Below are 107,971 nucleotides of genomic sequence, written 5' to 3' on the forward strand. Positions count from 1 at the left end.
GCATCGGTCACATCAAAGCGCGCCACATCCGAGTTCTACCAGTCACGGCAGGCCGCCACCGCTCCTCATCTAGATCCGAACTTCAAACAGCTCCTAGTCCAGGCGCCCTAGAGTCGTTGCCAACACTCTCCCAGCCACTGCTCGGCGTGGCCATAACGGCTTTATCTTCCCTGCATCGGGGGTCGGGACACATCGCGTAGGCGCTCGCCACGCTCTGTGGCCGCGACGACGCCCTTCCTCTCCGTCCCCGTACAGCATGCAACCAGTGAAAGTGTCGGTCAGCCCGGTTACAGTTGACGATCGGATACTCGCAACGCTAACCAGCAAGGCATGCATTAGGCCCAAGTCAAGGAGTTGCAGTGGAAGATGAACTTCTCTCGCTTGCAAACGAGATGAACTTCATGGCAGAACGCCGTAGCAACGGCATTGTTATTCGTATTCCCTGCATGGGTCTCGCTCTAATACTGGAAAGAGTGGATGACGATCGCGTCTTCCCCTATATTCACTGCAAGAAGGCTCCGGGGGCATGGAGTGGCGGCGCCAGCGACATCATTGATATTACAACGTATATGGCGGCCGCCTATATGAGTGGACAAGGGAAGTCGTCCTATCAGCTTCTCGACTACGATCACCCTGTTGCAGCAAGCGAACTCGGCGAACGATACCTCATCCCCCGGCAGCCTGTGAATCTCACAGTAGGCCGTGATCCCGAGTCGATGAAGAAGGTGCTGGAAGACTTGTGGTGGTTCGGTCAGACGATGCACATAGCTCTCCCGCAGTACTGTCCCACTTACTCGGACAGTAGTGATTCTCTGGCAGCCCCGTCTGAAGAGGCGATTGATTGGGCGCGGGGACTGGGCGCCGCGCTGCCTAAACTTTTCAATCCGGGCGTGGACCTTTTCACTTCTCGCGGTAACCCATACAATTTGTATTATCGGACCCATGATGGGGAAGTGTCTATAACGCGCGATCCAGAGGTGGCCGACGCGCTCAACGTGTTGAAGGATGAGGCGAAGATTATCCCTGGCCCCAAGGGTGAAATTCGAGAGAATGCCGAACTGCTTACCGCTATCTCCTATAAGGAGGCGGATAAAGCGGTGCGAATTATGGAGGCGGCAGGCGAAGAAATTGATGATAGAGAAGACTTGCAAATCTTCTCTTTTGAGAATGCACTTCTTTGTGTAAGAGGGGAAACTATTGTCCTTCTAGGTGGCACAGGGGGCAGGCAGGCGTACCAAGAGGAGCGTCAGCGGATAGTCAGTCAACACCAGCTTGTCTCCTCGACGTTGCTGGCACCTGACGCATACACATGGGCCCCCAGGATAGACGGCCAGGTGTTCGAGGATATGGTTCGGGAGCTCCTCGAAGCAGATCCCTTCGTGACGGAGGTGCGCAGCGCTGGGCCAGCTAAAGAGAGAGATGGTGGTAGAGACTTGCTTATTAAGCAGTTGGTCCCCCAGCCAGGGGGAACGAATTGGAGTGCCGAGCCCAAAAACCTCGTGGAAATCCCTGTAGTGGTACAGTGTAAGGCTCTGGCGAGCACGGTCGGCATCGGCGATGTCAGAGAGATACGTGATGTCATCGAAGATGCAGGAGCGCAAGGATTCCTGCTTGTTACGTCGAGCCGTGTAAGTTCAGCGCTTACTTCTCGCCTTGGTCTTATACGCGATAAGAACGGCTTCCATACTGATTGGTGGGACAGGCATCAGCTGGAGGTGCTGTTGCGTCGAAATCCCGATATCGTAAGAAGATACTCATCGATAGTTATGTCGAACTAACTTTGTACGTGAGCCGTCGAAGCTGAGAGCCGACATTCATGCGTATCGCTCCCAGCTCGCTGCCTCGTACATCCTCGTCGCGAGCGATGTCGATGACTCGCGCACTGGCCTGGGCCAGTGGGAACGTGCACAGCCCAGCGTTCTCCGGATACTCCGCGCGATCGAACGCTGGCCTCGTCCGCGTGTCTTCCCGGGCCAGTCACGTGGTCCCCGCGGATCCGGCGGGGAGCACGTGCGGTGTGGGCCACGAGGGGACTCCTCGTGGCCCACGATCACGCGTCCGGAAATTACCGCTCCTCCTTGAGGAGTTCATTGATGAACGACTGGGTGAACTGTCCCCAATAGGAACGCAGCTGGCTGAATCTCTCAGGGTCCGTGTCCATGTTCTCCGCCTTAGCGTAGGCCAGGAAGAGCGCATCGATGGCGTCGGCGGTCTTTCGAGCGATACTGATGAAATCTTCGGGGGTGAGGCCGTTGGTTTCGCCGTCGCCGATCTGCTTGAGCGGCTTGTAAATATCGCGAACGAACGGGTGGCGCCGGTTTACCTTGATGATGGCTTTGCCATTGAGGTGGTCGATGTCGAGCAGTTCCTTCCCCGGGAAGCCCACGTCAGCAATTGTAAAAGGCCTAGAGTCGATCTGCTTGCGAACCTGCTCGGCCTTCTCAGTGTCGTCGGTGATGCCCAGGTCTTCGAGAAACTCCTTGACGATCTCCTCGCTTTGCTGCGGAGTGAGCTGCTTGCCTGCCTGTCCCTGTGGAGCGGTCTTGTCGACGTTTGCCGCGGCTTCAGCCGCTCTGTCGTGTTCCTGCCGGGTGGCCGCCTGCTGCGCTTCGACCTTATTCCAGTGGCCGCGGATCTGGCGGCGCGCGGAGTTGATTGGCCGGCTCAGCCACGACCTCAGCTCCTGGCGGAGCTTGTCGATGGGAACTGCGCCACGCTTGACGTTGCGAACCTCGAAGTACTCATCCAGTTCGGCGGGGAATGTGACCTCGATGCCAATGTAGCGGTCGATTTTGTCAATCCCAGAGGGTAGGAGTCGGGGTACGATGTCGTAATTGATCTCGCGACCGTTTCGCACCATGCTGATTCGGCCGGCACTCTCCCGGTTGATCTGGTACTCGTTGATATTGCGGCCATAGCGGTCCACGCTGCCTCCGTCGCCCTCCTTCCAGCGAAAGATTTCAGGGACGATAGTTACCGTGACTTGTATCTCGTGGTCGCCAACTTTCAGGATGCCTCGGTCGATCTCGTGGCCGCGCGGATCTTCGGGGGAGTACTGGTCCGTGATCCGGGGGTTGTCCATTAGGAATAGCGGGTCCAACAAGGTGATGGGCTTACGGTTGAGCTCGATGATCAGGCCCTTGTCGAGGAAAGAGCGGTAGGCGCGAGCGATAAATGTACGCAGTTCGTCGAGCTTGTCCTTGAGGCTGGTGCCGTAGCGGCCGCCGCCGGTGAGCCGGTCGATCTTGCCGAACAGCACCAAAGTCCCCGAGGCGACCGGCGTGCCATCCCTCTCGCACATCACGTCGGCGTACTCGGCCGGCCACCCTTCGACCTCGTGGGCCTCGATGTAGGTCTGTTCCTTGTTGCCTACCTTCTCAAGGTCGACGTAGGCGTGACGGACCGTGGGATCGCCGGCCTGCTTGGTATACACCTCCAGGCGTTCGCCCAGACTGAGCCCTGCGAGCTTGAGTCCCATGCCGAAGCGGCCCAAGCCACCGCGCTCCCCGTAGCGGGTGCTGAATCCCACCGAGAGGGCCTTGGCCAGGATGTTGGGGTTGATCCCTCGGCCGTTGTCGGCAAAGGCGATCTCCTCAATCGACTTGTTGTTCGGACCGTACTTGGTCAGGACTTGGATGCGGTTTGCACCGGCCTCGATGGAGTTGTCGATCGGCTCCCCCGCTGCCGCGGTCAGATCGAATCCGGAGTCGCGCATCGACCGCAGAGCGGCGTCGATCTGGATGATGGCGGCCTGGTCGTCCTGGGAGGGCTGGTCGGTCGGCTCCTGGAACGTCGGAGTCAGGCTCATGATTATTCCTCTCTATTGGGTCGGGTTACGGCCGGATGCTGTGGAGCCGTGCGGCCAAGGTCTCGACGAGGGTGCTGTGGCAGAACGGACAGCGCGCGGACATGTGGTCGGGTTGATCAGGGTGAATGACGTTCTCGATCTGGGCTCGCAGGGTGTGGAACAAACTGCACTCCACTTCGAACGCCTGCAGGGGCGTGAAGTGCACGTCATAGGTGAAGTGCTCACCGCGTCGGTTCCCGGCGTGCCGCAGCAACCGTTGGCGCAGGTCGCTGTCGCTGCGTCCCACATAGACAGGGCGGGCGTTCCGGTACAGCATGTAGGTACCGATCAACCCGGCCGGGATGAGGGCGCGAACGACCCAGGGAGCGAGCTTCATCGCACGAGGTGCGCCCACTCTTAGGACACCTCGCTGGTGTAGGCGCGGCGAGCGACCTTCCGGACCCGGGAGATCCTCTCTCGCATGCGGGACAGCGCAAGTCCGTAGTCGGCCGCCAAGACTGCCGTGTCCTCCTCCTGGATCAGTCGGAACAGCAGCTGCTTCTGATTCGCCGTGAGAGCGCGGGTCGTCCGCAGCCACTGGATGAGTTCAACGGCGGTGTAGCGACCTTCGTGTTCCCCGGACTCCTGGCGCGTTTGAAGGCTCTCCAGCGCGATCAGGGGAACGGCGACTCGTCGGTCGCGGAGGACCTGCCACGCGTGTCCACGAGCGCTACGAACCTGGAACGTTGCGGATGAGGAACCGTTGAGCCGGACGATTTCGTCCAACGCGCGATCAATACGCTCAAGCTCGAACGTGTCGGTGATGCGGCAAGCCTGAGCGTAGAGTTCGCTCAGTGCATGCTGTGCCTGCTGGGTCAGCATGAGGGTCTCCTCGTGTCTGACTGCGGCCCCCATGTGGTGGGACGCGGTCGTATTCGGAGTGGTGTGCAGTTGTATGACGGAGCATACGCGCTCTATCCGAGGAGGGCCGGGTTCCCGGCTGGGCTCCTGCGCCCTCAATCAGTAAGGACGGCTGAGACCGGTATTCGTTGCCGCCGTGGCGCAAGATTCATTGGCCTGACAGTGCGACTCATGACGAGCGGCTCTCGCGGCACCATCCGAAGCATGTCGAGGTGTGGTGGCCGGACACCTGGAGCCGGCCGGCAAGAGATTTCAGGGCCACGATCGCTTCCCGTTGCGCCGAATGTGTGCGATACCAAGAGAGGCTAAGGACCAAAGAGTAGGTCAGAGCAAGTTTCAAGGATGCCCTGTAAAGCCGTGGGCACCTGGGATAGTGGCGAACCGGTCAGCCATGAAAATCGGGAACATGTACGCCATGATCTTCGCTCCCGGCGTACCCATGGTCCATTCCGCGAGGTCGTTGCCGAACGCAGGCCATGACTACCGCTCCACTTCCGATCAGACGGTCCTTCGTTCGCCTCGTTGCTCAAGCGTCCCGGCTCCGTGCCCGCCCTTGGGCTGGCAGTTACGAGGAGCACATGGGCGCAAGGGGGCAGGGCACGCATGATGACCACCGTAGGTTGTATTCATGATCGACAGACCATTTGTGGCCACCATGTGAGGAGGGGCATCAGTGATCGGCAGGGAAGGGCTCCGGCTCGGTGTGCAGGCTGCGCGTCGACTGGGGGAGTTGGCATGCTGCGAAATCGAGGAAGGGCTCTCCGAGGCGGAATTAGCGCGGATTGAGCGGGACTACGGGTTCGAGTTCGCCGATGATCATCGGGCTTTCCTGGCGGTTGGGCTGCCGGTGCGTCAGCCTTGGGAGGAAGGGCAGACGTGGGAGAATCCTTGGCCTGATTGGCGGAACGGCGATCCCGAGGCTCTGCGAAAGCACGTCGCCTGGCCTGTCGATTGTCTCTTGTGGGACGTCAAGCACGGCCACTGGCGATCGAGTTGGGGCGAGCGGCCGAGCGATCCGTTGGAAGCCGTCGAAACGGCCCGGCTCCGGGGTGGCGGACACACCCCGCATGGCCCCGCTCTATGCGCACCGGTTCCTTCCGGCCGGCCGCGGGACTTACGGGCATCCCGTCCTGTCCATGCGGGGTTGGGACATCATCTACTACGGCACGGACCTGGCCGACTACATCAACCAGGAGTTCCAGGAACCACGCCCGGAACGCGGCGAGGAATGGCAGCCGCATGCCACGGTCCCGTTCTGGCGGGACTATCTCTGAGTACAGGTCACCACGCGGAAGCACGATCAAGATCCGGGATATACACGGGATGATTTAGTAGAGGGACGCCACGGCCAAGGCTATAGGCCCAGCTCAGCGGCTCGTCGAAGCCTAGATCTTCGGCCCGCTGTAAAACCGTCGGCTCAGCCTACGCAAGTTCGAACCTTGCACCTGCCACCAGCAGTAACAGCAGTTCAGAGGCCCTACGGGGCCTCTTCTGCGTTTCAGGGGTATGCAGCCAGATGCCGCCGCGAGCGGCCCGTTGTCGCTGGTCCACCAATATACGTGCAATGATCTCGGGCGCGTTTCCCCAGGTCGCCCCTTGGTTTGGCCAGTGCGCGGGCAAGAACAAGAGCCCCGGTGGTGGCCGGGGCTCTGGGTGTGGTTGGACTGTGCGTCATGCGACGAAAGCCTCGCCGATCCGCTGGTTGGCGATGTCCTGCTGGCCATCGATGCACTTGGCGTAGACCCGCAGGAGGACATCGACGCTGTGGCCGGCTCTTTCGGCCACGTCCGGGGCGGAGACGCCCACGTTGAGTCAGAGGGACACTGCCGCGTGCCGAAGGTCGTACGGGCGTTTGGCGAGCGGGGAGGCGACCTGCGCGGGGGTGAAGGCCAGGAGGCGGGCGGCCTGCCAGACCTCGGTGTAGGCCGTTGAAGCTACGACGCCTTCCCGTTCACTGCGGAAGATGCGGCCGTCTTTGGCCGTCCCGTACTCCGCGATGTGGGCACGGAGGATCTTGACCAGTTCGGGCGGGATGGGCACGGGGCGGACGTCCTGTCTGCCGCGGTGCTTGAGGCCGCGTTCCTCGTGTGCGTTGCCGGTGTCGGTCCATCGGGTGTTCACCTCCGGCCGGGAGACGTCGATGGTGAGGCGTCCCCGGCCGGAGGCGGGGAGGTGGCAGTCCTGGATACGGAGGCCGACCGCTTCGGCCGGGCGTAGGGCGGCGTAGTACATGCAGGCGAAGAGCGCCATCAGGCGCCGGCCTCTCCCGCGTCGGCCTACGTAGGTCACGGCTGTCAGCAGTTCTTGCGCCTGGCGTGGGTTGACGACGACGCGAGGGTCTACGGTCTCGGTGGTCTTGGGCGGCTTCCACTTGATCTTGTGCAGCGGATTTGCCGAAAGCCCCTCCAGCTCCACTGCGTACTCAAGCGGCGGCGCGGTGCGCCGCCGTAGCTCCGGCCTTCCGCGCGCCCGCCGTCCGGGCGCGCGGCCTGGGGGCTGGTCCCGAACGGCGGCGGGACACCGGGCCGGGCACCGCACGCCGGCCCCGCCGTACGGACCGAACCCTCAGCGCGGAGTTGCCGCGCCACTGCCCATGGCTCACTCTCAACCGGAAAACGGTTTGCCGGAGCAGTGTCCCACCTCAAGGATCACCGTATGAGCGATGAACTGGCCGGATTCGATGACCTGGTCGTCCAGGGACAAACGATCAGAGGCATCAAGCTCATCAAGGACACTTTTGAATGCACTCTTCACGAAGCCCTCGACTTCTACGTAGACCGGTATCGCAAGCTGCGCCAGACGCGTCCCGATGACTTCACCGAGAGTCACGAGGAGTACTGGGAGGGCTTCTACTCCTGATTAAGCCAGCCTCCGGCGGGGGCGCTCCGACTCCGGGATGATCGCCATACGGTGAGCCAGGACCGTAAGTGGCTGGCGTGGAAGCCTGACCATCCCGCTCGCCATCGACCCGGGACAAGCTGAGCAGACCAGGGCCACGGGTCAAGGGTCGTTCGTCCGGTGGGGTGCTCCACCCTTGACCCGTGGCCCTGGCCCGCTTCCCCTTCGGGCGGGTCGACGGCAGACGGGATGATCAGGCAGGTGGAGGTGTGGGCGAGCTGCGTAGCTCCGCCGCTTCTGCGATCCTTCCGGCACGCACGCGGAGCTCGTCATCGGTTGGTTGCGTATCCCGTACGGCTTCCCAGTCATCGATGAGGATCACGAGTTCGGTGATCTCCGGCGGATAGCCGCACCTCGCCATTAGCTCAGTGATCAGGAAATCGGCTCCGGATGCGATAGTTAGGGTGCCGTCCCGCATGGCCAGCGAGATATCGCGGGCGGTAGCCCATGGCTCTTGGCGGGGGTCTATGGGAGGCATTCCGCACTCGGACAACACCTGACGGATCAACGGCTCGATCTCGGACATGGAGCCGATGGATAGAGCGTATCCGGCCAGCTCAAGGGTGGTCGGTGTGTCGACTCCGGCTCCGATCAGCTCGCAGGCAATCCAGCCCGCATCGGTGACAGAGCCGACAAGCTGTCCGCGTAGCAGGTCGCCTCGAAGCGTGGCCAGTTGGTCACGCAATTCTGCCGAGAGCTTCATGAGCCCATTATCAGGAGGTGCCAGCTGCCTCACTGCGTGATCGACTTGCCGTGCAATATGCGGGAAATGATCTCCGTAGCCAAGCGCGTGTGCAGGAGTCGCGTAGCAGGTCGAGGCATAGGTGCGAGCGTTGGTCGCGACGCCCTGTAAACCGTCGGCTCAGGTTGCGCACGTTCGAACCTTGCACCTGCCACACCAGCGGGAAGAGGCCCGTCACCAGTGGAAACGTGGTGACGGGCCTCTCGCTTGTGTATGGCTGTCTACGGCTACGGTACTTCGCCGCCGACATCCCCTTCTCCGACGCCCCTGCGGCCATTCGCTCCTCAGAAGGCAGAACCAGGACTGTGCGGCTGTGGCTGTCCGGCCGGTTCGCGCTGGTCGGACGAGTCGGCCGGCGGGTCGCAGAACTCCTGCTTGACGAGGGCGTCCACAAGGGCCAGGAAGTCTTTCGCCGGGCCTCTGGTGGCCGAGTCCAGCCAGGTCACCGAGGCGGTCAGGGTCTTGCTGCCGTCGGGGGAGCTGTACATCAGCGCCCCGTAGCCGTGCGGTGGGCTGCCGTTGTGCTGGTAGACGGTGCCGCAGCCTGGGCCGAGGTCCTGCGCCCAGATGCCGAGGCCGTAGTCCTGGTTGGGGATGGACGTGGGGATCGCCGTGCGCATCTCGGTCAGCAGCGGGGCGGGGAGGAGCTTGCCGCCGTTCAGTGCGGAGAAGAACGTGGTCAAGTCCTGGGTGGTGGAGATCAGGTCGCCGGCGCCGGTCAGGAGGGACAGGTTCTGGTGGGAGAGGTCGATCACCTGGTCCTGGTACTGGTAGTAGCCGTGGGCGTGTGGCCCGGGTAGTGCCGTCGTGCGGTTGCCCGCCGCGAGGGTGCCCCGCAGTCCGAGCGGGCCGGTGATGCGCCGCTTCAGCTCGGTGGCGTAGGAGTGGCCGGTGATCTTTTCGATCATCAGCAGCGCCACCGTGTAGTTGGTGTTGGAGTAGCTCCACTGCGTCCCGGGTTCGAAGCGCGGCTTCTTGGACAGCGCCAGACGTACCAGTTCCTCGGGTTTGTAGCTCTTGAACCGGTTGGGCACCCAGCCGTCTCCGTTGGCGGGGATTCCCGGCTCGCCCATCGTCCCGTCGGGGTTGTACTCGCCGGTGTAGTTGAAGAGCCCGCTGGTGTGGCGCAGCAGCATCCGGACGGTGATCCGCTCGTCCAGCCCGTAGCCGGGCAGGTAGGCGGCGGCGGGGCGGTCCAGCTCGATCCTGCCTTCAGCCACCAGTTGCAACACCATGGTCGCGGTGAAGGTCTTGATGATGCTGCCCGTCCAGAAGCTTCCGTTGGTCGGAGGCTTGGCGGCCGATCCCAGCTCGCGCGCCCCGGCGCTGCCGGCCCAGTCGCCCTGCTGATCGCGTACGCGTAGCTGGATCCCGGTGAAACCGGCGGCGACGAAGGCGTTCATCGCCTTGCGCAGCTCCGGGCGATCCGGCCCGGTGGAGGTGGCCATGGCGGGGGCGGCGGCTCCCGCCAGCAGCGCTGTCGCGAGCGCCGTGACGGCCGTGCGTCGGCTGAGCGTCGTGTTCATGAAGTCCTCGTCTCTGGGGTCTTGGTCGCTGGTCTCAGTTCGTGGGCCGGCCGTTGCGGAACACCACGTCGATGAGCTGCTGTGTCGCCTGCTGGAACGCCGCCGCCTTGGACAGCGCGGCGTCGTCCACGTAGGTCACGGAGGCCGTCAGCGTCCTGCCGCCGTCGGGCGTGCTGTACATCAGCGCCGCGAAGCCGGCCATGCCGCCGTTGTGGTGGTAGACGGTGCCGCCGTTCTCGCCCAGGTCCTGCTCGAAGATCCCGAGGCCGTAGCCGATCTTCGGGTCTGGCTTGCGCATCTCGGTCAGCAGTTCGGCGGGCAGCAGCCGGCCGCCGTTCAGCGCGGAGAAGAACGTGTGCAGGTCCTGGGTGGTCGAGATCATGTCGCCGCCGGCGGAGATCCACGAAGGATTCTGGCTGGTGACGTCCACCGTGTGCTCCCGTCCGCCGTCCTCGTACCGGTAGTAGCTGTGGGCGTGCGGTCCTGTGATCTCCGTCGAGGTGCCCGGCGCCTCGGTGCCCGTCAGCCCCAGCGGGCCCAGGATCAGCCGCTGCAGTTCCTCGGCGAACGAGCGGCCCGTGACCCGCTCGATCAGCAGCCTGGCCAGCACGTAGTTGGTGTTGGAGTAGCTCCAGTCCGTGCCCGGCTCGAAGCGCGCCGGCTTGGACAGCGCCAGCCGGACCAGCTCCTCGGGCTGGTGGGTGTGGAACCGGCCGTCCACCCATTCCTTGCCCGACCACGCGATTCCCGGCGCGAACGTCCCGTCCTCGTAGTACTCGCCGGTGTGGTTGAAGACCCCGCTGGTGTGCTGCAGCAGCATCCGTACGGTGATCCGCTCGTCCAGCGCGAACTCGGGCAGGTAGCCGTCCACCGGGCTGTCCAGCTCGATCTTGCCCTCGGCCACGAGCTGCAGCACCACGGTCGCGACGAACGTCTTGGTGGAGCTGCCGACCCGGAACCGTCCGTCCGCCGGAGGCTTCTCCGACGAGCCCAGCTCGCGCGCCCCCGCGGTGCCGACCCACTCGCCGCGTTCGTCGTTCACCCGCAGTTGCATTCCGACGGCCATCCCGGAATCGACGAACGCCTGCATGGCCTTCTGCAGTTCCGGGCGATTCTGCCCGGCCACGGCGGTCGCTGCGCTCACCTCGGGCGTGGCCGGAGCGGTGTCGAGGGCAGCGCTGATCTTGCGGGCCATCTCGGTCATGGTGGGGCTGGGCCTCCCGTGGGCGGCCGCTTCGACGGCGACCAGGACGGTGCGGCGGAAGTTGTCGGCCTCGGCCGGGGCCTGCATTTCGAGCAGGCTCATGGAGGCGTTCAGGGCAGGCAGCACCTGGTCGGCGAGTTCGGCCACGGTCCTGCCGTACTTCACGCCCTTGGGCGCCTTGGCCAGCACGTGCCCGACCAGGCCGGTCGCGGAGGTCAGCGCGACGGAGCCCTCGGCGGCGGCCTTGTGCGCCGAGCCGGCGGCGCCGGCGGCGGACATCAGCGAGACGGCGCCCCAGGCGGCGGTGCGCAGGGTGAGCTGGTCCTGGTCGGTGAGGGACATGGTGGTGCTCCTTCGGGGTGCTTGTGGCTTGTCGGCGACGAGGTCCGTTGGCGACGACAGGAACGTTACGGCTGTTGCCACATTTTTGGCAAGTAGTTGCCAGAACGAATTGCCAAAGCTGCGCGGCGCTGGCATCGGCAGTAGGCAAGAACTTGTCCGCAGCGAGGCAAGTGAGCTACCCTCTGGGGCGTCGGACGACGTCAACCGCTACCCGGGAGTTCGGACATGCTCGAACAACCACTCTTCGGCCGCCGACTGAGGCAACTGAGGACCGAACGCGGCCTGACGCTCGCAGCCCTCGCGGGCGAGGGCATGTCCACCGGATACCTGTCCCGGCTGGAGTCAGGGGCCCGTCAGCCCACCGAACGGGCCATCACGCACCTGGCCGCACAGCTCGGCATCAGCCCCGCCGCTCTCACCCAGTCCACCGCCACCTCCCTGGCCGAGAGCCTGACCCTGGCCACCGGCCTGAGCCAGGACGAAGGCGGCCAGACCCTCAGCGAAGCCCTGAAAACCTCCCACGGGGAGGACCCCCTGCTGCGCTGGCAGGCCCTCTGGCAGGTCGCCGAATGGCGTCAGTGGCGTCAGGAGTACGCCGAGCAGCGGACATGCCTCGACGAGCTGACAACGCTCAGCGAACAGATCGGGCTACCCGAGCTGCAGTGCAGAGGGCTGGCCGCACTGTCGCGCTGCATGCGCAGCACCGGAGAGATCGCCGGCGCCGTCGATGCCGCGACACACGCCTACGAGCTGGCCGAACGCGAAGCGCTGCCGGTCCGCGTGCGGGCCTCCACGCTGCTGGCCCTGGTGTCGGCGCTGGCCGAGGCCGGGCGGCTTCCCGACGCCGCCCGGCATGCCGACGAACTGCTCACACTGGCGGACCAGGTCTCAGGAGCGCTGTGGGCCCAAGTCGTGTGGACCGTGGCCAACATCCGGGTCCGCCAGGGCGACCTCGACACCGGCGCGGAGCTGATGAACCAGGCCATCGACGGCTTCGACGGCCGCGACGACCTGACGCTCTGGATGCGCCTGCGCCTCGGCGCGGCCCGGCTCGACCTCAGGGCCGATCCGCCCAGAACGGAGTCCGCCCGGCGGCGCGTCACGGAAGTCCAGGCCGCGATGCCGTTCGCGGGCGCTCCCCCTATCGAGCAGCAACTGCTGGCCGTGCGCGCCCGGATCGCCGTCCTCGCCGGCGACCTCGACGAGGCCCGCACGGTCCTGGACCGGCTGACCGGCTTCGACGACCTGCTCACCTACCAGGAGCGAATGCGGCTCGACGTCCTCCGCAACCGGCTCCTGCTTCTGGAGGGCGAGCAGGAGACGGCGCTCGCCGGGCTGCGCAAGCTGGCCGAGCAGGCCCAGCAGAGCGGCAACATGGACCTGGCCGCCGACATCTGGCGACTCGTCGCCGAATCCCTGACCAAGTAGGGCGCTCTTCCGGCCCGAGTGGCGACTCATTACATGGGCCGGAGCGGAGGCCTTGTCTCCCTGAATAGCAGCGGTGAGGCCGACACCTTCGCAGGCTGTTTCGTTCCTGTCGGCTTCCGCGACAATCGTCACATGATCGATCGATATCGCAATTTGTTCAATGAACAGCAGTGGTTCGAGAGCGCCCTCTGCTGGACTGTCGTGCAACCCCTCGACGAAGCGATCACCGCGGACGATCTCCTGCGGCAGCTGAACGGAGGCCGTGATCCCGAGGAGCGCACCATGGCGTACCCCAGAGAGGAGGCCGCCGAGGAGGACTTTCCCGTGCTCTTCGTCCGCCAAGGCAAAGGAGCCTGGGGTTTCCTCGATTTCTCCCAGGGCTTCGCCACGCCCGATCACATCCTCGCTGAACTCAGCAAAGAGTCACGCGTGTGGATGACGACCTGGCACTTCAACGGGGGATACACGATCCTCTATGCAGCCGACGGCGAGGTACGGGCACAGATGCGCGACTTCATCTTCGACGAGCACGCCGTCCAAGAGGGGGATCCGCGCATCCTGGCCGAGTTCCGCTCCATGCTCGGCAGCCTGGACTCGGAGGACTATCGGGGCAAGCGCAGCGCAGCGTTGGCCTTCATCGAGGCGTCCACTGGCATGGGTATCGAAAGCGAGTGGCTGGACGTGGAAGAGGCGCCCGTCATCATTCTCGACAACTGGAACGAGGACTGAAACTAGGTCCTCGGGTTTAGTGCTGGGTGAGTGAGGAGTTCGGCTCCAGGGTGATCGCCGTGTCGGTCGTCTGGGTCGTAGATACCTGAGGGGGAAGCCTTATCGTCCCGCCTGCCATCGGCCTTGGCCCGCTTCCCCTTCGGACGGGGCGAGGTGAATGGGGTGACCAGGTGGCGAGGAGGCTAAACGACCGCGCCCGAACCGCCTTGGCGGCCTTTTGGCCGCTGCAGATGGGCCATGGATTTCGGTATGAGATAGCAGGTTATGGCCGCCAGCACCCACGCGATTCCCAGTGCGATGCCAATCCATGAGATCACGAGCGGTGTCAGGAAGGATGCATTCGCTTCCGACGGCTCGACCACCCTCGCAAGCATCCACTTTTCCTGCACACCCCACTGCATGAGGATGCTGGGAACGAGGACCACGAGCCCGATCCCCATCAACACCCGACTGCATTCCCTGAAAATCACTTGGTCCCCGTTCCGGTCAAGAGTTGCATCAGAGTAACCGCTGCCAACACGTGTCCGGTAGTAAAGGTGATTGAGGAGTTGTGTGCTATGCGCGCTTGCCGCTCTCGATGTCGAGTTTCCGGCTCGCAATGGTCAGCAGGTGTGCCGTCTTGTGGCCTCTGCCGCACACGAACTGCACCGGATCCTGGGGCCGTCCACCGGTCTCCGGCCTTGTCCCTGGAGCAACTGTCCAGGCATCGACGCCGACCAGTGCGTACGGCTGTGGTCGGGATATCGGCACGAGGTGGCGGTCGGCACGCATCTGTCGGCCGGTGTTCCAGGCCGGCGGACGCCCTCCGCGCCTGGCGCGCCCGCGGTCGTCGACATCCGCCCCTCGCCGGGTGCGGCCGGCTGCTTCACCTGTGCGTTGAGGAGCTCTTGAAGATCAGCTCGGCCCGCACGAGGGCGGTTGGGCTCCGCACCACTTGCGGCATCTGGCTCAAACCGGGCGCGGCGCACCCGAGCCGCCCCAATATGGCCCGTACGACCGCAGGCATGCACCAGAAATGTGGACCGGTCGGGCAGAGTCGCGCTACCGGGCGCTGCGTACGGAGAATTCGTTGCCATCCGGGTCGAACATCAGGATCTGGCTGCCACCGCCCTCGCCGGCACGCGTCGCCCCGAGCGAGAGCAGGCGATCGACCTCCGCCTCCCAGTCGGCGTCGACGGGCGTCGCCAGCTCGAAGCAGAGCCTGTTTGTGCCCGTCTTCGGCGCCACCGGAGGACCACCCCACGTGATCTTCGTGCCGCCGCTCGGCGACTGGATCGCGGTCTCCTGGTCCTGGTCCCAGACCAGTGGCCACCGCAGCGCCTCGCTCCAGAAGTAGCCGACCTCCTGGGTGCCGTCGCAGGCCAGCGCCCCGATGACGCCGGTGTCTGCGAGGAACTTGTTGCCCGCCTCGATGACGCAGAACTCGTTGCCCTCCGGATCGGCGAGCACCACGTGTCCCTCTTCCGGGAGTTGGCCCACATCGATGTGCTTGGCGCCGAGTTTCAGCGCTCTGGCCACCGTCTGCTGCTGATCGTCCGGGGAGGTGCTCGTCAGGTCGAAGTGCGCCCGGTTCTGGCCGATCTTCGGTTCCAGGCTCGGGAGGAAACGGACGCGGAAGCCGGCAGGGTCGGGTGGCAGGATCGCGACGTCGTCGTCAGGGCCGTCGGTCATCTCCCAACCGAGAACTCCCGACCAGAACCGCGCCAGATCCGATGGACGGATCGCATTGAAGCAAATCGCGAACAATTGACTGGTCATACCTCACGCATCCCCGATCCACCAAGTTTGATACGAGGCCCGTTCCGTCGGCACAGCCTAGGGGCGTCCACGCGGCGCCGCACCTGAGTTTCGTGGCAGGCGGTCTGGACGGGGGTTGCGACCGGTGCACCGCTCTGCTCCCTACCCATGCACGAGTCTCGGCGCTGATCGGCAAGCGGCCGTTCACTCGTCCTCGTCATCGATGAGGGGGCCGAGCAGGGCGCATGCTGTCTCGATGTCTCCGGACGAGATCAGATCGCGAATCGCGGCCGCCATGCCCTCGTACCCCACGTCCCGAACGATGATCAAATCCGGGCACCAGAAGTACCTGCCGCCGAGAGAATCGCCGGTGCTTGCATCCGTGTGCATCTTGCGCTGGACGACATCCAGGGTCATGAAGGTCGCATATCGGCGTGAACCGTCGCGAAAAGTGATTGTCGCGTCTGCCTCGTCGGCGGTGTCCGGCTGGTATCCCACCCAGGCCGGGATCACCATCTCGAACTCTGGATCCGTGATGCGATAGAAGGTCCCGTCGAAAGTGATCACCTGTTGTCCTCTCTGTCGCCGGCAGGGGGTCGCCGTCCTCGTCGTCGGTGTCCGGGTAGCGGAGGGCCTCGATCAGCACGGGGGTAGTCGGGTCTGGAGGCATGCACGACGGCGAGCGCCAGGCGCCGCGCAGTCAACCGTCGACGGCGAGAAACGGATCGCCGTTCGTCCACGGCCGGTCCACCTGCACCCACGGCTCTCGCATCGGCCCATTGTGGATGCAAGGCTGCACCGAGAGGGCGGGAGCTTCGCGCAGTCGTGACGGAGGCCTGCTGACATGCGTGTGGGAAATGATCTAGGCTGGGCGCCCTTTACTGCGACCACATGGCGGCTATCTTGCTTCCGTTATCGGCGATTCCCCCGCGCTGGGGAGTGCCCTTGTTGACTTTGGCGGCTCTGGCGGCTCCCGCTTCGCGTGCCTTGCAGTGGCGGCTTTCTGGAGGGCCGACCTACTCGGCGCACGGCTACGCCTGCCCCTTGAGCGCCGAGCCGTGGAAACCCGGGAAGTTCGATTGGCTGATCGAGATCAACTGGGCGACCGTCTCGGCGGATCTGTCCGGCTGGCCCACCGGGATGATGGCGCTCGGCTTGTGTGCGACTCTCGCCCTTCGTGGCGGGTGGGGGGTATTCGCCGCTTGGGTGACGGCGGCGCTGTTCGTGGTCATCGCCGGGCTGTTCAGCCTTCCCTACGCTGTTCGGGTCGTCGTGGACGGTTGCCAGGAAACGCTTGAGTTCGGCGGCTGGAACATCGTCAGATTCGGGCCGATTCTGCACTATGTGGCGGGCGCGGTGCTGGTCACGTTCTTGGCGCTGGTCCGGCGTGCGGAGACGGGCGGCGGTCCCGGTCTCCTGATCGGCAGATCAACGCCTGCTACGTCGAGGGGGCGCGCAGCGTCGCGGTGACGGCCGCCGCGTGGTCCCGGTCGGCCATGACCTGACCCTCGTGAACCAGCGGGAAGTGGGTGTTGTAGGCGGCCGTCCTGGCGTCGGGGGACAGGGCCTTGCGTACCGACAACGCCGCCTGCCAGCGCGGCCGGATCGCCTCCCGCTCCGCTTCGCCCGGACGGTGATGCCACCTGCAACTCGGGCAGGCCGGCATGCCGGTCGCGTTGTCGAGGGCGAAGATGTTGCGCCTGTCGGCCGGAGGGCGGTGCGGGTGCGCGGACGGGCCGGCCATCCACTCGCCGGTGGCCTCATCGATCGGATGGCCGGTCAGCTGCGACTCGTGACGGCGGATGAGCTCGGCGAGCGGGGAGCCGGGCTCGACCGGTCCCGTCTCGCCTCGTTCGGCCGACGTCAGCGCGGCGGCGAGCACCGGGTGGTCGGCCACGCCGGCCAGCGCACACTGGCGGCGGGCCTCGGCGACGGCGGCCCGCCGCTGGAGGCCGGGGGAGGCGTGGTCGATGGCCTCGGCGAGTGCCGGGGCGAGGGCGCGCAGGGCGTGCGTGGCGAGCGGGTCGCCCTGCGGAGGGTCGTCCGGAACGCGGTCGGTGACGACGCCGCCCAGCAGCGGCGCGTCCAGCAGCGCGGGGGTGAACAGCACTCCTGAGATACGGCTCGCCAGGGCGAGGGCGGCGGGAACGCAGCCGGAGAAATACTGGAACTCGTCCGCGGGTTCGGGTTCGAGGCCCAGTTCGCGCATGTCCTCGTTCAGGGCGTCGGGGTGGCTGCCCCAGCGTTCCTGGGGCGTCTGCGGGCGGAATGCCGTCCGGATCCGGCCGTCCGCGGCGTGTTCGAAGTCGTGCGACGCCGCGTAATCGTGGCGCATGACGGAGACGGCCTGGCCGCCGTCGCGAGTGAGCTCGCGCAGCGTCTCGCGGCGGGTTCCCTCCCAGCCGTCGTATTCGAAGGCGACGGTCCAGTCGCCGGCCCGGGTCACCAGCACCAGGTCGCAGCAGCCGTGGTTCACCTTCGTGCGCTCGACGATCTCCTCATCGTCCACGATGTGGATGTTGGCGTCGACGACGCCGAACCGCCGGAGGGTCTCGCGCTCGTCCAGGCCGTGGACGAAGGTGACGGTGTAGATCTCCCCATGCCAGTCGTTTTCCCATGCGTAATCCGCAGTGGTGATCCTGCGCACCGGTTTCCCCCTCCTGCGTGATCACAGGAAGTGTGGCAGACGGAGTACTCGGCGCGGTCAACCGGCCATGAGGTGATCGGTCGAACCGGTGAGGGCCAGTCTGGCGTAGTGGGCGCGGGACAGGTGTACGCCGGTGGCGCGGGAGGCGAGGGCCAGAGCGCCGGGGACGGGGTCCGCGCCGTATCCGTCGACGTCGTCGTACAGGCCCAGTTCGCGGACATCGGTGAGCAGCCGGTCGGGATCGTCGCCCTCCCGGTAGCGGTAGCCGTACAGGCCGAACGTGGTGATCAGGCGGTCGTTCACCTCGTAGGTGAAGTCCGAGTCCTCGACATTGGCGAACACCGTGGCCACGGCCGTTCCCAGGGACAACGGCTCGGCCAGGTTGCTGACGTACTTGGTGGCCCATCCCGTGTCGGCGAGGACGGTTCCGCCCCGAGCGGCGTAGGCGGCGACGTTGAAGTCGCCGCGCGTGCCCGGCGTGACCTTGATCCGCCGCAGGGCGTCGGCGGGGGACAGGTCGCGGACGAACGTGATGCACAAGGCGGTGGTGCCGACACCGTCGGTCCACCGGTCGCTCAACCAGGCGTAGTCTGCCGAGGTCGCCCCGCCCATGTGCACTCCTTGATCGTTTCGGGTGGCCGCCAGCCTAGACCGGACCGCCGATCCGCCGCTCGATGTGTCGTACCGGCATCCGCTACGCCAACCGATGACAGTGATTCGCAAGGACGTCCCGGTGCAATATGGGTCATCTCGTCGGGCTCGAACGGAGATGTCGGTGCATGGAGATATGAGGTGTCCGGGCTGCGGGGCGATGTGGTCCGGGACCGGGCTTCATGAGCCGGTTTCCCGATGCCCGAGGTGTGCGCTGCCTCTGCAGGGCCCCGTCGCGCATGAGCTCTGGCAGGTGGACCAGGCTCTCGCCAGGCTGGGGGACCAGCTCGCCGGGCTGCAGGCCCGCCGTACGGAACTGCTCGGCGCCCTACGCGCCGAAGCGGCGAGCGCGGGTGCGGCGGCCAGATCCGGGATTGCGGCCCCCGGCGCGCCGAGCGCGGAGGTCCCCACGGGCCCCGGCGCGCCGAGCGCGGAGGTCCCCACGGGCCCCGGCGCGCCGAGCGCGGAGGTCCCTACAGGCCCCGGCGCGCCGAGGGCGGAGGTCTCCACCGGCGCCGCCAAGAATGTCCTGCTCATCCTCGGTGGACTGCTGCTGACGGTGGCGGCGGCGGTGTTCACCGTGGTGAGCTGGGGCCGGCTGGGCATAGGCGGGCGAGCGGCCGTGCTGGCCGCGTTCACCGCGCTGGTGATGCTGGCGCCGGTCGTGCTGATCCGGCGCAGGCTCACCGCGACGGCCGAGACCATGGCCGGGTTCGCGGTCGCGTTGCTGCTGCTCGACGGCTATGCCGCCAGGCAGGTGGGGCTCCTCGGGGTGGACTCCCTCGACGCGTGGCAGTACACGGCGGGCGTGTTCGGGCTCACCGCGCTGATCCTGGTGGCCTATGCCCGGATCACCCGGCTTCGCGGCCCTGCTCCCGTCGCCGTCGTGCTGGCCCAGCCGGTCATGGCGCTGGTGGTCGGTGACTGGTCGGTGACCTGGCTGGTGGCCGCGCTGGTGGCCACGGCGGCGCTGGACGTCGTCCTGGTCCGCCACGGGCGGGGAGCGGTGCGGGCGACGGCCGCCTCGACCGGCAGCGGGGTCGCCGTCCTCGCCCTGCTGAGCGGCGTGCCGTACGCGCTGGGATCTCCTTCTGTCGGTCAGGCGCTGGTCAGGTCGGTGCCGCTGGTCGCCCTGGTGCTGCTCGGCGGGTGGGTGACCTGGCTGCTGGCCAGGCGGGGTGACGCCGAGAGGGAGATCTGGGGCGCCGCGGTCGCCGTCGGGACCACGCTCACGCTGATCGCCGTGCCGGCGGCGCTGGCGCAACCGGTGCTGGACGGTCCGGGCATGGACTGGCGTCCCCTGGCCTACCTCGTCCCGGCGCTCGGGGTGGCGCTCGCCGCCTACCGGCTGCCCTGGCGGCGGGTACGGGCGACGGTCATGGGCACCGGCGGGCTGGTGGCGCTGCTGACCACGCTGACGGTGCTGCCCCGGCTCGTGGTCACCCTGGCGGCGCCGTTCGCCTGGCTGGACGTGTTGTGGACGGGCGTCTGGAACGGGCGGGAGTGGCCGCCGTTCGACATGGCGTCGCCCGTGGACGTGGTGGTCCTCGCCGTGCCGGCGACCGTCCTCCTGGCGGCAGCCGTGCGAGGCGCCGACGGATGGCGGCTGATGAAGGCGACAGCGGCCGGGCGCGGCTCGACGGAGACGGCGGCCGGGCGCGGCCCCCGGGGCTGGTGGGTGCGGGCGGCGGTGGCCGGGGCGCTGGTGGCCGGGGTGCTCGCGATCGCGGTCGTCCCCCAGGCATTCGGGCTGTCGTACCCGGTCGCGACGGCGGTGCAGGCGGCGCTGGCCGTCGCGCTCGCGGTGGCCGCCACCCGAGGCCGGACGCCCTGGTGGGCGGTGGCCTGCGCGCTCGTCGCCGCCCCCGCCTCGGTACGGGCGGCGGCGTACGCGTTCGGCAGCGAGCCGGCGACGCTGATCGTGCTGCCGATCCTGGCGGCGGCGGCCGTCACGATGGCGCTGTCGGCCGGGCTGAAGGAGCTCCGGCTCTGGGGAGTCGGCTTCGCCGCCCTGTTCCTCGGCCTGGAGGCGGTGGCGGCGGGCTTCTCGCTGGGCGCGCGCGTCCTGGTCGCGGGGAGCATGGGGTTCGCCGTGGCCGGGGTGCTGGTGCTGCTCATGTCGCTGTGGGCGGGCCCGGCGGGCCGGAGCGGCGGGAACGGCCTCAGGTACGCCGGCGCCGTCCTGCTGCTGATGGCGTCGTGGCTGCGGCTGGGGGCGGACGACGTCACCGTCGTCGAGGCGTACACCGTGCCGTGCTCGCTGGTGCTGCTGGGATCCGGCTGGTGGCGGCGGCGCGGCGCGGCGGTCTCGTCGTGGGCCGCCTACGGGGCGGGTCTCTCCTTCACGATGCTGCCCAGCCTGGTCGCGGTGTATTCGGACACCGAATGGCGGCGGTCGTTGGCGCTCGGCGTGCTGGCGCTGGCGGTGCTGCTCGCCGGGGTCCGGTTCAAGCTCCAGGCGCCCACGTCGATCGCAGCGGTCGTGGTCGCCGGGGTCGTGGTGCGGGAACTGGCCCCGTACGTGTCGGAGGTGTTCCTCGCGGTGCCGCGCTGGGTGCCGATCGCCGCGGGCGGCCTGCTGCTCGTGGTGGTCGGGGCGACGTACGAGGCCCGCATGCGCGACCTGCGCCGGCTGCGCGACACCCTCGCGACGATGGGCTGAGGCCGCAAGGTCACGGGGGCCGGCTGCGTCCTGTCGGATGTCAGCGGCCGTGTCAGGCCGGTGACGGCGCGGTATCAGAGCGGCCCGCGATGGTTGACCCATGAACGGTTCAGCGATGCGGCCCCAGGGCCGCGAGCCGGGCCCCCTACCGGAAGACCACCAGTCGCAGGAGAGCATCATGCAGCAGTTCACCACCCCCGCCCCCGTCCGCGTCGTCCTCGACATCCCTGCCGGACGCGTGCAGTTCGCTGCGGACGACCGGGCCGACACCACGGTCGAGGTCCGGCCCGCGAACGCCTCGAAGAGCCGTGACGTGCAGGCGGCGGAGCAGACCACGGTCGAGTACGCCGACGGCGTCCTGCGGATCGCGAGCGCGGCGAAGAACCAGTACCTCGGCCCGTCCGGGTCGATCGAGGTGACGGTCCAGCTGCCCGCCGGCTCCCGCGTCGAGGCCAAGGCGGCCAGCGCCGAGCTGCGGACCACCGGACGCCTCGGCGACGTCGCCTTCGACGGCGCGTACAGCCGGATCGAGATCGAGGAGGCCGCGAGCCTGCGCCTGACGGCGGTCGACGGCGACGTCGAGGTCGGCCGGCTGGGCGGGCCCGCGGAGATCAGCACCGCACGCGGGGACATCCGGGTCGCCGAGGCCACGGGCGGCAAGGTCGTGCTCCGCACCCAGTCCGGCGACATCTCGATCACCGCGGCGAGCGGCGTCTCGGCGGCCCTGGACGCCGGCACCAGCCACGGCCGCGTCACCAACGCGCTCAAGAACGACGGCACCGTCGAGCTCGACATCCACGCCACCACCTCCAACGGCGACATCACCGCCCGCAGCCTGTGACCCGCGGCTTCCGACCGGAGGGCGGGCCAACCCGCCGCACCCGCCCTCAGGAGGAACCCGCAGGTCAGAGAGCTCATGCGGCGGGACTGTGAAACGGTCGGCCCAGCCTGCGCAGGTTCGGGACCTTGCGCCGGCCGCCGGTTTCAACAGCAGGTCAGAGGCCCTTCGGGGCCTCTTCTGCGTTGCGGGGGCGGGCTGAGGAGTCGCGTCGCCGGGGGGCTCAGGAGTCGCGTCGCAGCGAGGACAGGCCCCACAGTTCGGCGATCCGGCCGTCGCGCACCCGGAACATCTCCATCATGGTCGGTGCTTCCCGGCCGGGAATGCCCTGCACGCTCGTGCGGACGGCGACCGTGTCCCCCTCGACGACCAGGTCCTCGACGACCACCTGGACGTCGGGGAACGCCTCGTGGAACCGCCGCCACGCCTGGGAGACGCTGTCGGGGCCGGTCGTGCCCAGGGGGTGGCTGCGGAAGTCCGCCGCGAAGATCTCCGCCGTGGCGGCGTGGTCGCGGGCGTTGAAGGCGGCGTACATGCGGTGGGCCGCGGCCCGCGCGTCCTCGGTCATCGGTTCTCCTGTTCGGTCATGTTCGCGCGGACGCGGCGCAGGGCGTCCAGCACGAGGTCCCGCTGGTGCGGCGTGACGCCGCCGAGCAGCCGCTCCTGGTACGCCTGGTGCGAGCGGTCGAGATCGGCCGCGCATCGCTCGCCGGCGGGGGTGAGCGCGGACAGCGTGTAGCGGTTGTCCGACGGGTCCAGGCGGCGGCTGATCAGCCCTTCGGCCTCGAACTCCTTGACCAGCCGGGTGACGCTCGCGCCGTCGATGCCGAGCGTTCGGCGCAGCTCGCTGTGGCTGGTCTCGCCGTCGCGCCGCAGGCGGATGAGCAGTTGGACCCGGTGGGGGCTCATGCCCACGTGCCGGGCGAACGCCTGCCTGAGCTCGGCGCAGGCGCCTCCCAGCTCACGGAAGAACGTGTCCTCAGCGGTCTCTTCGTGCACGATCTTTTTATATCGACAACTCTTGACGTTCTCAAGAGTTAGTGGAAGATCGTGTGGCACACCCGCGCCCGCAACCCCTCGAACCTGGCGCACGGCGAGTGGTGCTGCCTGCGCCCTTTCGCGTGGTGCGGCTTCCGCGCCGGGTGCTTCGCGGTGTGCTTGGCCGTGTGCTTGTCCGTGTGCTTGGCCGTGTGTCTGGCCGTGTGTCTGGCCGTGTGTCTGGCCGTGTGTCTGGCCGTGTGTCTGGCCGTGTGTCTGGACGTGTGCTTCGCCGCGGCCTTCGGCGGCGTGGCCGGGTGGGGCGGTTGGGCGGCCGGTGGCCGGGAAAGCGCGGACGGGGCCGCCTGCGGGACGGCCGCCTTCACGACGCCCGCCGGCCCGCGTCCCAGTGCTTCCTCCTGCAGCCCGCGGCTGACCGTGAAGCCGACGAACACCCCCGTTCCGAGCGCGAGGGCGACCGCGACGACGACGAAGACGTGGCTGAAACGCCTCCGGGGGGCGAGCGGCGACCCCCGGAAGAGCGCGGACGGCGGAAGAACGGCCCTGCCGCGTGCCGCGGACCGGGATGTGGCCGGACGGACGGGCACGGAAGATGGCAGGTCGTTCATGGTCGCCTCCGAGATCACGCTCAGACGTTTGCCGTCTGGTCCCGTATGACGCTCGGCGCAAGGACTCAGGTTCGCCAGTTGACGGATCTTTGGGCAGGTCGGGCCCAGGTCCTGACGCTTCGGCGTGCCTGGCTCCGGAGGCAGGCGGGGCTAAACGCGCCCTGATGGGTCGGCTTGGATTCGTGCCCGCACACCAACTCCCTGTCCCGTTTTTCGCCAATTGGGTGCTTTGTCGGTTTTCCGGGTAGGTCAAGCCGCGGCGAGCAGGCGTCGGCGTGTTCGGGGTCTGTCCGCGCGCACCGGATCGCGCACTGGACTGCGCACCGATGCGGGTCGAGATGGTGAGCGAGCGGAAGGAGAGCTGACCATGTCGAGCAGATTGCAGATGGCCTTTGCCGTACTCGCCGGGTACTACCTCGGCAGGCGCCACAAGTTGCGCACTGCCGCGGCACTGGCGGCGGCCGGGCTGGCGGGACGCGCCAGCTGCGGCCAGGGGGGCGCCGGTGGCCTGCTGGCGCAGGGCGTCAAGACACTCGGCTCCAATCCCGAGGTTCAGCGGATGACCGGCCGCCTTCGCGGCGAACTCATGGAAGTCGGCAAGGCGGCGGTGATCTCCGCGGCCACCAAGCAGATCGACTCCCTGACCCACAAGCTCCAGGAGCGTGGGGAGAAGTCCGGGACCGCGCAGGGAGAAGAAGCCGAGGCTCAACCCACGAAGCGGCAGGCGCCCGAGGACGAGGAAACCGACTACGACGAGGAGGACTACGACGAAGGCGATCGCTACCAGGAGGACGACGACGAAGCGGAACCCGAGGCGCCGGAGCGGACCGGACGGGGGCCCGAGGGTCATGAGGGTCACAGAGGGCAGCGGCGGACACGTCCTGTCCGGCGGGTCGGCCAGTCACGGAGGTGAGTGCGATGGCTGATGCAGCGAGGAGGACGGCGACCGGACGCGGCGGAGAAGCCCTGGGCAAGGCCGCCGGAACGGCCCGTCGAGCCGGCCAGGCCGCGACGGGCACGGTCGAGGACGTCACGGGAAAGGCAGGCGACGTCACGGGAAAGGCCGGGGACGTCACGGGAAAGGCCGGGGACGTCACGGGAAAGGCCGGGGACGTCACGGGAAAGGCCGGGGACGTGACCGGGAAGGCCGGGGACGTCGCGGGGAAGGCCGGTGAGGCCGGCCAGGGACTCGCCGACGGCCTGCCGATGGACCGGCTGGTGAAATCCGCGCAGGGACTCCTGCAGGCGGCGGGCACGCGAGTGCTGTCCTCCGCGGGGGACAAGCTCGAAGGACTGACCGGCCGGCTCTCCGATTACGTGGAACACGGCGGAAAGGGCTTGATCAGCGCGGTCACGGGCTCGGACAAGCCCGGCTTCATGAGCGGAGCGCTGAAGGGCGGCCTCACGGGAGGTCTGAAGGGAGGCATCAAGGGGGGCCTCAAGGGAGGCATCAAGGGCCTCTGGCAGAAGATCACCGGCCGTGGCGGCGGGAAGGCCGGCCACGCGAAGATCACCAACATCGTCGAGTCGATCGACATCGGCGCGCCCCGGCGCCTGGTGTACGACCAGTGGACCCAGTTCCAGGACTTCCCGACGTTCATGAAGAAGGTCGAGACCATCAACCAGGAGTCCGACGAGGAGCTGTCCTGGAAGGCCCAGGTCTTCTGGTCGCACCGGACCTGGAAGGCGCACATCATCGAGCAGATCCCCGACCAGCGGATCATCTGGCGGTCGGAGGGAGCGAAGGGGTATGTCGACGGAGCGGTGACCTTCCACGAGGTCTCGCCCGACCTGACCCGGGTCCTGGTCGTGCTGGAGTACCACCCGCAGGGCCTGTTCGAGCGCACCGGCAACCTGTGGCGCGCCCAGGGCCGACGCGTACGCCTGGAGCTCAAGCACTTCAGACGGCACGTGATGGCGCACCTGCTGCTGAAGCCCGACGAGCTGGAGGGCTGGCGCGGCGAGATCCGGGACAGCCAGGTCGTCAAGGATCACGAGACCGCCGTCCAGGAGGAGCGGGAGCAGCAGGAGGCCGAGGAGCAGCAGCCCGAGGAAGGCGAGCGGGCGGAAGCGGAAGAGCTCGAAGAGCACGAAGAGCCCGAAGAGGGCGAAGAGCGCGAAGAGGGCGAGCGGGCGGAAGCCGAGGAGCCCGAGGACGAGTACGAAGAGGAGGAGGAAGAAGAGCCCGAGGAGGAGGAAGAGGAGGAGCCCGAGGAAGAAGAAGGGGAGTTCGAGGAGGAAGAGGGAGAGTTCGAGGAGCCCGAAGAGGAAGAAGAAGGAGAAGAGGGGGAAGAGGAGGAAGAGGAGCCCGAGGAGCGTCCCGCGGCTCCGCCCGTGGCACGGCGTAGCGCCGGAGCGCCCACCCGCCGGTCCGCCGAGCAGGACCGCCCGGTACGCCGGCGTCGGATCCGAGCCGAGTAGCCACTCGTCAGGGCCTGTCGCCGAGGGCCCGGCCACCCAGAACCAGGGGGAACGACATGACCGTTCAGCCTGCCGGTCGCGGTACACCGGCCAGCAGCGGCACCGCGGGGACAAGTCTGGCGGACGTCATCGACACCATCCTCGACAAGGGCCTCGTCATCGACGCCTTCGTCCGGGTCTCGCTCGTCGGCATCGAGGTGCTGACGATCGACACCAGGATCGTCGTGGCCAGCGTGGACACGTACCTGCGCTTCGCGGAGGCGGCCAACCGTCTCGACCTGTCGGCCACCGAGAAGGGCCTGCCGGAGGTCGTCGAGGGGGTGACGGCGGCCAGGGCCGTCGGCCAGGCGAGCCAGCCTGACGCCGGGGAGCTGGAGGCCGCCTCCGACGAGCCCGACGAGTTGCAGGAGCTCACGGGGGAGGTCGTGGACCGCGAGGAAGAGCCGCGCCGGGCACGTCGTAGAGAGGATCGCTGAGATGTCGCCACGCAGAGAGGCCGCGGAGGCCGCGGAGGCCGCCGGGTCCGAGGACACGTCGCAGGCGAGCATGAACGGCTACGCGTCCTACGTGTACGGGATCGTACCGATGGACGTCGAGGTGGAACCCGGGACCGAGGGGGTGGGGGACCCCGGCGGGGAGGTGCGGCTGGTGTCGTTCGGCCAGATCGCCGCTCTGGTGAGCGACGTCGAGCCGGACCGCCCGCTCGGCCGCCCGCGCGACCTCCAGACGCACCAGCGGCTGCTCGACCAGACCGCGGCGGAGGTGCCGGTGCTGCCGTTCCGGTTCGGGGCGGTGCTGACGGACTCCGAGGCCGTGGTGGAGGAGCTGCTGAAGCCGTACCACGACCAGTTCGCCGACGCCCTTCAGGAGGTGGAGGGCCGGACGCAGTACGTCGTCAACGGCCGGTACGACGAGCGCGCGATCCTGAGCGAGATCCTGCGGGAGAACGGCGAGGCCGCGAGCCTCCGGCAGCAGATCGCCGGCCGCTCGGAGGACGCGACGCGCAACGAGCGCATGCGGCTCGGCGAGATCATCGAGGGCACCATCGCGGACAAGCGCGAGGCAGACACCGCGACGGTGGTGGACGAGCTCTCCGACCTGTGCGAACAGCTGGCCGTGCGCGAGCCCTCCCACGAACGCGACGCCGCGCATGTGGCCGCGCTGGTGGCGCACGACCGCCGGGAGGAGTTCGAACAGGCGGTGGACGAGCTGGCCCGCCGCTGGTCGGGACGGGTCGAGCTGCGGCTGCTCGGGCCGATGGCGCCGTACGACTTCGTCGGCACGAGCTGACCGCGCCGGCCAGGGACGCGGGCGCCTGGGAGGAGTGAACATCCTTGGGACTGGGGACGTTGCTTTTTGGCTGGCCACTCATGCCGCTCTACGCGGTCGTCAAGCTCGGCGAGCTCATGCGCGACCAGGTCGAGCGCGAGCTGCACGACCCGGCCGTGGTCCGGCGCCGCCTGGAGGAGGTGGAGCAGGCCAGGGCCGACGGCCGGATCTCCGCGGAGGAGGAGGACCGGGCGGTGGAGGAGATCTTGCGGGGGATGGTCGGCTGGTGAGGCGCTAGCGGGGGGCCGCACCAGGGGAGTACGGGGGTGATGTGGTGCCTGCCAGGCAGGAGACCGAACAGAAGCGCGTGCCGGGGACAAGGCGTGCGGAAACCGGCGGCGAGGGGCCGCCTCCTGCGCGTCCGGCGGACATGCCGGCCGCCGAGGTGGCCGGAGTCGGGTTGCGGATGATGACCGAGCTGACCGGCAAGGAGGCCGAGAGCGTCACGCGGGTCGAGCCGGCCGAGGACGGCTGGCTGGTCGGCGTGGAGCTGGTGGAGGACCGCCGGATCCCGTCCTCCGGTGACACCCTGGCCCTGTACGAGCTTGAGCTCGACATGGCGGGCGGCCTGCTGTCCTACCGGCGGGTGCGCCGTTACAAGCGGGGCAGCGGCGACCTCGCCGAGGGCTCGCGGTGAGCGCGAACGTACGGCCGAGCCCGTACGTGCCCGGGGCGTCGTACCAGCCGGCCTCCGGCGGCCGCGAGTCGGCCAACCTCGGCGACATCCTGGAACGGGTGCTCGACCGGGGCGTGGTGATCGCCGGCGACATCCAGGTGAACCTGCTCGACATCGAGCTGCTGACGATCAAGCTGCGCCTGCTCATCGCCTCGGTCGACACGGCCCGCGAGATGGGCATCGACTGGTGGGAGCACGACCCGTGGCTCACCGGCGACACCCAGGAGCTGGCGAAGGAGAACCGCAAGCTGCGCCGCCGTCTCGCGGCCCTTGAGGAGATGGTGTCCGCCCGGGTGGTGGAAGGCGGCGCCACGATCGGGCACGCGCCCGGCCACGTGCCTGAGGTGGTCGAGCGTGGCCACTGACCAGGGCGTCTACCTCTACGCGGTCACCCGCGACGAGGGCGAGGGGCCAGGCGATGTGGCGGGGGTGGCGGGGGCGCCCGTGCGCCAACTGACGCACCGGGGTCTGGCCGCGTTCTTCAGCACGGTCTCGCTGGCGGAGTTCGGCGAGGAGGCGCTGCGCCGCTGGATGGAGGATCTCGTCTGGCTGGAGGAGACCGCGCGCAGCCACCACCGGGTGGTGGAGGCCGTCGCCGCCCTCAGGCCCACGGCGCCGGTGCGGCTGGTCACCGTCTACACGGGAGAGGCGCAGGTTCGGGAGCTTCTCGACGAGCGGCACGAACAGTTCGACGCGGTGCTGGCGCGGGTGGCCGGCCGGCGGGAGTGGGGCGTCAAGGCGTACGCCGTTCCCGGACGGGAGGAGCCCGTGACCGACCAGCAGGGCGCGAGCCCGGGGGCGGCCTACCTGAACCGCCGCCGGGCCGCCCTGCGCAGCCGGGAGGCCGACTGGCGCCGGGCTGCCGAGCACGCCCGTGCCGTGCACGAGGCGCTGATGGACATCGCCGTCGTCGGCAGATGCCACCGGGCCCAGGACCCGCAGCTGTCCGGACGGCGGGAGCAGATGGTCCTCAACGGCGCCTACCTGGTGGACGACGAACGTGCCGCCGAGTTCGCGCAGGCGGTCGAGGACGTCGCCGGGCGAGAAGTCGCCGTGGAACTCGTCGGCCCGTGGGCGCCCTACTCCTTCGCCGCCCTCGACCAGGACGGTGAGGCGGCCCGCGGTGACGCCTCCTGAGCCGAGAGGAGGCCGGCTCGCCGCCCAGGGCCGCCTGCCCGAGCAGCGGGTGGCGCTCGTCGACCTGCTGGACCGCCTGCTGGCGGGCGGGGCGGTGGTGACCGGCGACCTCGTGCTGTCCATCTCCGGCATCGACCTGGTTCGGATCTCCCTGAGGGCCCTGCTGGTCAGCGTGCGCGAGGGCGACGCGGTCGAGGGAGGGATGCGACATGACGAGCCCGACTGACCGGCAGGCGGCCAGACCCGGCGAGTGGCGGCTGGAGACGGACGCCGACTCGGTGCAGCACGACCTGAGCCGCCTCGTGCTGACGCTGGTCGAGCTGATCCGCCAGCTGGTAGAGCGCCAGTGCGTCCGGCGGATGGACAACGGCGACCTGACCGGGGAGCAGCTGGAGGCTGTGGGGCTGACCCTCATGCGGCTGGAGGAGGCCATGGCCGAGTTGTGCGACCGGTTCGGGCTGACGCCCGCCGATCTCAACCTCGACCTCGGCCCCCTCGGCACCCTGCTCCCGGCGGACTGACCCCTCGCTCACGCGGCCCGTCAGTTCACGCGGGCCGTCAGTTCACGCGGGCCGTCAGTTCACGCGGGCCGTCAGTTCACGCGGGCCGTTCGATCAAGCGGTCCGTTCGATCAGGCGGCTGAGCGCATCGTGAGCCGGGCGGGCAGGGCGGTGGCCGCCAGAGCCAGCACGGCCGCCGCCCCGACGACCGCCGCGTACGTCCCCACCGGCACGTACGGCACCGCCGACCCGGTCATGCCCGCCCCGAACGCGGCCAGCGTCACCAGCGCCGTCCCGGTGCCGAGCACGACGGCGGTGGCCACCGCGCCCAGCGTCTCCAGCCGCAGCATGAGCAGCACCTGCCGGCGCGTCGTGCCGGCCAGGCGCAGCGCGCGCATCTCACCCGAGCGGGCCGAGGTGGCCATGGCCAGGGTGTTGACCACGGCGATCGCGGTGAAGGCGATGATCAGGCCCAGCGCCACGAACGTGGCCTGCGGGTTCGACGCGCTCACCTCGGCGGCCCGCGCCCGGTCCAGCACCGACGCTCCGGGCAGCGCCCCGGCCAGGGCGTCCACGGTCAACCCGGGCGCCTTGACCAGCAGGGACGCCGCGGGGTCGTCCACGTGGCCGGCCACCAGGTCGTACGGCAAGGTCAGGTCGCCGAAGCCGAGCCCGCGGGTGTACACCGCGCTGACCGTCACGGTCGCGGGGGTGCCGTCGCCCAGCGTCAGCTTCAGCGGGTCGCCCACGCCGACGCCCAGCCGCTCGGCGGCGGTCGAGCTGACGGCCACGTCCTTCGTCGAGCCGGCGTCCTTCATCGAGCCGGCGACGATGCCCAGGTCCATCGTGCGGTCGTCGTAGGTGACCGCCTGGGCGCCGTACTTGTCCAGCCCGGAACGGACGGTCGTGCGCAGCACCTGGCTGACGGCCTCGACGCCGGGAACCCTGGCCGCCTCGGCGGCGGAGACGCCGGTCAGGACGTACTCGGCGCGGGTGCCCGCGTCGGCCTGCTCCTGCGCGGCGTGGCCCATCGTGGTCTGGACGAAGAGGATCGTGCAGGTCATCGCGATCATCAGGGTCAGCGGCGACAACACCGAGGCCAGCGACCCCGAGTTGGCGCGCAGGTTGCGCGCGGCCAGGAAGCCGCCCACCCGGGAGGCCCGCAGCGGGACCGACAACACCGCCGCGGCCACCCGCGCGACCACCGGGCCGAGCAGCGTCAGCGCGATCGTCCAGACCAGCGCGGTCAGCATCGTCACGGGCGTGGCCGCCGCCTCGGTACGCAGGTTCGACAGGACCACCGTCAGCGTCACCGCGCCGGCCAGGGCGATCGGCCCGGCCACCAGCCGCCACCGGGCCACCCTGCCGCTGTCCAGGACCGCCTCGCCCAGCGCCTCCACCGGCCGGATCCTGGTCAGCCGGCGGGCCGACACGCGGGCCGCCACCCAGGCGGCGCCGACCGTGGCCAGCAGCGCGGCCAGCGGCGGGAACGGGCTGACCACCAGGCCGAGGTTCGCGGGGACCGTCCCGAGCGCGACGAACTGGGCGCGCAGCCAGAACCCGACGCCGATGCCCGCCGCCGCGCCCAGCACCCCGGCCACCCCGGCGACCAGCAGCGCCTCGCCGCCCACCAGCTTGCGCACCTGCCGGGGGGTGGCCGCCACGGCGCGCAGCAGGGCCAGCTCGCGCTGCCGCTGCTGGATGGACAGCGCGAACGTGCCCACCACGACCAGGATCGCGACCAGCAGCGACGTGCCGGCCAGCGCGCCGCCCATGCTGACCAGCTTGACGCGGGCCTGCTCGGCGTCCCGGAACTCCAGCCTGCCGCGCTCGTCCCCCGTGTAGACGACCGCGCCCTCGGGGGCCCGGTCCAGGCCGGGGAACACGCCGACCGCGCTCACCCTGCCCGGGTGACCGGCCAGGCGGCGGGCCTCGGCGGTGCTGAAGAAGACGGTGTCCTGGCTCGGCAGCGCCTGCGCGGTGACGCCCACCACGCGGTGTCCGCGCAGCTCGGCGCCCACGTCCAGGCCGGCGCGCGCGTCGACGACGACCTCGCCCGCCGATCTCGGCTCGCGTCCCTTGGCGATGGTGAACGGGGTGAGCGCGGCCGACTCCCAGCCGTGGCCGGTGAAGCCGCCGAAGGGGAACGTCACCTCGGGGACCACCTTGTCGGCCCGGATCGCCGCCACGACGGACTCGGGCAGCCAGGCGCGTTCCGTCAGGGGCTTGGCCTTGGTCTTCGTCTCGCCGTCGCCCTTGTCGACGGTCTGGCGCACGTACTGGTCGGCGGCCACGATCGCGGGGGCGCCGGCGTACCGCTCGGGGGCGACGCCGCCGCGCAGGCCGGTCTCCAGCAACATCAGGCACGCGCACACCAGGGCGGCGGCGCACAGCAGCGCCAGGAACGCGCCGGCGAACGCGGCCTTCCTGTGCCGCAACATCCTCGACGCCAAGGTGATCATCGTGTCCACGCTCCCAGCCTGGTCATGCGCTCGGCCACCTTGTCGGCGGTCGGCGCGGTCATCGCGTCCACGATCCGGCCGTCGGCCAGGAACAGCACGGTGTCGGCGTACGAGGCGGCCACCGGGTCGTGCGTCACCATCACCACCGTCTGGCCCAGGCCGTCCACCACCTCGCGCAGCAGCCGCAGCACGTCGCGGGCGGTCATCGTGTCCAGGGCGCCCGTCGGCTCGTCGCCGAACACCACCTCCGGCCTGGTGACCAGCGCCCTGGCGATGGCCACCCGCTGCTGCTGGCCGCCCGACAGCTGCGCCGGCCGGTGCCCGGTCCGGCCCTCCAGGCCGACCCGGCGCAGGATCTCCGCCAGCCAGTCGCGGTCCACGCGGGCCTTGGCCAGGCGGAGGGGGAGTGTGATGTTCTCGACGACGTCCAGCGCCGGGATCAGGTTGAACGCCTGGAACACGAACCCGATCCGCTGCCTGCGCAGCTCGGTCAGGCCGGTCTCGTCCATGCCCGACAGTTCCGTGCCGCCGAGCCGCACCGAGCCGGACGACGGCACGTCCAGCCCGGCCGCGCAGTGCAGGAACGTGCTCTTGCCCGACCCCGAGGGGCCCATCACCGCGGTGAACGACCCTTGCGGGATGCCCACCGACACCTCACGCAGGGCCGCCACCGCGCCCTGGCCCTTGCCGTACACCTTGCTCACGGCGTCCAACCGCACCACGTCCGTCATGGCTACAAGCCTGCTGGCCTGCGCGTACGCGGACCAGAGACGCGATCACCGATCAATCATGACGTCCTCATGATCCGGACATCTGGTCACATTTCCCCCAGGTTCTGGGTGGCTCGTACGCGACAGACAAGAAAGGGCGACCCCCGGATCCGGGGATCGCCCTTCAGTGGAACCGCCGGCTCACCTTCCGGTCGGCACGCCCGGCTGCTCGGCGGACGTCCGCGGCCGCGGGACCCGGTTGTCACGCAGGTACTCGACCTCGGTACGCAGGTTCGCCAGCAGCTTGGCCGCGATGTCCTGGCTGAAGCCGTTGCGGATGACGAAGCGGATGACGGCGATGTGCTCCAGGTTGGGCGGCAGGTAGTACGTCGGGGCCTGCCAGCCGTGCATCTTCAGCCGCTCGGCCAGGTCGAAGACGGTGAAGCCATCGAAACCGGGCGCGGTCCGGACGGCGAGCACCGGCAGTTCCGAGCCGTCGGCGATGAGCGAGAGCTCGGGCAGCTTGGCGATCTCGCCGCCGAGGTAGGTCGCGACGTCCCGGCAGGTCTGCTGGACGGCCCGGTAGCCGTCGAAGCCGAGCCGCAGGAAGTTGTAGTACTGGGCGACCACCGGCGCGCCGGAGCGGGAGAAGTTGAGCGTGAAGGTGTCGATGTTGCCGCCGAGCAGGTCGCAGGAGAGCACCAGGTCTTCGGGCAGCGCGTCGGGCTCCTGCCAGACGATCCAGCCGACGCCCGGGTACACCAGGCCGAACTTGTGCCCCGAGGTGTTGATCGACTGCACCCGGGGGAGCCGGAAGTCCCACACCCGGTCGGGCTCCAGGAACGGGGTGATGAAACCGCCCACGGCGGCGTCGACGTGCAGCGGGATCGTCAGGCCGCGCTCGGCCTCCAGCCGGTCGAGTTCGGCCGACATCTGCTCGATCGGGTCGTACTTGCCGCACTGCGTGGAGCCGAGCACGCCGACGACGCCGATGGTGTTCTCGTCGCAGAACTCCCTGAGCCGGGAGGCGGACAGCGTGTAGGCCGGCTCCTCGATCGGGATCCAGCGCGGCTCGACGTCCCAGTACTGGCAGAACTTCGGCCAGCAGGTGTGGACGGCGGTGCCCATCACGAGGTTGGGCCGGTCGACGGGCAGCCCGGCCGCCCGGCGCCGCTCGCGCCACTGGAACTTCATCGCCAGCGCGCCGAGCATGGCCGCCTCGCTGGAGCCGCCCGTGGAACAGCCGACGCTGACGCCGTTTGGATCGTTCCAGAGGTGGTCGAGCATGTTGACGCAGCGGGCCTCGATGTCGGCCGTCTGGGGGTACTGGTCGTGGTCGACGATGTTGCGGTCGAGGGTCTCGGCGATGAGCTCGCGGGCCTGCGGCTCCATCCAGGTGGTGCAGAACGTGGCAAGGTTGAGCCGGGCGTTGCCGTCGAGAAGGAGCTCGTCACGGATGAGAGCCTGGGCCGCGGTGGGGTTCATCGGGCCGGCCGGCATCTTGAAGCGGGGCACGCCGCCCTCGGGCACCAGCCCGTTGTAGAGGGGGTTGACATCGAGCGCTTCCTGCCACCGGTCGGATTCGACTCGTCTGAGCATGAGCTTCACCTTCTCGATGAGTTCTGTGATGTCGAGCACTCACAGTAGGCAAGTTTTTACTCTCAGTCAACGCCGGTTTTACCGAGAACCATTGGGTCGCACACCGAGGAGAGGCACGTTGACAGGAGCGCCGGTGTTCGTCAGGTTCCAGAGTCCTGCGCCGAACGGCCGCGGGACATACCCAGGTGTGTTCGGGCTGGTCAACAGCCTTGCCGAGCAGGGTCTCCTGTCCGATGAGGAAGAGGCGTTCAGGCGCGAGAACAACGCGTGGTACGAGGCGAACTTCACCGACCCCGCGACCGTGGATCCCGACGTGTACCGCCGCGACGTCAACCCGGCGGCGGCGGCTTGGTTCAAGGCGTCGGCCACTCGGCTCATCGAGCGGGTGCCGGGCTATCTGGCGATTCTCGCCGTGCACGACGTGGAGTGTGTACGACTCGAATCGGCGGATCCCGGCAGGATCGTCTACGAAGACGATGATCAGGTGGTCGTCGTCCCTCATGTGGCCGGTCAGGGCGTCCATCAAGGTCGTGGCGGCGTGCGGCGTAGGGTGAGCGGCCGGATGGTGGCTGATGAGAGGAATGGCTGGTCATGGGTGCCGATGTGATCATTGTGGGGGCCGGGCCGACCGGTCTCATGCTGGCGGCGGAGTTGCGGCTGGCCGGGGTGCGGCCGTTGGTGCTGGAGCGGAAGGCGCAGCGCAGGGACGTCCCGAAGGCCGGCGGGCTCGGCGGGCAGATCCTGGAGTTGCTGCGGTACCGGGGCCTGCTGGACCGGTTCGCGGCGGCCTGCACCGATCCGATGCCGCCGCCCAGGTTCCCCTTCGGCGGGGTGCACCTGGATCTCGCCCAGCTGGCCGACCCGCCGATGCACGCCCTGCCGCTGCCGCAACAGCTCCTTGAGCGGCTGCTGGAGGATCGCGCCGGCGAGCTCGGCGTCGACCTGCGCCGCGGCCACGAGGTGGTCGGGGCGAGCCAGGACGACGCCGCGGTCACCCTGGACGTACGCGGACCGGACGGCCCCTACCAGGTGACCGCCCGGTACGTGGTGGGATGTGACGGCGCACGCAGCCGGGTCAGGGAGCTGGCCGGCATCGCCTTCCCCGGCACCGTCTACCCGGAGGTCAACCGGCTGGCCCAGGTCACCCTGCCCGACGAGGTGACCGTGCTCGGCAACGGCGATCTCGACGTCCCCGGCTTCGGCACGATCCGCGCCGGTTTCACCCGGACCGAGAACGGCCTGCTGGGCGTCGGCTCGTCGCCGGACTCCAGGGTCGTCTCGCTCTACACCACCGAGGACGAGAGCACCGAGTACGACGACGACGTCCCGATGACCGTGCCGGAGCTGCGGGACAGCCTGCGCCGGGTGGTGGGCGTGGACCTGCGGGTTGGGGAGGCGCTGCGGCTGTCGCGGTTCACGTTCAAGGCGCGGCAGGCCGAACGGTACCGCGACGGGCGGATCCTGCTGGCCGGGGACGCGGCTCACCTGTTCCCGGCGACCGGCATCGCGCTCAACGCGGGCATGCTCGACGCGGTCAACCTGGCCTGGAAGCTGGCCGCCGAGGTGCTGGGGCGGGCGCCGTCCGGGTTGCTGGGGACGTACGAGGAGGAACGTCAGCTGGCGGGCGCGCGCACCATGTTGCACACGCGCGCCCAGGTGGCGCTGCGGCGCGGCCACGACGCGGCCGCCGAGGCGCTCCGGGAGGTCTTCCAGGAGCTGCTGACGGACGAGCAGCCGCTGCGCCGCATGGGCGCGATGGTGGCCGGCGGCGACATCCGCTACCCGATGCCCGGTTCGCACCACCATCCGCTGGCCGGCGCGTTCGCCCCCGACCTCACCCTGCACACCGGCCAGGGCATGACGGGCGTCGCGGAGCTCATGCACGCCGTGCGGCCCGTCCTGCTCGATCTCGCCGACCGCGCGGACCTGCGCGAGGTGGCGGCCGAGTGGCGGGACCGGGTCGACGTGCACCCGGCCAAGACCGACCAGCGCCCGGCCGACGTGCTGCTGATCCGTCCGGACGCGCACGTCGCCTGGGCGGCCGGCCACGACGAACCGGCCGGCACCGCCGCGCCCGCGCTGCGCGAGGCCCTGTCCACCTGGTTCGGCGCCCCCTGAGGACGCGCGGCCCGACCCTCGCCCGCCCAGCGGGCACTGCTGGAAGACCGCCTGCGCTCAGTCGAACCAGACGATCAGGCGTACGCCGTCGGGGCCGAACCGTCGCGCCAGCGCCCGCATCACCTCGAAGACGGCCGCCCACCCGGTCTCCGGTCCCAGCAGGTCGAGGCGCGTCAAGGCGACGCGTCCGGCCGCCGCGGGGCGTGCCGTCAGGTCCAGGTCGCGCAGCTCCGCCCAGGAGACCCAGGTGCACCCGTGCACGGCGGCGTCGAGGCGGGCGGTGTCCTCGTACTCGGCGCGGACCGGTCCCGACACGTCGTCCGGCAGGCCGCGGCCGGCCGCGACCGGCGGCCACCCCAGCCGGTCGCGGATGCCGAACAGGCAGGCGAACGACTCCTGGTCCTGGTCGTCGTAGAGCGGGTGGAGGGGAATGGACACGGCCGTCCACGGGTCGCCTTCGTACCAGTCCTCTCGGGCGAGCGGGTGACGGGCCTCGATGAAGCCGTAGATGTCGGTGCTCATGGGGAGAGGGTAGGAAGCGACGCCTCCGGTCAGCGGCGGTTCGTGTGGAGGTGCAGGTCGCGCAGGAGGCAGACCTCCGACAGGTGGTGGATGAGCTCGCGGTGCACGTGCAGGACCAGGTCGGCCATGGGGGCCTGCGGGAAGGGCTCTCCGTCGCCCATGGGCGCGCGCAGGCCGGCCTCGCCGAGGTCCCGCACGCCTGCCAGCCACCGCTCGGCCTGCGTGTCGAGCTGGTCGAGCGCCGCGGCCGCGCCGCCGGCGTACTCCCAGGTCTCGTACGAGGCCGGCGGCGCCCCGAAGTGCAGGGCGTTGCGGACGGCCAGCACGCCGACGATGACGTGGCCGAGCCGCCAGGCGATCGTGGTGAAGGGCGGCGGCACCGGCTGGGGGAAGGCGAAGTCGATCGTGTGGCCGCCCGCGCCGGCCTGCACGGGCGCCGTGGAGGTGCCGCGCGGCCGTACGCTCCAGGCGTCCGGCACCGGTGACCAGAAGTACTCCTCGTCGGTCAGGCCGTCGAGCCGGGCCCGGAGCTGGTGGTCCCAGTGGAACTCCCACTGCGCGCGCAACGTGCGGTTCCAGTCGAGTGTGTGTGCGTCCATGGAGACACGATCACCCGCCGGGCGGACAGGATCGGTCCGCTTTCTGGCAGGGTGGCGGCATGGACGAGGCGGGCGCGGAGCGGGGCACGACCGAGCGGGTGCTGACCCTGCTCGGCCTGTTGCAGCAGCGGCAGGTCTGGACCGGCCCCGAGCTGGCCGGACGGCTCGGCGTCACGTCGCGCACGGTCCGCCGTGACGTGGAACGGCTGCGCGCGCTCGGCTACCAGGTGCACGCCGGCCAGGGCATCGGCGGCGGCTACCGGCTCGGGCCCGGCCAGGACCTGCCGCCGCTGCTGCTCGACGACGAGGAGGCCATCGCCACCGCCGTGTCGCTGCTGGCCGGGGCGGACAGCGCGGTCGCGGGCGCCGGCGACGCCGCGATCCGGGCGCTGGCCAAGCTCGACACGGTGCTGCCCACCCGGCTGCGGCACGAGGTGCGCGCGCTGTCCGGGGCGGTGGAGTCGTTCGGCGGGGGGCGTGCACCGGTCGATCCCGAGGTGCTGATGACGCTGGCCAGGGCGTGCCGGGACGAGGTCGAGGCCGGCTTCGACTACCCGTCAGGGGGGCGGGTGGGGCGGCGGCGGGTGGAGCCGTACCGGCTGGTGACCGCCGAGCGGCGCTGGTACCTGCTCGCCTACGACCTCGACCGGGACGACTGGCGCAGCTTCCGGGTCGACCGGATGGCCGGGGTGGCGGCGCGCACCTTCCGGTTCCGGCCGCGGCCGGCGCCGGACGCGGCGGCGTACGTGCAGGAGGGCGTGGCGAGCCGGGCCTACCCGCACCAGGCGCGCTTCCTCCTGCACGCCCCGGCCGCCGCGGTACGCGCGCAGGTCCCGGCGTCGGCGGCCGTCGTACGGGAGCGGGGGAGCGACCGGTGCGAGCTGGTCAGCGGCGCGGGCAGCCTCGACTACCTGCTCATGCACGTGGTCGCGCTGGGCCACGACTTCGAGGTGCTCGACCCGCCGGAGCTGGTGGAACGCTGCCGGGAGCTGGCCCGCAGGCTGGCCTCGGCCGGGACGGTCAGGCCGTCGGGGTGACGGGGGCGGTGTCGAGGGTGAAGGTCTCGACGATCTCGGTGCAGGTGCCGTGCTCGCCCATCACGCACAGCGCGAGGGCCTGGTAGGTGGCGGTGAAGGCGGACGGAGCGGCGAGGAGGCCCAGGTCGAGCGGGTGGTCCCGCTGCTGGAGCCGGGTGAGGGTGATGTGCGGGCGGAACAGGTCGCCGATCTCGTCGTAGCCGTAGAGGTCGAGGTTGGCGCGGGCGGTGGGCGGCGCGGTGAGCCGGTGGTCGGCCAGCACGCGGCCGACCGGGTCGCGGTGGCGCAAGCCCGTGCGCAACGGGTTGAGCGCGGCCACGACGTCCTCCTGGAGCCGGGTGATCGCGTCCGTCTTCCGGAAGAACAGCTCGACCATGCCGTGCTCGTTGGCGGCGAAGGACTCGCCTTCCAGGAGCGTCGCGGAGGTGCGGCTGCTGAGGTCTCGCAGCAACGCGACGGCCTTTTCGAGCTGGTCGGGGGTGAAGTTCGCCATGTAGAGCGAGATGTGCGGGTAGAGGCCGTCCTCGCGCAGGACGAACTCGGTCGCGGTGGCCTCCGCGCAACGCCGGCTCAGGCGCACGGCCTCGGCGTTGACGTCGGGCGGCGGCAACAGGACAACGTCGTAGACCGGGAGATCGTCCATAGGGGATGAGTGTAGGGCGGACCGGGGGCGCCGCGCGCGGGCGGCCTGCCGCCGCAGGGCCAGGCGTACGGCCGGGAACGCGTAGGCGGCCAGCGGCGCCAGCAGGAACACCGCCCCGGCCGCGCGCTGGTCGGCCAGCGGGTCGGGCACCCCGGGCGGGGCCGCCAGGGCGAACCACTCGGCCGCGACGGCCGGGCCCACCAGCAGGTACGTCCCCAGCCCCAGGTACGTGACGGCGGCCACCGCCAGCAGCCGGACCCGCGCGGCCCACGGGAACGGCCTGGGCAGCGGGTCGAGGTCGAGCACCACCCAGGCGACCAGCAGGCCGGCCCCGGCGGACACGGCCATGGTGGCCAGGTGGGGCGCGTACCCGGCGAGCGACCAGGGCAGCCACGGCGTGCCGTACAGCAGCAGGAGCAGCACCGGGACGGCGGCCGTCACCAGCGCGGGACGGGTGAGACGCCGCCCGGGGACGCGGTCGGCGAGCGGGCCGTACCGGGAGCCGGGGCCGGTGGCCCGCGCGGCCAGGGTGAGCGGCGCGCCCGCGCACAGCAGCAGCGGCGCGACGACGGCGAGCACGACGTGCTGCACGGCCTGCGCCGACGACATCGCCCGCGCGTACCCGCCCACGCCGCCGAACAGCGCGACCGCGGCCACGGCCAGCCCGGCGTGCCAGGACAGCGTGCGCAGGACCGGCCAGCCGGGCACCCGGCGCAGACCGGCCAGGTAACCGGCGGCGGGCAACGCCAGCAGCAGCAGGACGAGCGGGTCCAGGCGCACCTCGCTGAGGAGCGCGCCGGGCGAGAAGGGCGCGAGCGCGTACTCCAGGACGGGATGGTCGTGCCCGCCACCCCCGGCGCCGGGCGGCGGCGGGGTGCGCGACAGGCCGACGGCCAGCCCGGTCGCCGCCACCATCACGGTCACCTCGCCCGCGGCCAGCCGGACGAACGTACGCCGCACCCCCCGGTCGGCCACCCCGGCCACGGTACGCAGACGGTGCCGCCGGCCGAACCACGCCAGCACCCCCAGGGCGGCGACCTTGGCCAGCAGCAGCAGGCCGTACCGGCTCAGCCACAGGTCGGACAGTGCGTCGAGCCGCACCCAGGCGCTGACCGCGCCGGAGAGCGCCACGGCGGCGAAGCAGCACAACGCGATCGTGCTGAACCGGGGCAGCACGACCCGCAGGTCGGCCGAGCGCCGGAAGTGCAGCAGCACCGCGGCCAGGCCGCCCACCCACACCGACACCCCCAGCAGGTGGGCCATCAGCGCGGACACGGCGAGGTCGTGGTCGGCCGCCGAGGCGGCATGGCCAACGTAGGCGGGCGGCAGCAGCCCGAACGCCGCCACGGCCAGCGGCGCCCAGGCGGGCAGCCGGCGCACGAGCGTGGCCACCGCCACCGCGAACGTCGTGACCAGCACCACCAGCAGCGCCTGCGTCTGGGGGAGCGAGGTGCCGAAGTCGAGCATGCCGGGCTCGGCGAGCAGGTTCTGCACCGGCATCGGGATGAAGCTGGACAGGGTGAACACGTAACCGGCCAGGGCGGCGACCGCCCACCCCAGCGCCCACCAGCCCGCCGCGCGCAGGCACCGCGCCGACTCCGGCGAGCCCGCCGGGGCCAGCACGGACGCCGCCAGCAACGTCCCCACGCACGCCACCGCGCACAGGTCGAGGGCGAGGCGGGCCAGCGGCAGCCCCCAGTCGGTGACCGGACCGGCGGTGGGCAGCCCGAAGACCTCCACCGTGCCGGCGCCGCCGCCGAAGCGCAGCACCGCGACCAGCACCAGGACGCCCACGCCGACCGCGAACACGGCGTAGGTCCGGGCAGAAGCTCTCATAGCCGACCCGCCAGATTGTCGGAGGCCAGGAACCAGGCCGCGCCGCCCGTGCCGTTCGCGGCGGGCGCGACCCCCACATGCTCCCACGGGGTCCCAGGCCGGGCCAGGCGCGAGCGAGGTCTGCTTCGAGCGCATACGCGGAGATACGCGCCCCCGCCGCCCGCGGTTCAGCGGGTCAGGGGTGGAGCCCCAGCAGGGTGACGGCCTGCTCGCGCATCTCGACCTTGCGGATCTTGCCCGTGACCGTCATCGGGAACCCGTTGACCAGGTGCACGTAACGGGGGACCTTGTAGTGGGCCAGGCGGCCGGCGCAGAAGTCCCTGATCGCCTCGGCGGTCAGCGGCTCGGCGCCCGGGCGCAGGACGATCCAGGCCATCAGCTCCTCGCCGTACTTCTCGTCCGGCACGCCGATCACCTGGACGTCGGCGATGTCGGGATGCGTGTAGAGGTACTCCTCGACCTCGCGCGGATAGACGTTCTCGCCGCCGCGGATGACCATGTCCTTGATCCGGCCGACGATGTTGACGTAGCCCTCGGCGTCCATGGTGGCCAGGTCGCCGGTGTGCATCCAGCGGGCCTCGTCGATCGACTCGGCGGTCTTGTCCGGCTCGTTCCAGTAGCCGAGCATCACCGAGTAGCCGCGGGTGCACAGCTCGCCCGGCTCGCCCCGGGGCACCGCGAGCCCGGTCTCCGGGTGCACGATCTTCACCTCCAGGTGCGGCATCACCTGGCCGACCGTCTCGGTGCGCCGGACCAGCCCGTCGTCGCGGCGGGTCATCGTCGACACGGGGGACGTCTCGGTCATGCCGTAGCAGATCGCCACCTCGTTCATGTGCATCTCGCCGATCACCCGCTTCATCACCTCGACCGGGCACGGCGAGCCCGCCATGATGCCGGTGCGCAGCGACGACAGGTCGAAGTCGGCGAAGCGCGGATGGCCCAGCTCGGCGATGAACATCGTCGGCACGCCGTACAGGGAGGTGCACCGCTCGGCCTCCACGGCCCGAAGCGTGGCCTCGGCGTCGAAGCCGGGCGCCGGCAGCACCACGCAGGCGCCGTGCGAGGTCGCGCCCAGGTTGCCCATGACCATGCCGAAGCAGTGGTAGAGCGGCACCGGCAGGCAGACCCGGTCGTCCTCGGTGTAGCCGACGCCCTCGCCGACGAAGTAGCCGTTGTTGAGGATGTTGTGGTGCGACAGCGTCGCGCCCTTGGGGAAGCCGGTCGTGCCCGAGGTGTACTGGATGTTGATCGGGTCGTCGAAGGACAGCGTGGCCGCCCGTGCGCGCAGCGCGGCGGGGTCGGCGCGGCGGCCGCTCTCGACCAGTTCGTCCCAGCCGGGCTCGCCGATGAACACCACCTGCGTGAAGCCGATCTCGGCGAGCATCGCGCGGTAGTCGCTCGTCTTGTGCTCGACGGCGCTGACCAGCAGCCGCATGCCCGACTGGCGGACCACGTAGTCCAGCTCGTGGGCGCGGTAGGCCGGGTTGATGTTGACCAGGATCGCGCCGATCTTGGCGGTGGCGTACTGCGTCAGCACCCATTCGGCGCAGTTGGGGGCCCAGATGCCGACGCGGTCGCCCTTGGCGATGCCCCTGGCCAGCAGCCCGAGCGCCACCTCGTTCACCGCGGCGTCGAACTCGGCGTACGTCCAGCGCCGCCCGCTCGCCATCTCGACCAGCGCCTCGCGGCCGGCGTACCGGGCCGCGGCGCGTTCCAGGTTCTCCCCGATCGTCTCGCCCAGCAGGGGGAGCGCGGAGACGCCGGACGCGTAGGAGAGCAGTGAGTCACCCATGCCCGAAGCATCCGCCAGGGCGGTCAGGCACGCTACCCCCGTTCAGGGGTAGTCGCGGGACGCCGGAAGCGTGCCATGCTGGGGACATGGCGGTGACACATCTTCCGTCGAGTGCCCTGGCCCCGCAGGCCGCCGTGCTCCTGCGGGCCGCCCTCACCCGGATGCGGCACGTCGTCGGGCTGCCCGTCCTGTTCGGCGGCGCGGTCTCGGCCCCGGGCGGTGCCGTACGGCTCACCGAGCTGACGGGGGTCCGCACGGACGTGCTGCGCGGGCTCGCCATCCACACCGGCAGCGGCCTGGGCGGCCGGGTCCTGGTCACCGCCCGGCCGGGCAGCGTCGAGGACTACGTCACCGACTCCCGCATCAGCCACGAATACGACAGACCGGTGGCGGCCGAGGGCCTGCGGGCGATCGCGGCCGTCCCCGTCGTGGTGGGCGAGACGGTCTACGGGCTGCTCTACGGCGGCGTCCGCGAGCCGCTGCCGCTCGGCACCCGCGTCCTCGACGGCATGCACCAGATCGCCGCCCGGCTCGGCGTCGAGCTGGCCGTCCGCGCGGAGGTGGAGCGGCGGGTGGCCGCGCTGGAGACGGCCGCGATCACCGGCGCCGCCCGCGAACGGCCCACCGGCCCCGAATGGGAACAACTGCGCGAGGCGCACGCCGAGCTGCGCTCGATCGCCCAGGAGGTCGCCGACCCGGTCCTGCGCGAGCGGCTGCAGGGCGTCTGCGACCGGCTGACCTCGCCGAACGGCGGGCCCGTCCCGGCCAACCCGCTCTCGCCGCGGGAGCTCGACGTGCTCTCCCTGGTCGCGGTCGGCTGCGGCAACGCCGAGGTCGGCCGGCGGCTCGACCTGAAGCCGGAGACGGTCAAGAGCTACCTGCGCAGCGCGATGCGCAAGCTCGGCACCCACACCCGCATGGAGAGCGTGGTCTCGGCCAGACGCGCCGGCTACCTGCCCTGACACCGGCGGATTTACCAACTACGGACGATGGCCACCGGCGGCGCCGACCGGTTCCGGGTAGGCCCCCACCATGACTGCTTGGACGAACGACGAACTCGACCGGATCGCCGACGCCGAGGAGCTGCAGATCGCGTCCCTGCGCGGCGACGGCGAACTGCGCCGCCCGGTGACGATCTGGGTCGTTCGCCTCGGCGACGACCTGTACGTCCGGGCCGTGAACGGGCGGGACGGCACCTGGTTCCGCGGCGCCCAGGAACGCGGACGCGGCCGGATCCAGGCCGGGGGCGTCGACAAGGGCGTCACGTTCGCCGACGCCGACCAGGAGCTGAACGACCGGATCGACGCCGCGTACCGGGCCAAGTACCGCCACTACCCGGAGAGCATCGTGGACTCGGTGGTCAGCGCGCAGGCGCGGGCCGCCACGATCAGGCTCGTGCCGCGCTCCTGACCGGCGGGCAACGAGAGGTCCGAAGGCCGCCAGCGCCCGGCCCTCACCGGCGGCGACAGTGGGACGCATGAACACTGTCGTGGATCAGCACGTCCGCATTGAACCCAACATCCTCTACTTCGGCACCCCCGTCGTCCTGATCTCCACCGTGAACGAGGACGGCAGCCCCAACCTCGCCCCCATGTCGTCGGCCTTCTGGCTGGGCTGGCGCGGCATGCTGGGGCTCGGGGCCAGGTCGAAGACGTGCCAGAACCTGGTGCGGACCGGCGAGGGCGTGCTCAACCTGCCTTCCGACGCCCTCGCCCCGCAGGTGGACCGGCTGGCCCTGACCACCGGGAGCGACCCGGTCCCCGAGCGGAAGCACCAGCGCGGCTACCGGTTCGTGCCGGACAAGTTCCAGCGGGCCGGGCTGACCGCCGTCGCGTCGGAGACGGTGGCCGCGCCCCGGGTGGCCGAGTGCCCGGTCGCGATGGAGGTCGTGGTGGAGGAGACGCACCCGGTCGGCGACGGCGGGGTGCTCGCGTTCGAGGTGCGGGTGCAGCGGGTCTGGGTGCACGAGGACATCCGGATGGAGGGCACCGACGACCACATCGACCCCGACGCCTGGCGTCCGCTCATCATGAGCTTCCAGAAGCTGTACGGCCTGGGCCCGCAGGTGCACCCGTCAACCCTGGCGAGCATCCCGGAGCGGCACTACCGCAGCGCCGACCTCGAACGCGCGCGCACCCTCTAGAGCCGCTCCAGCAGCGGCAGCCAGGTGCGGTGGGCGCACAGCTCCATGATCCGCGCCCGGGGCAGCCACTCCGCGCCGGTGCTCTCCGACCCGGCCGGCGGCGCGGTCGCGGCGCCGGGCGCCGCCAGCCGCGCCCGGAACATCACCATGTACGTCAGCGGCGCGTAGCGGTAACCGGCGGGCGCCGGGCGCAGCAACTCGATGCGCTGCCACGCGAACACCGACAGGGCGGGTGGCTCCAGGCGCAGGCCGGTCTCCTCCTGGAGCTCCCGGACCGCGGCCTCGGCGGCGCTCTCACCGGCCTCCAGGTGGCCGCCCGGCACGTCCCAGCCGCGTCCGGGCCGGTCGACGCAGGTGAGCAGGGTCCTGCCGAGGCTGTCGGTGACGAACGCGAACGCCGAGGTCGTGCCGTCGGCGGGCGGGAGGTCCGGGGAGAGGATCACGTCGAGGCGGTGCTCGACGGGGATCCAGGGCACGGTGCCGGAGGCCATCACACGGGTCATGCCGCCATTTCACACGCCCTTGCGCATGGCCCGGTTGCCCAGGTACAGGCCGATCGCGGCGACCAGGCAGGCCGACGCGGTGCCGTACAGGACGGAGGGGGCGCCGAGGTCGCCGGAGAACAGCGCGCGCTGGCCTTCGACGATGTACGTGACCGGGTTCGCCGCGCCGACGGCGCGCAGCCACCCGGGCGCGGTGTCCAGGGGCAGCAGCACGCCCGACAGCAGCAGCAGCGGGAACAGGATCGACTGGCTGACGACGTAGAACAGCGTCCCGTCGGGCGCCGACCGGATGGCCAGGACGAACGAGAACGCCCCCAGCCCCACCCCGAACACGGTGAGCTGCGCCAGCCCCGCCAGGACGCCCGCCGGATACAGCTCGAACCCCAGCGGGACGGCCAGCACGATGATCAGCACGGCCTGGGCCAGCAGCACGACCATCGCCTTCATCGCCCGGCCCACCAGCATCGCCGTCCGGTTCAGCGGCGTGACCAGCATGCGTTCCAGCGAGCCGCCGATCAGCTCGACCAGCAGCGTGTAACCGGCCGACATCGGCCCGGTCAGGCACATCATGACCAGGATGCCCGGCACGAACCACTGCCACGACGAGCCGACCGCGCCGTCCAGCAGCGCGCCGAACAGGAACAGGAACAGCAGCGGCTGGCCCATCTCGAACAGCAGCGCGACCGGCTCGCGCAGGACCGGCCGGAACTCGCGGGTGAAGACGGTGGCGGTGTCACGCAGGAAGGTCGTCATCGGTGAGGCTTCTCCCGGTGAGGGTGAGGAACACGTCGTCAAGGGTCGGGCGCGCGGTCTCGGCGGCGGTCACCTTGATCCCGGCGGCGTCGAGCGCCCGCAGGCAGCCGGGGAGCGCGGCGGGCGCGTTCGCCACCCGCACGCGCACGGTGACGCCCTCGGCGCTGCCGCCGGTCAGCTCGGCGGCCCTGGCGGCGTCCTGGGCGGTGTCGGTGGTGACCGTGACGGTGTCGCCGGCCAGGTCGTTCTTGAGCTGCTCGGCCGTGCCGTCGGCGATGATCGAGCCGTTGTCGATGATCATCACCCGTTCGGCCATGTTGTCGGCCTCCTCCAGGTAGTGAGTGGTGAGGAAGATCGTGGTGCCGTACGCCTCGCGCAGGCGCAGGATGTGCCGCCAGATGTCGGCGCGGCTCTTCGGGTCGAGGCCGGTCGAGGGCTCGTCGAGGAAGAGCAGGTCGGGGCGGTGGATGAGGCCGAGCGCGATGTCCAGGCGGCGGCGCTGGCCGCCGGAGAGCGTGCCCGGCCTGCGGGCCGCCAGGTCTTCCAGGTCGAGCAGGCGCATCAGCTCGCCGGCCCGCGCGACGGCCTCGGAGACGGTCAGGCCGTAGCAGCGGCCCTGCGTGACGAGCTCGTCCCGGACGCGGAAGCTCTCGCCCGCGCTGTTCTTCTGGCCGACGTAGCCGATGCGGGAGCGCACGCCGGCCGGGTCGCGGGTGACGTCGTGGCCGGCGACGACGGCGGTTCCGGAGGTGGGCGGGAGCAGGGTCGTGAGCAGGCGGAGGGTGGTGGACTTGCCGGCGCCGTTGGGGCCGAGGAAGGCGACGAGCCGGCCGGGTTCGACGTCGAGGTCGATGCCGCGGACGGCTTCGACGGTCTCCTTCTTCATGGTGAACACTCGGGTGAGGCCCCGGGTGTGGATCATGGGTGGTGCCTCCTGGGCATGGCGAAGAAGCCCCTGGTCAGGGGCCCTTTCGGGGATCGATTCAGTCTGAGCCGGGTGGTATCGATTTGGCAAACGCGAATGTGATGTTCATATACGGCTCTGACCTGCGGAAACGACGTCCGGAGAGGCGGTCGCGCAAGGCGGATTTCTGGGCCTCGACATGGGGTTTCGCGCTTTTCTGCGAAGAGGCGTGATATTTCCGTGCTTGCGGCGTGAGTGGTGGCTCCGCGATGATCTCGGGCGTGAAACGCTTGTGGTTAATTGCGGTAATTGCCGCTGTCGGCATGACGGGGGTCGCCGAGGCGGCCGACGGCGTTCCCGGTGTCGACGTCAGCAACTGGACGGGCGACGTGGACTGGGCGAGCGTGGCCTCCGGCGGCGGCAGGTTCGCGTTCGTGCAGGCCACCGAGGGCACGAACTACCGCAACCCACGGTTCGACGCGCAGTTCGGCGGGGCCGCGACGGCCGGGCTCGTGCGCGGCGCCTATCACTTTGCGCAACCGCATGAATCCGACGGGACAGCGCAGGCCGACTATTTCCTGCAGAACGGCGGAAACTGGACCAGCGACGGTCAAACGCTGCCCGGTGTGCTCGATATCGAGGACAACCCGTACAAGGACAAGAACGGCAAGAACCACTGTTACGACCTGTCCGCTGAGGACATGGTCACCTGGATCAAGGACTTCACCAAGAAGTACCGGCAGCAGACCGGCCGGGACGCGATCATCTACACCACCACGAGCTGGTGGCAGACCTGCACGGGCAACTCCGGCGCGTTCAAGGCCAACCCGCTCTGGCTGGCCCGCTGGGGGAGCGACCCCGGCGAGCTGCCGAAGAGCTGGAAGCGGCACACGTTCTGGCAGTCGGCGGAGAAGGGCTCGCTGGCCGGCGGCCAGAACTCCTTCAACGGCTCGGAGTCCCAGCTGCGGTCGCTGGCCAACCCGCCCGCCCGGGTGTCGGTCTCCGGCCTGGTCAAGGGCAGGAAGCTCTACCGCGTCACGATCGCGAACACCGGCCCGCACCCCGTCGAGAACATCGTGGTCTCCGGGCGCGCGTACGGCGGGCAGAAGGTGGTCAAGGCCCCCGGTTGCAAGTTCAGCGGCACGGCGGTGCGCTGCGTGGTCGGCAAGCTGGAGCGGGGCCAGAAGGCCGCCTTCACCTTCACCACCAGCCCGAAGGCGAAGGGCCGGGTCGGGATGGTCGTCAAGGTAGGAACGGTCACACTTAACCTCGAAAGCTGAAATATCGCGATAGGTAGGATAAAACCCGGGATCTCGGCTTAAGGGAGAAACGGGTGGCGTGGCGGCGGCGGGGCCTGGCGGTGACCGCGCTGGTCGTCCTGCTGGCCGGCACGGCGTCCATGCCGTTGTCGACGTTCGTGCCGTCCAGGATCGTGCGCATCGCGTACGAGATCGAGCGGTACGACATCACGTATTCGTGGGGCGGCGGCCACGGCGAGCGGCCCGGCCCCACGAAGGGCACCTGCCTGGGCTACAGCGGCCGGATCAAGCCCTGCCCGGCCGCGCGCACCCGCGGCCTCGACTGCTCCGGCCTGGCCCGCTGGGTGTACGCCCTGGCCAACGGAAGGGACGTGCTCGGCCCCGGCAACACCGACGACCACGTACGCAGGATGCGGCCCGTTGAGCGGGGCCTGCCGGGCGATTTAGTCTTCTTCGGAAAAATCACGAAAAATAAGATCAAGACGCATCATGTGGGCATCTATCTGGGTCGTGGGAAGATGATGAACGCGCCCGAGACGGGGGCTTCGGTGCGCATTGACGATATCGGGCGAAGATCGGACTTCGCAGGCTTCTACCGGTACTGAAAGCGGGCGCTACCGGTACGGAAAAGGGTGCCATGCTCCAGTTACACCTCCTTGGACCGCTCCACGCCACCCTGGACGGCCGCCGGCTCGACCTCGGCTCCGCCAGGCAGCGCGCCGTGCTCGCCCGTCTGGTCGCCGCCGACGGCCAGGTCGTCTCGACCGACCGGTTCATCGAGGACCTGTGGCAGGGACAGCCGCCGCCCAAGGCGCTGGCCGCGCTCCAGGTCTACGTCTCGAACCTGCGCCGCGTGCTCGAACCCGACCGGCCGCCGCGCGCCCCCGCCGGAGTGATCGTCAGCGCCCCGCCCGGCTACCGGCTCTGCCTGCCCGACGAGGCCGTGGACGCCTGGCGGCTGCCCGGCCTCATCGACGCAGCCGGCGCGGCGCTCAAGCGGGGCGCGGGCACCGTCGCCCACGACCTGCTCGACCAGGCGCTCGGCCTGTGGACGGGGGCCGCCTACGCCGAGTTCACCGAGGAGTGGGCCGCGCCCGAGGCGGCCAGGATGGCCGAGCTCAGGCTCGTCGCCGTCGAGTACCGCGCCGAGGCCGCGCTGCTGATGGGCCGCCACGCCGAGGCCGTGCCGGAGCTGCGCGGGCACGCCGACGCCCATCCCTTGCGCGAGAACGCCGTCCGCCTGCTGGCCCTGGCCCTCTACCGGTCCGGCAGCCAGGCCGAGGCGCTGGCCGTGCTGCGCCAGGCCCGCGAGAACCTGGCCGAGGAGCTCGGCGTCGATCCCGGCCCGGCCCTGCGCGCGCTCGAACAGGACATCCTCCGCCAATCCGAGTCCCTGCACGCGCCGGAGGTCGTCGAACACGTCCAGGAACGGCCCGTGGCCGCGCAGGAGCCCTCGATCGTGGGCCGGGCCCGCGAGCTGGCCGCGCTGCGGGAGGAGGCCGTGCGGCCGCTCCGGCGCACGGTCTGGCTGGGCGGCGAGCCGGGCGCGGGCAAGAGCGCGCTGGCCGAGGCGTTCGCGGCCGAGCTGGCCGAGCGCGGGTGGCGGGTCGCGTTCGGACGCTGCCCGGAGATCGACGGTGACGCGCCGCCCGCCTGGGCGTGGAGCGAGATCGTCCGGCAGCTCGCCGCCGTACGGCCGCCCGCCGCCGCCGAGGCGGCCCGCCTGGCCCCCCTCCTGAACGACGGCGTCGCCATCCAGAACCAGTTCCAGCTCGCCAGGGCGGTGGCCGGCTACCTGGCGGGCTGCGCGCCGCTGCTCGTGGTGCTCGAAGACGTCCACCGGGCCGACGGCGAGACCCTGCACCTGCTGCGGCACCTGGACCACGCCGCCCGGATCCTGGTCGTCGCCACCTACCGCCCGGCCGAGACCACCGAGGACCTGTCCGCCACCCTGGCCGCGCTCGCCACCGGCAGCAGGCACGTCGAGCTCGCCGGGCTCGACGAGGCCGCCGTCGCCACGCTGCTCGAACGCCACTCCCAGCGCGCCGGCCTCGACCCGGCCACCGTCCGCACGGTCCTGGAGCGCACGCTCGGCAACCCCCTGTTCGTCTGCGAGATCGCCCGCCTGCTGGCCTCCGAAGGGCCGCAGGCCGCCGAGGCGCTGCCGCCCGGCGTGCGCGACCTGATCCGCCGCCGCATCACCCGCCTGCCCGCGACCGCCCAGACCGTGCTGCGCAACGCCGCCGTCGTCGGCAGGGACGCCGACGTGGACGTGCTGATCGCGCTGCACGACGGCGACGAGGACACCGTCTTCGACGGCCTGGAGGCCGGCGTCATGACCGGCCTGCTGACCGAGCCGGGGCCCGGCCGCGTGAGGTTCACGCACGTCCTGGTCAGGCAGGCGCTGTACGAGGACACCGCGCGGATCCGCCGGACCCGGCTGCACGGGCGCGTGGTGTCGGTGCTGGAGCGGCTGCGGCCGAACGACGTGGCGGCCCTGGCGCACCACGCGCTGGAGGCCGCCGCGCCGGACGCCGTGCGGTACGCCAGGGCGGCGGCCGTCCAGGCGTCCGGCCTGCACGCGCACCGCGAGGCGGCGGCGCTGTGGCGCGCCGCGCTGGAGTTCGCCGCCGACGACGCGACCCGGCTCGACCTGCTGTGCGGACTGGTGTCGGCGCTGGGCCACGCGGGCGACGTGCTGGGCGCGCTGGCCGCCAGGGCGCAGGCCGTCGAGCTGGCCGCCCCGCGCGGCGCGCTCGCCCGCGCCCTGACCTCCTACGAGGCCCCCGTGGTCTGGACGATCCAGGTGGACTCCCTCTACAACAGGGACTTCATGGAGGCCGTGGAGCGCGAGCTGGCCGCCGGTCCCGACGACGAGACGCGCTGCCGCCTGCTGGCCGCGCTCGTGTTCGAGCTGGAGGGGCACGACGACGACCGCGTGGACGCCGCCGGCGCCGAGGCCCTGGCCCTGGCCCGCCGCCTCGGCCGTCCCGACCTGCTCTGCCTGGCGCTCAACGCGCGCTACTTCGCCGTGCTCAGCCCGGAACGGCGGGACGAGCTGGAGGCCGTCGGCGCCGAGCTGCTGGAGCTGGGCCGCACCCACCGGCTCGTCGGCTACCTCACGCTGGGCCACTGCGCGCTGCTCATGGCCGCGCTCGGACGCACCGACCTGGAGGCGGCCAGGCGGCACGCCGACAGCGGCGTGGCGGTGTCCACCAGCGGCCAGCTCGGCATGTCGCTGGCCATCCTGGCGCTGTTCGGCGCGCTGCGGAAGCTGGTCGAGGGCGAGTTCGACGAGGCGGAGGCCGTCTACACCGGGCTCACCGAGCAGATGGCCGAGCGCGGCGGCGTCAACGCGCGGGCCATGGGCGCTCTGGGCAGGTTCGCCGTCCGGATGGCCCGCGGGAACGTCCGCGACTCCCTGGACGAGCTGGCCGCCATCCGGGAACGCGTGAACAGCAACACCGTGCACGAGATCTACGCCGGGGCGCTGGCGGCCGCGGGCGAGCTCGACGCGGCCCGGCGGGTGTGGCGGCCCGAGTCGTGGTTGCCGCGCAACTACTACTGGCTGATGTGGCAGGCGTTGCGCGGCCAGACCGCCGTCGCCCTGGAGGACCGCGAGGTGGCCGCACGCTCCTACCGCGTCCTGCTGCCGTGGGCGGACGAGCTGGCCGGGATGAGCAGCGGGTCGGTCACGCTCGGGCCGGTCGCCCTGGTGCTCGGCGACCTGGCCGAGCTGCTCGGGCTGCCGGCCGACGGCCACTACGCGCAGGCTCTGCAGGTCGCCGAGCGCGTCGGCTCGCCGCACTGGGCGCGGGCGGCCCGCCGCCGGGCGCGCCGCTGAGCGGGTCCCTGAGGGCTCACGGCGTGCCGAAGATCAGGCTCTGGCGGCGCCGGTGGCCGCGGCCCATGAGCGCGAGCAGCACCACGAGCACCGGCCCGGCCAGGCGCCGCAGCTCGGCCAGCTCCTCCGGCTGCGCGTACTGGGCGATCCTCGGCAGGTCGAACCGGGCGTCCCCGCCCTTCCTGACCTCGGTCTCGACCTTCTGCCAGTCCGCCTCCGAGACGTACTTGGCGACGACCGGGAAGATCAGCCGCTCCTCCTCCTCGATGTGCTCGTCCAGCAGGTCGGCGAGCGCGGCCAAGGACTTGGCCATCCGCCGGGCCGCCTGCCCGTCGGAGCCGAGCTGGGCCGCGGCCGTCGTGATCTCCTCCAGCAGCGGGTCGAGCGCCGCGTGGTCGTCGGTGAGGTCGCTCAGGTCCACCTCCGCGCCCGCCGAGCGCACGATGACCGGCCACAACACGTTGTCCTCGGCCTGGTGATGGTGGTGGATGCCCGCGCAGAGCTTGGCGGTGAACGTCGCGATCGCCCGCAGCCGCTCCTGTCCGGCCCGCTGCTCGCCGGCGGCGATCGCGCTCATCACCTCGGCCAGACGGCGGGTGTCGCCGCGCATGGCCCGGTGCGTGATGCGGAATCCGAGCATGTTGGGTGCCATTTCGGTGCTCCTTCTGTCTGTTTGGCACCAGAGTGGGACGCCGCTCTTAGACACCTCTTGGTGCCGACTTGGCATGGCGGTAACGCCTGTGGCGGACGGAAATTGAGAGACCCGGCGGCTAGGGTGTGCCGCTATGGACAGGCGATGGGTCGGCCTCGACGGCGTCGAGGTCGTGCCGGCGATGCGGGCGGGCCGGCAGGTGCTGCGGGTGCGCAGGAACGGGTGGCTGGTCGCCGACTGCCGTTCGGTGGCGGAGGTGGCCGCGCTCGTCGACCTGGCCGATCTGTGCGAGGTGGTCGATCTCGCCGCGCGCCGCGGATCCGGCGGCGCGGTGGAGGCCCGTACGAGTTCGCATCATGGCTGAGTGCCGTGTATGGTTACACCTGTCCGCAGCGAGCGGACAGGCCCCTATAGCTCAGTCGGCAGAGCGTCTCCATGGTAAGGAGAAGGTCAACGGTTCGATTCCGTTTGGGGGCTCTTGTAATGAGCGGATATGACGCCCGGCCAAGGTGACTTGGAGCCGGGCGTTTTTCGTTGTGCGGGTTGTGCGGGTTGGGCGGCGCTTGTCGTGGAGCTTCAGTCGGCCCCAAGAAGGCTCCAAGGGCGGGCGTGTTCCATGACGGTCATGAGAAACATGTTCGCGGCCCGTGGTGTACGCCGGGCGCTGGCTCTGATCCTGCTCTCCGTCTCGACCGTGCTGACGATCAGCGTGGCGAGCAGTCCCGCCTACGCGTGGAACCCGGCCAACGACGGCTGGCACAAATGCCTGATCGACGGCAAATGGATGTGGTGCAAGGACCTGTAGGTCCTGCGGGCGAGCCGCTCTTCCCGTGCGGGAGGGCGGCTTTTTCGTGTCGTGCGGTTGCTCACGTTCTGGCCTTGCGGGACGCGAAGGCGGGGAGGTCGATCACCTCGACCAGGTCGGCGAGGTCCACGTGGTGGACGATCTGGGCGATGGTGCCGTAGTAGCCGAGGAGGTAGCGGCGGCCGTTCACGGTCTGGGTGACCTTGATGCGCTGCCTCGCGCCGAGCGTGATGACCTCGACGAGGATGCCGCGGGGGCCGTGCCAGCGTGTCACGCCACAACTCTACGCAAAACGGACAAAAGCATAGAATGTGGACCGTCGGGCAGGAGGCCGGTGAGGGTTGGTTGCCCACACCCGAAAGCTCCGGACGCGGGGAAGCGTCCGGAGCTTTCGCTTGCCCGGCGTAGTGGGGTTAAGCGAGCTCGCCGGCGGCGGCGTTCCCTGCTGCACGGAGATGTCGGCGTCCCGGCGGCGAGTCATCGGACGCGCGTCGGATGGGGGACTCTCGGCCGGAATTGCGTCGGCCAGGGGGTCTGCGACTGGGGGGCCTGGTCAGGGGCCCGTCGGCGGGGAGAGCGCCGCTGGTGGAAGGGGCGGCGGGCCAGGCGCGGTGGGGCCGGCGACGGGCACGGTGTCCGGCTGGTTCAGCGCCGCAGGAGGCGCGGCGCCCGGCCGAGGCAGGCCCCCGAGGGGATCGGCGTGCGGATGGACGGAGGCGACGTCGAGAACCCCGGAATGCTCGAAGGGCGGAACGCCGAGGGACAGCGCCGTCCGGGTGAGCTGGAAGCCGGACGGGGGCATGCGATTGGTCCGCACGCGCTCCCAGGCCCGCTCCCACTCCGGCACCCGATGCTCGGGCACCCCGCAAGCCAGCAGGAACGACACCATCACCGCCTTGTTCGGAAACCGCCGTCCGGCCAGCATGTCCGCACAGGTCGCCTGGGGAAGCCGGGGGCCGCCCGCCGTGTCCGCCCGCGCCTGGAGCTCCCGCAACGACACGTCCGCCCGCGCGAACTGCTCGGCGAGCAGCCTCACCAGGCCCTCGTGACAGCTCACCGACTCCACGCCGGGTCCCGCGCCTTCCTGGTCCTCGCCCATCGCCCCTCTCCCCGACCCGGCCTTCTTCCTGCCCGCCAGTGTACGAACGATGACCGTACGTGTCCGGAGGGATTTCGGGACGTCCGAGTCGGGCTCGCGCGTGGACGACTCCGGACGAGTCTGTCCGCCCTGCTGTTGGACACCGGCGCCCGGTCGCTTTCCTGGCAATCGAGCGCACACCAGCGCCGAAACCCCGAGCAGCTCAAGCAGAACGAGCCGCTCAAGCAGAACGAGCCGCTCAAGCAGAACGAGCAGAAGAGGAAGACGACATGAACAGGAAACTGGCACTCGCCGCCGGTGTCGCCGCGGTCCTTTCCGGGCTTGTCATCCCGTCCGCCCCCGCCTCGGCCGGCAGCCTCCAGTGCAACAGCGGCCGGGCCCCGGAGGACGGCTACGTCGGCCGCGCCGACTGCTACAACCCGACCGGCCAGACCTGGGTCTACCGGGCCGTGATCACGTGCGGCTGGAGCCCGGACGTCGTCGGCCCGTGGATCACGCTCGGGCCCGGCGCCTCGGGCAGGTCGGAGGGCAAATGCGCAAGCTGGGGCAGCGGCGTCGGCGCCGTAGGCGTGGACGAACGCCAGTCGTAACCCCCCGCTCCAGCCCCCCTGTGCGGTCGCACGGGGGGCCGCCGCGCCCCCTCACGCCCACCCTGGGGTCGCCCACCCCGGGTTGACCGCTCTGCCCACTTCGTCACTGCGCCGGCATCGGCTGCGCGGCACCTTCGGGTGGGCGCAGGCGTCCGCTGCGGGTCCCTCCGTCGCTGCGTCGGCGTCCGCCGTGGACACCCCTCCCTCATCCGCGCGGGTCCGCCCACCGCGTGGAGGCGCGCCGCCGGCGTTCGCCGGGGGCACGCCCGTTCGCCGTACGGACGGGCGTCGCCGGCGGCCGCCAGGGAGCCCTTCGGACCACCGCGGGGACGGGCGCAGCGGGTGTGCGTTCGTCGCTGCGTGCCTGGTCCGGAGGTTCGCGTCGGTAAAGGGGGGCTGCTAGTGTGGCGGTGGCCTCCGCGGGTGATTCCCCAGGCGAGACCCAGGTGGCATGATCGGATTTCGGTTGTCGGAGGTTCCTGGGGCATACTGGTAGCACCCCACCCGATCAGGTGAGTTACTAATGTGCTCCCAGCTTCGGGTATCCTCTACGGGCCGGGAGTTTCCGGCCAAGGCGGAGTAGCTCAGTCAGGCAGAGCAAACGGCTCATAATCGTTGTGTCGCCGGTTCAAGTCCGGCCTCCGCTACTACCCAATCCCAGGTCGGTCGGCCTGGGTACGGGTGTGTCCATGTCCCGAACGTAGAAAGGCACTCCCAAGTGGCTGCCACCGACGTTAGGCCGAAGATCACGCTGGCCTGCCAGGAGTGCAAGCACCGCAACTACATCACGCGGAAGAACCGGCGCAACGACCCGGATCGGCTTGAGCTGAAGAAGTACTGCCCGAACTGCCGCTGCCACCGCGCGCACCGCGAAACCCGCTAGCGGTACTTCTGCCTCCATATCGCACAACCGGCGTCCCGGACGGGGCGCCGGTTTGTCGTGTTCTCCCTGCTTTGAGGCGTCTTTCTAGGCGCTGACCCGGGCCCCGGCAAAAAGCACGCCATGAGCGGCGACAGCCGAACCTTGTTCTGTTACCGTCTGGCTCAGCAGCGCTCGTTGAAGACATCCGAGGGAGCACTGATGGCCTTGAACCGTGACTTCGTGGGCAGGACCTATCCATCCGCCGCCCCGTACGAGGTCAGCCGGGTGAAGATCAAGGAGTTCGCGGCGGCGATCGGCGACAACAACCCGGTCTACCGCGACAGGGAGGCCGCCAGGGCCGCCGGATACCCCGACGTGATCGCGCCGCCCACGTTCCCCATCGTGTTCAGCCTGCAGGCGGGCGGCGAGGCGCTGGTCGACCCCGAGCTGGGCCTGAACCTCGCGATGGTGGTCCACGGCGAGCAGCGGTTCGAGTACGTCAGGCCCGTCTGCGCGGGTGACGAGCTGGTCACCACCGCGACGATCACCGACATCAGGAGCGCCGGACGCAACGAGCTGCTGACGATCAGGAGCGACGTGACGACGGTCGCCGGAGAGCCGGTCTGCACGACCTACAACACGATCGTCGAGCGCGGAGGGGCGGGCTGAGATGGCGGCCACGGTGAGGTACGACGAGGTCGAGGTCGGGCAGGAGCTCCCGGCCGTGGGCTACAACGTCCGGCGGCTGAACCTGGTCATGTACGCCGGCGCCTCCGGCGACTTCAACCAGATCCACTGGAACGAGCGCTTCGCCCGGACGGTCGGGCTGCCCGACGTGATCGCGCACGGCATGTTCACGATGGCCCAGGCCGGCCGGTTCGTCACGGACTGGGCGGGCGATCCGGGCGCCGTGCTGGACTTCGGCGTGCGGTTCTCGTCGATGGTGATCGTGCCGGACGACGACCAGGGCGCGACGATCTCGGTGAGCGGGGTCGTCGAGGAGAAGCTGGAGGACAAGCGGGTGGTCGTCGGGCTGACGGCCAAGGCGGGCGACGCGAAGGTCCTGTCGAAGGCGCGTGCGGTGGTACAGCTCTCCTGATCCCGTGATATGTCGGGCGGGTCGCGGGTAGCCCGTGTTGTTATGAGTGAAGTTGCGCGACAGGTCTGGCCCACCGTCCGTTCCATCCCCGTGTCGTCCGTGACCGATGCCAAGCCTCCCGCTCACCTGCGTCCGGCGTCCCCTGAGCAGGTGGGGGGCAGCAGCGGCACCGGACGGGACACCACGGGCGGTTCGGCCACCGGCGTCGGCACGGGCCGCGCCCGGCCCAGGGGCGCGGGCGCGCACGGGAACCCCGCCGCCGCGCTGGGCTTCTCCGGCGACCCCGGCCAGCACGGCGACCCGGACGACACGATGCTGCACGCCCAGCGCGTCTGGGACGGCACCCTCGCCACGAACCGCATGGACGACCTGGGCGTCAACACCGAGCGCCAGCGCGTCGAGACCAAGGACGTGACGGTCTCCGCCGGGCTGCTGGTGGACGGCCGGCCCGGGGACGTGCTGGAGTGCGTCCAGTCGGTGATCGAGCACACGCACGCCCGGATCCTCGCCCTCGACCTGGGGAACGTCGACGGCGCGGGAGACGTCCTGGACGAGCTGGCCGAACGGCACCCGGAGCGGATCGTGGTGTGGCACGTCGCCGAGACCTCGCGGGCGGCCGGGGGCACGGCGGGGTGGGGCGAGAGCCGTACCAAGCTGTTGCGGCTGGACGAGTCCGAGGTGCACGTGCTGATGGAGACCTCCCTCGCGCTGACGGGGGACGCCTTGACGCCGCTGGTGGCGGCCATCGTGGAAGGGGCGGTGGCGGCGGGCTGGCAGGCGGCCGAGGCCGAGGAGCCCGGCAGGGTGGGGGCGTTGCGCTGCGACCTGATGGCGGTGCGCAGGGCGGCGGCGCTGGGGGCCTTCCCCGAGGGCGCGGAGCGCGGCGAGGAGGCCGACCGGGAGTTCTCGCACGCGCTGGAAGGCGGCCTGGTGGTGCCCGAGGGCCCGCTCCCGGTCCGCCGGCTCGACTCCACCCACCGCAGCGACCAGCCCCTCCACAGCTGACCCCGCCCTCGCCCCCCGGGAACCGCTCGGCGGCGTCGGCGCGGGCGCGTGCACGGGTGGGCGGGTGGCGGTTCGGGTGCGGGGCGGTTGCGGTTGTGGGAGCCGCAGGGGGTTCGGGACGGTGTCGTGGGGGCTGGGGGGCTCATAAGCTTGGTGGCCATGGAGATGCTCGCGTCGCACACCACCCTGGGCCTGGGCGGCCCCGCCCGCGACTTCGCCGAGGCGGTCACGGCGGAGCAGCTCGTGTCCCTCGTCGCCGAGGCCGACATGAACGGCGTGCCGACCCTGGTGCTCGGCGGCGGCAGCAACGTGGTGATCGGCGACGAAGGCTTCGACGGCCTGGTCGTCAAGGTGGCCACCGAGGGCGTGACGGTCTCCAGGGACGGCGAGCAGGTGCTGCTCACGGTCGAGGCCGGCCAGGACTGGGATCCGCTGGTCGAGCGGGCCGTGGCCGAGGGGTGGTCCGGCATCGAGTGCATGTCCGGCATCCCGGGCCTGGTGGGCTCGACGCCGATCCAGAACGTCGGCGCGTACGGCCAGGAGGTGGCGCAGACCATCAGGTGCGTGCGGGCCTACGACCGGCTCACCCGGCAGGTGGTCGACCTGGAGGCGCGTCAGTGCGGGTTCTCCTACCGCGACAGCGCGTTCAAGCGGGACCTGTCGCGGCACGTGGTGCTCGCCGTGACGTACGCATTGGACGTGTCGGACTTGTCCGGCCCGGTGGCCTACCAGGAGCTGGCCGGGCGGCTCGGGGTGGAGCTCGGCGGCCGCGTGCCCCTCGGGCCGGCCCGCGAGGCCGTCCTGGGGTTGCGGCGGGGCAAGGGCATGGTCTTCGACCCGGCGGCCGACCCCGACAGCCGCAGCGCGGGCTCGTTCTTCACCAACCCGATCCTGACCGCCGAGGAGGCCGCCGAGCTGGCCGGACGTGCTCCCGGCCACCCCCGCTGGGACCTGCCCGACGGCCGCGTCAAGGTGCCGGCCGCCTGGCTGATCGAGCAGGCGGGCTTCCCCAAGGGCTACGAGCGCGGCCCGGTGCGCATCTCGACCAAGCACACGCTGGCCCTCACCAACCCTGCGGGCGCCGCCTCCACGGCCGACCTGCTGGCGCTGGCCGCGGAGGTGCGCGACGGGGTGCGGGAGAAGTTCGGCGTGACGCTGGTCAACGAGCCGGTGCTGGTCGGCTGCACACTGGCGGCCGAGCCGGGGGCCGAGCCGGGGGCGGAACCGGTGTCCGAGCCGGGGGAACAGCCGGCGGAATGACGGCTTCACGTGGGCTGTTATGGTGTGTTGGTAATTCCGAAGGGGAGTAGTCCCAATCGTGTGATCGACATACTGGCGCGTGATCGCGCCCGGTCACACGGGCCTTGACGGGCGGACGAGACCTTCGGCCTGGCAGTCATGGACAAAGACGCTGCCGGGCCGAAAGTCGTGCCCGAAGATCCCCCGGGTGCCTGCTTCCGGTCTGGTCGCGGGAAAGAGGACCGGTTGGAAGCGTTCTGGATCAGTCTCGCGGTCATTTTCGTGGCCGAGCTCGGTGACAAGAGCCAGCTCATGGCGATGACGTTCGCCACCCGTTTCAAGCCCTGGCCCGTGCTCGCGGGCATCACCATCGCCACCACCGTCGTGCACCTGCTGAGCGTGGCCGTGGGCGGGCTGGTCGGGAAGGCGCTGCCGACGACGGCCATCTCGATCGTGGCCGGCATCGCCTTCCTCGGGTTCGCCCTGTGGACGTTGCGGGGCGACGAGCTGACCGAGGAGGAAGAGGACAAGGCCCGCAAGACGACCAGGAACGTCCTGGTCGCGGTGACCGTGGCGTTCTTCCTGAGCGAGCTGGGCGACAAGACGATGCTCGCCACGATCACCCTGGCCACGCAGCACGGCTGGGTCGGCACGTGGATCGGCTCGACCGTGGGCATGGTCGCCGCCGACGCCCTGGCCATCCTGGTGGGCCGCCTGCTCGGCAAGCACCTCCCCGAGAAGGTCATCCGGTACGGCGCCGCCGCCGCGTTCGCGGTGTTCGGCGTCATCCTGCTGGTCGAGGCGCTCATCTAGAGCCCGTACGGAGTTCGGATCTCCAGGCGTGTTCGGGCGTGTTGCGCTGCTTGTACAGATCGGGATCATGGGTGGCCGGCCGGCCGCCGGCAGATCCGCGCTTCTTGGCGATGGGCCGCCTGGTCGGCCTTCTCCGGGATGACCGCCTTGATCCCGCGTCTACGCAGGCAGGCGCGGTTGCCGCGAGAAGAGTACGCCTTCTCTGCGGCCACCGCGCCCGCCCGGGTGCGCGGACGGCATCGACCATCGGCCGCCAGATGCACCTTGCGGGTCAACCCGCCCCGGCGGCACGATGGTGGACGCGGGCAGTGGTGGAGTCGACGCCGGCCAGGTCGAGGTCGGCCTGTCCCCGGGCTGCGGCCTCGGCGATCATCGCCTGCGTCAACTGCTCGAACACGCCGTCCCGCGCCCAGGTGCGGAACCGGCCGCAGGCGGTGAACCATGGCCCGTACTCCTCCGGCAGGTCACGCCACGGGCTGCCGGGACGGAACCGCCACATCACCGCGTCGAACAGCCGCCGCAGATCCGGGATCGGACCCCGCTCACCCAACGGTGAGTGAGGCTCGATCAAGGACCGTTCTTCGTCGGTGAGATCCCCACGCGCCATGGTCGATGGCCTACCAGGGCCCCTGGCCGTACCGCAGGCAATCCCGCTGATCCCAACTCCGTACGGGCTCTGGCGCCGGTCGTGGAAGCGTGATCGACAGGCATCGGATGACGGTATGCTCGCAGCCCAATTGATCTTGTTCGTTCGTTGCTGAAAGTGGTGCCGTGAGCCGTCTGTCACACCGTCGTCTGACGGTCGCATCAATGGTGTTGGCGATCGGCGCGATCGCCTTGACCTCAGGCGCGGGTTATGGCTCGCGGAGTGCCGTGAGCCCCAGCGCCGCCACGACGGCGGCCCCGGTGCCGAACACCGTGCGTACGGGCTGGCTCGTGTCCTCCGAGGGCCCCTTCCCGTTCCCTCCCGGCCGGCAGTTGAGCGCGGCGCCGAACAGCTGGAAGTACGGCGCCGCGACGAACGCGGCCCTCGCCAAGCTCGGTCTCACCCAGACCCGCGTGTGGCTGGAGTTCAACCAGGCGTACGACGTCACCACACGGACGCCGCAGTATTCCAAGTGGTACGACTACCTCGAAGCGTACGCGTCGCGCTCGGACGAGCTCCTGCTCAACTGGCGCTCCGACTACGACCCGCTGGTCACCAAGGGCACCTTCACCCGAGCCGAGCTGTTCGCCGCGCAACGCGACATGCTCGCCGACTACAAGCGGCGCTTCCCGAGCATCACCTATCTGGAGTCGGAGAACGAACAGGCCGACATCGCGGCCTACTACCCGATGTACAAGTTCACCTACCAGGTGGTGAACGCGGTCAACGCGATGAACCTGCCCGGCCCGAAGCTCAAGATCGGCGGCCCGACGACTGACATCTTCACCACCTACCGGATCGGGAAGTTCCTCGACCTCTATGCCGCCGACACCGACCCGGAGAAGCGGCTGGACTTCATCAGTTACCACCAGTACCTGATCGACACCTCCAGCGACCCGGACAAGTGGCAGACGCTGAAGGAGAATCCCGCCGTCGTCTCGACCGAGCGCGCCCAGCTCGACTCCATGCTGGCCGCCCGGGGGCTGCCGAAGGTGCCCGCCATGGTCAGTGAGATCGGCGTCTTCCCCCGCGACCGTACCTCCAGCCTGGGCATGTCGGCGGATCTGCACATCCAGGCCGCGGCGTTGGCGTCGCTGTCCTACTACTACCTGGGGCAGAAGTCGGTCACGCCGTACCACTGGACCATCGATCACCCGGACAACGACCGCAAGGACCTGTTCGCCGACAGGTTCACCGGCGTGCCGCGCCCCTACTACAACATGATGCTCATGCAGTCGATGCTCCCGGACACCCGGTATCGCGCGACCTCGGACCAGCTCAGCGACAAGGGCATCGGGGTCTACGGTCTGGCGGCCGCCGACGACGACACGTTCGCCGTCATGACGTGGAACTACCAGTGGACGCATCAGACGACCTATGACTCCAAGATCGTCATTTCGTCGCTTCCCCAGAAGTTCTGGAAGAACAACGTGCTCGTCACCCGGTACAAGATCGGCGCCGACAGCGACACCGACACTCTCAAGCCGGTCGAACAGTTCGTCATCGAGCCGCGCAGAGGCGGTGGGTACACGAGCCAGACCTTGTCGCTGAAGCCGAACGAACTGCGGCTGCTCGTCCTGACTCCGACGAATCTGCCGGTCAGCTGACAAGACGGGCCGGACCTCCGTCCTGCGGAGGCCGGTCATGAGGACCGGCCCCTCCGGCGTACGCAGCAGCACCCCACGCTGCCGGGGGTGTGCCGGACAGGTCGACGAGCACCAGCGAACCGTCACCGAACAGATCGTGGCTCCGCTCGAACGTGAGCACGGGCGGGTCCGTCGAGCTCGTACCGACGCACCGGCCTGTCCCGAAACGCACCGCGGTCTCCACCGGAGGGGGCCTGGCGTCCGTGCGCCATCCAGCCGTGCTCTCGGCCGTGCACCGCGACGGGCCGGATCTGAAGCCTCCGGCCAGCCTGGAGGGCCGAACTCCGTACAGGCTCTAGGAGCGCGGCAGCCGTCCGTGGACGTCGGCGAGCAGGCCGAGCACCGGCTCGCGGCTCTCCCGGGCGAAGGCGGCCTCCACCGCCCGGGCCGCGGGCCCGTCGCCGAGCCAGGCGAGGACCTGGGCGTGGGCGGGGGCGCCGCGATCCCAGAAGGCGTTGGTCAGCCGCCGCCCCGACAGGCCGTCGGTGACGAAGTCGCGCAGGTGGGCGATCGCCGCCTCGCTCTCCAGCGCGGCCCAGGCGTCGAGGAAGGGCGTCAGGTCGACGCCGGTGGCGGCGACGGCGCACAACACCGTGTCCGCCGGCGGGCGGGAGGGATGGCGGCGCAGCGTGTCGAGCCACCATGCGTGCAGGAACGCGGTGACGGCCGCGCGTTCGCCGCCCGGCCAGCCATGCCAGCCGGCGACGGTGAGCTTGCCGAGGACGATCTCCGGGTCGGGGTAGGAGAACGCGTCGGCCGCCGCGCATTCGAGCAGGCGCGGCAGGAAGTAGCGGAAGGCGGGGACGTCTCCCCACGTGGTGAGCGCCTTGGCCGCGTAACGGGCCAGCGAGCCGGCCTCGATCGCCGAGACCGGGCCGGACAGCAGGCACGCCTGCTCGCCCGGCTCGACGCAGTGGGGGCAGCCGGGCACGCTCGCGGGCCTCGCGACGGCTCCGAACACCTCGTAGAGCCGCCCGAGGGCGGTCGCCGTCAGTCGAGGGTGAAGTAGTCGGGGCCCGCGTACCGGCCGGTGGCGAGCTTCTGGCGCTGCATGAGCAGGTCGTTGAGCAGCGAGGACGCGCCCAGCCTGAACCAGTCGGGGGACAGCCAGTCGTCGCCGGCCGTCTCGTTGACCAGCACCAGGTTCTTGATGGCGTCCTTGGTCGTGCGGATGCCGCCGGCCGGCTTCACGCCCACCTGGCGGCCGGTGGTGTCGCGGAAGTCGCGCACCGCCTCCAGCATGATCAGGGTGACCGGCAGCGTGGCCGCCGGTGACACCTTGCCGGTGGAGGTCTTGATGAAGTCGGCGCCCGCGATCATGGCCAGCCAGGACGCCCGGCGCACGTTGTCGTAGGTCGCCAGCTCGCCCGTCTCCAGGATCACCTTCAGGTGCGCGGCGCCGCAGGCGGCCTTGACCGCGACGATCTCGTCGTGGACCTTCATGTAGTCGCCGGACAGGAACGCGCCGCGGTCGATCACCATGTCGATCTCGTCGGCGCCCGCGGCCACGGCCAGCGCCGTGTCGCTCACCTTGACCTCCAGCGAGGAACGCCCGCTGGGGAACGCGGTGGCGACCGAGGCCACCTTGACCCCCGAACCGGCCACCGCCCGGACGGCCACCTCCACCATGTCGGGATAGACGCAGACCGCCGCCACCTTGGGGGCGCCCCCGCCCGGGTGCACGGCCTTGGTGCACATGGCCCGCACCTTGCCCGCCGTGTCGGCGCCTTCGAGCGTCGTCAGGTCGACCATGGAGATGGCCAGGTCGATGGCCTGGGCCTTGGCCGTGGTCTTGATGGAACGGGTGCCGAGCATGGCCGCCCGCTGGTCGGCGCCCACCCGGTCGACTCCGGGAAGGCCGTGCAGGAAGGCGCGCAGCGTCGCGTGGGACGAGGCGACGTCCGCGAGCGAGGTAGTCACAGTTGACACCTTCACAGCATCGCCGACCAGGGCCACTACCTCCAAACCGGACGGACGGCAACGCCGCCTAAGGCGGGGCGGGCGCTGCCCTAGGTATGTCCGGCCCCGCGTACGCCCGCAGATAGGACATCCACCTGATGTGGCGGGCCGGGCCTTAGGCCGAACATTGAAGATGTCAGGAAAAAGCAGCAAATGTTCAGGAGAACACCGTGAACCCCGAACTCGAGTACGAGCTCATGAAGTCCCACGCCAGCGAGCTCCGGCGGGCCGCCGCCGAGCACCGCCGAGTACGCGAGGCGATGAAGGGAAACAAGGCCGAGCGTCGCTCGGTCTTCGGCAAGCGCCGTTCGTCATGACCGCCCCCAGAGAGCCCGGCCGCGTCATCAGTTGTGGCGGCCGGGCCTCTGCACCCCCCTAAACCCCGTCGAAACTGATTGATAGGGCATGGCATGCTGAACGACATGCTGGGACGTTCGGTGAGTCCCGTCTTCGTCGGGCGGGCGGAGGAGCTCGCCGCTCTCGCAGAGAGCTTCGACGAGGCACGTAAGGGCACGGTGACGGCCGTGCTCATGGGCGGGGAGGCCGGGGTCGGCAAGAGCCGGCTCGTGCAGCGCTTCGCCGAGTCCTGCGTGGCCGACGGCGCGCAGGTGCTGGTCGGCGGCTGTGTGGAGCTGTCGGCCGAGGGCCTTGCCTACGCGCCCTTCACCGCCGCGCTCAGGCAGCTCGTCAGGGAGCAGGGCCCCGCCGCGGTGGCCGCGCTGCTGCCCGAAGGCGCCCAGCGGGACCTGGCCAGGCTGCTGCCGGAGTTCGGCGAGCCCAGCGGCGACGGGGAGACGGAAACGGGCCGCGCCCGGCTCTTCGAGCAGTTCCTCACCCTTCTCGAACGCCTCGCGGACAGCCGCCCCACGGTCCTCGTCATCGAGGACATCCACTGGGCCGACCGCTCCAGCCGCGACCTGATCGCGTTCCTCAGCCGCAACCTGCACGCCCCGCAGGTGCTCATCGTCATGACCTACCGCTCCGACGACCTGCACCGGCAACATCCGCTCCGCCCCGTGCTGGCCGAGCTCGGCCGGGTGAACGGCGTCCACCGCCTCGACCTGCCCCGGCTGTCGCGCGACGAGGTGGCCGCGCAGATGGCCGGCATCCTCGGCGCCGCGCCGGAATACGTGAAGGTCCAGAAAGTCTACGAACGCAGCGAGGGCATTCCGCTGTTCGTGGAGGCGCTGCTCGACGGCGGCGAGGACTGCACGTTCCCCGAGTCCATGCAGGACCTCATCCTCAGCGCCGTCGAACGGCTGCCCGAGGACACCCAGCGCGTCCTGCGCATGGCCGCGGCCGGCGGCAACCGGGTCGGCCACGCGCTGCTGGCCGCCGTCAGCGGTCTGTCCGAGATCGAGCTGGAGGCGGCGCTGCGTCCCGCCATCGCCGGGAACGTGCTGCAGATCGCCGACAACCGCGCCTACGTCTTCCGGCACGCGCTGATCCAGGAGGCCGTGCACGAGGAGCTGCTGCCGGGCGAGCACCAGCGCCTGCACTCCCGGTACGCCGAGGAGATCTCCAAGGACCGCTCGCTCGTCCCGCCCGGCCGGGCCGCCGTCGAGCTGGCCCACCACTGGTACGGCGCCCGCAACGACCTCTGGGCCCTGGTCTCGGCCTGGGAGGCCGCGCAGAAGTCGTTCAAGGCGTACGCCTACACCGAGGCCGTGCCGCTGCTGGAACGCGTGCTCATGCTCTGGGACCGGGTCCCCGACGCCGCCCGGCGCATCGGCGTCGACCACACCGCCGTGCTCGAACGCGCCTCCGAGGCCGCGAACGCCGGCGGCGAGGTGGACAAGGGCGTGAAGTTCGTCAAGGCCGCCCTCGCCGAGCTGGACGAGACCGAGGAGCCGGGCCGGGTGGCCCAGCTCATCGTGCGGCAGGCGTCGTTCAAGGCGTCCAAGGGCCAGATGGGCGTGATCGAGCTGCTCCGGCACGCGCTGCGGCTGGTGCCCGAGCCGGGCCCGGTGCGCGCGGAGGTCGTCATGCCGCTGAGCAGGCAGCTCATGCTCCGCGGCCAGATCGCCGAGGGCGAGGAGCTGATCCACGAGGGCCTCGACCTGGTCAGGCGGTCCGGCGACAAGTGCCTCGAAGGCGACCTGCTGATGAACCTGGCGCTCGGCCACTCGCTCAGAGGCGAGCTGGAGCAGGTCATCGCCGTCAACGAGCAGGCGATGGCGCTCGGCAAGACCGAGAGCTCGGGCCGCATCATCATCAGGGCGATCGGCAACAACATCGACTCCCTCATCGACATGGGCCGCGCCGAGGAGGCCCTGCGCCTGTCGGAGCAGGGCTGGGAGTACGCCAAGAAGTACGGCAGGCTGCGCGGCAGCGGGCTGTTCATCCTCAACAACTGGGCCGAGGCGCTGGAGTCGCTCGGCCGCTGGGACGAGGCGCTCGACCTCGTGGACAGCGCGCTCAACTACGGGCCCGTCCTGCGCACCCAGTACGCGCTGCTGCGCGTGCGCGCCGACATCGGGCTGGCCAGGGGCGACCTGCAGCACGTCGAGGGCATCCTGTCGGAGATCGGCGTGCTCAAGGACCGTCCCGAGGACTTCGTCCAGGACGTGATCAGCAACGCGCGCCTGCACATCGGCTGGCACCTGCTCAAGGGCGAGCCGTGGGCGGCGCTGGCCGTGGCCGAGCGGGCGCTGTCGCATCCCAGGCTGCCGAGCAAGGCCATGCTGGGCTGGCGGCTGCTCTCCCTGCTGCGCACGGTCTGCGACGCGGCGGAGGACCTCGAACCCGGCCGGACCGCCGCGGTACGGGCGCACGCCGCGGAGGTGGCGGCCGAGCTGACGATCAGCGGGCCGGTGGCGGAGGCGTACCGGCTGTCCTACAGCGGTGACTTCGACGCCTCTGCGGCGGCGTGGGAGCGGCTGATGCGGCCGCACAACCAGGCCAAGGCCCTGCTGCGGGCGGCCGGCGTCGCGGCCAGGAGCGGTGACAGGGAGGGCGCGGCGTCCCGGCTCCGGCAGGCGCGCCCGCTCGCCGCCGCGCTGCGCGCCACCCCGCTCGCCGAGGAGATCGAGGCGCTGTCGCGCCGCGTGGGCGGCGGCCCGCAGGCCCAGGAGACGCCGTCGGAGCTGCTGACGCCGCGTGAGCTGGAGGTGCTGCGCCTGGTGACCCAGGGACGCACCAACCGCGACATCGCCGCCGAACTGTTCATCTCGGCGAAAACCGTCAGTGTGCACGTCTCGAACATCCTGGCCAAGCTGGGTGTCACCACGCGCGGAGAGGCCGCCGCGGCGGCGCATCGGCTGTCACTCCTGTCCTAGGAGCTCCGGGCCCCTCTGAGCACTCGGACCGACCGTCTACGCTGGCAAGGTGATGTCCCTATACCTCACCCTGGCGTGACGGCGATGTTCGACTACGCACCCGCGCCAGAGTCGCGCGACATTGTCGATCTCAAGCCGTCGTACGGGTTGTTCATCAACGGTGAGTTCGTGGACGGCTCCGGCTCCCCCTTCAAGACGGTCAACCCGGCGACGGAGGAGAAGCTGGCGGAAGTCGCCTCGGCCTCCTCCGACGACGTCGACCGGGCCGTGCAGGCGGCGCGCAAGGCGTTCGGCGTGTGGAGCGCCCTGCCGGGCGCCGAGCGGGCCAAGTACCTGTTCCGCATCGCGCGCCTGATCCAGGAGCGGGCCCGCGAGCTGGCCGTCCTGGAGTCCCTCGACAACGGCAAGCCCATCCGCGAGTCGCGCGACGTCGACCTGCCGCTGGTCGCGGCCCACTTCTTCTACTACGCGGGCTGGGCCGACAAGCTGGCCTACGCCGGGTTCGGCCGGAGGACGACAGACGGGCACAGTGGCACCAAGCCGCTCGGCGTGGCCGGGCAGGTCATCCCGTGGAACTTCCCGCTGCTCATGCTGGCCTGGAAGATCGCTCCCGCGCTGGCCTGCGGCAACACGGTGGTGCTCAAGCCCGCCGAGACGACCCCCCTGACCGCGCTGCTGTTCGCGGAGATCTGCCGGCAGGCCGAGCTGCCGCCCGGCGTGGTCAACATCGTGACCGGCGCGGGCGACACCGGCGCCGCCCTGGTGGCCCACCCCGACGTGAACAAGGTGGCCTTCACCGGCTCGACCGAGGTCGGCCGGATCATCGCCCGCGCGGTCGCGGGCACCGACAAGAAGCTCACGCTGGAGCTCGGCGGCAAGGCCGCGAACATCGTGTTCGAGGACGCCGCCGTCGACCAGGCGGTCGAGGGCATCGTCAACGGCATCTTCTTCAACCAGGGCCACGTCTGCTGCGCGGGCTCCCGGCTGCTGGTGCAGGAGTCCGTCCACGACGAGCTGCTGGAGGCGCTGAAGCGGCGGCTCGGCACGCTGCGGCTCGGCGACCCGCTGGACAAGAACACCGACATCGGCGCGATCAACTCGGCCGAGCAGCTGGCCAAGATCCGCGAGCTGTCCGAGGCCGGGGCCGACGAGGGCGCCGAGCGCTGGTCGCCCGCGTGCGAGCTGCCCGACCGCGGCTACTGGTTCCCGCCCACCCTGTTCACCGGGGTCGCCCAGTCCCACCGGATCGCCCGGGAGGAGATCTTCGGGCCGGTGCTGTCCGTGCTGACCTTCCGCACCCCGGCCGAGGCCGTGGAGAAGGCCAACAACACCCCGTACGGGCTGTCGGCCGGGGTCTGGACCGAGAAGGGCTCGCGCATCCTGTGGATGGCCGACCGGCTGCGGGCCGGGGTCGTCTGGGCCAACACGTTCAACAAGTTCGACCCCACCTCGCCGTTCGGCGGCTACAAGGAGTCGGGGTACGGCCGTGAGGGCGGGCTCGCCGGGCTGGAGGCCTACCTTGACGTGTGATCATCGCCGTTCCGGGCGGTCCGGGCGGCGTGCCCAGGCCACCCGCGGGCACGCCTTCGCCCGCGCCGGCCGGCCCGTACGCGTCGGCTGGTACGCCCACCGCTGCGGCGTCAGCAGGTGCGGCCAGGTGTTCGCCCCGGTCCAGACGTCGCAGGAGTCCACGTGGAGAGGTCGGGGCGATGAGTAGGTTGTCCGTCAGAAAGACCTACAAGCTGTACATCGGCGGGGCCTTCCCGCGCTCGGAGAGTGGGAGGTCCTATCCCGTGACCTCGCCCAAGGGCGACTTCCTCGCCAACGCCTCGCGCGCCTCGCGCAAGGACGCGCGCGACGCCGTGGTGGCCGCGCGCAAGGCGTTCCCCGGCTGGTCCGGCGCGACCCCCTACAACCGGGGGCAGATCCTCTACCGCGTCGCCGAGATGCTGGAGGGGCGGCGCGGGCAGTTCGCCGAGGAGCTGGGCCTGGGCAAGAAGGCCGCCCTTGAGTCGGTGGACGCGGCGGTCGACCGGCTGGTCTGGTACGCGGGCTGGTCCGACAAGATCACGGCGGTGCGCGGGTCGGCGAACCCGGTCGCGGGGCCGTACTTCAACCTGTCCTCGCCGGAGCCGACCGGGGTCGTGGCCGTGGTGGCGCCCGCCGATCCGCTGCTCGGGCTGGTGTCCGTGGTGGCGCCGGTGATCGTCACCGGCAACACGTGCGTCGTGGTCGCCTCCGAGCCCTCGCCGCTCGCCTCGATCACGCTGGCCGAGGTGCTGGCCACGTCCGACCTGCCGGGCGGGGTGGTCAACATCCTGACCGGTCAGCAGGCCGAGCTGGCGCCCTGGCTGGCCGCGCACATGGACGTCAACGCGCTCGACCTCACCGGGGTCGAGGACGCCGACCTGGCGCTGCGCTGCGAGCAGGAGGCGGCAGAGAACCTCAAGCGCGTGCTGCGTCCCGTGCGCGAGGACTGGACGGCCGATCCGGGGCTCGGGCGGATGACCCGGTTCCTGGAGACCAAGACCGTCTGGCACCCGGCCGGCGTCTAGGAGGAACAGGCGGTCCGGACAAGCTGGGCGTCCAGGAGAGACAGGCGGTCCGGACAAGCAGGGCGTCTAGGAGAAGCCGGGCGGGCGTAGCGGCGGGTGGGCCGCCTGGAGCTGGGCGGCCAGGGCCAGCAGGTGCGGCTCGCCGCCCGGCGGCGCCACGAGCTGCACGCCGATCGGCAGCGCGCTGGAGTGCGTGGCGACCGGCACGGCCATCGCGGGCCAGCCGCACAGGTTCCACGCAGCCGTGGTGGGCGCGTACCTGACGTTGGCCAGCAGGTTGGGCAGCAGGCCGCGCCCGCCCCAGCGGTCGGCGCGCGGCGGCAGGGCGGCGAGCGCCGGCGTGATCATCACGTCGGCGTCGCCGAACCAGGTGTCGGCGCCGTAGCCGCTCCAGCGTTCGCGGCCGCGCCGGCCGTCCAGGCCGATCCTGGTGAGCGCGCGGCCGGCGCGGGCCAGCGCGCGGGTACGCCGTTCCAGCGCGTGCGGATCGAGGCCGTCGACGGCGGCGGCGGCCCGGCCGAGCCAGGTGGCCACCCCGGCGGGGCCGAGCCAGGCGGGCAGGCGGTGCGGGTGCTCGACCACGGTGTGCCCGGCGTGCCGCAACGTCTCGGCGGCCGCTCGCACCGCCGCCTGGAACTCCCGGTCCACGGGCAGGCCCGGCGGCAGCGGCTGGGGGGCGTAGGCCACCCGCAGGTCGAACGGCTCGGGGCTGTCCTGCGGCGGTTGCGGCTCCCACACCTCTTCGTCGTCGGCCCAGACCGAGCGCAGCATGCGCGGCTTCGGCTCGACCCGGTGGCCGGTACGCCACGCCTCGGCCAGCGCCGGGTCGGCGGCCAGGACGGACAGCACGAGCGACAGGTCGGCCGCGGTCGTGGCGAGCGGGCCGTTCTCGGTGAGCCCGTCCCAGTCGTCGGCGGGCGGCGGGACCAGGCCCGTGCCCGGCTTGACGGCCAGCACGCCGCAGCAGGCGCCCGGGATGCGCAGCGACCCCATGCCGTCGTTGCCGAGCGCGATCGGCACCATCCCGGCCGCCACCGCCGCCGCGCTGCCCGACGACGAGCCGCCGGCGGTGCGGGCGAGGTTCCAGGGGTTGCGCACGACGCCGTACGGGCTGTCGCCGAAGCCGACCAGCCCCAGCTCCGGCAGGTTGGTCAGCCCGACGATCACCGCGCCCGCCGCGCGCAGGCGGGCCACGGCCGGATGGTCCTCCCGGGCGGGTGCGCCGGACGTGGCCGCCGAGCCGCCGCGGGTGGGCTCGCCGGCCACCTCCAGGTTGTCCTTGACCGCCACCGGAACCCCGGCGAGCGGCAGGTCGGCGAGGTCGCGGCGGTCGCCCACGGCCCGCGCCTCGTCCATCGCCTGCTTCCTGACCAGCCGGAAGGCGCCCACCCGGGAATCCCGCTCGGAGATGCGGCGAAGGTGCTCCGCCACGACGGTCGTGGCCGTGACGTCGCCGCGCCGGACGGCCGCCGCGATCTCGATGGCGGTCCTGCCTGCCCACAACATGTCTAGAGTGTGCAGGTTTTCACTCTTCCTTGCGAGAGCCCCTGCCGGGCTCCCGCCCGGCCTCCTTCAACGCCAGCCGCAGCGCGAACTCGATCTGCGCGTTGATGCTGCGCAGGTCGTCGGCCGCCCACTTGGCGATGGCGTCGTAGACGGCCGGGTCGAGGCGGAGCAGGAGCTTCTTGCGCTCAGGCATACAGACTGCCGGCGTTCACCACCGGCTGGGTCGCCCGGTCGCCGCACAGGACGACCAGGAGGTTGGAGACCATCTGGGCCTTGCGCTCCTCGTCGAGCTCCACGACCCCCTCGGCGGCCAGCCGGTCGAGCGCGAGCTGGACCATGCCGACCGCGCCCTCGACGATCCTGGTGCGGGCGGCCACCACCTGGCTGGCCTGCTGGCGCACCAGCATGGCCTGGGCGATCTCCGGCGCGTAGGCCAGGTGGGTGATGCGGGCCTCCAGGATCTCGATCCCGGCCAGCTCGGTGCGCTCGCGCAGCTCGGCGGTCAGCTCGCCGGCGACCTCGGCGCCGTCGCGCAGGCTGGTGCGCTCGGGCTCGTGCGAGTCGTACGGGTGGGTGGTCGCGAGGTGGCGCACGGCGGCCTCGGACTGGATCGCGATGTACTCCTCGTAGTCGTCGACGGAGAAGGCGGCCTTGGCCGTGTCGGTGACCTTGTAGACCACCACCGCGGCGATCTCGACCGGGTTGCCGTCGGCGTCGTTGACCTTGAGCTTGGCGGTCTCGAAGTTGCGCACCCGGAGGCTGATGCGGCGCTTGGTGGTGAACGGCGTGACCCACTGCAGCCCCGCCACGTTGACCGTGCCGACGTAGCGGCCGAGGAACTGCACGACCTTGGCCTCGTTGGGGTTGACCACGGTGAAGCCGGAGGCCACGAGCGCGAAGAGCACGATCCAGGCTATGCCGAGCGTCTCGATCGAGACCAGCGCCGCGCCGCCCAGCAGGAGGAGGACAAGCAGGACGAGGAATCCGTTGACCCGGAAAGCACGACGTTCCATCGCGACTCCTTGCTATCGAAGTGATATCACCATGATAGCCATATAAACTCCATGCGCGTGAACGGATCTTCACTTGCCATCCGCCAGCGCTCGCTGGGTGACCCTTCGATCGAGTTCCCGCTGTCCCCGCCGCTCACGAGGGGCTGCCCGCGCACCAGCACCGCCGAGCTGGCCTATCCGGTCGAGGTCGTCTACGACTACACGCGCCTGGACAAGGGTCTGTTCGACCAGGAGCCGGGGCCGGACATCGCGCGGTGGTCGCCGCTGCTGCCGTCCCTGGAGGCGCCGACGCTGGGGGAGGGCGGGACGCCGCTGCTGGAGTTCGACGGGATCTACGTCAAGGACGAGTCCCAGAACCCGACCTGGTCGCACAAGGACCGGCTGAACCGGGTGGCGGTCAGCGCGGCCCTGGCGGAGGGGGCGGCCGGGGTGGTGGTGGCCTCGTCCGGCAACCACGGCGCCTCGGCCGCCGCGTACGCCGCCCGCGCCGGGCTGCCGGCCATCGTGCTGGCCTCGGCGGACTCGCCGGCCGGCGTGCAGGCGTTCGTGCGGGCGTACGGGGCGAAGGTGTTCTCCGTGCCGGCGGAGGAGCGGTGGCCGCTGCTGCGGGAGGTCGTGGACCGGCTGGGCTACCACCCGGTCAGCAACCAGACCGTGACCCACACCGGCCACCCGTTCGGCCCCGAGGGGTACAAGACGATCGCGTACGAGCTGTTCCTGCAGCTCCGGCGGGCGCCCGCGGCGGTCTTCGCGCCCACCGGGTACGCCGAGCTGCTGTTCGGGATGTGGAAGGGCTTCACCGAGCTGCGGCTGCTCGGGCTGTCCGGGGACGTGCCGCGGATGTTCTCCTGCGAGCCGGCCGTGGGCGGCCCCAACGCGCGAGCCCTGGCCGAGGGCTCACCCGCGGCGGTCGTCGAGCTGGGGGCCAGCCGCGCCTACGGGATCGCGGGGTCGGTCGGCGGCCACCGGGGCGTGCTGGCGGTGCGCGACAGCGGCGGCGAGGCGCTGCTCGTGACGGACGACGAGATGCGCGCCGCCCAGCGGGACCTGGCGCGGCAGGGCGTCTGGCAGGAGCTGTCGGGGGCGGCGGGCCTGGCGGGCTACCGGAAGCTGCGCCGGGACTTCGACGGGCCGGTGGTGTGCGTCGGCACGTCGAGCGGGTTCAAGGACATGGGGGTGGGCGAGGCGACCCATCCGGTCCGCACCGGTTTGACGGTGGCCGACCTGACGGACTGACCGCGCCCGGTCTGTCAGGGCTTGAGCAGGATGCGGAGGGGACCGAGGGTGGTGAAGCCGTGGGCGAGTGCGGCCGACGGGTCGCTCTCGTAGCCGACCAGCGGACGGCCGGGGAACAGCTCGGCCGCCATCGCCACCGTGCCCTCCCAGGCGGCGGACTCGTCGCAGCCCGAGGCGAAGACGTTCGAGACGCCCGTCACCGTGCCGCTCGCGTTGAGCGCCGCGCCGCAGACCACGTCGGCCCCGATGCGGCCGCACACCAGCCGCACCTGCGGCTCGTCGAGCAGCGCGGGCGGGAACAGGCCGGGCGCGCCGCCGGAGAAGCACGCCTGCGCCCACTCCTCCAGCGCCCTGGGGTCGGCGGCCACCTCCCACACGACGGGGTCGCCGGTGGCCGCCCGGAGGGGACGCCGGGGCGCGTCCGGAGCGGGCCGGGCGATCCACTGGGCGGTGAACAGCACGTCGAAGCCCGGCAGGTCGAGCGTGCCGAAGCTGTCCTTGACCGAGGCGCCCGAGCCCGCGTCGATGTGGCCGAGCACGTCGGCCGGCCCGGCGTCGGGGGAGAGCGTGACGGCGTCGGGGTACAGGACGGGCGTCCTGGCCGGGTTGGTCCAGGCGAGCGGCCCGAAGACGCCGGGACGGCCGTGCGCCCGGCACATCGTGTCGCACCAGGCGGCGTTGTCGCGGACGGCTTCATCGATCAAGGTCTGCTCCGGTTGACGCGGCGGGTCGGCGGCGCGGTGAGCGGGTCCTCCGGCCATGGGTGCTTAGGGTAGCGGCCCCGCATCTCGGCCCGTACGGACCGGTAGCCCTCGCGCCAGAACGAGGCCAGGTCGGCCGTCACCGCCACCGGACGGCCCGCCGGGGACAGCAGGTGGACCAGCAGGGGGACGCCGGCGATCCGCGGCGTCTCCTGCCAGCCGAACAGCTCCTGCAGCTTCACCGCCAGCACCGGCTGCTCGCCGGAGTAGTCGATCCTGATCTGCGAGCCGCTGGGCACCTCGACGCGTTCGGGGGCCACGTTCTCCAGGCGTTCGCTCCACGGGATCAGGCGGCGCAGGGCGGCGGCCACGTCGATGCGCTCGACGTCGGCCCGGCGGCGGGCCCTGGACAGCTCCGGCTCCAGCCACTGGTCGGCCAGGGCGATCAGGTCGTCGGTGGGGGGCCACGGGGGGCCGATCGCGCGGTGGGCGAAGGTCAGGCGGTCCTTGAGGTCCTTGGCCTGCCTCGTCCAGGTCAGGAGGTCTTCGGTGCGCAGGCCGTGCAGGATGGCGGGGCGTACGTCGGCGTCCTTGAGCGGCGTGGCGGACAGCTCGATCGCGCCCAGGCGTTCGACCACGCGGGCCGACACGTCGCCGCGCCGCTCGCCCGGCGGCACCCGCCAGGCGACCTCCTCCTCGACCGTGACGGGCAGGGCCAGCCTGGCGATCTCCTCGTCGATCACCACGGCCTGGCGCACGCGGGCCGAGGCCGAGCCCGTGGGCCGGTCGGCGACGGCGATCGCCAGCCACGGCGCGGTGGACAGCCTGGAGCCCTCGGCGAGCTGGGCCTGCGTGCCGGACGCCATGAGATAGCCGCCGCCGCGCCGCCTCGCCACCCGTTCCGGGAACGCCAGCGCCACCGCCATCCCGGCCAGCGCGTCGTCACCCACCTCCCGCGCCTGCGACTCCTGGCCGGTGGCGCGGGCGAGGCGCCTGGTCTCCTGGCGCCAGCGGGCCGCGAAGCCGGTGCCGCCCCTGCGGGCCGTGCGCCAGACCTCCGCGAGGTCGTCGCCCGCGTCCCTGGGCAGCTGCTCCGACAGCAGCGCCACCACCTCGGCGGCCCGCGGGCCGAGGTCGAGCAGGGCCCTGGCCAGGCGGGGGTGCACGCCCGCGAGCGCCATGCGCCGCCCGCGACCGGTCACCCGGCCGGCCTCCAGCGCGCCCAGCGCCTCAAGGGTGCGGACGGCGGCCGCCATCGCGGCGGGCGGCGGCCGGTCGAGGAGGGCGAGGTCGGCCGCGTCCGCGTCGCCCCAGCAGGCCGCCTGGAGGGCGAACCCGGTCAGGTCGGCGAGCGCGATCTCCGGCCGCGCGTGGTCGGCCAGGCGTTCGTGCTCGGCCGCCGTCCAGCAGCGGTACACGGCCCCGGGGGCCTCCCGCCCGGCGCGGCCGGCCCGCTGGTCGGCGGACGCCTTCGAGACCCTGACCGTGGTGAGCGACCCGAGCCCCCTGGCGTGGTCGGTACGGGGTTCCCGGGCCAGCCCCGAGTCCACCACCACGCGGACGCCCGGCACCGTCAGGCTCGACTCGGCCACCGACGTGGCCAGCACGACCCGGCGGCCGGCCCCGGGCGACAGGACGGCGTCCTGGACGCGGGCCGGCGCCTGGCCGTGCACCTGGAGCACGTCGAGGCCGCCCAGCATCCCCGCGACCCTGGCGATCTCCCCCACGCCGGGCAGGAAGCACAGCACGTCGCCGTCACGCTCGGCGCAGGCCCGCCGGACGACCGCGGCCACGTGCGACAGCAGCGCCGGATCGACGCGCAGGCCGTGGGGCGGCGCGACCGGACGCTCCGGCGGCGCCCACACGGTCTCCACGGGATGGGCCGTCCCCGTGGCGGCCACCACGGGCCCGCCGATCAGCTGTGACCAGGGGGCCGCGTCGGCGGTGGCCGACGTGGCCAGCAGCCGCAGGTCGGGACGGAGGGTCTCGCGCACGTCGAGCAGGAACGCGAGGGCGGTGTCGGCGTCGAGATGGCGTTCGTGGCACTCGTCGAGCACGACTGCGTCGACCCCGGCGAGCTCCTGGTCGCGCTGGAGCCGCTGGAGCAGCACGCCGGTGGTGACCACCTCGACCATGGGGTTCGCCCCGGTGTGCCGCTCGCCGCGGATCGTGTAGCTGACGCCCATGCGCCGGGCCGCCGCGCGCACGGCCAGCCGCCGGGGCTCGGCGACCAGCACCCGCAGCCCGGCCTCGGCCAGCGCCAGGGGCACGACCGTGGTCTTGCCCGTGCCGGGCGGCGCGGTGAGCACCGCCGTGCCGTGGCGCTCCAGCGTGGCGAGCAGCTCGGGGAGCGCGTCGTGGATCGGCAGCCGGTCAGGCGGGGGCATGTGAGGCCGACAACACGGAGTCGAGCAGGCCGGGGAAACGTTCGTCGAGGTCGCCGCGGCGCAGGCTGATGTACTTGAGCCGGCCCTCCTGCTTGGAGACGATCACGCCGGCCTCGCGCAGCGCGCGGTAGTGGTGGGACGCCGTCGACTTGTGGACGCCGAGATGGTCGCCCGCGGCGGTGCACGTCATCTCGCCCAGGGTGGCCAGGCGGACCACGATCTCCAGCCGGACGGGGTCGGCGAGCGCACGCAGGACCTCGGTGAGCTGGATGTCCTCCTTCGCGGGGTGCGGTAGCAGGCGCATGGTGGAACCCTACCTCGCTCTGATTGTTTGACAACTATCCAACTGTAATGACAGTTTGATGTCCGTCCAACTAAATGGCTGGAGGTTCCATGAATTCCCGGCTCTATCCCCTTGCTGCCGGAAATTTCGCCATCGGTACTGGCATGTTCGTCACCGCCGGGCTGCTCACCCCCATCTCCGCAGACCTCGGGATCTCCACGTCCGCCGCCGGGCAGCTCATGACCGTGTTCGCCCTGGCGTACGCGGTGCTGTCCCCGTTGCTGGCCGCGTTCACCGCCCGCCTGTCGCGCAAGCGGCTGCTGCTGCTGGCGCTGGCCGTGTTCGTCGCGGGCAACGTGCTGACCGCGCTGGCTCCGACGTACGCGCTGGTCATGGCCACGCGGGTGGTGGCCGCGGCCGGCGCGGCGATGTTCACGCCGACCGCCTCGGGCGTGGCCAATGCGCTGACCTCGCCCGACCGGCGCGGGCGGGCGCTGGCGCTGGTGATGGGCGGGCTGAGCGTCTCCTCGGCCGTCGGCGTGCCGCTGGGCACCTGGCTCGGCTCGGTCTCCGGCTGGCGGGCGACGATGTGGCTGGTCGTCGGGCTGGGCGTGATCGGCTTCGCCGGGGTGGCGGCGCTCGTGCCGGACGTCCGGGTCGCCGTGTCGGGACGGCTCGGCGAGCGCTTCGCGCCGCTGGCCGACCGGCGGGTGCTGGTGGTGCTGGTCACCCAGCTGCTGATGTTCGGCGCCGGGTTCACCGCCTACACCTACATCGGGTCGCTGTTCGACCTGCCGCTGCCGGCCGTGTTGTGGGCGTGGGGGCTCGGCGGCATCGTGGGCAACCAGCTCGGCGGGCGTCTCACCGACGCCTACGGGCCGCGCAGGATGGTGCTGATCGGCCTGGCCGCCTCCACGGTCTTCATGGCCCTGATCCCCGTCGCGAACCTGGCCCTGCCGATCGCGCTGGTCTGGGCGTTCCTGTGGGGCGCGCTCGGCTGGCTGGTGGCGCCGGCCCAGCAGTTCAGGACGGTGGCCGCGGTGCCGGACAACGTGCCGATCGGGCTCGGCCTGCTGTCGTCCGCCCAGTACGTCGGCCTGTTCGCGGCCGGCATCGCGGGCGGCGTGGCCCTGGACGCCTACGGCCGCGCCGGGGTGGTCGTGCTGGCCACCGGGCTGGGCGTGGCGGCGCTGCTGTTCACCCTGGCGACCTACCCCCGGGCGGCGGCGATCTCGTCGAGCGAGAGCGTGCCCGTCAGGTAACGCTGGACGTTGGGCGCGATCAGGGCCGCGACCTGGCCGGCGGGCAGCGAGGCCAGCGGGTCGAGCCGGAGCAGGTAGCGGATCATCGCCAGGCCGAGCAGCTGCGAGGCCGCCAGCAGCGCGCGGACCTCGGGATGGGCGCCGGGCAGCCGGCGGGCGATCGGGGCGAGCAGCTCCCGGCCGAGCAGTTCCTTCAGCAGCGCGGCCGTCGCCGGGGTGGCCGCGGCCGCGTGCAGCACGGCCGAGAGCCGGGGGCCGTGCCGCGGGTCCTCCCACAACTCCAGGTAGCGGGCCACCAGCCGCTCGCCGATGCCCGACGCGTCGCCGTCGAGGGCGCCGACCATCAGCGCGACCGGCATGCTGGCCTTGATCGCGGCCTCGAACAGGCCGTCTTTGTTGCCGAAGAAGTGCATCACCAGCGCCGGATCGACGCCCGCGGCCCGCGCCACGGCCCTGATGGTGGTGCCGCCGTAGCCGTGGGCGGCGAAGGACTCCATCGCCGCCTCCAGGATCTCCTGCCTGGTCTGCGGGTTTCCCGGTCGTCTTCCGCGTTCCTCGGCCATGGGGCTATTCAACCACGTGGAATTCATCTACCCTCGAATTCAACATCGATGAAGTCATCAGGTGGTGAAAAATGCGCAGGATCATTGGCCTCGTGGTCGGGGTCGCGCTGCTGGGGATGGTGTTCGCCGGGTCGTTCCTCGGGGCCTTCCACGCGCCGGAACCGCACGGCGTGCCCGTCGCCGTCGTCGCGCCCGCCGAGCAGGTGCGGCAGCTCCAGAGCGGCATCGACGGGCGGCGGCCGGGGGCGTTCACGCTGAGCCCGTACGGGTCGGCCGAGGCCGCGCGGGCCGCGCTGCTGGACCGGGCGGTCGACGCCGTGCTCGTCCCGGGAGAGGGCAGGCTGGTGGTGGCGAGCGCGGGCGGCCGCACCGGCGCCACGGTGATCACCGCCGCCTTCCAGGGGGCGGCGCAGGCGCAGGGCCGCACCCTGCGGGTCGAGGACGCCGTCCCGCTGCCGCCCGGTGACGCCGGCGGCATCTCCGGCATGTTCTACGTGCTCAGCGTGCTCCTGCCGGGGATCGCGCTGGCCGTGCTGCTCGCCCGGGTCGCGCCGGGACTGGGCGTGGCGGCGCGGACGGGCGTGCTGGCCGCGGGCTCGCTGGTGGCGGGCACGGCCGTCGCGTGGCTGGCCGACGTGGTGTTCGGTGCGCTGCCGGGCAGCTTCGTCCCGCTGGTGGCGGTCTCGGCGGGCATCGCGCTGGCGGTCGGCCTGGTGGTCGCCGGGCTGGTCAAGGTCATCGGCACGCCGGGGGTCGGAGTGGCGGCGCTGCTGTTCGTCCCGATCGGGCTCCCGGCGAGCGGCGGGCCGCTCGGCGCCCGCTACATCCCCGAGTGGTACGCCGCCGTCGGCCGCGTCCTGCCCGTGGGCCCGGCCGCCGAGGCGGTGCGCAACACGGTGTTCTTCGGCGGGGCCGCCCTGTGGACGCCGGTCGGGGTGCTGGCCCTGTGGGCGCTGCTCGGCCTGGTCCTGCTCGCCCTGCCCGGACGCCGGGCGCAGCCGGCCCCCGCCGCCCCGCGCACGCCGGTGGCGGTCTGATCTTCTCCGCCTCGGAGGTGACCTCCGGTCGCCCCGCAGGCGGACGACGGGTGGCGGCGGCGGCACGTACCGTCGCCGCCATGTTCAGGAACCAGGTGACCTTCCGCCGCGTCGCGGCGGGCACGTTGCTCATCGCGGCCCCGCTCCTGCAGTTCGTGGCCGTCGTCATCGACCCCGGCACGTGGGGCGACTCCCGCGAGGCGGTCAGCTACGGCGACAACCCCGCGCTGGCCCAGGCCGAGTCCGCGCTCTACCACTGGAGCTGGATGCTCATGGGCCTGGCGGCCGTCGCCCTGGTGCACCTCACCAGGCGCAAGGCCACCGTGCTCGGCCACATCGCCGGCGCGGCGACGGCCATCGGCTACATCTCGGCGTCGGCCCTGCTGATGATGGACCCCGTCGAGTGGTGGCTGGGCCGGCACAACCCGCCTGAGCAGGCGCAGAAGATCCTCGACGAGATGCTGAACCTGCCCGGCGTGATCTTCGGCTTCCAGATGCCGTGGATGTTCTTCGCCGTGCTGGGCCTGCCGCTGCTGGTCGTCGCGGTGTGGCGGGCCGGGTTCGTCGGCTGGTGGGTGCCGCTGCTGGTCTTCGTCGGGTACGTCGTCTCCTTCCCCATCGAGTACGGCCCCGTGACCGTGCTGTTCTGGGCTCTGCCCGTCATCGGCCTCGGCTGGACCGGCCTGAAGGTGCTGCGCATGGGCGACGAGGCGTGGGCGGCCTACTACCCCTCGGTCGCCGTCGACCGGACGGCCGTGTCGGCCTAGGCCTGGGCCGGGATCCAGCCCGCGGTGACCGCCAGGATGACGAGGAAGCCCAGCAGGATGCGGTAGATCACGAACGCGGTGAACCGGTGGGTGCTGATGTACTTCAGGAACCAGGCCACCGCCGCGTAGCCGACGGCGAACGAGATCAGCGTCGCCAGGATGGTGGGCCCCCACGCGGGGGCCTGCCCCTCGCCGATGTCCTTCAGCTCGAACGCGCCGGAGGCCAGCACGGCCGGGATGGCCAGCAGGAACGAGTATTTGGCGGCGTCCTCGCGGCGGTAGTCGAGCAGCAGGCCGGCCGTGATCGTGCCGCCCGAGCGGGAGACGCCCGGGATGAGGGCCAGCGCCTGCGCGAAGCCGTAGACGATGGCGTGGGTGAAGCTGAGGTGCTTCTCCAGCGTGAGCTTGTTGCGCGCGGTGCGGTCGGCGAACCACAGGATGCAGCCGAAGACGATCAGCGTCGTGCCCACCAGCCGCAGGTCGCGGAAGACGGTCTCGATCTGGTCCTTGAACACCAGGCCGAGCACGCCGATCGGGAGCGTGCCGACGATGACGTACCAGCCCATGCGGGCCGCCCAGTGGCCGCGCAGCTCCCGGTCGAACAGCGAGCGGACCCAGGTGGAGATGATCTCCCACAGTTCCTTGCGGAAGTAGATGAGCACCGCGGCCTCGGTGCCGAGCTGGATGACCGCCGTGAAGGCCGCCCCCGGGTCCTGCCAGCCGAAGAAGGCCGAGACCACACGGATGTGGGCGCTGGAGGAGATCGGCAGGAACTCCGTGAGCCCCTGGATGAGCCCCAGCACCACCGCTTCGAGCCAGCCGATCACGACTACACCTTCCGGTTACGGGAGTGACCAGGGTGAGGTTAGCGGAAACGGGGGCCGCGCAGTTGCCCGCCCAGCAGGTTGAGCGGGCCGGGGGAGAGCCGGCCCGCCCTCAGCGTGCGGCCCACGCCGCGGCGTTCGTCCTGGCGTAGTCGGCGAAGTCGCGGGCCGGACGGCCGAGCGCCTCCCGGACGCCGTCCGCCACGTGGGCGTTGCGGCCGTCGAGCACCTCGGTGAACAGCCCGGTCAGGCCCTCGGCCTCGGCGATCGGCACGCCCGCCGCCACGGCCCCGGCCACGTACTCCTGCGGCGTGACCTCGATCGAGGTGATCGTGCGGCCCGTGGCCTTCGACAGCTCGGCCGCCGCGTCGGCGAACGTCAGCAGCCTCGGGCCGGTGAGCTCGTACAGGCGGCCCGCGTGGCCGTCCTCGGTGAGCGCGGCCACGGCCACGTCGGCGATGTCGTCGGCGTCCACGAACGGCTCGGGCACGTCGGGCACCGGGATCGCCAGCACGCCGTCGAGGACCTGGCCGAGCAGGAAGCCCTCGCTGAAGTTCTGCATGAACCAGCCGCAGCGCACGATCGTCCAGTCGAGGCCGGACTCCCGCACGGTCCGCTCGCTCGCCTCCGCGCCCGGCTCGCCGCGGCCCGACAGCAGCACCAGCCGCCGCACCCCGGCGTCCGCCGCGAGCCGGGTGAGCTCCAGGACGTCCTCGTACGCGCCGGGCAACGCCAGGTCGGGGTAGTAGGACACGTACACGGACTCGACGCCGTCGAGCGCGGCGGCCCAGGTCGAGCGGTCCGCCCAGTCGAAGGACGGCGTGGCCGAGCGGGAGCCGATCCGCACGGGAAGGCCGAGAGAGGTGAGCCGGTCAGCGACACGGCGGCCGGTCTTGCCGGTTCCACCCAGAACCAAAATCGTCATGCATCCAGTAAGCCGTCATACCCATAAGACTCTCCATGGTTGAGAAGCGCGTTGGCATATGCGATCGTCTAGCCCATGGATCAGCTCGCGGCATTGCTCGACGGACCGAGAGCGCGGAGCGCCTTCCTGCTCCGGTCCATCCTCGACCCGCCGTGGTCGATGCGCATCCAGGACGAGGCCCCGCTCACGCTGGTGGCCCTGGTGTCCGGCGAGGCGTGGGTGCTGCCGGACGAGGGCGAGCCGGCCCGCCTCGAACCGGGGCAGGTCGCCATCCTGCGGGGGCCGGAGCCGTACGTGGTGGCCGACGCCCCCGGCACCGCGCCGCAGATCGTCATCCACCCCGGCCAGCGCTGCACCACCGTCGACGGCGAGTCGTTGTACCAGTCGATGGACCTCGGCGTGCGCACCTGGGGCAACGACCCGGCGGGCGGCACCGTGCTGATCACCGGCACGTACACGCTGGAGGGCGAGGTCAGCAGGCGCCTGCTCGACGCGCTGCCCCAGCTCCTCGTGCAGCCCGGCGGGCCGGTCATCGCGCTGCTCGGCGCCGAGATCGTCAAGGACGACCCGGGCCAGTCCGCGGTGCTCGACCGGCTGCTCGACCTGCTGCTGATCGCCGTGCTGCGGTCGTGGTTCGCCACCCACGAGGCGCCCGCCTGGTACCGCGCGATGGGCGACCCGATCGTGGGCAGGGCGATGCGGATGTTGCACAACAACCCCGCCCACCCCTGGACGGTCGCCGCCCTCGCCGCCGAGGTGGGGGTCTCCAGGGCGGCGCTGGCCAGGCGGTTCACCGACCTGGTGGGGGAGCCGCCGATGTCCTTCCTCACCGACTGGCGGCTCGCGCTCGCCGCCGACCTGCTGCGCGAGCCCGACGCCACGATCGGCTCGGTGGCCAGGAAGGTCGGCTACGGCAGCCCGTTCGCGCTCAGCGCGGCCTTCAAGCGCGTACGCGGCGTCAGCCCCCAGGAGCACCGGGCCGGAGCGGCGAGGTGAAGCCCCTGCTGCTGCTCGACGTCGACGGCGTGCTCAACCCGATGGGCCGCCCCACGCCCGACTTCCGGCGCTACCGCTGCACGATCGGCACCGACGTCTACACCGTGCACCTCAACCCCCGCCACGGCCGCCGGCTGCTCGACCTGGCCCTGACCACGGGCGCCGAGCTGGTCTGGGCCACCACCTGGGAGCAGCACGCCAACGAGTGGATCTCTCCCAGGATCGGCCTGCCCACGCTCCCGGTCGTCACCATGGGCCCCGAGCGGCCCAGGACCGAGCACGGCGAGATGTTCAAGACGCCGCACGTCGCCGCGTACGCCGGGCGGCGGCCGTTCGTGTGGTTCGACGACCAGGTGTGGGCGCAGGACGAGCAGTACCTCAGGGTCGATCAGGGTCTGGAGAATTTCCTGCTGATCCACGTCGATCCCAGACATGGACTGACCAGGGAACATCTGGGCATGGCTCATCAGTGGCTGACCCTTACAGGGTTTTCTCAGGGTCCCTAGCGGGATATCGGCGGCACTGCTGGCCGTTTTACCGGTAGGTCATCACGACACGGAGGAACAGCATGTACCGCTCAAGGGAGCACAGGATTCTGGCCGGCGTCTGCGGCGGGCTCGCCGACAAGATGGGCCTGCCCCCGACCCTCGTCCGCATCCTCTGGCTGCTGCTGTCGCTCATCCCCGGCCCGCTCTGGGTGGTCTACGTCGCCATGTGGATCCTCATCCCGGAGGAGCCGAGGGGCTACTCCCACTGACGCGCCCGCTGGCTCGCCGAACCACCGCGTGAGCGCCGCCTCGGCGGGCTCCGCGCAGGGTTCGGCCCAGGCCACGTAACCGTCGGGCCGCACCAGCAGCCCGCGGTCGCCGGGCAGCACGTCCACCCGGTCGGCCCAGCGCGCCCCCGCGGCGAGCAGGGCCGGGTCGGAGGTGACGAGCAGTCCGCGCCCGTCGTCCAGGCGCCGGCTCTCGGGCATGAAGGCGCCGACGAGCGGGTTCGGGCCCGGCGCGTACCGCACCGACACCGCGCTCACGTCCTCGGCCAGCATCCTGTTGGCCTCGGGGACGGTCATGAGCTGGGCGAACAGGTCGCGCAACCGGGTCGTCCCGGCGTCCGGCGCGGCCAGCTCGACCTGTTGCAGGGTGTTGGCCAGCACGGCGGCGGCCACCGGATGCCGTTCGGCGTGGTAGCTGTCGAGCAGCCCGGCCGGGGCCGTCCCGCGCACCGCCAGGGCCAGTTTCCAGCCCAGGTTGACGGCGTCCTGGAGGCCGGTGTTCATCCCCTGGCCGCCGAACGGCATGTGCACGTGGGCCGCGTCGCCGGCCAGGAACACCCGGTCGGCCCGGTAGCGCTCGGCCTGCCTGGCCGCGTCGGAGAAGCGGGACAGCCAGGTCGCCCCGGTGATCTCGGGGGCGGCGTCCCCGAGGTGCCGGCGCACGCTGGCCGCGAACTCCTCGATCGTCACGGGGGCGTCCCTGTCCGCGTGCACCCGGCCGTGGTCGACGGTCAGGATCCTGGTCGTGCCGTCGGGCCGGACGAACGGCCACTGGCACAGGCCGTGGCCGGTGCGCACCCAGCCGGTCGGCGTGCCGCCGGTCACCGTGACGTCGCCGACGTAGGCGGCCAGGGTGGCGGGGGTGCCGGGGAAGGCGATCCCGGCCAGCTTGCGCACCGTGCTCCGGCCGCCGTCGCAGCCCACGAGCCAGCCCGCCCGGTACGCCGTGCCGTCGCCGGTCTCGACCGTCACGCCCGAACCGTCCTGCGTCAGGCCGGTCACCGCCCGTCCCCGGACGATCTCCGCGCCCAGCTCCAGCGCCCGCGCCTCCAGGATCTCCTCCACCCGCGACTGCGGGACCAGCAGCCCGTACGGGTGCGGGGTCCGCGTGGCCGTCAGGTCGAGCACCCGCATGCCGGCGAAGTGCTGCAGGTCCAGGCGGGGCGCGTCGCCGAACCGGTCGAGCAGCCCGCGCATGGCGAACGTGTCGACCGAGCGGGGGTGCAGGTTGAGCGCCCTGGACAGGCCGGTGGGGGCGGCGAGCCGGTCGAGCACGAGCGTGCGCACGCCGCGCAGGCGCAGCTCGCAGGCCAGCATCAGCCCGACCGGGCCGGCCCCGGCGATGACGACGTCCATCCACGTCTCCTTATCAACGATAAATGCTTATCACTGATAAAGCCTTATCCTTGATAAGTTGTCAAGCGTGGAACGACGGACGGCGGTACGCGCGGCCCTGCGCCTGCTCAACGAGGTGGGCATCGACGGGCTGACCACCCGCAGGCTGGCCGACGAGCTGGGCGTGAAGCAGCCGGCCCTCTACTGGCACTTCAAGAACAAGCAGGAGCTGCTCGACGAGATGGCCGAGGAGATGCTCGCCGACCCGCTGGAGCGTCTCGACGTGCCCGAGCCGGGGCAGGAATGGGACAACTGGCTCATGTCCCGCGGCCGGGTGATCCGCGCGGCGCTGCTGTCGTACCGGGACGGCGCGCTCGTGCACGCCGGGTCCCGGCCCACGCCGCGCCGGCTGGCCGAGCTCCCGGCGCTCATCAGGCCGCTGACCGAGGCGGGGTTCACCGGCGAGCAGGCGGTCAGGGCGCTGATCGCGGTCGGCAGGTTCGCCCTCGGCTCGGCGATCGACGAGCGCGGCCCGGCCGTGCCGCTCGACGCGCGGCCGGAGGAGGACCCCGACGGCGACTTCGAGTTCGGGCTGCGTGCGCTGGTGTCCGGGATGCGGCTTATCCTCGAAGGATGAGGGCAAGGCCGCTGACACTTCTCCATGACGATCTCGTCGACTACGACACGGCGATGGAGCGCATGACCGACCTCGTCGGGCAGCGCCAGCGGGACGAACGGCCGGACACGCTCTGGCTGCTCAGCCACCCGCCCGTCTACACCGTCGGCCGGCGCACCCCCGCCGAGCACCTGCCCGACCCGGCGCGCGGCATCCCCGTGCTGGAGACCGGGCGCGGCGGGCAGCTCACCTACCACGGCCCCGGCCAGCTCGTGGGCTATCTCATCGTCAAGCTGGGCGAGGACGAGGGCATCGTCGACTACGTGCGGGAGGTGGAGCTGCGCCTGGTCGAGGCGCTGGGCAAGCTCGGCCTGCCCGCCGAGCGGCGCGACACCCCGCCGGGCTCGGAGCTGCTGACCGGCGTCTGGACGTCCGCGACCGGCCGCAAGATCATCTCGATCGGCATGCGCCAGAGCAGGGGCGTCACCAGCCACGGGTTCGCGCTCAACGTCGACGGCGACCTCACGCCCTGGAACTGGGCGGTGGCCTGCGGCATGCCCGACGTGGACATGACCTCGCTCAAGCGCGAGCTGGGCGACATCACCATGCAGGACGTGCGGCCCGTTGTGGCCGCCGCCTTCGAGGCGTCCTGAGCTCTCAGCGGGGAGTGGTCAGCCCGGCCACGACCATGTGCTTGAGCAGGTCGTAGCTGTCGTCGAGCAGCTCGGGCAGGCCGAACCCGCCCGACGCCTCCAGCACCGCGAACCCGTGCGCCGTCGCGCGCAGGCAGCGGGCCGCGTGGATGGCGTCGGAGCCCTCCAGCCCGTAGCCGCGCAGCGCCGCGAGCATGATGTCCATCAGGCGCTCGCCCGACTCCCGCATGCCGGGATGCGGCTGCTGGATGACCATCGCGTAGCGGTGCGGGTGGCGGGTGACGTAGGCGCGCCAGGCGTCCATGAGCGCGCCGACGGCCTCGTCGCGGGAACGGCCCAGCACCGCCTGGGCCAGTTCGCCGGAGATCTCCTCGGTGATCCGCACCGACAGCAGCTCGCGCAGCTCGGCCAGGTTGCGCACGTGCTTGTACAGCGACGGCGTCGCGACCCCGGCGCGGGCCGCCAGCGCCGAGAGGGTCAGGGCCTCGGGCCCGCCCTCGTCCACCGCGCGCACCGCCAGCTCGACGACCGTGTCCTTCGACAACGCGGCCCTAGGCACGGACGTGCTCCTTGGCGAACGCCAGCACCTCGGCGGCCACCTGGGCCGGGAACTGGGCGTGCGGGTAGTGGCCCGCGCCCTCGATCATGGCGATCCGGCCGCGCCCGGCGGGCATGGCCGCCACGATGCCCTCCGCCTCGGCGCGCGGGTCGGCCCAGTCGGGGTCGAGGGTGCCCATCACGACCAGCACGTCACGGGTCAGGTCGGGGAGCCGCGCGCCGGCGTCGGCAGGGGGGACCTGGCCCATCTTGGAGACCACGGCCATCCGGCCCGGCCGGCGCAGGTCGGCTTCGAGCGCCGCGACGTGCTCGGCGTGGTCGGCGGGCCTGACGCCGGGCATGGCGTGGTCGAGATACTTCTTCCACAGCCCGACGCTGCGCAGGAGCGCCGCGCCGAGCAGCAGCATGGCCCCCTTGCGGTGGTGGGCGTTGCGCAGCAGGCCGCCGCCGTCGATCTTCTGCACCCGGGTGAACGGGCCGATCTCCACCACGGCGCTGACCAGCTCGGGCGCCTGCGCGGCGGCGATCGTGACGGCCCCGCCCGCGAACGAGTGGCCCACCAGCACCGCCGGGCCGCCCAGGTGGCGGACCAGCGCGAGCAGGTCGCCCGCGACGTCGGCGCGGGTGTAGGAGGGCCAGTCGCGGCTGGACTCGCCGTGGCCGCGCAGGTCGGGGGTCGCCACCCGGAAGCCCGCCGCCACCAGCTCGGGCACCAGGAACCTGAACGACTGCCGCCCGACGCCCATGCCGTGCGCCAGCACCATCAGCGGCCCCTCGCCGGTCACGTCGTAGGCGAGCTGTCCACCCTCGACCGTCAGGAACTCCGTCATGTCCGACCCCTCTCGGCTAACTCTTATAGCCCTAAAGCTAAACCCTTTAGCCAACGGGTGTCAAGCAGCGAAAAGGCGGGCACGGCCGGGATCGGCCGTGCCCGCTCACAGGGGTGGTCAGGAGATCGGCACCTCGTCGATCGTGCGGCGCGGGCCGGTGAACCAGTGCCTGGCCGACAGGCTCCACCACAACCAGATGCCGATCAGCACGACGCCGACCGCGATCGGCGCGTAGTTGACCGACGTCCAGGTGAAGTCCTTGTTGCCTGGCACGCCGGCCGGGGAGAACGGCATGATGAAGTAGATCGACACGATGACGATCTCGACGCAGGCGATCCAGCCCAGCACCCGGTACTTGCGGCCGAGCGTCCACGGGCCGGGGCGGAAGGCGTCGCCCATGCGCAGGCGCAGCCAGATCGGGATGAGGAACGCCAGATAGAGGCCGATGACCGCGATCGACACGACGGCGTAGAAGGCGACCGGGGTCGTCGATCCGGCCGGGGCGTACAGGGCGGGCAGGGTGATCAGGGCGGCGATGAGGCAGCCGGCCAGGATCGCGTTGACCGGGGTGCGGTTGCGGTCCACCTTCGACCACAGCCGCCAGCCGGGCACCGCGCCGTCCCGCGAGAACGCGTACGTCATGCGCGACATCGAGGTCACGCAGCTCATCCCGCAGAAGAACTGGCCGATCGTGGAGATCGCGAAGATCGCGGTGGCCAGCGGGGAGGAGAGCGCGGTCTCGAAGATCGCGCCGACGAAGCCGGACTGCTTGTTGATCTCGTCCACGTTGGTCGCGGCGAACAGGAAGGCCAGCAGCAGCACCCAGCCGCCGATCGCCGAGTAGAAGATCGACTGCCACAGGCCGCGGGCGGCCGTCCTGGCCGCGCCCTGCGTCTCCTCCGACACGTGGGCGCAGGCGTCGAACCCGGTGATCGTGTACTGGGTGAGCAGGAAGCCGAGCGGGAGCACGTACAGCCAGAAGGGCACGCCGCTCTCGCCGTCGCCGAAGCCGGAGTTGTTGATCGTGCCGCCGAACACGAAGCCGAGCGACTGGTGCTCGGACGGCGCGAAGACCAGGATCGCCACGATGACGACCGCGCCCGCGACGTGCCACCACACGCTGATGTTCTGCAGCAGCGAGATGAGCCGGTGGCTGAAGATGTTGATCAGCGCGTGCAGGATGAGGATGATCACGAACAGCAGGAACGCCTGGGGGAGCGTCCCCTCCCACGCGCCGCCGGTCAGGCGGCTGATCGTGATGTTGAGGAACGTGGCGCAGCCGTAGTCGACCGACGCGGTGACCGCGATGAGGCCGATGAGGTTGAGCCAGCCGGTGAACCAGCCGTGGATCGGCTTGCCCATGGTGGCGGCCCACCAGTAGATGCCGCCCGCCGTCGGGAACGCCGAGACCAGCTCCGACATGCAGAAACCGATGATCAGGATGAACGCGGAGATCAGCGGCCAGCCCCACGAGATGGCGATGGGGCCGCCGTTGTTCCAGGCCTGCCCGAAGGTCGTGAAGCAGCCGGCGAGGATCGAGATGATGGAGAAGGAGATCGCGAAGTTGGAGAAGCCGCTCCAGGTCCGGGCCAGCTCCTGCTTGTAGCCGAGCTCGGCGAGTCGCCTGGAATCCTCTTCGAGTGACATGAGGTCTCCCTGGGGGGCGCGGAGGACGCTCTGTTTGGTCTAGGTCTAGACCATTTCTCCCCGAGGGACAAGGCGTGACAGATGAGTTTCGATGTGGTCAGGGGAGAGCGTGTCCCGCCGGGCCGACGTCGAGCACGACCTTGCCCGTGACCGTGCGGTCGAGCTGGGCCGCGGCGGCCTCGTCCAGCCGTTCCCACGGCACGCGCCGGCCGATCTCGACGGTCAGGTGGCCCGCGGCCACGAGGCCGAGCAGGAAGGCCAGGTCGGGGCCGGGGGAGGTGACGTCGCCGAAGGAGTTCATCGAGCGGGCGGGGCCGAGGGAGAAGGTGGAGCCGGGCGGGAAGACGGCCGGCTGCCCGCCGGCCCAGCCGACGCTCTGGAGGTTGCCGCCCGGCTTGAGCAGGCCCCAGGCGGCCACCAGGGCCGGGCCGCCGACCAGCTCGATCACGACGTCCACGGGCGCCACGCCGTCCAGGCTGGTCACGACGTGCACGTCCGGGCCGAAGGCCGGGGCGCGGCCGGGGGAGCTCACCGAGGCGACGACGTGGGCCCCGGCCAGCCTGGCGAGCCGCACGGCCAGCCTCCCGACCGAGCCGGACGCGCCCGTCACCAGCACGCGCGATCCGAGTGAGACGCCGGCCGCGCGCAGTGAGCGCAGCGCGGACAGGCCGGACATCGGCAGGGCGGCGGCCACCGCCAGGTCCACCCCGTCGGGCACCACGGCGAGCGAGCCGGTGTCGAACGCCGCCCGTTCGGCCCACGCCCCCGCCCCGAACGCCGCCACCCGCGCGCCCTCGGCCGGGCCCGTGCCGTCGGCGGCGGCCCGCAGCACCACCCCGGCGGCGTCGTAGCCGAGCACGACGCCCTCCGGCAGGCGGTCCATGTGCCGCAGCTCGCTGAAGTTGACCGACGTCCGCCGCACCTCGACGAGTGCCTGCCCGGCCCCCGGAACGGGCTCGGGGACGTCGGCGAGCCGCCCCACGGCCCCCGGGCCGACCACCAGTGCGCGCATACGAAGTCCTCCCGCAACCATGCGGACCGGCGGTCCGCTTCATGGCGGGATACTATGGGGACCGACAGTCCGCTTGCAAGGAGGGGCCTTGGTGCGATCAGACGCGACCCGCAACAGGGAGGCGATCCTGCGGGCCGCAGAAGAGCTCCTGGCCGCCCACGGCGCCGAGCACATCTCGCTCGACCGGGTGGCCGCGGCGGCCGGGGTGGGCAAGGGCACGCTGTTCCGCCGCTTCGGCAGCAGGACCGGGCTGTTCCAGGAGCTGCTGGCCGAGCGCGCCGCCGCCCTCGCCGAGGCCATCGAGTCGCCCGGCTCGCCGCTCGGGCCCGGGGCGCCGCCGCGGGAGCGGCTGCTCGCGTTCCTGGACGAGCTGGCCGGGCTGGCCGAGCGCAACCTGGCGCTGTTCGCCGCGCACGAACGGGCCTGCGCGGCCGACAAATACCGCGACCCCACCTACCTGCGGTGGCACGCCCACGTGACGGCGCTGGTCGCGGCGGCCGCGCCGGGGCTCGACGCCGAGTTCGCCGCCCACACGCTGCTGGCCTCGTTCGACGCCGACCTCGCCCGGCACGTGATGGCCGAGGGCGGCGCCGACCGGCTCAGGGCCTCGGTGCGCGGCGTCGCCGAGGCCCTGCTGCGCGGCTGAGCCGCCGAAGACGGTACGTCGGGCTATGCCGAGAAGGCGTCCGTGACGGCCTGGCAGAAGGCCTTGAGGTCGTCCGGTTTGCGGCTGGTGACCAGGGTGTTCGGGCCGTCCGTGCAGACCACGACCTCCTGGTCCTTCCAGGTCGCGCCGGCGTTGCGCAGGTCGGTCTGCAGGCTCGGCCAGGACGTGAGCGTACGCCCGCGCACGACGTCCGCCTCGACCAGCGTCCAGGGGGCGTGGCAGATGGCGGCCACCGGCTTGCCGGCGTCGAAGAAGGCCCGCGCGAACCGGACGGCCTGCGGCACCGTGCGCAGGAAGTCGGGGTTGGCGACGCCCCCGGGAAGCAGCAGGGCGTCGAAGTCGCCGGGGTCGGCGTCGTCCACCGTGGCGTCCACGGGGAAGGTGTCGGCCTTGTCCAGATGGTTGAACGCCTGGATCTGTCCCGAGGACGTGGAGACCAGCTTGGGCGTGCCGCCCGCCTGTTTGACCGCCTTCCACGGCTCGGTGAGCTCCACCTGCTCGACCCCTTCCGGAGCGACCAGGAACGCGATGGTCTTGCCGTTCACCATGACTGTCCCTTCGTTTTCCCCTCCCCTATCCGGACATCGGGGAAGTATGCACATTTACCCCTGGGGGGTATAGTGTGAGCCGCGAAACCGAGAGAAGAGGAGTTCGGGCATGGTGATCACCGCGTACCAGGTCGAGGGCATGACCTGTGGCCATTGCGTCAGCTCGGTGCGGGCCGAGGTCGGCAAGGTCGACGGGGTCCAGGCCGTCGAGGTCGACCTCGCGGCCAAGGAGATGGTCGTGACCAGCAGCGCGCCGATCGACCAGGCCGTCATCGAGTCGGCCGTCGTCGAGGCCGGCTACGAGCTGGGCGGCGGCCGGGAGCTGCTGCCGCAGGCCGGCTCGTGCTGCGGCTCGGGCGGCTGCCACTGACCTCTCAGGGGGATCGGCGCCGGGCCCACAGGATGTGCGCGGCGCACGCGGCGGCCGCGCCGACGGCGTACCAGAGCAGGTCGGGCGGGTTGAAGGTGCTGCCCAGCAGTGGCCGCAGGACTGCCGGGATCTCACCGAGCTGGGCGAACTCGATCGCCCAGCTCAGCCCGGCCGACCCCACGGCGGCGACCCATGGCCGCACCCGCGGCAGCGCCAGCACGACGAGCGCGTAGATCAGCGCGGTGTAGAGCGCGTCACCCGCGTATTTGGGCACGGGCCCGTCCCACAGCCCCCGGACGGCGAGCCCGGCCACGACGGTCGCGACGGCGGCGAGGAGAACGGGCAGGCGGGGCACCTGATCACGGTAGCGCCAAGCCTGCTGAAAATTTACACCGCAAAAGGAAACGAGAATGAAACAATTTTCCGCCACTCGTTGACACGCGGTCTCCGTATGGTGTGCCTTCATCTACACAGGAATCCCCCGCCTGAAGGTGAGGCATCATGAGGAAATGGTTCGCACGCCTGGCTGTGCTGGGCGTAGCGCTGTTAGTGGCCGGCCAAGGCGCCACGGCGGCCCAGGCCCAGGAACCTGCGGCGGGGAAGAAGATCCTACGCGTCGGCGCCACCCAGGCGATGGACTCCATGAACCCGTTCCTGGCGGTCCGGCTGGTCTCCACCGCGATCCAGCGCACGATGTACGGCTTCCTCACCGTCCCTGACTCCAAGACGCTCCAGCCCAGCCCCGACCTCGCCGAGTCGTGGACGACGTCCGACGACGGGCTCACCTGGACGTTCAAGATCCGTAACACCAAGTGGTCCGACGGCCAGCCGGTCACGGCCGAGGACGCCGCCTGGACGTTCAACAAGATGATGACGGACGAGGCGGCCAAGACGGCCAACGGCCCCGCCGTGGAGAACTTCGCGAGCGTCACCGCCAACGGCCAGGACTTGATCATCAAGACCAAGGCGCCGCAGGCGTCCATGCTGGAGAACCCGGTCCCGATCATGCCCAAGCATGTGTGGGAGAAGGTCACCGACATGGCCAACTACGAGGCGGAGACGTACCCGGCCGTGGGCAGCGGCCCGTACATCGCGGTCGAGCACAAGAAGGACCAGTACGTCAAGCTGAAGGCCAACCCCAACTACTGGCGGGGCAAGCCGAAGATCGACGAGCTCCAGTTCATCTTCTACGACAACCCGCAGGCCGCCATCGCCGGGCTCAAGAAGGGCGACATCGACCTGCTCGGCCGCATGACGCCGCCGGAGTTCCAGGCCATCGAGAACGACCCGAACATCGAGGCGTGGAACACCCAGGGCCGCCGGGCCGCGTACCTGCAGATCAACCACGGCGCCACCACCACCGACAACAAGCCCATCGGCGACGGCCACCCGGCGCTGAAGGACCCGAAGGTGCGCCAGGCGCTGCACTTCGCCATCGACAAGCAGAAGCTGGTCGACGAGGTGCAGGGCGGTCTGGCCAAGCCGGCCGACGGCTCGATCGTCCCGCCCATGTACAAGGACTTCTTCTGGGAGGCCACGGGTGACGAGAAGGTCACCTACGACGTGGCCAAGGCGAACAAGATCCTCGACGACGCCGGCTACAAGAAGGGCGCCGACGGCGTCCGGACGATGCCCGACGGCAAGCGCAAGCTGGAGTTCCGCTTCAGCATCCACACCGACACGCCGATCGAGGACAAGCTCGCCGAGTACCTGACCGGCTTCTTCAAGGAGATCGGCGTCACGCTGACCACCCAGAAGCTCGACTCCAGCAAGTTCGGCGAGGAGACCGGCGTCACGGCGCTGTTCGACATCGCGATCAGCGGCTGGTCGGTCAACCCCGACCCCGAGGAAGTCCTGGCCACCCACCTGTGCAGCCGCAGGCCGGCGCCGGGCGGCGAGGGCGGCGGCACCGAGTCGTTCTACTGCGACCCGACCTTCGAGAAGCTCTACCAGGAGCAGCTCAAGGAGCTCGACCGGCCCAAGCGCGCCGAGCTGATCAAGCAGATGCAGCAGCGGCTCTACACCGACGCCCCCGTCATCGCGATCTACTACCCCAACGACCTCGAGGGTTACCGCAAGGACCGCATCACCAGCATCACCCCGATCCCCGAGGACAAGGGCCTGCTGTACGGCGGCAGCGGCTACTGGCCGTTCTACACGGCCGACGTCAAGGCGTCCGCGGCCGGCGGCTCCGGCGCGGGCGGCGACTCCGGCTCCAACACCGGTCTCATCGTCGGCGTGGTCGGCGGCGTGGTGGTCATCGGCCTCGTGGCCTTCTTCCTGACCAGGCGGCGCAAGAGCGTCGCGGACGAGCGCGAATGACCACACCGCTCGAAGCAGCAGAGCCCGCCGCCGTCCAGGCGGCGGGCCCTGGTGAGGACAGCCCCGCCCGCCGCGGCACGCTGAGGTACGCGTTGTCGAAGGTCGGCGGGGCGCTGTTCAGCATCGCCGCGGTGATCGTCGGGACGTTCTTCGTCTTCCGCCTGCTGCCCGGCGATCCGGTGCGGAACCTGGCGCAGGGCCGCAACATGACCCCGGCGCAGCTCGACCTGGAACGTCACCGGCTCGGTCTCGACAAGCCGGTGCTCGACCAGTTCTTCGACTTCGTCGGCAAGACGCTCAGGCTCGACCTGGGCACGTCGTACGAGTACAAGCGGCCGGTGCTCGACCTCATCGGCGAGCGCATCGGCCCGACGCTGCTGCTGGCCGGGACCGGTCTGGTCATCGCGGTCAGCCTGGGCATCTGGCAGGGCACCAGGGCCGGATGGCAGCGGGGGAGCCGGTTCGACCGCTTCTCCACCGGCCTGTCGCTGGTGTTGTGGTCGGTGCCGACGTTCTGGCTCGGCCTGCTGCTGATGATGGTGCTGGGCGTGGGCATCGGCCCGATCCCCGGCATCCTGCCCTTCCGCGGCATCGAGAGCGTCGACGCGCCCGACGGGTTCGCCTACCTGCTCGACGTGGCCTCGCACATGGTGCTGCCGTGCCTGACCCTGGTGGCGGTGATCTACGCCCAGTACCTGCTGGTCATGCGGTCGTCGTTGCTGGAGGAGGTCAGCCAGGACTACGTCACCGTGGCCCGCGCCAAGGGCCTGCGCGACGACGAGGTACGCCGCCGCCACGCGGTGCCCAACGCCCTGCTGCCCACGGTGACGCTGGTCTTCATGCGCATCGGCTTCGTGGTCGGCGGCGCGGTCACCGTGGAGACGATCTACACCTGGCCGGGCCTCGGGCAGCTGTTCTACCGGGCGGTGCGGGTCCCCGACTTCACGCTCATGCAGGGCACGTTCATGCTCATCACCGTGGCCGTGATCCTCATGAACACGCTGGCCGACCTGCTCTACCACGTTCTCGACCCGAGGGTGAGGTCGGCATGACGAGTGTCGCTGCCACGCGCAGGCGGCAGGCGCTGACCAACTTCTGGACCGACTTCCGCAGGCACCGCGCCGGGGTGGCCGGGATGGTCGTCCTGCTGGTGGCCGTGGTGCTGGCGCTGGTCGCGCCGCTGTTCATCGACGAGGGCGTGACGAGCGTCATCGACGCGCCGGGCGAGAAGTTCCAGGCCCCCGGCCTGGACTTCCCCTTCGGCACCGACGAGTCGGGCCGGTCGATCCTGCTGATGATCTGGTGGGGCTCGCGCGCCTCGCTGCTCATCGGCTTCCTCGCCGCGCTGCTCAGCATCGTGATCGGCATGGTCATCGGCATCGCCGCAGGGCACTTCGGCGGCTGGGTCGGCGGCGCGCTGATGCGGGTCACCGACTGGTTCCTGGTGCTGCCCTCGCTGGTGACCGCGCTGGTGCTGGCGGCCATCCTCGGCGGCAGCACGTTCACCATCATCATGGCGATCGGGGTCACCACCTGGCCGTCCACGGCCCGGCTGATCAGGGCGCAGACCTTCGCCGTCGAGGCCCGGCCCTACATCGAACGCTCCAAGGCGCTCGGCGGCGGCCACTGGCACATCACCACCCGGCACGTGCTGCCCAACGTGGCGCCGCTGCTGCTGGCCAGCACGACGCTGGAGGTGGCCAGCGCGATCGTCACCGAGTCCACGCTGGCCTTCCTCGGCGCCAGCGCGAACAAGACGTCGTGGGGCACCATGCTGCGCGGCTCCTACGACTACGGCGCGGCCAACGAGGGCGCGTGGTGGTACATCATCCTCCCCGGTCTGGCCATCCTCGTGGTCGTCATGGCGTTCACCCTCGTCGGACGGGCGCTGGAGGCCGTGCTGAACCCAAGGCTCAGGAGGGCGGCATGAGTCTCCTCGAACTGGACGACCTGTCGGTGACCTACCGCATCGCGTCGGGCGAGGTGCCCGCGGTGCGCGGCGTGTCGCTGACCCTCGACCCCGGAGCGGCACTCGGGGTCGCCGGCGAGTCGGGATCCGGCAAGTCGACGCTGGCCATGGCGCTGCTCCGGCTCCTGCCCAAGAGCACGCGCGTCGGCGGCCGGATCCTGCTCGACGGCGACGACGTCCTCACCATGAAGTGGGGGCGCATGCGGGCCGTGCGCTGGGCCGAGGCCTCGATCGTGTTCCAGGGCGCGCAGCACGGACTCAACCCCGTGCGCCGGATCGGCGAGCAGATCGCCGAGCCGCTGCTCGTCCACGGCCTGGCCAAGCCGGACGGCGCCCGCAAGCGCGTCGGCGAGCTGCTCGAACAGGTCGGCCTGCCCGCCTGGCGGGCCCGCAGCTACCCGCACGAGCTGTCCGGCGGTCAGCGGCAGCGCGTGATGATCGCGATGGCGCTGGCCTGCTCGCCCCGACTGATCATCGCCGACGAGCCCACCACCGCGCTCGACGTGATGGTCCAGGCGCAGGTCCTGACACTGATCAAGGAGCTGATCGCCGAGCACGGCATCTCCTTGATCATGATCTCGCACGACCTGTCGGTCCTGGCCGACGTCTGCGACCAGCTCGCGGTCATGTACGCCGGCCGGGTGGTCGAGCACGGCCCCTCCCGCGAGGTGTTCCGCGACGCCCGCCACCCCTACAGCCGGGCGCTGGCGGCCGCGTTCCCCACCGTGGGCGACCCGGTCTCGCGGCTGGCCCCCAAGGGGCTCGGCGGCGACCCGCCGGACCCGATGCAGCTCCCGACCGGCTGCGCGTTCCACCCGCGCTGCCCGGTCGCGCTGGACGAATGCGCGGGCCTCGACGTCGAGCTGTGGCCCGCCGGTCCCCGCCACGCCGCGGCGTGCGTGCACGTACGCTCCAAGGAGGAGGTCGAGGCTTCATGACCGAGACGCAGACCGCGGCCGAGACCGTCTCGACGGGCAAGGGCGCGCTGCTGGAGGCCCGTGACCTGCACGTCGCGTTCTCCTCGCGGGGCCGCAGCGCCCGCGCCGTCGACGGCGTCAACCTGGCGATCGGCCAGGGCGAGATCGTGGCCCTGGTCGGCGAGTCGGGCTGCGGCAAGACCACGCTGGCCCGCACGCTGCTCGGCCTCGAACGCCCTACGTCCGGCGAGGTCCGCTACGACGGCAAGGCGCTGGACTACGGCTCCAAGGCGCTCAGGTCCTACCGCCGCCAGGTCCAGCTCGTCCTGCAGGACCCGATGGGCTCGCTCAACCCCCGCCAGACCGTCTACGAGGCGGTCGCCGAGGGGCCGCGCATCCACCGCCTGCCCGGCGAGGCGGAGATCGTGGCCTCGGCCCTGTCCAGAGCCGGGCTGCGACCGCCCGAGCGCTTCTTCCTGCGTTACCCGCACGAGCTGTCCGGCGGGCAGCGGCAGCGGGTCGTGATCGCCGGCGCGCTCGCCCTCGACCCCAAAGTGCTGATCGCCGACGAGCCCGTGGCCTCGCTCGACGCCTCCGTGCGCGGCGAGATCCTGGCGCTGATGCTCAAGCTCAAGACCGATCTCGGCCTGTCGGCCCTGGTCGTCACCCATGACCTCGGCCTGGCCTGGAACATCGCCGACCGGGTCGCGGTCATGTACCTCGGGCGCATCGTCGAGTCGGGGCCGGTGGAGCAGGTGCTGACGGCGCCGCGGCACCCGTACACGCAGGCGCTGATGTCGGTGTTGCCGGAGTCGCCCGAGCGGATCGTGCTGACCGGCGAGCCGCCGGACCCGACCAGGGTGCCGGGTGGCTGCCGGTTCCATCCCCGCTGCCACGTGCTGGCCTCCGGCCGCGCGGCGGAGGCGGGCGTGGACGCGGCCTGCCGGTCGCAGGCGCTGAGCATCCTGCCCGCGGTCCCCGACGCCCAGGCCGCCTGCCACTACGCGGCGGTCACCGGGTAGCTCATCCGCGGAACGCGTCGGCGTGCTCGCGCGCCCACTCGGCGAAGTCACGCGCGTCCCGGCCGGTGATCTCCCGGACGGTCGGGACGACCGTGTAGCCGACCTCCGGCGTGTTGCCCAGCGCGCCGACCAGGAACTCGATGGTCTGCTCGCCCATGCCGTCGGCGCGCCACTTGGCCCGCGCCTCGTCCACGGTGAGCTCGACGAACCCGACGTCCCTGCCGACGGCCTCGGCCAGGACGGCCACCTTCTCGCGCAGGGTGATCGCGCGGGGGCCGGTCAGCACGTACGTCCGGCCGCCGTGGCCGCCCTCGGTCAGGACCTTCGCGGCCACCGCGGCGATGTCGCGCTCGTGCACCAGGGCGCTCAGCCGGTCGCCGAACGGCTCCTTGATGACGCCTTCCGTCCTGATCGTGTGCGCCCACCACTGGAGCGTGTTGGCCATGAACTCGACCGGGTGGAGCAGCGTCCACTCCAGGTCGGCGGCGGCCAGCGCCTGCTCCAGCTCGCCGTCCTCGCGGCCGCCGAGCACGGTGACCCGGCGCACGCCCGCCTTGACGGCCAGCTCGGCGAGCCCGGCGCCGTCGGGCAGCGGGGTGTAGTCGTCGCCGGCGAAGTTGATGAAGTGCACCCCGGTGACGCCCTCGAAGGCGGCGGCCAGGGAGGCCGGCTCGGCGAGATCGCCGCCGACGACCTCGACGCCCTCCGGGAGTGCGGCCTTGGCGGGGTTCCTGGTCAGTGCGCGGACCTGCCGGCCGGCCTGGAGGAGCTCCTCGACGACGAGGCGGCCGACGGTCCCGGTGGCACCGGTGACGAGGATGGTCATGTGAACCCCACTTCTTTCGGAACGGAACGTTCTGCTCTTACTATAGCAGAACGGAACGCTTCATTCCGAGTAGTTCTTGAGCCGGATCGCCACGGCCGCCCGGTGGATCGCCCCGGCGACCCGCTCGACGAGCTTCTCCTTGCCCGGCAGGTACGGCAGCAGCTTGAGCATCCTGAGCTGGAACCACAGCGCCAGCCGTGAACCCATCACCATGCCCCTGACGTTCACCGGGCCGAGCTCCTGGTTGACCCGGACGAACTCCCGCATCTCCCGCTCGTAGCCCGCCGCGCCGCCGCCTTCGGCCAGCTCGCCCGCCAGCACGTACGCGCCCACGATCGCCAGGCTCGTGCCCTGCCCGGAGGCCGGCGAGGCGCAGTAGGCGGCGTCCCCGAGCAGCACGACCCGGCCCTTCGACCAGCTGTCCATGTGCACCTGGCTGACCGAGTCGAAGTAGAAGTCGTCGGCGGTGCGCACCGCGCCGAGCAGCGCCGGCACCTCCCACTCGACCCCCGCCATGGCCTCGGCCAGCAGGTCCTTCTGGCGGCCGGTGTCGCGGTGGTCGTAGGACAGCGGCTGGGAGGACCACATGAACAGCGCCTTGGCGGCGCCGTCCTGGCGGGTGCTGTAGACGTTGGCGGTGCGGCCGGGGGAGGCGTGCACGGCCTCCTCGCGGTCCAGGCCCAGGGTGTTGGGGACGGTGCTGATCGAGACGTAGTAGCCCAGGTCGCGGACGAACTGTGCGTCCGGCCCGAACACGATCCTGCGGATGTTGGACCGCATGCCGTCCGCGCCGACGATCAGGTCGAACCGGCGCGGCGCGGCGTGCTCGAAGGTGACCAGGCCGTCGTCGGAGACGGCGGTGACGGAGTCGCCGAAGAGGTATTCGACGTCGTCGCGGGTGAGGTCGTACAGGAGCTCGTTGAGGTCGCCGCGCATGATCTCGACGTCGTCGCCCGCGCGGCCGCCGAACAGGTCGGCGTCCATGGTGGCCAGTGCGCGGCCCTTGCGGTCGTAGTGGGTGGCGACGCGCATGCCGGTGCTGCGGGCGGTGACCGCCTCCAGCAGGCCCATGCGGCCGATCACGTCGAGGGCGGCGCCGCGGATGTCGACCTTGTAGCCGCCGGTGCGGACGGCCGGAGCCCGCTCGACGACGGTGACGGTGCAGCCGTGGCGGCGCAGCCAGTAGGCCAGCGAGGTGCCGGCGATGCTCGCGCCGGAGATCAGGACGTTCTTCATGCCGTGAACGGTACACGCGTCTCAGACGCTTGTCTAGGACGAAGTTTTCAGACGTTCGTGTTAACGTCTGGGCATGGGAAACAGGGAAGACCTGCTGGCCGGGGCGAAGCGTTGCCTGATCGAGAAGGGCTACTCGCGGACCACCGCGCGCGACATCGCGACCGCGTCGGGCGTGAGCCTCGCGGGCATCGGCTACCACTTCAAGTCCAAGGACGCGCTGATGAACGAGGCGCTGTTCGAGGTGATGCAGGAATGGGGCGACGACCTGGCGCGCACGCTCGTCGCCGACACCGAGGAGGGCGCCTCACCGCTGGAGCGGTTCGAGGCGGCGTGGGACCGGGTGGTGGAGTCGTTCGACCGGCTGCGGCCGCTCTGGATCACCCAGCTTGAGCTGCTCGGGCAGATCGATCACGTGCCGGAGCTGCGCGAGCAGCTCGTCCCGGCGATCAAGGGCGCACGGCTGGGGCTCGCCGAGCTGTTCCAGGACGTGCGGGCGGAGACCGACCCCGAGCGGGCCCGGCTGGTGGGCTCGCTGTACCAGGCCATGCTGACGGGGTTCCTGGCGCAGTGGCTGCTCGACCCGGACAGCGCGCTGTCCGGGCGCGAGGTGGCCGAGGCCCTGCGCCTGGTGGCCGGGTCGTGAAACGGGCCGGGGGCTAGAAGGCGCTTATCGTGGCGGGGGCGCGTTCGGCCCTGCTCAGGGTGCGGATGACGGCGGTCGCGCCGTGCCGGTGCACCGCCAGGCGGGCCAGCAGCTCCACGACCGGCTCGTTGATCGACGGCGGCAGCTCCGGCGTCTCGACGCCCACGCTGGCGGCCAGGTCGTCGGAGTGCACGACCAGCTCCATCACCCTGGTGAGCAGGAAGTCGTCGAGCCGCAGCGACCAGCCGGTCCACGGCAGCCGCACGACCCGGTCCGCCGGCTCGGCGGGCAGCTCGGCCAGCAACCGGTCCAGCAGCGCCTGCGTGCGCTCGACGAGCGCGGCGTGCCCGTCCGCGGCGGCCGCCTGGCCGCCCACCCGGACGCTGACGTTGCTCTCGTGGTCGAGGCCGGCCTGCACCCACGGCGACCTCGTGTAGTGCTCGATCAGCGGGATCGGCGCCCCGGGCTGCTCGCCGGAGTCCAGCACGTCGGTGACCCTGACGATCTGGTGGGCCAGGTGCCCGGCCAGGCCCGCGACGCTGAACTCGGTCAGCGCGCTGGGCTTGTCCCACGCCGCCCGCACGGCCGGGTCACGCAGCAGCGACATCGCCGACGCCGCGGCCACCAGATAGGACTGCCTGATCTCCCCCATTTGCCGCCCTTTCCCCGGTTCAGGTGGTAACTCGGGGCCAAGACTATCCCCCGGCGATCCGCGGGGGGCGGCTGTCCTGTCCAATGAGACGGGGACGGGCTCAGGTCCCGCCGTGGCCCTCCGCCAGCACCTTCCCGATGGCCGACCGGACGAAGGCGCGGGTCAGCCGGCCCCTTCTGAAGCGGCTCAGCGCCGGGCGCGGCGTGCCGTACCGGCGGGCGCGCACGTCGGCCAGGACGACCTCCGGCGCGCCCATCCCGGCCAGCACGTCCAGGGCCTCCCGCTTGGTGATCAACCGGCCCTCCCGCAGCGTGACCGAGGCCCTGGCGACGGTCAGCACGCCGAGGTCCACCCAGACGTCCCGCAGCCAGCGCCGCCGCCCTCGGGTCTTGTCCAGCCAGTACTCGCGCAGGTCCGTACGGACGAAGTCGGCCAGCACGGCGTCGGAGACGGCCGGCAGCAGCTCGGCGGGCGGCGGCCCGTGCAGCACGAGCGGGGCCGTGTGCAGCTCGCGGCGGGTCACCGCCGTCACCGGGCGGCGGAAGATCTGCTCGTGGGCCCACGTCACGTGCTCGACCCGCGGGTCGGCCAGCTCCTCCAGCGGCAGGTAGGAGCAGTGGAGGAGGTCGGCGAGCGGCAGGCCGAGCCCGCGGTGCAGCCCCTTGATCCGGCGCCACTGCTCCATCGTGACCGGCGTCTCGACCACCGCGATCAGGTCGAGGTCGCTGCGCCCCGGCTGGTAGTCGCCGGCGCCCAGCGAGCCGTGCGCCCACAGCGACACCAGGGGCACGACCTCGCCCACGCCGTCTCGGAACCGTCGGAGCAGGTCGTCTGTGGCCGCATGCATGATGTCCACTATGATCCATTCCCGGCCGTCCCGGAAGATCACCGGGCGGGCCGTCAGGACGTGCTGAACAGAGCGCTCACCGACTCGCCGTCGTGGATCCGGCGCATCGCCTCGGCCAGCGCCGGCGCGATCGACAACACGGTCAGCTTGTCACTCGGCTTGGGCGGCGGCACGGTGTTCGTGCAGACGATCTCCAGGACCTCGGGGAACGCGCTCAGCCGCTCGATCGCCCCGCCCGCGAACAGCCCGTGCGTGCACGCCACCCGGACGGAGTTGACGCCCTGCTCGCGCAGCCGGCCCAGCAGCTCGATGACCGTGCTGCCCTTGGCGATCTCGTCGTCCAGGATGATCACGTCCTTGCCGGCGACCTCGCCGATGACCGAGCTGATCACCACGCGGTCGTCGGCGAAGCGCTGCTTGGCGCCCATCGCGACGCCGGTGCCGAGCAGCCGGGCGAAGTGCGCGGCCTCCTTGGCGTTGCCCAGGTCGGGGGAGACGACGACGGTGTTCGACAGGTCGTGGCGGCGGAAGTGCGCGGCCAGCTCGCGCAGCGCGTGCAGGTGGTCGACCGGCACGCTGAAGAAGCCGTGCACCTGCGGCGAGTGCAGCGTCATGGCCAGCACCCGGTTCGCGCCCGCGGCCACCATCAGGTCGGCGACCAGGCGGGCGCCGATGGAGATGCGGGGCGCGTCCTTCTTGTCCGATCTGGCGTAGGCGTAATGAGGCAGGACCACGGTCGTCCTGGCCGCGGAGGCGCCGCGCGCCGCGTCGATCATGAGCAGCAGCTCGACCAGGTTCTCCTGCGTCGGCGGCACCAGGGGCTGGATGAGGAACACGTCGCGCTCGCGGCAGTTCGCCTGGAGCTGCACCTCGAGCGCGTCGTTGGCGAAGCGGGCGACCTTGACGGGGTGGAGCGGGGTGCCGAGATGGGAGCAGATCTCCTCAGCCAGCTCGGGGTGGGCGCTGCCAGAAAATACCGTGATGTCTCGCACGATTCCCAAAGGATAGCTTCACGGGCTCACGTAGTGGTGGAGCAGGGCGGGTTCGCCCGCGGCGTTGAGCCACCGCGCGCGGGTGCTGCCGACGCGGCGCCAGCCCAGCCGCTCGTAGAGCGCGACGGCCGCCCGGCCCTCGTCGGAGACCTCCAGCAGGACGGGCCTCCCGGCGGCCTGCCGCACGGTGTCCAGCAGGACGGCGGCCAGCCCGCGGCCCCGGGCGGCGGGCACCACGAAGAGCCGGGTGACCTGCGGGCCCTCGCCGGCGCCTGCCAGGCCGACGTGGCCGAGCACCCGGCCCTCCTCGACCGCCACCCACGCGCGCAGGAGGTCGCCAGGGGTCAGCCAGCCCTCGGGGTCGGCCGGCCAGTCGACGGGGTAGCGGTCGGCGGCGTGCACCAGGGCCAGGGCGTCGGCGCAGGCGTCCAGGTCGGACGGCGTCCGGAGGCGGACGCCTGTGCCGTCGGTCGTCACGTCAGCGCCTCGACCGTGAGCGCGTCGAGGTCGGGCAGGACCTGCCAGGCCAGCGCCAGGGCGTCGTCGTCGGGCGGGTAGCCGGGGTGCGGCACAGCGATCACCCGCATGCCGGCCGCGTGCGCCGAACGCAGCCCGTTGCTGGAGTCCTCGACCGCCACGCAGTCCTTCGGGTAGATCTCCAGCCGCCGGGCCGCCTCCAGGTAGCCGTCGGGGGCGGGCTTGCCGCGCGCGACCTCCTCCGTGGAGACCGTGGTCACGAAGTACTCGCGCAGCTCGGCCGCGTCGAGCACCACGTCGATCAGCCGCCGCGGCGACGAGCTGGCCAGGCCGAGGGTGAACCGCCCGGCCAGCCGGCGCACGGCCTCGCGGGCGCCCGGCAGCAGCGGCACGCCGTCCTGGTAGCGCTCGGCCATCTGGTCGATCACGCCCGCGGCGATCTCGTCGGGTGTCAGGCGCACCCCCAGCTCGTGCAGGTAGGCCGCCCACTCGCCGGTGCTCATGCCCATCAGCCTGGACTGCGTGTCGGGCTGCCAGGTGCCGCCGTGGTCGGCGACGAAGGCGCGCCGCACCTGCTCCCAGACGGGTTCGGAGTCGACGAGCACGCCGTCGAGGTCGAACACGCAGGCTTCCATGACCACCCCCGATAGATCAGTCTGGGACCACCCAATCACACCGTCCGCGCCGCTACGCCGCCGCTCCTTGTCCTTATTGCCCGAGTTTCATGCTATTGGGGCTGGTTATTGAGCTACGAGCGTCCATTCAGGGGCATGCGAGCAGACATGGCAGACCTTCCATTTCATGACACGGGCGACTTCGAGGACGCTGATCGCGGCTTCATCGCGAAGTTGACCCCCGCCGTGGTCACGTCGAGAAGCGGCGAGGTCGTCTGGGACAACGACTCCTACGCATTCCTCGACGCCGAATGCCCCGAGACCGCCCATCCCAGCCTGTGGCGGCAGAGCCAGCTCTGCGCCAAACAGGGCCTGTACGAGGTCGCCGACGGCATCTACCAGGTACGCGGCCTGGACCTGTCGAACATGACCCTGGTCGAGGGCGACATCGGCGTCATCGTCATCGACCCGCTGGTCTCCACCGAGTGCGCCGCCGCCGCGCTCGCGCTCTACCGCCGCCACCGCGGCGACCGGCCGGTCACCGGCGTCGTCTACACCCACAGCCACGTCGACCACTTCGGCGGCGTGCGCGGCGTCACCGACGGCAACGTGCCGATCCTGGCCCCCGCCGGCTTCATGGACCACGCGGTCTCCGAGAACGTCTACGCCGGCCCCGCCATGAACCGCCGCGCCGGCTACATGTTCGGCCTCGCCCTGCCGCACGCCCCGGACGGCCAGATCGGCTGCGGCCTCGGCATGACGTCCTCGACCGGCACCACGTCCCTCATCCCGCCCACCGTGGACGTCAGCCGCACCGGCCAGGAGGAGATCGTGGACGGGGTGCGGATCGTCTTCCAGCTGACGCCCGGCACCGAGGCCCCCGCCGAGATGAACTTCCTCTTCCCCGACCGCGGCGCCCTGTGCTTGGCCGAGAACGCCACCCACAACCTGCACAACATCCTCACGCTGCGCGGCGCCCAGGTGCGCGACGCCCGCGTCTGGGCCCGCTACCTGTCGGAGACCCTCACGCTGCTCGCCGACCGGGCCGAGGTCGCCTTCGCCTCCCACCACTGGCCGACCTGGGGAAGGAGCAACATCGTCCGGTTCCTCCAGGAGCAGCGGGACCTGTACGCCTACCTGCACGACCAGACGCTGCGCCTGCTCAACAAGGGCCTGACCGGCGCCGAGATCGCCGAGCAGATGCGGGTGCCGCCCGCGCTGGAACAGGTCTGGCACACCCACGGCTACTACGGCTCGGTCAGCCACAACGTCAAGGCCGTCTACCAGCGCTACCTCGGCTGGTACGACGGCAACCCCGCCCACCTGTGGGAGCACCCGCCCAGGGAGAGCGCGATCCGGTACGTCGAGTGCATGGGCGGCGGCGCGGCCGTCGTGGCCTTCGCCCGCCGCTACATCGAGGAGAACGACCTGCGCTTCGCCGTCCAGCTGCTGAACCACGCCGTCTTCGCCGACGAGGGCAACAAGGCGGCCAGGGACCTGCTGGCCGAGGTCTACACCCGGCTCGGCCAGGGCGCGGAGAACGGGACGTGGCGCAACTCGTACCTGACCGGGGCCATGGAGCTGACCGACGGCATCGCGCCCACCCGCGTCACCACCACCTCGCCCGACCTGGTCGCGGCCCTGACCGTGGAGCAGATCTTCGACTCCCTCGCCATCCGCGTGGACGGCCCCAGGGCCTGGCACGAGAGCCTGTCGATCGACTGGCACCTGACGGACCTGGGGGAGCTGTACCGCACCACGCTGTCCAACGGCGTGCTCGTCCAGCGGCTGAACCCGCCGGAGGAGCCCGTGGACCTCACGCTCCGCCTCACCAGGGCGCAGCTGCTCGGCCTGCTGGCCGGGAAGGGCGTGGAGGGGGTGGAGCGGGAGGGCGACATCACGGCGCTCCAGCGGCTGGTCGCCGTGCTCGACTCACCGGCCCCCGACTTCGCCATCGTCACCCCCTGAACCGCCGACCCCACTCCGCGGGCCACTGACTCCGCGAGCCGCTGACTCCGCGGGCCACCGACTCCGCGGGCCACCGACTCCGGGAGCCACTGACCTCATGAGCCATTGACCCACGAGCTTCTGTCCCCGTGAGTCACTGAACCCGGCGCCCTCAGCCGGGCCCGGCGCGCGTCGGTCCCGCCCATGCGGCCCTCGGGGCACACGGGCGTCGCGGACCGGCT

At 70.9% G+C, this 107,971-nt stretch carries 110 protein-coding genes, 2 tRNA genes and 3 pseudogenes; 61 read left to right on the forward strand and 54 right to left on the reverse strand.

The window, feature by feature from the left end; genetic code table 11:
* Positions 1-359: 359 nt before the first annotated feature.
* Positions 360-1,778 carry a restriction endonuclease gene (locus tag ACFYYW_RS40695; protein WP_387657730.1) on the forward strand — a complete coding sequence of 473 codons (1,419 nt, stop codon included), beginning with the start codon at positions 360-362 and terminating at the stop codon, positions 1,776-1,778.
* 287 nt (positions 1,779-2,065) lie between these two features.
* Here the strand turns inward: ACFYYW_RS40695 and ACFYYW_RS40700 are convergent, their stop codons facing one another.
* Genes ACFYYW_RS40700 through ACFYYW_RS40710 form a run of 3 tightly spaced genes read right to left on the reverse strand, consistent with a single transcriptional unit; the run spans position 2,066 to position 4,669 of the window.
* Positions 2,066-3,808: an ATP-binding protein gene (locus ACFYYW_RS40700; RefSeq protein ID WP_387657733.1), complete on the reverse strand. Its 1,743-nt coding sequence runs from the start codon at positions 3,806-3,808 to the stop codon at positions 2,066-2,068.
* 25 nt (positions 3,809-3,833) lie between these two features.
* Positions 3,834-4,184: a GIY-YIG nuclease family protein gene (locus ACFYYW_RS40705; protein WP_387657736.1), complete on the reverse strand. Its 351-nt coding sequence runs from the start codon at positions 4,182-4,184 to the stop codon at positions 3,834-3,836.
* 20 nt (positions 4,185-4,204) lie between these two features.
* Positions 4,205-4,669 (reverse strand): hypothetical protein, encoded by a 465-nt coding sequence (locus tag ACFYYW_RS40710; RefSeq protein ID WP_387657739.1) that lies wholly within the window; start codon positions 4,667-4,669, stop codon positions 4,205-4,207.
* 1,175 nt (positions 4,670-5,844) lie between these two features.
* On the opposite strand from ACFYYW_RS40710, the gene ACFYYW_RS40715 reads away from it, so the two are divergent.
* Entirely contained in the window at positions 5,845-5,982 is a 138-nt protein-coding gene (locus tag ACFYYW_RS40715; protein ID WP_387657742.1) for a hypothetical protein, read from the forward strand.
* A 397-nt stretch (positions 5,983-6,379) separates the two neighbouring features.
* On the opposite strand, the gene ACFYYW_RS40720 is transcribed toward ACFYYW_RS40715, so the two are convergent.
* Together ACFYYW_RS40720 and ACFYYW_RS40725 are read right to left on the reverse strand one after the other, a co-directional pair.
* On the reverse strand, positions 6,380-6,514 hold the full coding sequence (locus ACFYYW_RS40720; protein WP_387657744.1) for a hypothetical protein: 135 nt from the start codon (positions 6,512-6,514) through the stop codon (positions 6,380-6,382).
* A 6-nt stretch (positions 6,515-6,520) separates the two neighbouring features.
* Positions 6,521-7,123: a hypothetical protein gene (locus ACFYYW_RS40725; RefSeq protein WP_387657747.1), complete on the reverse strand. Its 603-nt coding sequence runs from the start codon at positions 7,121-7,123 to the stop codon at positions 6,521-6,523.
* A gap of 240 nt (positions 7,124-7,363) precedes the next feature.
* Between ACFYYW_RS40725 and ACFYYW_RS40730 the strand changes: the two genes are divergently transcribed.
* Positions 7,364-7,567 (forward strand): hypothetical protein, encoded by a 204-nt coding sequence (locus ACFYYW_RS40730; protein WP_387657750.1) that lies wholly within the window; start codon positions 7,364-7,366, stop codon positions 7,565-7,567.
* A 232-nt stretch (positions 7,568-7,799) separates the two neighbouring features.
* On the opposite strand, the gene ACFYYW_RS40735 is transcribed toward ACFYYW_RS40730, so the two are convergent.
* The 3 genes from ACFYYW_RS40735 to ACFYYW_RS40745 all read right to left on the reverse strand — a co-directional run bounded on the left by ACFYYW_RS40735 (position 7,800) and on the right by ACFYYW_RS40745 (position 11,420).
* On the reverse strand, positions 7,800-8,309 hold the full coding sequence (locus ACFYYW_RS40735; RefSeq protein WP_387657753.1) for a hypothetical protein: 510 nt from the start codon (positions 8,307-8,309) through the stop codon (positions 7,800-7,802).
* Positions 8,310-8,632: 323 nt separating this feature from the next.
* Positions 8,633-9,874, reverse strand: coding sequence for a serine hydrolase domain-containing protein (locus ACFYYW_RS40740; protein ID WP_387657756.1), 1,242 nt, complete (start codon positions 9,872-9,874; stop codon positions 8,633-8,635).
* A gap of 34 nt (positions 9,875-9,908) precedes the next feature.
* Positions 9,909-11,420 (reverse strand): serine hydrolase domain-containing protein, encoded by a 1,512-nt coding sequence (locus ACFYYW_RS40745; protein WP_387657759.1) that lies wholly within the window; start codon positions 11,418-11,420, stop codon positions 9,909-9,911.
* 225 nt (positions 11,421-11,645) lie between these two features.
* On the opposite strand from ACFYYW_RS40745, the gene ACFYYW_RS40750 reads away from it, so the two are divergent.
* Both ACFYYW_RS40750 and ACFYYW_RS40755 read left to right on the forward strand, forming a co-directional pair.
* The gene (locus ACFYYW_RS40750) at positions 11,646-12,848 is read left to right on the forward strand and encodes a helix-turn-helix domain-containing protein (RefSeq protein ID WP_387657761.1); all 1,203 of its coding nucleotides are present in this window, start codon (positions 11,646-11,648) and stop codon (positions 12,846-12,848) included.
* 132 nt (positions 12,849-12,980) lie between these two features.
* The gene (locus tag ACFYYW_RS40755) at positions 12,981-13,577 is read left to right on the forward strand and encodes a hypothetical protein (protein WP_387657764.1); all 597 of its coding nucleotides are present in this window, start codon (positions 12,981-12,983) and stop codon (positions 13,575-13,577) included.
* A 182-nt stretch (positions 13,578-13,759) separates the two neighbouring features.
* On the opposite strand, the gene ACFYYW_RS40760 is transcribed toward ACFYYW_RS40755, so the two are convergent.
* The 3 genes from ACFYYW_RS40760 to ACFYYW_RS40770 all read right to left on the reverse strand — a co-directional run bounded on the left by ACFYYW_RS40760 (position 13,760) and on the right by ACFYYW_RS40770 (position 15,881).
* Complete coding sequence (locus ACFYYW_RS40760; RefSeq protein ID WP_352327276.1) at positions 13,760-14,023, reverse strand: hypothetical protein; 264 nt, start codon at positions 14,021-14,023, stop codon at positions 13,760-13,762.
* Between the two features lie 595 nt (positions 14,024-14,618).
* A complete protein-coding gene (locus ACFYYW_RS40765) occupies positions 14,619-15,335 on the reverse strand; it encodes a VOC family protein (RefSeq protein ID WP_387657767.1) in 717 nt (238 codons plus the stop codon).
* A gap of 183 nt (positions 15,336-15,518) precedes the next feature.
* Entirely contained in the window at positions 15,519-15,881 is a 363-nt protein-coding gene (locus ACFYYW_RS40770) for a hypothetical protein (RefSeq protein ID WP_387657770.1), read from the reverse strand.
* Positions 15,882-16,358: 477 nt separating this feature from the next.
* On the opposite strand from ACFYYW_RS40770, the gene ACFYYW_RS40775 reads away from it, so the two are divergent.
* The gene (locus tag ACFYYW_RS40775; protein ID WP_387657772.1) at positions 16,359-16,784 is read left to right on the forward strand and encodes a hypothetical protein; all 426 of its coding nucleotides are present in this window, start codon (positions 16,359-16,361) and stop codon (positions 16,782-16,784) included.
* Here the strand turns inward: ACFYYW_RS40775 and ACFYYW_RS40780 are convergent.
* On the reverse strand, positions 16,753-17,961 hold the full coding sequence (locus ACFYYW_RS40780) for a DUF6461 domain-containing protein (protein ID WP_387657775.1): 1,209 nt from the start codon (positions 17,959-17,961) through the stop codon (positions 16,753-16,755). The genes ACFYYW_RS40775 and ACFYYW_RS40780 overlap by 32 nt on opposite strands.
* Before the next feature lie 57 nt (positions 17,962-18,018).
* Positions 18,019-18,573, reverse strand: a complete 555-nt coding sequence (locus ACFYYW_RS40785; protein WP_387657778.1) for a DUF6461 domain-containing protein — start codon at positions 18,571-18,573, stop codon at positions 18,019-18,021.
* 292 nt (positions 18,574-18,865) lie between these two features.
* Here ACFYYW_RS40785 and ACFYYW_RS40790 point away from each other — a divergent pair, with 292 nt between their 5' ends.
* Both ACFYYW_RS40790 and ACFYYW_RS40795 read left to right on the forward strand, forming a co-directional pair.
* The gene (locus ACFYYW_RS40790) at positions 18,866-21,274 is read left to right on the forward strand and encodes an SCO7613 C-terminal domain-containing membrane protein (protein ID WP_387657781.1); all 2,409 of its coding nucleotides are present in this window, start codon (positions 18,866-18,868) and stop codon (positions 21,272-21,274) included.
* Between the two features lie 178 nt (positions 21,275-21,452).
* The gene (locus tag ACFYYW_RS40795) at positions 21,453-22,115 is read left to right on the forward strand and encodes a DUF4097 family beta strand repeat-containing protein (RefSeq protein ID WP_387658186.1); all 663 of its coding nucleotides are present in this window, start codon (positions 21,453-21,455) and stop codon (positions 22,113-22,115) included.
* A gap of 220 nt (positions 22,116-22,335) precedes the next feature.
* Here ACFYYW_RS40795 and ACFYYW_RS40800 read toward each other — a convergent pair whose 3' ends face one another.
* Both ACFYYW_RS40800 and ACFYYW_RS40805 read right to left on the reverse strand, forming a co-directional pair.
* Positions 22,336-22,680, reverse strand: coding sequence for an ester cyclase (locus ACFYYW_RS40800; protein WP_387657784.1), 345 nt, complete (start codon positions 22,678-22,680; stop codon positions 22,336-22,338).
* Positions 22,677-23,111: a MarR family winged helix-turn-helix transcriptional regulator gene (locus ACFYYW_RS40805; RefSeq protein WP_387657787.1), complete on the reverse strand. Its 435-nt coding sequence runs from the start codon at positions 23,109-23,111 to the stop codon at positions 22,677-22,679. The genes ACFYYW_RS40800 and ACFYYW_RS40805 overlap by 4 nt, the downstream gene beginning before the upstream one ends.
* 975 nt (positions 23,112-24,086) lie before the next feature.
* Between ACFYYW_RS40805 and ACFYYW_RS40810 the strand changes: the two genes are divergently transcribed.
* From ACFYYW_RS40810 to ACFYYW_RS40855, 10 genes and pseudogenes are all read left to right on the forward strand, one after another.
* A complete protein-coding gene (locus ACFYYW_RS40810) occupies positions 24,087-24,632 on the forward strand; it encodes a hypothetical protein (RefSeq protein WP_364413753.1) in 546 nt (181 codons plus the stop codon).
* Between the two features lie 293 nt (positions 24,633-24,925).
* Positions 24,926-26,140, forward strand: a complete 1,215-nt coding sequence (locus ACFYYW_RS40815; protein ID WP_387657791.1) for an SRPBCC family protein — start codon at positions 24,926-24,928, stop codon at positions 26,138-26,140.
* Positions 26,141-26,196: 56 nt separating this feature from the next.
* Positions 26,197-26,403: pseudogene (gvpJ, locus tag ACFYYW_RS40820) on the forward strand (gas vesicle protein GvpJ); the annotation flags it as partial.
* Positions 26,404-26,617: 214 nt separating this feature from the next.
* Positions 26,618-27,430, forward strand: coding sequence for a GvpL/GvpF family gas vesicle protein (locus tag ACFYYW_RS40825; RefSeq protein ID WP_364413755.1), 813 nt, complete (start codon positions 26,618-26,620; stop codon positions 27,428-27,430).
* A 59-nt stretch (positions 27,431-27,489) separates the two neighbouring features.
* Positions 27,490-27,699, forward strand: a complete 210-nt coding sequence (locus ACFYYW_RS40830) for a gas vesicle protein GvpG (RefSeq protein WP_387658189.1) — start codon at positions 27,490-27,492, stop codon at positions 27,697-27,699.
* A gap of 44 nt (positions 27,700-27,743) precedes the next feature.
* Complete coding sequence (locus ACFYYW_RS40835; RefSeq protein ID WP_364413757.1) at positions 27,744-28,106, forward strand: gas vesicle protein; 363 nt, start codon at positions 27,744-27,746, stop codon at positions 28,104-28,106.
* Positions 28,103-28,510, forward strand: coding sequence for a gas vesicle protein GvpJ (gene gvpJ, locus ACFYYW_RS40840; protein WP_387657795.1), 408 nt, complete (start codon positions 28,103-28,105; stop codon positions 28,508-28,510). Before ACFYYW_RS40835 ends, gvpJ (ACFYYW_RS40840) begins: the two co-directional genes overlap by 4 nt.
* Positions 28,500-29,282: a GvpL/GvpF family gas vesicle protein gene (locus ACFYYW_RS40845; RefSeq protein WP_387657798.1), complete on the forward strand. Its 783-nt coding sequence runs from the start codon at positions 28,500-28,502 to the stop codon at positions 29,280-29,282. Before gvpJ (ACFYYW_RS40840) ends, ACFYYW_RS40845 begins: the two co-directional genes overlap by 11 nt.
* The gene (locus tag ACFYYW_RS40850; RefSeq protein ID WP_357966755.1) at positions 29,269-29,508 is read left to right on the forward strand and encodes a gas vesicle protein; all 240 of its coding nucleotides are present in this window, start codon (positions 29,269-29,271) and stop codon (positions 29,506-29,508) included. Before ACFYYW_RS40845 ends, ACFYYW_RS40850 begins: the two co-directional genes overlap by 14 nt.
* Positions 29,492-29,803, forward strand: a complete 312-nt coding sequence (locus ACFYYW_RS40855; RefSeq protein ID WP_364413762.1) for a gas vesicle protein K — start codon at positions 29,492-29,494, stop codon at positions 29,801-29,803. The genes ACFYYW_RS40850 and ACFYYW_RS40855 overlap by 17 nt, the downstream gene beginning before the upstream one ends.
* Before the next feature lie 110 nt (positions 29,804-29,913).
* On the opposite strand, the gene ACFYYW_RS40860 is transcribed toward ACFYYW_RS40855, so the two are convergent.
* The 3 genes from ACFYYW_RS40860 to ACFYYW_RS40870 all read right to left on the reverse strand — a co-directional run bounded on the left by ACFYYW_RS40860 (position 29,914) and on the right by ACFYYW_RS40870 (position 34,553).
* Entirely contained in the window at positions 29,914-32,244 is a 2,331-nt protein-coding gene (locus ACFYYW_RS40860; protein WP_387658192.1) for an FtsX-like permease family protein, read from the reverse strand.
* Positions 32,241-32,975: an ABC transporter ATP-binding protein gene (locus ACFYYW_RS40865; RefSeq protein WP_352320949.1), complete on the reverse strand. Its 735-nt coding sequence runs from the start codon at positions 32,973-32,975 to the stop codon at positions 32,241-32,243. Before ACFYYW_RS40865 ends, ACFYYW_RS40860 begins: the two co-directional genes overlap by 4 nt.
* A gap of 180 nt (positions 32,976-33,155) precedes the next feature.
* A complete protein-coding gene (locus tag ACFYYW_RS40870; protein WP_387657802.1) occupies positions 33,156-34,553 on the reverse strand; it encodes a glutamate decarboxylase in 1,398 nt (465 codons plus the stop codon).
* A 133-nt stretch (positions 34,554-34,686) separates the two neighbouring features.
* Between ACFYYW_RS40870 and ACFYYW_RS40875 the strand changes: the two genes are divergently transcribed.
* Both ACFYYW_RS40875 and ACFYYW_RS40880 read left to right on the forward strand, forming a co-directional pair.
* Complete coding sequence (locus ACFYYW_RS40875; protein WP_387657805.1) at positions 34,687-35,160, forward strand: hypothetical protein; 474 nt, start codon at positions 34,687-34,689, stop codon at positions 35,158-35,160.
* A complete protein-coding gene (locus tag ACFYYW_RS40880; protein WP_387657808.1) occupies positions 35,157-36,671 on the forward strand; it encodes an FAD-dependent monooxygenase in 1,515 nt (504 codons plus the stop codon). Before ACFYYW_RS40875 ends, ACFYYW_RS40880 begins: the two co-directional genes overlap by 4 nt.
* A 57-nt stretch (positions 36,672-36,728) precedes the next feature.
* Here the strand turns inward: ACFYYW_RS40880 and ACFYYW_RS40885 are convergent, their stop codons facing one another.
* Positions 36,729-37,193, reverse strand: a complete 465-nt coding sequence (locus ACFYYW_RS40885; RefSeq protein ID WP_387657811.1) for a hypothetical protein — start codon at positions 37,191-37,193, stop codon at positions 36,729-36,731.
* Positions 37,194-37,222: 29 nt separating this feature from the next.
* Positions 37,223-37,792 carry a DinB family protein gene (locus ACFYYW_RS40890; protein ID WP_387657814.1) on the reverse strand — a complete coding sequence of 190 codons (570 nt, stop codon included), beginning with the start codon at positions 37,790-37,792 and terminating at the stop codon, positions 37,223-37,225.
* A 59-nt stretch (positions 37,793-37,851) separates the two neighbouring features.
* On the opposite strand from ACFYYW_RS40890, the gene ACFYYW_RS40895 reads away from it, so the two are divergent.
* Positions 37,852-38,829, forward strand: coding sequence for a helix-turn-helix transcriptional regulator (locus ACFYYW_RS40895; RefSeq protein WP_387657817.1), 978 nt, complete (start codon positions 37,852-37,854; stop codon positions 38,827-38,829).
* Here the strand turns inward: ACFYYW_RS40895 and ACFYYW_RS40900 are convergent.
* Complete coding sequence (locus tag ACFYYW_RS40900; RefSeq protein WP_387657820.1) at positions 38,813-41,308, reverse strand: bifunctional copper resistance protein CopD/cytochrome c oxidase assembly protein; 2,496 nt, start codon at positions 41,306-41,308, stop codon at positions 38,813-38,815. The two genes, ACFYYW_RS40895 and ACFYYW_RS40900, sit on opposite strands and share 17 nt — an antisense overlap.
* Before the next feature lie 175 nt (positions 41,309-41,483).
* Positions 41,484-43,100 carry an AMP-binding protein gene (locus ACFYYW_RS40905; RefSeq protein WP_387657823.1) on the reverse strand — a complete coding sequence of 539 codons (1,617 nt, stop codon included), beginning with the start codon at positions 43,098-43,100 and terminating at the stop codon, positions 41,484-41,486.
* 86 nt (positions 43,101-43,186) lie between these two features.
* On the opposite strand from ACFYYW_RS40905, the gene ACFYYW_RS40910 reads away from it, so the two are divergent.
* The 3 genes from ACFYYW_RS40910 (at position 43,187) to ACFYYW_RS40920 (ending at position 45,243) form a co-directional block, all read left to right on the forward strand.
* A complete protein-coding gene (locus ACFYYW_RS40910; RefSeq protein ID WP_352320964.1) occupies positions 43,187-44,062 on the forward strand; it encodes a LuxR C-terminal-related transcriptional regulator in 876 nt (291 codons plus the stop codon).
* 70 nt (positions 44,063-44,132) lie between these two features.
* A complete protein-coding gene (locus ACFYYW_RS40915) occupies positions 44,133-44,510 on the forward strand; it encodes a DUF2255 family protein (protein ID WP_352320966.1) in 378 nt (125 codons plus the stop codon).
* Positions 44,511-44,577: 67 nt separating this feature from the next.
* A complete protein-coding gene (locus tag ACFYYW_RS40920) occupies positions 44,578-45,243 on the forward strand; it encodes a flavin reductase family protein (RefSeq protein WP_387657828.1) in 666 nt (221 codons plus the stop codon).
* Here the strand turns inward: ACFYYW_RS40920 and ACFYYW_RS40925 are convergent.
* The 3 genes from ACFYYW_RS40925 to ACFYYW_RS40935 are packed head-to-tail and all read right to left on the reverse strand — an operon-like array spanning position 45,240 to position 47,421.
* On the reverse strand, positions 45,240-45,746 hold the full coding sequence (locus ACFYYW_RS40925) for an NUDIX domain-containing protein (protein WP_387657831.1): 507 nt from the start codon (positions 45,744-45,746) through the stop codon (positions 45,240-45,242). The two genes, ACFYYW_RS40920 and ACFYYW_RS40925, sit on opposite strands and share 4 nt — an antisense overlap.
* Before the next feature lie 9 nt (positions 45,747-45,755).
* Positions 45,756-46,499 (reverse strand): ABC transporter permease, encoded by a 744-nt coding sequence (locus ACFYYW_RS40930; RefSeq protein WP_387657834.1) that lies wholly within the window; start codon positions 46,497-46,499, stop codon positions 45,756-45,758.
* A complete protein-coding gene (locus ACFYYW_RS40935; RefSeq protein ID WP_352320974.1) occupies positions 46,480-47,421 on the reverse strand; it encodes an ATP-binding cassette domain-containing protein in 942 nt (313 codons plus the stop codon). The genes ACFYYW_RS40930 and ACFYYW_RS40935 overlap by 20 nt, the downstream gene beginning before the upstream one ends.
* Before the next feature lie 305 nt (positions 47,422-47,726).
* Between ACFYYW_RS40935 and ACFYYW_RS40940 the strand changes: the two genes are divergently transcribed.
* The 3 genes from ACFYYW_RS40940 to ACFYYW_RS40950 are packed head-to-tail and all read left to right on the forward strand — an operon-like array spanning position 47,727 to position 52,506.
* Positions 47,727-48,683 (forward strand): lysozyme, encoded by a 957-nt coding sequence (locus ACFYYW_RS40940; RefSeq protein WP_387657838.1) that lies wholly within the window; start codon positions 47,727-47,729, stop codon positions 48,681-48,683.
* Positions 48,684-48,736: 53 nt separating this feature from the next.
* Positions 48,737-49,267 (forward strand): C40 family peptidase, encoded by a 531-nt coding sequence (locus ACFYYW_RS40945; RefSeq protein WP_387657841.1) that lies wholly within the window; start codon positions 48,737-48,739, stop codon positions 49,265-49,267.
* A 32-nt stretch (positions 49,268-49,299) separates the two neighbouring features.
* Positions 49,300-52,506 carry a BTAD domain-containing putative transcriptional regulator gene (locus ACFYYW_RS40950; protein WP_387657844.1) on the forward strand — a complete coding sequence of 1,069 codons (3,207 nt, stop codon included), beginning with the start codon at positions 49,300-49,302 and terminating at the stop codon, positions 52,504-52,506.
* A 16-nt stretch (positions 52,507-52,522) separates the two neighbouring features.
* Here ACFYYW_RS40950 and ACFYYW_RS40955 read toward each other — a convergent pair whose 3' ends face one another.
* Positions 52,523-53,158, reverse strand: a complete 636-nt coding sequence (locus tag ACFYYW_RS40955) for a hemerythrin domain-containing protein (protein ID WP_387657847.1) — start codon at positions 53,156-53,158, stop codon at positions 52,523-52,525.
* Positions 53,159-53,291: 133 nt separating this feature from the next.
* Between ACFYYW_RS40955 and ACFYYW_RS40960 the strand changes: the two genes are divergently transcribed.
* The 3 genes from ACFYYW_RS40960 to ACFYYW_RS40970 all read left to right on the forward strand — a co-directional run bounded on the left by ACFYYW_RS40960 (position 53,292) and on the right by ACFYYW_RS40970 (position 53,963).
* The gene (locus ACFYYW_RS40960) at positions 53,292-53,522 is read left to right on the forward strand and encodes a transposase (protein WP_352320984.1); all 231 of its coding nucleotides are present in this window, start codon (positions 53,292-53,294) and stop codon (positions 53,520-53,522) included.
* Between the two features lie 40 nt (positions 53,523-53,562).
* A tRNA-Thr gene (locus ACFYYW_RS40965) sits at positions 53,563-53,635 on the forward strand.
* Positions 53,636-53,783: 148 nt separating this feature from the next.
* A complete protein-coding gene (locus ACFYYW_RS40970) occupies positions 53,784-53,963 on the forward strand; it encodes a hypothetical protein (RefSeq protein WP_352320986.1) in 180 nt (59 codons plus the stop codon).
* A gap of 61 nt (positions 53,964-54,024) precedes the next feature.
* Here the strand turns inward: ACFYYW_RS40970 and ACFYYW_RS40975 are convergent, their stop codons facing one another.
* Together ACFYYW_RS40975 and ACFYYW_RS40980 are read right to left on the reverse strand one after the other, a co-directional pair.
* Positions 54,025-54,237 (reverse strand): hypothetical protein, encoded by a 213-nt coding sequence (locus ACFYYW_RS40975; RefSeq protein WP_364326791.1) that lies wholly within the window; start codon positions 54,235-54,237, stop codon positions 54,025-54,027.
* 279 nt (positions 54,238-54,516) lie between these two features.
* Positions 54,517-55,062, reverse strand: coding sequence for a hypothetical protein (locus ACFYYW_RS40980; RefSeq protein ID WP_387657851.1), 546 nt, complete (start codon positions 55,060-55,062; stop codon positions 54,517-54,519).
* Positions 55,063-55,331: 269 nt separating this feature from the next.
* Here ACFYYW_RS40980 and ACFYYW_RS40985 point away from each other — a divergent pair, with 269 nt between their 5' ends.
* From ACFYYW_RS40985 to ACFYYW_RS41020, 8 genes are all read left to right on the forward strand, one after another.
* Positions 55,332-55,652 (forward strand): hypothetical protein, encoded by a 321-nt coding sequence (locus tag ACFYYW_RS40985; protein ID WP_387657854.1) that lies wholly within the window; start codon positions 55,332-55,334, stop codon positions 55,650-55,652.
* A 573-nt stretch (positions 55,653-56,225) separates the two neighbouring features.
* Positions 56,226-56,299: transfer RNA gene (locus tag ACFYYW_RS40990), tRNA-Met, on the forward strand.
* A 71-nt stretch (positions 56,300-56,370) separates the two neighbouring features.
* Positions 56,371-56,535, forward strand: a complete 165-nt coding sequence (gene rpmG, locus ACFYYW_RS40995) for a 50S ribosomal protein L33 (protein WP_019632658.1) — start codon at positions 56,371-56,373, stop codon at positions 56,533-56,535.
* Positions 56,536-56,733: 198 nt separating this feature from the next.
* Entirely contained in the window at positions 56,734-57,183 is a 450-nt protein-coding gene (locus tag ACFYYW_RS41000; protein ID WP_352320994.1) for a MaoC family dehydratase N-terminal domain-containing protein, read from the forward strand.
* 1 nt (position 57,184) lies between these two features.
* Positions 57,185-57,613 carry a MaoC family dehydratase gene (locus tag ACFYYW_RS41005; RefSeq protein WP_352320996.1) on the forward strand — a complete coding sequence of 143 codons (429 nt, stop codon included), beginning with the start codon at positions 57,185-57,187 and terminating at the stop codon, positions 57,611-57,613.
* A 99-nt stretch (positions 57,614-57,712) separates the two neighbouring features.
* The gene (locus ACFYYW_RS41010) at positions 57,713-58,618 is read left to right on the forward strand and encodes a hypothetical protein (protein ID WP_387657857.1); all 906 of its coding nucleotides are present in this window, start codon (positions 57,713-57,715) and stop codon (positions 58,616-58,618) included.
* 159 nt (positions 58,619-58,777) lie between these two features.
* Positions 58,778-59,878: a UDP-N-acetylmuramate dehydrogenase gene (locus ACFYYW_RS41015; protein ID WP_387657860.1), complete on the forward strand. Its 1,101-nt coding sequence runs from the start codon at positions 58,778-58,780 to the stop codon at positions 59,876-59,878.
* Positions 59,879-60,103: 225 nt separating this feature from the next.
* Positions 60,104-60,670 carry a TMEM165/GDT1 family protein gene (locus ACFYYW_RS41020; RefSeq protein WP_352321001.1) on the forward strand — a complete coding sequence of 189 codons (567 nt, stop codon included), beginning with the start codon at positions 60,104-60,106 and terminating at the stop codon, positions 60,668-60,670.
* Positions 60,671-60,689: 19 nt separating this feature from the next.
* On the opposite strand, the pseudogene ACFYYW_RS41025 reads toward ACFYYW_RS41020, so the two are convergent.
* Positions 60,690-61,277 (reverse strand): annotated as a pseudogene (locus ACFYYW_RS41025) (transposase); the annotation flags it as partial.
* A gap of 266 nt (positions 61,278-61,543) precedes the next feature.
* Here ACFYYW_RS41025 and ACFYYW_RS41030 point away from each other — a divergent pair.
* Positions 61,544-62,923 carry a hypothetical protein gene (locus tag ACFYYW_RS41030; RefSeq protein WP_387657864.1) on the forward strand — a complete coding sequence of 460 codons (1,380 nt, stop codon included), beginning with the start codon at positions 61,544-61,546 and terminating at the stop codon, positions 62,921-62,923.
* A 334-nt stretch (positions 62,924-63,257) separates the two neighbouring features.
* Here ACFYYW_RS41030 and ACFYYW_RS41035 read toward each other — a convergent pair whose 3' ends face one another.
* A complete protein-coding gene (locus ACFYYW_RS41035) occupies positions 63,258-63,923 on the reverse strand; it encodes a hypothetical protein (RefSeq protein WP_387657867.1) in 666 nt (221 codons plus the stop codon).
* Between the two features lie 29 nt (positions 63,924-63,952).
* Positions 63,953-64,882, reverse strand: coding sequence for a deoxyribose-phosphate aldolase (deoC, locus tag ACFYYW_RS41040; RefSeq protein WP_352355741.1), 930 nt, complete (start codon positions 64,880-64,882; stop codon positions 63,953-63,955).
* Between the two features lie 209 nt (positions 64,883-65,091).
* Here deoC and ACFYYW_RS41045 point away from each other — a divergent pair, with 209 nt between their 5' ends.
* The 4 genes from ACFYYW_RS41045 (at position 65,092) to ACFYYW_RS41060 (ending at position 70,754) form a co-directional block, all read left to right on the forward strand.
* Positions 65,092-65,238, forward strand: a complete 147-nt coding sequence (locus tag ACFYYW_RS41045) for a hypothetical protein (RefSeq protein WP_352321007.1) — start codon at positions 65,092-65,094, stop codon at positions 65,236-65,238.
* Between the two features lie 105 nt (positions 65,239-65,343).
* Positions 65,344-68,199 (forward strand): AAA family ATPase, encoded by a 2,856-nt coding sequence (locus ACFYYW_RS41050; RefSeq protein ID WP_352321009.1) that lies wholly within the window; start codon positions 65,344-65,346, stop codon positions 68,197-68,199.
* Positions 68,200-68,283: 84 nt separating this feature from the next.
* Positions 68,284-69,729: an aldehyde dehydrogenase family protein gene (locus ACFYYW_RS41055; RefSeq protein ID WP_387657872.1), complete on the forward strand. Its 1,446-nt coding sequence runs from the start codon at positions 68,284-68,286 to the stop codon at positions 69,727-69,729.
* Positions 69,730-69,908: 179 nt separating this feature from the next.
* Positions 69,909-70,754 (forward strand): aldehyde dehydrogenase family protein, encoded by an 846-nt coding sequence (locus tag ACFYYW_RS41060; protein WP_352321012.1) that lies wholly within the window; start codon positions 69,909-69,911, stop codon positions 70,752-70,754.
* A gap of 66 nt (positions 70,755-70,820) precedes the next feature.
* Here ACFYYW_RS41060 and ACFYYW_RS41065 read toward each other — a convergent pair whose 3' ends face one another.
* From ACFYYW_RS41065 to ACFYYW_RS41075, 3 genes are read right to left on the reverse strand one after another with little or no spacing between them, the layout of a single operon-like run.
* Positions 70,821-72,260, reverse strand: a complete 1,440-nt coding sequence (locus ACFYYW_RS41065) for an amidase (protein ID WP_387657874.1) — start codon at positions 72,258-72,260, stop codon at positions 70,821-70,823.
* Between the two features lie 19 nt (positions 72,261-72,279).
* Positions 72,280-72,453 (reverse strand): hypothetical protein, encoded by a 174-nt coding sequence (locus ACFYYW_RS41070; RefSeq protein WP_352321015.1) that lies wholly within the window; start codon positions 72,451-72,453, stop codon positions 72,280-72,282.
* On the reverse strand, positions 72,446-73,273 hold the full coding sequence (locus ACFYYW_RS41075; protein WP_364413790.1) for an SPFH domain-containing protein: 828 nt from the start codon (positions 73,271-73,273) through the stop codon (positions 72,446-72,448). Before ACFYYW_RS41075 ends, ACFYYW_RS41070 begins: the two co-directional genes overlap by 8 nt.
* Positions 73,274-73,330: 57 nt before the next feature.
* Between ACFYYW_RS41075 and ACFYYW_RS41080 the strand changes: the two genes are divergently transcribed.
* Positions 73,331-74,509: a pyridoxal-phosphate dependent enzyme gene (locus ACFYYW_RS41080; protein ID WP_387657879.1), complete on the forward strand. Its 1,179-nt coding sequence runs from the start codon at positions 73,331-73,333 to the stop codon at positions 74,507-74,509.
* A gap of 14 nt (positions 74,510-74,523) precedes the next feature.
* Here ACFYYW_RS41080 and ACFYYW_RS41085 read toward each other — a convergent pair whose 3' ends face one another.
* Genes ACFYYW_RS41085 through ACFYYW_RS41095 form a run of 3 tightly spaced genes read right to left on the reverse strand, consistent with a single transcriptional unit; the run spans position 74,524 to position 77,901 of the window.
* Entirely contained in the window at positions 74,524-75,213 is a 690-nt protein-coding gene (locus ACFYYW_RS41085; RefSeq protein ID WP_364413794.1) for a hypothetical protein, read from the reverse strand.
* Positions 75,210-77,597 (reverse strand): ATP-dependent helicase HrpB, encoded by a 2,388-nt coding sequence (gene hrpB, locus ACFYYW_RS41090; protein WP_387657882.1) that lies wholly within the window; start codon positions 77,595-77,597, stop codon positions 75,210-75,212. Before hrpB ends, ACFYYW_RS41085 begins: the two co-directional genes overlap by 4 nt.
* Complete coding sequence (locus ACFYYW_RS41095; protein WP_387657885.1) at positions 77,584-77,901, reverse strand: ArsR/SmtB family transcription factor; 318 nt, start codon at positions 77,899-77,901, stop codon at positions 77,584-77,586. Before ACFYYW_RS41095 ends, hrpB begins: the two co-directional genes overlap by 14 nt.
* Before the next feature lie 89 nt (positions 77,902-77,990).
* Here ACFYYW_RS41095 and ACFYYW_RS41100 point away from each other — a divergent pair, with 89 nt between their 5' ends.
* Positions 77,991-79,142: an MFS transporter gene (locus tag ACFYYW_RS41100; protein ID WP_387657887.1), complete on the forward strand. Its 1,152-nt coding sequence runs from the start codon at positions 77,991-77,993 to the stop codon at positions 79,140-79,142.
* Here the strand turns inward: ACFYYW_RS41100 and ACFYYW_RS41105 are convergent.
* Positions 79,091-79,705: a TetR family transcriptional regulator gene (locus ACFYYW_RS41105; protein ID WP_387657890.1), complete on the reverse strand. Its 615-nt coding sequence runs from the start codon at positions 79,703-79,705 to the stop codon at positions 79,091-79,093. The genes ACFYYW_RS41100 and ACFYYW_RS41105 overlap by 52 nt on opposite strands.
* A gap of 71 nt (positions 79,706-79,776) precedes the next feature.
* On the opposite strand from ACFYYW_RS41105, the gene ACFYYW_RS41110 reads away from it, so the two are divergent.
* Positions 79,777-80,742 carry a hypothetical protein gene (locus ACFYYW_RS41110; protein WP_387657893.1) on the forward strand — a complete coding sequence of 322 codons (966 nt, stop codon included), beginning with the start codon at positions 79,777-79,779 and terminating at the stop codon, positions 80,740-80,742.
* A gap of 80 nt (positions 80,743-80,822) precedes the next feature.
* Positions 80,823-81,509, forward strand: coding sequence for a hypothetical protein (locus ACFYYW_RS41115; RefSeq protein WP_387657895.1), 687 nt, complete (start codon positions 80,823-80,825; stop codon positions 81,507-81,509).
* Here ACFYYW_RS41115 and ACFYYW_RS41120 read toward each other — a convergent pair.
* Positions 81,506-82,336: an undecaprenyl-diphosphate phosphatase gene (locus tag ACFYYW_RS41120; protein WP_387657898.1), complete on the reverse strand. Its 831-nt coding sequence runs from the start codon at positions 82,334-82,336 to the stop codon at positions 81,506-81,508. The two genes, ACFYYW_RS41115 and ACFYYW_RS41120, sit on opposite strands and share 4 nt — an antisense overlap.
* 109 nt (positions 82,337-82,445) lie before the next feature.
* The gene (locus ACFYYW_RS41125) at positions 82,446-83,258 is read right to left on the reverse strand and encodes an NAD(P)H-binding protein (protein WP_387657901.1); all 813 of its coding nucleotides are present in this window, start codon (positions 83,256-83,258) and stop codon (positions 82,446-82,448) included.
* A gap of 75 nt (positions 83,259-83,333) precedes the next feature.
* Here ACFYYW_RS41125 and ACFYYW_RS41130 point away from each other — a divergent pair, with 75 nt between their 5' ends.
* From ACFYYW_RS41130 to ACFYYW_RS41140, 3 genes are all read left to right on the forward strand, one after another.
* On the forward strand, positions 83,334-84,254 hold the full coding sequence (locus ACFYYW_RS41130) for an AraC family transcriptional regulator (protein ID WP_364388383.1): 921 nt from the start codon (positions 83,334-83,336) through the stop codon (positions 84,252-84,254).
* On the forward strand, positions 84,251-84,760 hold the full coding sequence (locus ACFYYW_RS41135; protein WP_352325922.1) for an HAD domain-containing protein: 510 nt from the start codon (positions 84,251-84,253) through the stop codon (positions 84,758-84,760). Before ACFYYW_RS41130 ends, ACFYYW_RS41135 begins: the two co-directional genes overlap by 4 nt.
* 122 nt (positions 84,761-84,882) lie before the next feature.
* A complete protein-coding gene (locus tag ACFYYW_RS41140) occupies positions 84,883-85,011 on the forward strand; it encodes a PspC domain-containing protein (RefSeq protein ID WP_387658194.1) in 129 nt (42 codons plus the stop codon).
* 21 nt (positions 85,012-85,032) lie between these two features.
* Here ACFYYW_RS41140 and ACFYYW_RS41145 read toward each other — a convergent pair.
* Positions 85,033-86,385 (reverse strand): annotated as a pseudogene (locus ACFYYW_RS41145) (FAD-dependent monooxygenase); the annotation flags it as partial.
* 67 nt (positions 86,386-86,452) lie between these two features.
* Here ACFYYW_RS41145 and ACFYYW_RS41150 point away from each other — a divergent pair.
* On the forward strand, positions 86,453-87,001 hold the full coding sequence (locus ACFYYW_RS41150) for a TetR family transcriptional regulator (protein ID WP_352325925.1): 549 nt from the start codon (positions 86,453-86,455) through the stop codon (positions 86,999-87,001).
* Complete coding sequence (gene lipB / locus ACFYYW_RS41155) at positions 86,998-87,633, forward strand: lipoyl(octanoyl) transferase LipB (RefSeq protein ID WP_387657906.1); 636 nt, start codon at positions 86,998-87,000, stop codon at positions 87,631-87,633. The genes ACFYYW_RS41150 and lipB overlap by 4 nt, the downstream gene beginning before the upstream one ends.
* A 4-nt stretch (positions 87,634-87,637) precedes the next feature.
* On the opposite strand, the gene ACFYYW_RS41160 is transcribed toward lipB, so the two are convergent.
* The 4 genes from ACFYYW_RS41160 to ACFYYW_RS41175 all read right to left on the reverse strand — a co-directional run bounded on the left by ACFYYW_RS41160 (position 87,638) and on the right by ACFYYW_RS41175 (position 91,680).
* The gene (locus tag ACFYYW_RS41160; RefSeq protein ID WP_387657909.1) at positions 87,638-88,192 is read right to left on the reverse strand and encodes a TetR/AcrR family transcriptional regulator; all 555 of its coding nucleotides are present in this window, start codon (positions 88,190-88,192) and stop codon (positions 87,638-87,640) included.
* Positions 88,185-89,021, reverse strand: a complete 837-nt coding sequence (locus ACFYYW_RS41165) for an alpha/beta fold hydrolase (RefSeq protein WP_387657911.1) — start codon at positions 89,019-89,021, stop codon at positions 88,185-88,187. The genes ACFYYW_RS41160 and ACFYYW_RS41165 overlap by 8 nt, the downstream gene beginning before the upstream one ends.
* A gap of 117 nt (positions 89,022-89,138) precedes the next feature.
* A complete protein-coding gene (locus ACFYYW_RS41170) occupies positions 89,139-90,668 on the reverse strand; it encodes an amino acid permease (RefSeq protein WP_387657914.1) in 1,530 nt (509 codons plus the stop codon).
* Between the two features lie 97 nt (positions 90,669-90,765).
* Complete coding sequence (locus ACFYYW_RS41175; RefSeq protein ID WP_387657917.1) at positions 90,766-91,680, reverse strand: zinc-binding dehydrogenase; 915 nt, start codon at positions 91,678-91,680, stop codon at positions 90,766-90,768.
* Positions 91,681-91,771: 91 nt separating this feature from the next.
* Here ACFYYW_RS41175 and ACFYYW_RS41180 point away from each other — a divergent pair, with 91 nt between their 5' ends.
* On the forward strand, positions 91,772-92,326 hold the full coding sequence (locus tag ACFYYW_RS41180) for a TetR/AcrR family transcriptional regulator (protein ID WP_387657920.1): 555 nt from the start codon (positions 91,772-91,774) through the stop codon (positions 92,324-92,326).
* A gap of 23 nt (positions 92,327-92,349) precedes the next feature.
* Here ACFYYW_RS41180 and ACFYYW_RS41185 read toward each other — a convergent pair whose 3' ends face one another.
* The gene (locus ACFYYW_RS41185) at positions 92,350-92,895 is read right to left on the reverse strand and encodes a type 1 glutamine amidotransferase domain-containing protein (RefSeq protein ID WP_387657923.1); all 546 of its coding nucleotides are present in this window, start codon (positions 92,893-92,895) and stop codon (positions 92,350-92,352) included.
* A gap of 109 nt (positions 92,896-93,004) precedes the next feature.
* On the opposite strand from ACFYYW_RS41185, the gene ACFYYW_RS41190 reads away from it, so the two are divergent.
* Positions 93,005-93,265 carry a heavy-metal-associated domain-containing protein gene (locus tag ACFYYW_RS41190; RefSeq protein ID WP_352325934.1) on the forward strand — a complete coding sequence of 87 codons (261 nt, stop codon included), beginning with the start codon at positions 93,005-93,007 and terminating at the stop codon, positions 93,263-93,265.
* A 4-nt stretch (positions 93,266-93,269) separates the two neighbouring features.
* Here ACFYYW_RS41190 and ACFYYW_RS41195 read toward each other — a convergent pair whose 3' ends face one another.
* Positions 93,270-93,620: a DUF2809 domain-containing protein gene (locus ACFYYW_RS41195; RefSeq protein ID WP_387657926.1), complete on the reverse strand. Its 351-nt coding sequence runs from the start codon at positions 93,618-93,620 to the stop codon at positions 93,270-93,272.
* Positions 93,621-93,766: 146 nt separating this feature from the next.
* Between ACFYYW_RS41195 and ACFYYW_RS41200 the strand changes: the two genes are divergently transcribed.
* Genes ACFYYW_RS41200 through ACFYYW_RS41220 form a run of 5 tightly spaced genes read left to right on the forward strand, consistent with a single transcriptional unit; the run spans position 93,767 to position 99,495 of the window.
* Positions 93,767-95,587, forward strand: coding sequence for an ABC transporter substrate-binding protein (locus ACFYYW_RS41200; protein ID WP_387657928.1), 1,821 nt, complete (start codon positions 93,767-93,769; stop codon positions 95,585-95,587).
* Entirely contained in the window at positions 95,584-96,639 is a 1,056-nt protein-coding gene (locus ACFYYW_RS41205; RefSeq protein WP_352325938.1) for an ABC transporter permease, read from the forward strand. The genes ACFYYW_RS41200 and ACFYYW_RS41205 overlap by 4 nt, the downstream gene beginning before the upstream one ends.
* Positions 96,636-97,517 (forward strand): ABC transporter permease, encoded by an 882-nt coding sequence (locus ACFYYW_RS41210; RefSeq protein ID WP_387657932.1) that lies wholly within the window; start codon positions 96,636-96,638, stop codon positions 97,515-97,517. The genes ACFYYW_RS41205 and ACFYYW_RS41210 overlap by 4 nt, the downstream gene beginning before the upstream one ends.
* Positions 97,514-98,494, forward strand: a complete 981-nt coding sequence (locus tag ACFYYW_RS41215; RefSeq protein ID WP_352325940.1) for an ABC transporter ATP-binding protein — start codon at positions 97,514-97,516, stop codon at positions 98,492-98,494. Before ACFYYW_RS41210 ends, ACFYYW_RS41215 begins: the two co-directional genes overlap by 4 nt.
* Complete coding sequence (locus tag ACFYYW_RS41220; protein ID WP_387657936.1) at positions 98,491-99,495, forward strand: ABC transporter ATP-binding protein; 1,005 nt, start codon at positions 98,491-98,493, stop codon at positions 99,493-99,495. Before ACFYYW_RS41215 ends, ACFYYW_RS41220 begins: the two co-directional genes overlap by 4 nt.
* Position 99,496: 1 nt before the next feature.
* Here the strand turns inward: ACFYYW_RS41220 and ACFYYW_RS41225 are convergent, their stop codons facing one another.
* Together ACFYYW_RS41225 and ACFYYW_RS41230 are read right to left on the reverse strand one after the other, a co-directional pair.
* Positions 99,497-100,321, reverse strand: coding sequence for an NAD(P)H-binding protein (locus ACFYYW_RS41225; RefSeq protein ID WP_352325942.1), 825 nt, complete (start codon positions 100,319-100,321; stop codon positions 99,497-99,499).
* Between the two features lie 60 nt (positions 100,322-100,381).
* Entirely contained in the window at positions 100,382-101,557 is a 1,176-nt protein-coding gene (locus tag ACFYYW_RS41230; RefSeq protein ID WP_387657940.1) for an FAD-dependent monooxygenase, read from the reverse strand.
* Between the two features lie 73 nt (positions 101,558-101,630).
* On the opposite strand from ACFYYW_RS41230, the gene ACFYYW_RS41235 reads away from it, so the two are divergent.
* Positions 101,631-102,200, forward strand: a complete 570-nt coding sequence (locus ACFYYW_RS41235; RefSeq protein WP_387657942.1) for a TetR/AcrR family transcriptional regulator — start codon at positions 101,631-101,633, stop codon at positions 102,198-102,200.
* A 13-nt stretch (positions 102,201-102,213) separates the two neighbouring features.
* Here ACFYYW_RS41235 and ACFYYW_RS41240 read toward each other — a convergent pair whose 3' ends face one another.
* The 5 genes from ACFYYW_RS41240 to ACFYYW_RS41260 form a co-directional block, all read right to left on the reverse strand.
* A complete protein-coding gene (locus ACFYYW_RS41240; protein ID WP_387657945.1) occupies positions 102,214-102,852 on the reverse strand; it encodes a maleylpyruvate isomerase N-terminal domain-containing protein in 639 nt (212 codons plus the stop codon).
* A gap of 100 nt (positions 102,853-102,952) precedes the next feature.
* Positions 102,953-103,699, reverse strand: a complete 747-nt coding sequence (locus tag ACFYYW_RS41245; RefSeq protein WP_387657948.1) for a nucleotidyltransferase domain-containing protein — start codon at positions 103,697-103,699, stop codon at positions 102,953-102,955.
* 53 nt (positions 103,700-103,752) lie between these two features.
* A complete protein-coding gene (locus ACFYYW_RS41250) occupies positions 103,753-104,691 on the reverse strand; it encodes a ribose-phosphate diphosphokinase (protein ID WP_352327389.1) in 939 nt (312 codons plus the stop codon).
* Between the two features lie 18 nt (positions 104,692-104,709).
* Positions 104,710-105,168 carry a GNAT family N-acetyltransferase gene (locus tag ACFYYW_RS41255; protein WP_387657951.1) on the reverse strand — a complete coding sequence of 153 codons (459 nt, stop codon included), beginning with the start codon at positions 105,166-105,168 and terminating at the stop codon, positions 104,710-104,712.
* Complete coding sequence (locus ACFYYW_RS41260) at positions 105,165-105,803, reverse strand: HAD family phosphatase (RefSeq protein WP_352327391.1); 639 nt, start codon at positions 105,801-105,803, stop codon at positions 105,165-105,167. The genes ACFYYW_RS41255 and ACFYYW_RS41260 overlap by 4 nt, the downstream gene beginning before the upstream one ends.
* Positions 105,804-105,950: 147 nt before the next feature.
* Here ACFYYW_RS41260 and ACFYYW_RS41265 point away from each other — a divergent pair, with 147 nt between their 5' ends.
* Positions 105,951-107,750, forward strand: a complete 1,800-nt coding sequence (locus ACFYYW_RS41265) for an alkyl/aryl-sulfatase (RefSeq protein WP_387657954.1) — start codon at positions 105,951-105,953, stop codon at positions 107,748-107,750.
* The last annotated feature ends 221 nt before the right edge of the window (positions 107,751-107,971 follow it).

Source organism: Nonomuraea sp. NPDC001831 (genome assembly GCF_042892035.1).
Lineage (GTDB): Bacteria > Actinomycetota > Actinomycetes > Streptosporangiales > Streptosporangiaceae > Nonomuraea.

What these genes read in the sequence shown, in the direction of transcription:
- ACFYYW_RS40915 (WP_352320966.1), top strand. Translation starts at nt 44,133, where the DNA reads ATGACTGCTTGGACGAACGACGAACTCGACCGGATCGCCGACGCCGAG.
- ACFYYW_RS41225 (WP_352325942.1), bottom strand. Translation starts at nt 100,321, where the DNA reads ATGACCATCCTCGTCACCGGTGCCACCGGGACCGTCGGCCGCCTCGTC.
- ACFYYW_RS40900 (WP_387657820.1), bottom strand. Translation starts at nt 41,308, where the DNA reads ATGAGAGCTTCTGCCCGGACCTACGCCGTGTTCGCGGTCGGCGTGGGC.
- ACFYYW_RS41100 (WP_387657887.1), top strand. Translation starts at nt 77,991, where the DNA reads ATGAATTCCCGGCTCTATCCCCTTGCTGCCGGAAATTTCGCCATCGGT.
- ACFYYW_RS41015 (WP_387657860.1), top strand. Translation starts at nt 58,778, where the DNA reads ATGGAGATGCTCGCGTCGCACACCACCCTGGGCCTGGGCGGCCCCGCC.
- ACFYYW_RS41105 (WP_387657890.1), bottom strand. Translation starts at nt 79,705, where the DNA reads ATGGCCGAGGAACGCGGAAGACGACCGGGAAACCCGCAGACCAGGCAG.
- ACFYYW_RS41140 (WP_387658194.1), top strand. Translation starts at nt 84,883, where the DNA reads ATGGGCCTGCCCCCGACCCTCGTCCGCATCCTCTGGCTGCTGCTGTCG.
- ACFYYW_RS40980 (WP_387657851.1), bottom strand. Translation starts at nt 55,062, where the DNA reads ATGGGCGAGGACCAGGAAGGCGCGGGACCCGGCGTGGAGTCGGTGAGC.
- ACFYYW_RS41050 (WP_352321009.1), top strand. Translation starts at nt 65,344, where the DNA reads ATGCTGGGACGTTCGGTGAGTCCCGTCTTCGTCGGGCGGGCGGAGGAG.
- ACFYYW_RS40810 (WP_364413753.1), top strand. Translation starts at nt 24,087, where the DNA reads ATGTCGAGCAGATTGCAGATGGCCTTTGCCGTACTCGCCGGGTACTAC.
- ACFYYW_RS40740 (WP_387657756.1), bottom strand. Translation starts at nt 9,874, where the DNA reads ATGAACACGACGCTCAGCCGACGCACGGCCGTCACGGCGCTCGCGACA.
- ACFYYW_RS41175 (WP_387657917.1), bottom strand. Translation starts at nt 91,680, where the DNA reads ATGCGCGCACTGGTGGTCGGCCCGGGGGCCGTGGGGCGGCTCGCCGAC.
- ACFYYW_RS40955 (WP_387657847.1), bottom strand. Translation starts at nt 53,158, where the DNA reads ATGGCACCCAACATGCTCGGATTCCGCATCACGCACCGGGCCATGCGC.
- ACFYYW_RS40745 (WP_387657759.1), bottom strand. Translation starts at nt 11,420, where the DNA reads ATGTCCCTCACCGACCAGGACCAGCTCACCCTGCGCACCGCCGCCTGG.
- ACFYYW_RS41095 (WP_387657885.1), bottom strand. Translation starts at nt 77,901, where the DNA reads ATGCGCCTGCTACCGCACCCCGCGAAGGAGGACATCCAGCTCACCGAG.
- ACFYYW_RS41245 (WP_387657948.1), bottom strand. Translation starts at nt 103,699, where the DNA reads ATGCATGCGGCCACAGACGACCTGCTCCGACGGTTCCGAGACGGCGTG.
- ACFYYW_RS40785 (WP_387657778.1), bottom strand. Translation starts at nt 18,573, where the DNA reads ATGGGCGGGGCGACCTCGGCAGACTACGCCTGGTTGAGCGACCGGTGG.
- ACFYYW_RS40930 (WP_387657834.1), bottom strand. Translation starts at nt 46,499, where the DNA reads ATGACGACCTTCCTGCGTGACACCGCCACCGTCTTCACCCGCGAGTTC.
- ACFYYW_RS41260 (WP_352327391.1), bottom strand. Translation starts at nt 105,803, where the DNA reads ATGGAAGCCTGCGTGTTCGACCTCGACGGCGTGCTCGTCGACTCCGAA.
- ACFYYW_RS40800 (WP_387657784.1), bottom strand. Translation starts at nt 22,680, where the DNA reads ATGACCGAGGACGCGCGGGCCGCGGCCCACCGCATGTACGCCGCCTTC.
- ACFYYW_RS40855 (WP_364413762.1), top strand. Translation starts at nt 29,492, where the DNA reads ATGACGAGCCCGACTGACCGGCAGGCGGCCAGACCCGGCGAGTGGCGG.
- ACFYYW_RS40700 (WP_387657733.1), bottom strand. Translation starts at nt 3,808, where the DNA reads ATGAGCCTGACTCCGACGTTCCAGGAGCCGACCGACCAGCCCTCCCAG.
- ACFYYW_RS40940 (WP_387657838.1), top strand. Translation starts at nt 47,727, where the DNA reads ATGACGGGGGTCGCCGAGGCGGCCGACGGCGTTCCCGGTGTCGACGTC.
- ACFYYW_RS41185 (WP_387657923.1), bottom strand. Translation starts at nt 92,895, where the DNA reads ATGGTGAACGGCAAGACCATCGCGTTCCTGGTCGCTCCGGAAGGGGTC.
- ACFYYW_RS40735 (WP_387657753.1), bottom strand. Translation starts at nt 8,309, where the DNA reads ATGAAGCTCTCGGCAGAATTGCGTGACCAACTGGCCACGCTTCGAGGC.
- ACFYYW_RS41205 (WP_352325938.1), top strand. Translation starts at nt 95,584, where the DNA reads ATGACCACACCGCTCGAAGCAGCAGAGCCCGCCGCCGTCCAGGCGGCG.
- ACFYYW_RS40870 (WP_387657802.1), bottom strand. Translation starts at nt 34,553, where the DNA reads ATGCTCAGACGAGTCGAATCCGACCGGTGGCAGGAAGCGCTCGATGTC.
- ACFYYW_RS41130 (WP_364388383.1), top strand. Translation starts at nt 83,334, where the DNA reads ATGGATCAGCTCGCGGCATTGCTCGACGGACCGAGAGCGCGGAGCGCC.
- ACFYYW_RS40910 (WP_352320964.1), top strand. Translation starts at nt 43,187, where the DNA reads ATGGCGGTGACACATCTTCCGTCGAGTGCCCTGGCCCCGCAGGCCGCC.
- ACFYYW_RS40890 (WP_387657814.1), bottom strand. Translation starts at nt 37,792, where the DNA reads ATGGACGCACACACACTCGACTGGAACCGCACGTTGCGCGCGCAGTGG.
- ACFYYW_RS40950 (WP_387657844.1), top strand. Translation starts at nt 49,300, where the DNA reads ATGCTCCAGTTACACCTCCTTGGACCGCTCCACGCCACCCTGGACGGC.
- ACFYYW_RS40765 (WP_387657767.1), bottom strand. Translation starts at nt 15,335, where the DNA reads ATGACCAGTCAATTGTTCGCGATTTGCTTCAATGCGATCCGTCCATCG.
- ACFYYW_RS40795 (WP_387658186.1), top strand. Translation starts at nt 21,453, where the DNA reads ATGCAGCAGTTCACCACCCCCGCCCCCGTCCGCGTCGTCCTCGACATC.
- ACFYYW_RS41230 (WP_387657940.1), bottom strand. Translation starts at nt 101,557, where the DNA reads ATGAAGAACGTCCTGATCTCCGGCGCGAGCATCGCCGGCACCTCGCTG.
- ACFYYW_RS40730 (WP_387657750.1), top strand. Translation starts at nt 7,364, where the DNA reads ATGAGCGATGAACTGGCCGGATTCGATGACCTGGTCGTCCAGGGACAA.
- ACFYYW_RS41070 (WP_352321015.1), bottom strand. Translation starts at nt 72,453, where the DNA reads ATGCCTGAGCGCAAGAAGCTCCTGCTCCGCCTCGACCCGGCCGTCTAC.
- ACFYYW_RS41190 (WP_352325934.1), top strand. Translation starts at nt 93,005, where the DNA reads ATGGTGATCACCGCGTACCAGGTCGAGGGCATGACCTGTGGCCATTGC.
- ACFYYW_RS40860 (WP_387658192.1), bottom strand. Translation starts at nt 32,244, where the DNA reads ATGATCACCTTGGCGTCGAGGATGTTGCGGCACAGGAAGGCCGCGTTC.
- ACFYYW_RS41055 (WP_387657872.1), top strand. Translation starts at nt 68,284, where the DNA reads ATGTTCGACTACGCACCCGCGCCAGAGTCGCGCGACATTGTCGATCTC.
- ACFYYW_RS41235 (WP_387657942.1), top strand. Translation starts at nt 101,631, where the DNA reads ATGGGAAACAGGGAAGACCTGCTGGCCGGGGCGAAGCGTTGCCTGATC.
- ACFYYW_RS41065 (WP_387657874.1), bottom strand. Translation starts at nt 72,260, where the DNA reads ATGTTGTGGGCAGGCAGGACCGCCATCGAGATCGCGGCGGCCGTCCGG.
- ACFYYW_RS40750 (WP_387657761.1), top strand. Translation starts at nt 11,646, where the DNA reads ATGCTCGAACAACCACTCTTCGGCCGCCGACTGAGGCAACTGAGGACC.
- ACFYYW_RS40825 (WP_364413755.1), top strand. Translation starts at nt 26,618, where the DNA reads ATGTCGCCACGCAGAGAGGCCGCGGAGGCCGCGGAGGCCGCCGGGTCC.
- ACFYYW_RS40865 (WP_352320949.1), bottom strand. Translation starts at nt 32,975, where the DNA reads ATGACGGACGTGGTGCGGTTGGACGCCGTGAGCAAGGTGTACGGCAAG.
- ACFYYW_RS41170 (WP_387657914.1), bottom strand. Translation starts at nt 90,668, where the DNA reads ATGTCACTCGAAGAGGATTCCAGGCGACTCGCCGAGCTCGGCTACAAG.
- ACFYYW_RS40705 (WP_387657736.1), bottom strand. Translation starts at nt 4,184, where the DNA reads ATGAAGCTCGCTCCCTGGGTCGTTCGCGCCCTCATCCCGGCCGGGTTG.
- ACFYYW_RS41110 (WP_387657893.1), top strand. Translation starts at nt 79,777, where the DNA reads ATGCGCAGGATCATTGGCCTCGTGGTCGGGGTCGCGCTGCTGGGGATG.
- ACFYYW_RS40960 (WP_352320984.1), top strand. Translation starts at nt 53,292, where the DNA reads ATGGACAGGCGATGGGTCGGCCTCGACGGCGTCGAGGTCGTGCCGGCG.
- ACFYYW_RS41005 (WP_352320996.1), top strand. Translation starts at nt 57,185, where the DNA reads ATGGCGGCCACGGTGAGGTACGACGAGGTCGAGGTCGGGCAGGAGCTC.
- ACFYYW_RS41215 (WP_352325940.1), top strand. Translation starts at nt 97,514, where the DNA reads ATGAGTCTCCTCGAACTGGACGACCTGTCGGTGACCTACCGCATCGCG.
- ACFYYW_RS40920 (WP_387657828.1), top strand. Translation starts at nt 44,578, where the DNA reads ATGAACACTGTCGTGGATCAGCACGTCCGCATTGAACCCAACATCCTC.
- ACFYYW_RS41220 (WP_387657936.1), top strand. Translation starts at nt 98,491, where the DNA reads ATGACCGAGACGCAGACCGCGGCCGAGACCGTCTCGACGGGCAAGGGC.
- ACFYYW_RS41165 (WP_387657911.1), bottom strand. Translation starts at nt 89,021, where the DNA reads ATGACGGAGTTCCTGACGGTCGAGGGTGGACAGCTCGCCTACGACGTG.
- lipB (WP_387657906.1), top strand. Translation starts at nt 86,998, where the DNA reads ATGAGGGCAAGGCCGCTGACACTTCTCCATGACGATCTCGTCGACTAC.
- ACFYYW_RS40815 (WP_387657791.1), top strand. Translation starts at nt 24,926, where the DNA reads ATGGACCGGCTGGTGAAATCCGCGCAGGGACTCCTGCAGGCGGCGGGC.
- ACFYYW_RS41125 (WP_387657901.1), bottom strand. Translation starts at nt 83,258, where the DNA reads ATGACGATTTTGGTTCTGGGTGGAACCGGCAAGACCGGCCGCCGTGTC.
- ACFYYW_RS41240 (WP_387657945.1), bottom strand. Translation starts at nt 102,852, where the DNA reads ATGGGGGAGATCAGGCAGTCCTATCTGGTGGCCGCGGCGTCGGCGATG.
- ACFYYW_RS40935 (WP_352320974.1), bottom strand. Translation starts at nt 47,421, where the DNA reads ATGATCCACACCCGGGGCCTCACCCGAGTGTTCACCATGAAGAAGGAG.
- ACFYYW_RS40970 (WP_352320986.1), top strand. Translation starts at nt 53,784, where the DNA reads ATGAGAAACATGTTCGCGGCCCGTGGTGTACGCCGGGCGCTGGCTCTG.
- ACFYYW_RS41265 (WP_387657954.1), top strand. Translation starts at nt 105,951, where the DNA reads ATGGCAGACCTTCCATTTCATGACACGGGCGACTTCGAGGACGCTGAT.
- ACFYYW_RS40710 (WP_387657739.1), bottom strand. Translation starts at nt 4,669, where the DNA reads ATGCTGACCCAGCAGGCACAGCATGCACTGAGCGAACTCTACGCTCAG.
- ACFYYW_RS40715 (WP_387657742.1), top strand. Translation starts at nt 5,845, where the DNA reads ATGCGGGGTTGGGACATCATCTACTACGGCACGGACCTGGCCGACTAC.
- ACFYYW_RS40925 (WP_387657831.1), bottom strand. Translation starts at nt 45,746, where the DNA reads ATGACCCGTGTGATGGCCTCCGGCACCGTGCCCTGGATCCCCGTCGAG.
- ACFYYW_RS41075 (WP_364413790.1), bottom strand. Translation starts at nt 73,273, where the DNA reads ATGGAACGTCGTGCTTTCCGGGTCAACGGATTCCTCGTCCTGCTTGTC.
- ACFYYW_RS40895 (WP_387657817.1), top strand. Translation starts at nt 37,852, where the DNA reads ATGGACGAGGCGGGCGCGGAGCGGGGCACGACCGAGCGGGTGCTGACC.
- ACFYYW_RS40905 (WP_387657823.1), bottom strand. Translation starts at nt 43,100, where the DNA reads ATGGGTGACTCACTGCTCTCCTACGCGTCCGGCGTCTCCGCGCTCCCC.
- ACFYYW_RS41060 (WP_352321012.1), top strand. Translation starts at nt 69,909, where the DNA reads ATGAGTAGGTTGTCCGTCAGAAAGACCTACAAGCTGTACATCGGCGGG.
- ACFYYW_RS40985 (WP_387657854.1), top strand. Translation starts at nt 55,332, where the DNA reads ATGAACAGGAAACTGGCACTCGCCGCCGGTGTCGCCGCGGTCCTTTCC.
- hrpB (WP_387657882.1), bottom strand. Translation starts at nt 77,597, where the DNA reads ATGCCCCCGCCTGACCGGCTGCCGATCCACGACGCGCTCCCCGAGCTG.
- ACFYYW_RS41200 (WP_387657928.1), top strand. Translation starts at nt 93,767, where the DNA reads ATGAGGAAATGGTTCGCACGCCTGGCTGTGCTGGGCGTAGCGCTGTTA.
- ACFYYW_RS40885 (WP_387657811.1), bottom strand. Translation starts at nt 37,193, where the DNA reads ATGAGCACCGACATCTACGGCTTCATCGAGGCCCGTCACCCGCTCGCC.
- ACFYYW_RS40755 (WP_387657764.1), top strand. Translation starts at nt 12,981, where the DNA reads ATGATCGATCGATATCGCAATTTGTTCAATGAACAGCAGTGGTTCGAG.
- ACFYYW_RS41210 (WP_387657932.1), top strand. Translation starts at nt 96,636, where the DNA reads ATGACGAGTGTCGCTGCCACGCGCAGGCGGCAGGCGCTGACCAACTTC.
- ACFYYW_RS41115 (WP_387657895.1), top strand. Translation starts at nt 80,823, where the DNA reads ATGTTCAGGAACCAGGTGACCTTCCGCCGCGTCGCGGCGGGCACGTTG.
- ACFYYW_RS41000 (WP_352320994.1), top strand. Translation starts at nt 56,734, where the DNA reads ATGGCCTTGAACCGTGACTTCGTGGGCAGGACCTATCCATCCGCCGCC.